This is a genomic window from Bradyrhizobium sp. AZCC 1719 (assembly GCF_036924525.1).
Taxonomy (GTDB): Bacteria; Pseudomonadota; Alphaproteobacteria; order Rhizobiales; family Xanthobacteraceae; genus Bradyrhizobium.
The window spans coordinates 3,341,725-3,457,067 of record NZ_JAZHRU010000001.1; the positions used below are offsets into that span (position 1 = coordinate 3,341,725).

At 63.7% G+C, this 115,343-nt stretch carries 72 protein-coding genes, 1 tRNA gene and 3 pseudogenes (2 of these 76 only partly in view); 42 read left to right on the top strand and 34 right to left on the bottom strand.

Annotated elements, in window-relative coordinates; all coding sequences use genetic code 11:
• The 3 genes in view from V1292_RS15835 to V1292_RS15845 are tightly spaced (at most 25 nt apart) and all read right to left on the bottom strand, a layout consistent with a single transcriptional unit that may run on beyond the window.
• A protein-coding gene (locus V1292_RS15835) for a GNAT family acetyltransferase (RefSeq protein ID WP_334377062.1) crosses the window boundary here: on the bottom strand, window positions 1–155 show its start. Its footprint begins 283 nt before the window's first position; 155 of the gene's 438 nt are visible here — the first part of the coding sequence; its start codon is at window positions 153–155; its stop codon lies beyond the left edge, outside the window.
• A gap of 20 nt (window positions 156–175) precedes the next feature.
• Window positions 176–1,603 carry an FAD-binding oxidoreductase gene (locus tag V1292_RS15840; RefSeq protein WP_334373660.1) on the bottom strand — a complete coding sequence of 476 codons (1,428 nt, stop codon included), beginning with the start codon at window positions 1,601–1,603 and terminating at the stop codon, window positions 176–178.
• Between the two features lie 25 nt (window positions 1,604–1,628).
• The gene (locus V1292_RS15845) at window positions 1,629–2,621 is read right to left on the bottom strand and encodes an L-threonylcarbamoyladenylate synthase (protein ID WP_334373661.1); all 993 of its coding nucleotides are present in this window, start codon (window positions 2,619–2,621) and stop codon (window positions 1,629–1,631) included.
• Between the two features lie 69 nt (window positions 2,622–2,690).
• Here V1292_RS15845 and V1292_RS15850 point away from each other — a divergent pair.
• The 12 genes and pseudogenes from V1292_RS15850 to fhuB all read left to right on the top strand — a co-directional run bounded on the left by V1292_RS15850 (window position 2,691) and on the right by fhuB (window position 46,207).
• Window positions 2,691–2,767 (top strand) — tRNA-Pro (locus V1292_RS15850).
• Window positions 2,768–3,219: 452 nt separating this feature from the next.
• Window positions 3,220–4,368, top strand: coding sequence for an amidohydrolase (locus tag V1292_RS15855; protein ID WP_334373662.1), 1,149 nt, complete (start codon window positions 3,220–3,222; stop codon window positions 4,366–4,368).
• A 274-nt stretch (window positions 4,369–4,642) separates the two neighbouring features.
• Window positions 4,643–7,030, top strand: a complete 2,388-nt coding sequence (locus V1292_RS15860; RefSeq protein WP_334373663.1) for a TonB-dependent receptor — start codon at window positions 4,643–4,645, stop codon at window positions 7,028–7,030.
• 381 nt (window positions 7,031–7,411) lie between these two features.
• Window positions 7,412–7,639, top strand: coding sequence for an MbtH family protein (locus tag V1292_RS15865; RefSeq protein WP_334373664.1), 228 nt, complete (start codon window positions 7,412–7,414; stop codon window positions 7,637–7,639).
• Between the two features lie 22 nt (window positions 7,640–7,661).
• Window positions 7,662–8,417 carry a thioesterase II family protein gene (locus tag V1292_RS15870; RefSeq protein WP_334373665.1) on the top strand — a complete coding sequence of 252 codons (756 nt, stop codon included), beginning with the start codon at window positions 7,662–7,664 and terminating at the stop codon, window positions 8,415–8,417.
• On the top strand, window positions 8,386–9,354 hold the full coding sequence (locus V1292_RS15875) for a TauD/TfdA family dioxygenase (RefSeq protein WP_334373666.1): 969 nt from the start codon (window positions 8,386–8,388) through the stop codon (window positions 9,352–9,354). Before V1292_RS15870 ends, V1292_RS15875 begins: the two co-directional genes overlap by 32 nt.
• A gap of 54 nt (window positions 9,355–9,408) precedes the next feature.
• Entirely contained in the window at window positions 9,409–19,161 is a 9,753-nt protein-coding gene (locus tag V1292_RS15880) for an amino acid adenylation domain-containing protein (RefSeq protein WP_334373667.1), read from the top strand.
• A gap of 2 nt (window positions 19,162–19,163) precedes the next feature.
• A pseudogene (locus V1292_RS15885) lies at window positions 19,164–25,752 on the top strand (amino acid adenylation domain-containing protein).
• Window positions 25,745–42,190: a non-ribosomal peptide synthase/polyketide synthase gene (locus tag V1292_RS15895; RefSeq protein WP_334373669.1), complete on the top strand. Its 16,446-nt coding sequence runs from the start codon at window positions 25,745–25,747 to the stop codon at window positions 42,188–42,190. Before V1292_RS15885 ends, V1292_RS15895 begins: the two are co-directional and overlap by 8 nt.
• A gap of 7 nt (window positions 42,191–42,197) precedes the next feature.
• Window positions 42,198–43,202 carry an alpha/beta hydrolase gene (locus tag V1292_RS15900; protein ID WP_334373670.1) on the top strand — a complete coding sequence of 335 codons (1,005 nt, stop codon included), beginning with the start codon at window positions 42,198–42,200 and terminating at the stop codon, window positions 43,200–43,202.
• A 76-nt stretch (window positions 43,203–43,278) separates the two neighbouring features.
• Window positions 43,279–44,214 carry an ABC transporter substrate-binding protein gene (locus V1292_RS15905; RefSeq protein WP_334373671.1) on the top strand — a complete coding sequence of 312 codons (936 nt, stop codon included), beginning with the start codon at window positions 43,279–43,281 and terminating at the stop codon, window positions 44,212–44,214.
• Window positions 44,201–46,207: a Fe(3+)-hydroxamate ABC transporter permease FhuB gene (gene fhuB / locus V1292_RS15910; protein WP_334373672.1), complete on the top strand. Its 2,007-nt coding sequence runs from the start codon at window positions 44,201–44,203 to the stop codon at window positions 46,205–46,207. The genes V1292_RS15905 and fhuB overlap by 14 nt, the downstream gene beginning before the upstream one ends.
• A gap of 34 nt (window positions 46,208–46,241) precedes the next feature.
• Here fhuB and V1292_RS15915 read toward each other — a convergent pair whose 3' ends face one another.
• On the bottom strand, window positions 46,242–47,066 hold the full coding sequence (locus tag V1292_RS15915) for an ATP-binding cassette domain-containing protein (protein ID WP_334373673.1): 825 nt from the start codon (window positions 47,064–47,066) through the stop codon (window positions 46,242–46,244).
• Window positions 47,067–47,139: 73 nt separating this feature from the next.
• Window positions 47,140–48,201: a siderophore-interacting protein gene (locus V1292_RS15920; protein ID WP_334373674.1), complete on the bottom strand. Its 1,062-nt coding sequence runs from the start codon at window positions 48,199–48,201 to the stop codon at window positions 47,140–47,142.
• A gap of 317 nt (window positions 48,202–48,518) precedes the next feature.
• On the opposite strand from V1292_RS15920, the pseudogene V1292_RS33880 reads away from it, so the two are divergent.
• The 4 genes and pseudogenes from V1292_RS33880 to V1292_RS15935 form a co-directional block, all read left to right on the top strand.
• Window positions 48,519–49,169: pseudogene (locus tag V1292_RS33880) on the top strand (ABC transporter transmembrane domain-containing protein); the annotation flags it as partial.
• A gap of 196 nt (window positions 49,170–49,365) precedes the next feature.
• Complete coding sequence (locus V1292_RS33885; protein ID WP_442895529.1) at window positions 49,366–50,220, top strand: cyclic peptide export ABC transporter; 855 nt, start codon at window positions 49,366–49,368, stop codon at window positions 50,218–50,220.
• A 292-nt stretch (window positions 50,221–50,512) separates the two neighbouring features.
• On the top strand, window positions 50,513–51,511 hold the full coding sequence (locus V1292_RS15930; RefSeq protein WP_334373675.1) for a GNAT family N-acetyltransferase: 999 nt from the start codon (window positions 50,513–50,515) through the stop codon (window positions 51,509–51,511).
• A 21-nt stretch (window positions 51,512–51,532) separates the two neighbouring features.
• Window positions 51,533–52,831: a lysine N(6)-hydroxylase/L-ornithine N(5)-oxygenase family protein gene (locus V1292_RS15935; protein ID WP_334373676.1), complete on the top strand. Its 1,299-nt coding sequence runs from the start codon at window positions 51,533–51,535 to the stop codon at window positions 52,829–52,831.
• A gap of 4 nt (window positions 52,832–52,835) precedes the next feature.
• Here V1292_RS15935 and V1292_RS15940 read toward each other — a convergent pair whose 3' ends face one another.
• Window positions 52,836–53,645 (bottom strand): 4'-phosphopantetheinyl transferase family protein, encoded by an 810-nt coding sequence (locus V1292_RS15940; protein ID WP_334377064.1) that lies wholly within the window; start codon window positions 53,643–53,645, stop codon window positions 52,836–52,838.
• Window positions 53,646–53,823: 178 nt separating this feature from the next.
• Between V1292_RS15940 and V1292_RS15945 the strand changes: the two genes are divergently transcribed.
• On the top strand, window positions 53,824–54,270 hold the full coding sequence (locus V1292_RS15945; RefSeq protein WP_334373677.1) for a hypothetical protein: 447 nt from the start codon (window positions 53,824–53,826) through the stop codon (window positions 54,268–54,270).
• Between the two features lie 35 nt (window positions 54,271–54,305).
• On the opposite strand, the gene V1292_RS15950 is transcribed toward V1292_RS15945, so the two are convergent.
• Together V1292_RS15950 and V1292_RS15955 are read right to left on the bottom strand one after the other, a co-directional pair.
• Window positions 54,306–54,758 carry a VOC family protein gene (locus V1292_RS15950; RefSeq protein ID WP_334373678.1) on the bottom strand — a complete coding sequence of 151 codons (453 nt, stop codon included), beginning with the start codon at window positions 54,756–54,758 and terminating at the stop codon, window positions 54,306–54,308.
• A 108-nt stretch (window positions 54,759–54,866) separates the two neighbouring features.
• The gene (locus tag V1292_RS15955; RefSeq protein ID WP_334373679.1) at window positions 54,867–55,796 is read right to left on the bottom strand and encodes a LysR substrate-binding domain-containing protein; all 930 of its coding nucleotides are present in this window, start codon (window positions 55,794–55,796) and stop codon (window positions 54,867–54,869) included.
• A 181-nt stretch (window positions 55,797–55,977) separates the two neighbouring features.
• Between V1292_RS15955 and V1292_RS15960 the strand changes: the two genes are divergently transcribed.
• Window positions 55,978–57,729 carry an acyl-CoA dehydrogenase family protein gene (locus V1292_RS15960; protein WP_334373681.1) on the top strand — a complete coding sequence of 584 codons (1,752 nt, stop codon included), beginning with the start codon at window positions 55,978–55,980 and terminating at the stop codon, window positions 57,727–57,729.
• A gap of 3 nt (window positions 57,730–57,732) precedes the next feature.
• Window positions 57,733–58,515, top strand: coding sequence for a 2-keto-4-pentenoate hydratase (locus tag V1292_RS15965; RefSeq protein WP_334373682.1), 783 nt, complete (start codon window positions 57,733–57,735; stop codon window positions 58,513–58,515).
• 21 nt (window positions 58,516–58,536) lie between these two features.
• Here the strand turns inward: V1292_RS15965 and V1292_RS15970 are convergent, their stop codons facing one another.
• Window positions 58,537–58,968: a hypothetical protein gene (locus tag V1292_RS15970; protein WP_334373683.1), complete on the bottom strand. Its 432-nt coding sequence runs from the start codon at window positions 58,966–58,968 to the stop codon at window positions 58,537–58,539.
• 111 nt (window positions 58,969–59,079) lie between these two features.
• On the opposite strand from V1292_RS15970, the gene V1292_RS15975 reads away from it, so the two are divergent.
• Window positions 59,080–59,280 carry a hypothetical protein gene (locus V1292_RS15975; protein WP_334373684.1) on the top strand — a complete coding sequence of 67 codons (201 nt, stop codon included), beginning with the start codon at window positions 59,080–59,082 and terminating at the stop codon, window positions 59,278–59,280.
• Between the two features lie 824 nt (window positions 59,281–60,104).
• Entirely contained in the window at window positions 60,105–60,350 is a 246-nt protein-coding gene (locus tag V1292_RS15980) for a hypothetical protein (protein ID WP_334373685.1), read from the top strand.
• 146 nt (window positions 60,351–60,496) lie between these two features.
• Here the strand turns inward: V1292_RS15980 and V1292_RS15985 are convergent, their stop codons facing one another.
• From V1292_RS15985 to V1292_RS16015, 7 genes and pseudogenes are all read right to left on the bottom strand, one after another.
• A complete protein-coding gene (locus V1292_RS15985; RefSeq protein ID WP_334373686.1) occupies window positions 60,497–61,465 on the bottom strand; it encodes an ABC transporter ATP-binding protein in 969 nt (322 codons plus the stop codon).
• Window positions 61,462–62,454, bottom strand: coding sequence for an ABC transporter ATP-binding protein (locus V1292_RS15990; RefSeq protein ID WP_334373687.1), 993 nt, complete (start codon window positions 62,452–62,454; stop codon window positions 61,462–61,464). Before V1292_RS15990 ends, V1292_RS15985 begins: the two co-directional genes overlap by 4 nt.
• Window positions 62,454–63,374 carry an ABC transporter permease gene (locus V1292_RS15995; protein WP_334373688.1) on the bottom strand — a complete coding sequence of 307 codons (921 nt, stop codon included), beginning with the start codon at window positions 63,372–63,374 and terminating at the stop codon, window positions 62,454–62,456. The genes V1292_RS15990 and V1292_RS15995 overlap by 1 nt, the downstream gene beginning before the upstream one ends.
• Window positions 63,340–64,299: an ABC transporter permease gene (locus V1292_RS16000; protein ID WP_334373689.1), complete on the bottom strand. Its 960-nt coding sequence runs from the start codon at window positions 64,297–64,299 to the stop codon at window positions 63,340–63,342. Before V1292_RS16000 ends, V1292_RS15995 begins: the two co-directional genes overlap by 35 nt.
• A gap of 21 nt (window positions 64,300–64,320) precedes the next feature.
• Window positions 64,321–66,117, bottom strand: a complete 1,797-nt coding sequence (locus V1292_RS16005; protein WP_334373690.1) for a peptide ABC transporter substrate-binding protein — start codon at window positions 66,115–66,117, stop codon at window positions 64,321–64,323.
• Window positions 66,118–66,299: 182 nt separating this feature from the next.
• Window positions 66,300–67,720 (bottom strand): annotated as a pseudogene (locus V1292_RS16010) (M20 family metallopeptidase).
• 91 nt (window positions 67,721–67,811) lie between these two features.
• Window positions 67,812–69,059 (bottom strand): multidrug effflux MFS transporter, encoded by a 1,248-nt coding sequence (locus tag V1292_RS16015; protein ID WP_334373691.1) that lies wholly within the window; start codon window positions 69,057–69,059, stop codon window positions 67,812–67,814.
• 238 nt (window positions 69,060–69,297) lie between these two features.
• Here V1292_RS16015 and hemC point away from each other — a divergent pair, with 238 nt between their 5' ends.
• Window positions 69,298–70,284, top strand: coding sequence for a hydroxymethylbilane synthase (gene hemC, locus V1292_RS16020; protein WP_334373692.1), 987 nt, complete (start codon window positions 69,298–69,300; stop codon window positions 70,282–70,284).
• A 17-nt stretch (window positions 70,285–70,301) separates the two neighbouring features.
• On the opposite strand, the gene V1292_RS16025 is transcribed toward hemC, so the two are convergent.
• From V1292_RS16025 to V1292_RS16045, 5 genes are all read right to left on the bottom strand, one after another.
• The gene (locus tag V1292_RS16025) at window positions 70,302–71,261 is read right to left on the bottom strand and encodes a sugar ABC transporter substrate-binding protein (protein ID WP_334373693.1); all 960 of its coding nucleotides are present in this window, start codon (window positions 71,259–71,261) and stop codon (window positions 70,302–70,304) included.
• Window positions 71,262–71,318: 57 nt separating this feature from the next.
• Window positions 71,319–73,853 carry a branched-chain amino acid ABC transporter ATP-binding protein/permease gene (locus V1292_RS16030; RefSeq protein ID WP_334373694.1) on the bottom strand — a complete coding sequence of 845 codons (2,535 nt, stop codon included), beginning with the start codon at window positions 73,851–73,853 and terminating at the stop codon, window positions 71,319–71,321.
• Window positions 73,850–74,725 (bottom strand): branched-chain amino acid ABC transporter permease, encoded by an 876-nt coding sequence (locus tag V1292_RS16035; RefSeq protein WP_057843407.1) that lies wholly within the window; start codon window positions 74,723–74,725, stop codon window positions 73,850–73,852. Before V1292_RS16035 ends, V1292_RS16030 begins: the two co-directional genes overlap by 4 nt.
• A gap of 229 nt (window positions 74,726–74,954) precedes the next feature.
• A complete protein-coding gene (locus tag V1292_RS16040) occupies window positions 74,955–76,199 on the bottom strand; it encodes an ABC transporter substrate-binding protein (protein WP_334373695.1) in 1,245 nt (414 codons plus the stop codon).
• A 177-nt stretch (window positions 76,200–76,376) separates the two neighbouring features.
• Entirely contained in the window at window positions 76,377–77,270 is an 894-nt protein-coding gene (locus tag V1292_RS16045) for an IclR family transcriptional regulator (protein WP_334373696.1), read from the bottom strand.
• Window positions 77,271–77,475: 205 nt separating this feature from the next.
• On the opposite strand from V1292_RS16045, the gene V1292_RS16050 reads away from it, so the two are divergent.
• The 3 genes from V1292_RS16050 to V1292_RS16060 are packed head-to-tail and all read left to right on the top strand — an operon-like array spanning window position 77,476 to window position 80,403.
• Window positions 77,476–79,275 (top strand): thiamine pyrophosphate-binding protein, encoded by a 1,800-nt coding sequence (locus V1292_RS16050; protein WP_334373697.1) that lies wholly within the window; start codon window positions 77,476–77,478, stop codon window positions 79,273–79,275.
• A gap of 21 nt (window positions 79,276–79,296) precedes the next feature.
• A complete protein-coding gene (locus V1292_RS16055) occupies window positions 79,297–80,001 on the top strand; it encodes an SDR family oxidoreductase (protein WP_334373698.1) in 705 nt (234 codons plus the stop codon).
• A gap of 18 nt (window positions 80,002–80,019) precedes the next feature.
• Window positions 80,020–80,403, top strand: coding sequence for a cupin domain-containing protein (locus tag V1292_RS16060; protein ID WP_334373699.1), 384 nt, complete (start codon window positions 80,020–80,022; stop codon window positions 80,401–80,403).
• 129 nt (window positions 80,404–80,532) lie between these two features.
• On the opposite strand, the gene V1292_RS16065 is transcribed toward V1292_RS16060, so the two are convergent.
• The 3 genes from V1292_RS16065 to V1292_RS16075 all read right to left on the bottom strand — a co-directional run bounded on the left by V1292_RS16065 (window position 80,533) and on the right by V1292_RS16075 (window position 82,995).
• A complete protein-coding gene (locus tag V1292_RS16065) occupies window positions 80,533–80,757 on the bottom strand; it encodes a hypothetical protein (protein ID WP_334373700.1) in 225 nt (74 codons plus the stop codon).
• A 421-nt stretch (window positions 80,758–81,178) separates the two neighbouring features.
• Complete coding sequence (locus V1292_RS16070; protein WP_334373701.1) at window positions 81,179–81,979, bottom strand: SDR family NAD(P)-dependent oxidoreductase; 801 nt, start codon at window positions 81,977–81,979, stop codon at window positions 81,179–81,181.
• A gap of 74 nt (window positions 81,980–82,053) precedes the next feature.
• Window positions 82,054–82,995: a hypothetical protein gene (locus V1292_RS16075; protein WP_334373703.1), complete on the bottom strand. Its 942-nt coding sequence runs from the start codon at window positions 82,993–82,995 to the stop codon at window positions 82,054–82,056.
• A 177-nt stretch (window positions 82,996–83,172) separates the two neighbouring features.
• Here V1292_RS16075 and V1292_RS16080 point away from each other — a divergent pair, with 177 nt between their 5' ends.
• From V1292_RS16080 to V1292_RS16095, 4 genes are all read left to right on the top strand, one after another.
• Entirely contained in the window at window positions 83,173–86,664 is a 3,492-nt protein-coding gene (locus V1292_RS16080) for an indolepyruvate ferredoxin oxidoreductase family protein (RefSeq protein ID WP_334373704.1), read from the top strand.
• A gap of 144 nt (window positions 86,665–86,808) precedes the next feature.
• Window positions 86,809–87,240, top strand: a complete 432-nt coding sequence (locus V1292_RS16085; RefSeq protein WP_334373705.1) for a hypothetical protein — start codon at window positions 86,809–86,811, stop codon at window positions 87,238–87,240.
• Window positions 87,241–87,478: 238 nt separating this feature from the next.
• Window positions 87,479–89,053, top strand: coding sequence for an alkaline phosphatase D family protein (locus V1292_RS16090; RefSeq protein ID WP_334373706.1), 1,575 nt, complete (start codon window positions 87,479–87,481; stop codon window positions 89,051–89,053).
• Window positions 89,054–89,415: 362 nt separating this feature from the next.
• Window positions 89,416–90,588 (top strand): thiolase family protein, encoded by a 1,173-nt coding sequence (locus V1292_RS16095; protein WP_065744609.1) that lies wholly within the window; start codon window positions 89,416–89,418, stop codon window positions 90,586–90,588.
• Window positions 90,589–90,769: 181 nt separating this feature from the next.
• On the opposite strand, the gene V1292_RS16100 is transcribed toward V1292_RS16095, so the two are convergent.
• On the bottom strand, window positions 90,770–90,997 hold the full coding sequence (locus V1292_RS16100) for a hypothetical protein (RefSeq protein WP_334373707.1): 228 nt from the start codon (window positions 90,995–90,997) through the stop codon (window positions 90,770–90,772).
• Between the two features lie 338 nt (window positions 90,998–91,335).
• Between V1292_RS16100 and V1292_RS16105 the strand changes: the two genes are divergently transcribed.
• Complete coding sequence (locus V1292_RS16105) at window positions 91,336–92,616, top strand: amidohydrolase/deacetylase family metallohydrolase (protein WP_334373708.1); 1,281 nt, start codon at window positions 91,336–91,338, stop codon at window positions 92,614–92,616.
• A 336-nt stretch (window positions 92,617–92,952) separates the two neighbouring features.
• On the opposite strand, the gene V1292_RS16110 is transcribed toward V1292_RS16105, so the two are convergent.
• Window positions 92,953–94,656 (bottom strand): FAD-dependent oxidoreductase, encoded by a 1,704-nt coding sequence (locus V1292_RS16110; RefSeq protein ID WP_334373709.1) that lies wholly within the window; start codon window positions 94,654–94,656, stop codon window positions 92,953–92,955.
• A gap of 35 nt (window positions 94,657–94,691) precedes the next feature.
• On the opposite strand from V1292_RS16110, the gene V1292_RS16115 reads away from it, so the two are divergent.
• Window positions 94,692–95,678, top strand: coding sequence for a Bug family tripartite tricarboxylate transporter substrate binding protein (locus V1292_RS16115; RefSeq protein WP_334373710.1), 987 nt, complete (start codon window positions 94,692–94,694; stop codon window positions 95,676–95,678).
• A 108-nt stretch (window positions 95,679–95,786) separates the two neighbouring features.
• Window positions 95,787–96,068 (top strand): helix-turn-helix domain-containing protein, encoded by a 282-nt coding sequence (locus V1292_RS16120; RefSeq protein ID WP_334373711.1) that lies wholly within the window; start codon window positions 95,787–95,789, stop codon window positions 96,066–96,068.
• Between the two features lie 33 nt (window positions 96,069–96,101).
• Here V1292_RS16120 and V1292_RS16125 read toward each other — a convergent pair whose 3' ends face one another.
• Both V1292_RS16125 and V1292_RS16130 read right to left on the bottom strand, forming a co-directional pair.
• Window positions 96,102–97,343 (bottom strand): aminotransferase-like domain-containing protein, encoded by a 1,242-nt coding sequence (locus V1292_RS16125; RefSeq protein ID WP_334373712.1) that lies wholly within the window; start codon window positions 97,341–97,343, stop codon window positions 96,102–96,104.
• A gap of 62 nt (window positions 97,344–97,405) precedes the next feature.
• The gene (locus tag V1292_RS16130) at window positions 97,406–97,792 is read right to left on the bottom strand and encodes a DUF3124 domain-containing protein (protein ID WP_334373713.1); all 387 of its coding nucleotides are present in this window, start codon (window positions 97,790–97,792) and stop codon (window positions 97,406–97,408) included.
• Window positions 97,793–97,868: 76 nt separating this feature from the next.
• On the opposite strand from V1292_RS16130, the gene V1292_RS16135 reads away from it, so the two are divergent.
• From V1292_RS16135 to V1292_RS16150, 4 genes are all read left to right on the top strand, one after another.
• The gene (locus V1292_RS16135; protein WP_334373714.1) at window positions 97,869–99,596 is read left to right on the top strand and encodes a cation:proton antiporter; all 1,728 of its coding nucleotides are present in this window, start codon (window positions 97,869–97,871) and stop codon (window positions 99,594–99,596) included.
• A gap of 255 nt (window positions 99,597–99,851) precedes the next feature.
• Window positions 99,852–100,925 (top strand): 3,4-dihydroxy-2-butanone-4-phosphate synthase, encoded by a 1,074-nt coding sequence (ribB, locus tag V1292_RS16140; protein WP_334373715.1) that lies wholly within the window; start codon window positions 99,852–99,854, stop codon window positions 100,923–100,925.
• A gap of 164 nt (window positions 100,926–101,089) precedes the next feature.
• Window positions 101,090–102,304 (top strand): acyl-CoA dehydrogenase, encoded by a 1,215-nt coding sequence (locus V1292_RS16145; protein ID WP_065730999.1) that lies wholly within the window; start codon window positions 101,090–101,092, stop codon window positions 102,302–102,304.
• A 148-nt stretch (window positions 102,305–102,452) separates the two neighbouring features.
• Entirely contained in the window at window positions 102,453–103,370 is a 918-nt protein-coding gene (locus V1292_RS16150; RefSeq protein ID WP_334377065.1) for an MBL fold metallo-hydrolase, read from the top strand.
• 139 nt (window positions 103,371–103,509) lie between these two features.
• On the opposite strand, the gene V1292_RS16155 is transcribed toward V1292_RS16150, so the two are convergent.
• Window positions 103,510–104,361, bottom strand: coding sequence for a DUF1499 domain-containing protein (locus V1292_RS16155; protein WP_334373716.1), 852 nt, complete (start codon window positions 104,359–104,361; stop codon window positions 103,510–103,512).
• Window positions 104,362–105,019: 658 nt separating this feature from the next.
• Here V1292_RS16155 and V1292_RS16160 point away from each other — a divergent pair.
• Window positions 105,020–106,054, top strand: coding sequence for a hypothetical protein (locus V1292_RS16160; RefSeq protein ID WP_334373717.1), 1,035 nt, complete (start codon window positions 105,020–105,022; stop codon window positions 106,052–106,054).
• Between the two features lie 412 nt (window positions 106,055–106,466).
• Here the strand turns inward: V1292_RS16160 and V1292_RS16165 are convergent, their stop codons facing one another.
• On the bottom strand, window positions 106,467–108,095 hold the full coding sequence (locus V1292_RS16165) for a fatty-acid--CoA ligase (protein WP_334373718.1): 1,629 nt from the start codon (window positions 108,093–108,095) through the stop codon (window positions 106,467–106,469).
• An 85-nt stretch (window positions 108,096–108,180) separates the two neighbouring features.
• On the opposite strand from V1292_RS16165, the gene V1292_RS16170 reads away from it, so the two are divergent.
• Window positions 108,181–109,350 carry an extensin family protein gene (locus V1292_RS16170; protein ID WP_334373719.1) on the top strand — a complete coding sequence of 390 codons (1,170 nt, stop codon included), beginning with the start codon at window positions 108,181–108,183 and terminating at the stop codon, window positions 109,348–109,350.
• A 27-nt stretch (window positions 109,351–109,377) separates the two neighbouring features.
• On the opposite strand, the gene V1292_RS16175 is transcribed toward V1292_RS16170, so the two are convergent.
• Entirely contained in the window at window positions 109,378–110,067 is a 690-nt protein-coding gene (locus tag V1292_RS16175) for a L,D-transpeptidase (RefSeq protein ID WP_334373720.1), read from the bottom strand.
• A 339-nt stretch (window positions 110,068–110,406) separates the two neighbouring features.
• Between V1292_RS16175 and V1292_RS16180 the strand changes: the two genes are divergently transcribed.
• Both V1292_RS16180 and V1292_RS16185 read left to right on the top strand, forming a co-directional pair.
• Complete coding sequence (locus V1292_RS16180; protein ID WP_334373721.1) at window positions 110,407–111,384, top strand: magnesium transporter CorA family protein; 978 nt, start codon at window positions 110,407–110,409, stop codon at window positions 111,382–111,384.
• Between the two features lie 129 nt (window positions 111,385–111,513).
• Window positions 111,514–111,735 (top strand): hypothetical protein, encoded by a 222-nt coding sequence (locus V1292_RS16185; RefSeq protein ID WP_334373722.1) that lies wholly within the window; start codon window positions 111,514–111,516, stop codon window positions 111,733–111,735.
• Window positions 111,736–111,891: 156 nt separating this feature from the next.
• On the opposite strand, the gene V1292_RS16190 is transcribed toward V1292_RS16185, so the two are convergent.
• Both V1292_RS16190 and pdxH read right to left on the bottom strand, forming a co-directional pair.
• Complete coding sequence (locus tag V1292_RS16190) at window positions 111,892–112,644, bottom strand: SDR family NAD(P)-dependent oxidoreductase (protein ID WP_334373723.1); 753 nt, start codon at window positions 112,642–112,644, stop codon at window positions 111,892–111,894.
• A gap of 41 nt (window positions 112,645–112,685) precedes the next feature.
• Window positions 112,686–113,327, bottom strand: coding sequence for a pyridoxamine 5'-phosphate oxidase (gene pdxH, locus V1292_RS16195; RefSeq protein ID WP_334373724.1), 642 nt, complete (start codon window positions 113,325–113,327; stop codon window positions 112,686–112,688).
• A 122-nt stretch (window positions 113,328–113,449) separates the two neighbouring features.
• Here pdxH and V1292_RS16200 point away from each other — a divergent pair, with 122 nt between their 5' ends.
• Window positions 113,450–113,848 (top strand): RT0821/Lpp0805 family surface protein, encoded by a 399-nt coding sequence (locus tag V1292_RS16200; protein ID WP_334373725.1) that lies wholly within the window; start codon window positions 113,450–113,452, stop codon window positions 113,846–113,848.
• A gap of 124 nt (window positions 113,849–113,972) precedes the next feature.
• A complete protein-coding gene (locus tag V1292_RS16205; protein WP_334373726.1) occupies window positions 113,973–114,941 on the top strand; it encodes a J domain-containing protein in 969 nt (322 codons plus the stop codon).
• A gap of 397 nt (window positions 114,942–115,338) precedes the next feature.
• On the opposite strand, the gene V1292_RS16210 is transcribed toward V1292_RS16205, so the two are convergent.
• On the bottom strand, window positions 115,339–115,343 hold the 3' portion of the coding sequence (locus V1292_RS16210) for an anti-sigma factor family protein (RefSeq protein WP_334373727.1). It continues 766 nt past the right edge of the window; 5 of the gene's 771 nt are visible here — the last part of the coding sequence; its start codon lies beyond the right edge, outside the window; the stop codon is at window positions 115,339–115,341.

Genomic DNA, 115,343 nt, shown 5'->3' on the forward strand with positions numbered 1-115,343 from the left:
CGGCCGATCAGCACCGTGGAGTGCGGTCCACGGCGAGCGAGCGCGATGTCGGCGGCGGGATCGTTCCAGGGCCGCGTCAGGCCGCAGGCCTGCCACAGCGCGATCACGGTCGCGACGTCGGCATCCACGATCTCGGTGATGGCGAGCGCAGGCACGGGCTTCGTCGCTGATACGGTCACAGCACCTTGCCCGGATTCATGATGCCGAGCGGGTCGAGCATTGCCTTGATGCCGCGCATCAGTTCGATCGCGACCTTGTCCTTGACGTCGGGCAGTTCGTCGCGCTTGAGCACGCCGATGCCGTGCTCGGCGGAAATCGATCCGCCCATCCGCAATACGATTTCGAACACCACCTCGTTGACCTCATGCCAGCGCGACATGAAATCGGCGGTATTGCCGCCGATCGGCTGGCTGACGTTGTAGTGGATGTTGCCGTCGCCGAGATGGCCGAACGGCACCGGCCGCGAGCCCGGAATGAGTCTGACCACCGCGGCATTGGCCTCCTCGATGAAGGCGGGCACGGCCGCAACCGGCACCGAGATGTCGTGCTTGATCGAGCCGCCTTCCGGCTTCTGCGCAGCCGACATCTCATCGCGCAGTTTCCAGAACGCGGCGCGCTGCGAGAGATTCGCCGCGATCACGGCATCATCGACGATGCCTTCCTCCATGCCTTTGGCGAGGATCGCTTCCAGCGCGTCACGCGCGTCGTCGCGCGACGACGACAATTCCATCAGCACATACCAGGGATGCTTGGTCGAAAGCGGATCGCGGATGTCGATGCCGTGACGCAGGCTGAAATCGACGGCGATATCGGCCAGCAATTCGAAGCTGGTCAGGCTGCCGGCGGCCTCATTCTGCGCGATCGACAACAGTTTTAGCGCCTGCGCCGGCGATTGAAGGCCGACATAGGCGGTTTCCACCGCGTGCGGCTTCGGAAACAGTTTTAACGTCGCCGCGGTGATGATGCCGAGCGTGCCCTCGGCGCCGATGAAGAGGTTGCGCAAATCGTAGCCGGTGTTGTCCTTCTTCAGTTTGGACAATCCGTTCAGGATCCGGCCATCCGCCAGCACGACTTCGAGCCCGAGCGCCATCTCGCGCGCCACGCCGTACGCCAGCGCCGCCGTGCCGCCGGCATTCGTCGAGAGATTGCCGCCGATGGTGCAGCTTCCTTCCGCACCGAGCGAGAGCGGGAACAGGCGATCGACTTCGGCCGCGCGAGCTTGCGCGATCTGCAGCACCACGCCGGCCTCGCACGTCATGGTGTTCGAGGCGGGATCGATCTCGCGAATTTTGTCGAGCCGCCGCAGCGAGACGACGACCTCGCCATGATGCGGGGTCTGCCCGCCGACCAGCCCGGTGTTGCCGCCCTGCGGCACCAGCGCGATTTTGTGTTCGCTGGCGAGCTTGCAGATCGCGGACACTTCTGCCGTCGAGCCCGGCCGCAGCACCAGTGGCGAGCGGCCGTGGAACAGGTCGCGTTCCTCGGTGACGTAGGGCGCAATATCGGCGGCATCGGTCACCGCATATTTCTCGCCGACGATGGCGCGGAATTTTGCGATCAGCTCGGCGGGAAGCGGCGGCACGGAACCCTGAACGATATTCATTTTCTTCTCTTTCATTCCCGACCGTTCACTCTCGCCCCACCGCTGCGCGGCGCAGCCGGTCGTTGATGGCTTCGCCCAATCCTTCGTTCGGAATCGGCATCACCGCGATCGTGTGCGCGCCCTTGGCGTCGAGCGCGCGAAGATGGCCGAACAAATTGGCGGCGGCCTCGTCGAGATCGCCGCGCTCCGACAGATTCATCACGCTCGAGGCGGCGTCAATTCCCGAAATTGCTCCGAGGCCGAACGCGAGCAATGCTTCGCCCGGCTCGAGCGCGACCGCATCGAGCCGCACACGCGCGCGCGGTGCATAGTGCGAGGCCAGCATGCCCGGCGCCAGCGGCTGCCCGTTGCCGCTCTCAGTATCCGCCGGCGGCTGCACCAGCGCGCGGCCCAGCACGCGCTCGATCTCGGCGCGCGGCAGGCCGCCGGGGCGCAGCAGCATCGGCGCGTCAAAGCAGCCGACGATGGTCGATTCGACGCCGACCTCGACCGCGCCGCCATCGACGATCAGGTCGATCCGCCCCGCGAGGTCGCTCTGCACATGGGCTGCGGTAGTCGGCGAGACGTGGCCCGAGATGTTCGCGGATGGCGCCACAACGGGGCCGCCGAACTCACGCAGGATATCGCGCGCGATCCTGTGGGCCGGAATGCGGACCGCGACCGTGTCGAGGCCGGCGGTGGCGAGATCGGCGACTGCGCAAGCTTCCGTCTTCGGCAGCACCAGCGTCAGCGGGCCGGGCCAGAACGCTTCGGCCAGCGCCGTCGCAGCCGCGTCAAACCGGGCGATCTGCCGCGCGGCGGCGACATCGCCGACATGGGCGATCAGCGGGTTGAACGCCGGCCGGCCCTTGGCCTGGTAGAGGCGGGCGATCGCGGCCGGATTGGTGGCATCGGCGCCGAGGCCGTAGACCGTCTCGGTCGGGAACGCCACTAGCCCGCCTTCTGAAAGGGCGCGCGCGGCAGCCGCCACGGCGGCCTCGCCGGCGGGCAAAATCTGGGTTTTCAGGCCAACATTCACTGTGATTAATTTCCTTAATTCGGCTGCTTGCGGTCGCCGAAACCCAAGGCTATAAGCCGCGTTCCAAGTCGGAGTGTGGCTCAGCCCGGTAGAGCACTGCGTTCGGGACGCAGGGGTCGCAGGTTCGAATCCTGCCACTCCGACCAATTACTTATGCCAAATATTCTTGTCTTGCCGTTCATTTTTCAGGGCTTTTTCTGATTGCTGGCGGTTCCCGAGTCAACCGCCGATTCCCCTTCCAAAGCCGAGCATAGATATGCGTTCCCGCGGCGCATGGCGTCCGGGGCTTGCCAGCCTCACCCTCGAAAAGGAGGGTGCAGGGAATGCCGGGTGCCGGCTCGCACCCGCGGTCTCGTGTGCAAGTAGCGCAAAGAGATGCGCACACGAGCATACAGGTACAGCCGAAGCATTCCGGCATTCCCTGCGCAATGGTTTGACGGCTTATGCTGCGCTCCCCGGAGACGAATTCCTTTGCCTCCGTCACTGCAGGCGGATCGAGTCGTTTGGAACATCTCGAAAGGGCGATTGAATCAGATTGCGCACGATCGACGAATTTTTCAACGTCCGCCATATCGTCTCACGAACCCGGGGATAGCTCGTGTCCTTGCTCGAACAGGATCTGGCCGAACTGGTTGCCTGGCGTCGCCAACTGCACCGCAGGCCGGAATTGTCGGGGCAGGAGAAGGAGACGGCGCAAACCGTACAGGCGTTTCTGCGGGCAGCCGGGGCCGACAAGATCATTACCAAATTGGGCGGGCATGGCGTGGCCGGGATCTATCAAGGGGGTGCGCCGGGCCCGACGATCATGCTTCGGGCCGAACTGGACGGACTGCCGATTCAAGAGACATCCGTGATTCCGCATCGGTCGGAGGTGCCGGGAAAAGCGCATCTCTGTGGCCATGACGGTCACATGACGATCCTCGCAGCCGTGGCGCGCGATCTCTGCCGAACGCGTCCGCGCTGTGGGCGGGCCGTGTTGCTGTTCCAACCCGCTGAAGAGGACGGATCGGGCGCGGCTTCCGTGCTTGCCGACAAAAAATTTCAGCAGGTCCAGCCGGACTTCGTGTTTTCCTTGCACAATCTGCCCGGCCTTGCGCTGGGCGAAGTCGCCATCGCAGAAGGCCTGGTCAATTGCGCCTCGCGCGGCATGCAGATCGCATTGTTCGGCCGAACGGCGCACGCGTCGAATCCGGAACTCGGCGTTTCGCCGCAACGAGCCATGGTCCGGCTGCTGAACGAAATCCCTGCGCTGGGACAGGGCGGCGAGCTCACCAGCGAATTCTCGATGGTCACGGTCACCCACGCGCGGCTGGGCGAGCCGGCGTTTGGCATCTCGCCGGGGCATGCCGAGCTTTGGTTGACGCTGAGAACGCTGACGGACGCAAAGATGGAGAGCATCCGCTTGCAGGCTGAGAATTTGATTCGGCGCGTTGCGGAAGACGAGCGGCTGAAAGTGGAGATCGCCTATCGCGACGTCTTCGCTCACTGCATGAACGCGCCGGAGGCCGTCATTCATCTGAAGAGCGCGCTTGATGCCGAAGGGATCGCGCACTCCACGCGGGGCCTGCCGCTGCGCGGCTCCGAGGATTTCGGCCTGTTCAACCGGGAAGCGAAGTCTGCGATGTTTTTCCTGGGCGCAGGTGTTGATTATGCCGGCCTGCATGCGCCGGACTATGATTTTCCGGACGAGCTGATCGAGGTCGGATCGCGGGTCTTCATCCGCGCGTTGCGCAATCTGCTGGATTGATGCGGCGCGAATCAATTTCCTGATATCGCTGCACAACAAAGCATCACGACTCGGCCGACCGCTTCATTCGACTTCGCGTTCACCTCACAAATTTAGAACGCTTAAAAATTTCACACGATTTAGAACAATTCGAAGAGGGTGAGGTGTTGCCTCATCGCAACTAACGCAATCCGTTATGTGCACGCTTCGTTACCTTAGATGGCTTCTACTCGCCGTTTGCACCTCAGAAGTTAGAACGAGCCGGAACCTGCTTGTGGGCTTTTGAGGTGGAAGTATGACGCATCGTGTCGCTGCCAGAAATGTTATGCGCGCTGTTTCGCTGGGAGCGGTGAGCTATCTTGCGCTCTCTCTGGATGTTGCCGGCGGCTCGAGCGCATTCGCGCAGAATTTGCCGCCCGTCACCGTCGATGCTCCAACCCAGCAACGCGCGCGGCCCGCCCCAGCACGGAGAACGCAAACGTCCACGTCGCGCGTGCAACGGCGCGTCGCTGCGCCGGCGCCGCGTCGGGCGGAGCCGGTTCCGTATGTGACGCCTTCGACCGGAACTGTCGGGGCGCTGCCCGCGCCCTATGCTGGCGGACAGGTGGCGAGCGGCGGAAGCCTCGGCCTCTTGGGCAACCGCAGCGTGATGGATATGCCCTTCAACCAGACCAACTACACGGCGCAACTGATTGAGAATCAACAGGCGCGCACGATCCGCGACGTGCTGGCGAACGATCCCTCGGTTCGTGTCGTTCAGCCGGCGGGTGGTGGCTCTGACGGCGTCTTTATCCGCGGTTTCTACTATGACAGCGGAGATTTCGCGTTGAACGGCCTGTACGGCATCGCGCCGTACTACTCCATCAAAGCAAACTTCATCGAGCGCGTCGAAGTTTTGAAAGGCCCGAGCGCGTTGCTCAATGGTATGACGACTGGCGGTACCGGTGTTGCGAGTGGCGGCGCGGTTGGCGGCAGCATCAATCTCATCACGAAGCACGCTCCCGACATCGATATTACGCGATTGACGGCAGGTTACGTTTCGAGGTCCCAGTTCGGCGGGAATATCGACGTCAGCAGGCGCTATGGCGACCATAAGGAGTGGGGTGTTCGGCTGAACAGCGGCTACTCGAACGGCGGTACGCCCTTTAACCGGCAGACCGACGAGTTCGGCAACGTCGCCCTGGGTCTTGACTATCGAGGCGAGAACGCGCGCGTCGCGGTAGATATCGGCTATCAGGCCGACAATTTGACTCCGCCCTTGCGCTTCTTCTCGCTTCCTACGGTTGTTTCTCCGGCTCTTCGCATTCCACCGCCGCCGAAGCCGGGACTCAATCCCCAGGTGCCATGGGCGTATTATGCGCCGACGGATTTCTTCACGACCGTGAGGGGCGAGGTTGATGTCACCGACTGGTTAACCGCCTATGCGGCCTTTGGTTATCACGACAGCAATATCAACTATGCCTATCCTTCGCCCAACATCTCAAATGCCGCGCCAGGCGCCATATCGTCTCCGCCGGGGGCATTCCAGTTGGGAGGCCTGTGGTCACGACCGTTTACAGGCGCAGAGACGTTTGAGACGTTTGCGGGCGAGGTGGGCCTTCGTGGAAATGTGGATACCGGCCCAATTAACCACGCGTTCAGCGTCAACTACGCCGCCAACGACAGAACCTATAACCAGCAGGCTCGTACACGCTCGAATAACCCTCTTGCCGACATCATCTTCTGGAACCTGTACACCGAGCCGACCAATATTCCGAAACCTAGCTTCACGACATTGTCTGCAAACATGAACACCCGTGTGAATTTGCAGAGCGTGGGTATTGCCGATACCATGTCTTTGCTGAACAAGCGCGTTCAGTTCACGGTCGGTGTTCGCAATCAAACGGCGGGAAGCGAGGTCAACAATCTGCTGACGCCGGGCCTGAGCAGGCCTTTCCAGGACACCTCCGTCTGGACCCCGGCCTACGCTCTCGTCGTCAAGCCGGTTGAGAATATCTCGCTGTATGCCAACTATATCGAAGGGCTCCAGACGCCGGTAGTTGTCACCGGTAATTTCTTGAACGTGGGAACGGTATTTCCACCCAGTAAAACCACGCAGGCCGAAACCGGTGTGAAGATCGATACCGGCCGCTTCACCACGACTGTGAGCTTGTTCGAGATCGAGCAGCCGAGCGTTATCGCGGTGCCGGGATTCCCCCAGGCTTCCCAGCAGCTCAATGGCAGGCAGCGTAACCGCGGCGTGGAACTCAACGTGTTCGGCGAGATCACGCCGTCGATTCGGTTGCTCGGTGGTGTGGCGTTGATCGACGGCAGACAGGTCAATACGCCCAACGGAGCCACCGACGGAAGGGCCGCGATAGGCGTTCCGGCGGTCACCGCCAACATTACGGCAGAGTGGGATACGCCCTTCATGCGTGACATGACGTTCTGGGGAAGAGTGATCTATACCGGTTCGCAGTACGCCAACGTCACGAACACATTGTCATTGCCGGAATGGACGAGGGTCGATATCGGTGCCCGATACACGGTCACGTCGCCCTGGAACGGCAAACCGATCGTAATTCGTGCCAGTGTCGAGAACGTCTTCAACGAGGCCTATTGGGCGTCGGCCTACTCCACCACCGGCGTGATCACGCTCGCCGCGCCTCGGACCTATCTCCTGTCGACGACATTCAACTTCTGAACGCTGCGCCGTTCTCATCACATGGACTTCAAACCGCCGCGGATCTCATCCGCGGCGGCATTTCTTTGATCTGATGGCGTCGCAAAACTGACTCATCGTAATTGATGACAATGCGATGAAAATCGTCGCGCGCTGGATGTGCGATTTCGAAAATCAAAAAGGTTCCCGTCTGGCGAGTTAGAATTGCAAGAAACTGCGCGTCGCATTGCCAATCAGTCACTTGTCATGAGTCCGGCCTCGCAAGCGCGGAGGTTGCATCGTGTCACGCCATCGCCAACTTGGAGCTATTAAAAACTTCGTCGTCGATATTGCTTTGACCCTCATTTGCTTCTGACCTAGTCAACACGCCATTGCTTTCGTTTTCTGAAGAGGGACCGAACCATGATGGTGTTCGACAGAGACGACGTCACCTTCACCGTCGTTATCAATCACGAAGAGCAATACTCCATCTGGCCGACATTCAAGGATATTCCGAACGGCTGGAAAGCAGTGGGCAAGACGGGCAGCAAGAAGGAATGCCTTGAACACATCGAGCAGGTGTGGACCGACATGCGCCCGCTGGGCTTGCGCAAATTCATGGACGAGACGGCGCCGCAGAAGTCGGCTTAAGCCAACGGAGCCTTGTCTTCCGATGCGGCTTCTTTGTCTGCCTTACTCCGGCGGCAGCGCCATGTTTTATGCGCGGTGGCGCAGGCTGCTGCCGTCATGGATCGATGTCCGACCGGTGGAGTGGCCCGGGCGCGGCGCGCGCATGGACGAGCCGCTGGCGACCGACCCCCACGCGCTTGCATGGCAGCTCGCTGCAGAACTTCACGCGCAGCTTGATGCGCCCTATGCACTGTTCGGGCATAGCCTCGGCGCGCTGATTGCGTTCGAACTCGCGCATTTCCTGCGTGATCGCGGCGCGCCTGCGCCGGCTATTCTCTTTGCCTCGGGCGCCGAGGCGCCGGCCGTTCGAGACGGCAGCAAATGGCGCCTGCCATTGAGCGACGAGGCGTTGCTGAAGGAGCTTCGCGATCTGCAGGGCACGCCGGATGAGGCGCTGTCGAATGCCGAGCTGATGCGATCGGCATTGCCGGTGCTCCGCGCCGACTTTCTGATGTGCGGCGCCTATGTCTATCGGCGGCGGCATCCGTTGTCGTGTCGCGTGCACGTCTTCGGCGGCGCCGACGACGAGACCAGCCGCGAATCGCTACAAGCCTGGCGGCAGGAAACGTCGGCGGAATTCGCGCTCGACATGCTGCCGGGCCATCACTTCTTCATTCACACGCAGCAAGCCGAACTGCTCGGCCTGATCGGATCGGCCCTGGCCCGGCGATCGGGGCGATCGATTGGTTCGCATCGGAGCGAGGATCATGAGCGTATTCTCCGTCCAGCCACTCATTGAAGGTAAGCGTCTTCCGTTGCTGCTGAAGGCCGACAAGGTCGGGCAGCCGCTTGGCGCGGCGCTTCCCATGCTGCGCGACACCATCGATCGGCATTTGACCGACTGCGGCGGCATCGTGTTTCGCGATTTCTCTCTCGATGGGCCTGACGCGTTCCGGGCGTTCGCGGCCGATTTCGGTCATCCGCTGCTCACCTACGAGTTCGGATCGACGCCACGCTCGCAGGTTACCTCCGGCGTCTACACCTCCACGGAGTACCCGCCGCACCAGCACATCCCGCTGCACAACGAGCAGGCCTATACGCGCGATTGGCCGATGAAGATCTGGTTCTATTGCATGCAGCCGGCGCAGGAGGGCGGCGAAACGCCGATCGCCGACAGCCGCGCCATCTATCGCGATATGCCGCCGGCGATCCGGGAGCGTTTCGCCGAGAAGGGGGTGATGTATGTGCGGAACTACGGCAACGGGCTCGACGTCGATTGGCAGCAGGTGTTCGGCACCGAGTCCAGGGCCGAGGTCGAGGCCTATTGCGCCGGGCACGACATCGAATGCGAATGGAAGGAAGACGGCGAGCTTCGCACGCGCCAGATCTGTCAGGGCACGGCACGGCATCCGGTGACGGGAGAGTGGGTCTGGTTCAATCAGGCCCATTTGTTTCACGTTTCCAACCTCGAGCCGGAAGTGCGCGAGAGTCTGCTCGACGTGGTCGGCGACGAGACTGAACTGCCGCGCAACGTCTTCTACGGCGACGGTTCGCCGATCGACGACGAGACGCTCGCCACCGTCCGCAACGTTCTCGAGACGCACAAGATCAGCTTTCCCTGGCAGGCCGGCGATGTGGTGATGCTTGACAACATGCTCACCGCGCATGCGCGCGCGCCGTTCAAGGGACCGCGCAAGGTGATCGTTGCGATGGCGGAAGCGCATCGGCAGGGCTGATCGGCATTTTCGGGCGGCGAGAATAGTCGTCGCGGGCGGACTGGATTCGGGAAGATGTACAGAGATAACCTCGTCGAACGACTACGGTGCCACGCTGCGTTACGCCCGGACGGAATCGCGTTGCGCTTCCTGGAGGGAGACAGCGTCGCCGAGGAGTTGACGTTTGCCGGTCTCGACGCCCGGATTCGATCCGTCGCAGCCCGGCTGCAGCAGTTGGGCGGCGCGGGCGAGCGCGCGGTGATTCTTCTGCCCAGCGGCCTCGACTATGCCGTGGCTTTCTATGCGTGCCTGTATTCGGGTGTGATCGCCGTCCCGGCCTATCCGCCGGAAGGCGGCGCCGAGCGCTATGCAGGACGTCTCAACGGCATTCTGCGCGATGCGACGCCTCGCTTCATCCTGACGGAAACCGCGCTGGTTGGCGCGGTGGAAGCGGCGCTTCCCGAGCTGGCGAACGTAGCGATCGTTGCGGTGGATGCGATACCGGCGGCGTTTGCGGCAGAGTGGCGCGAGACAAGGCCGGAGGCAGATGCGGTTGCCTTCCTGCAGTACACGTCCGGATCGACCTCGCAGCCGAAAGGCGTTTGCGTCTCGCACGCGAACCTGACGGCCAACGAGAAGGCCATCGAGGCCGTCGCCGCGGGAACACTCGACGACGTCTTCGTGAGTTGGCTGCCGCTCTATCACGACATGGGATTGATCGGCGGGTTGTTGAATCCGCTGTTTACCGGCTTTACCGCCGTCCTGATGTCGCCGCGCAATTTTCTCGAGCGGCCGCGACGCTGGCTTGAAGCCATCGATCGTCACGGCGGTACGCTCAGTGGCGGACCTGACTTCGCCTTCGCGCTGTGTGCCGACCGCATTTCCGATGAAACGATCGACCGGCTCGACCTCAGCCGCTGGAGGTTCGCATTCTCAGGCTCGGAGTTTGTGCGTCAGCCCACGCTGCGCAGGTTCGGAGAGAGGTTCGAGCGGGCGGGGTTCAATCGATGCGCGTTGACCGCCTGTTACGGTCTGGCCGAGGCGACGCTGCTGGTGACGGCCGGCGAGTTCACCACCGAGACGGTCAGCCATACGCTCGATACGGCGGCGCTTGCGGCAGGGCGCGTCGCAACGACCGACCAAGGCAGCGAGCTCGCGGCGTGCGGCCGGACGGTCGCGGGCCACGTCACGCGCATCATGCGCATCGATGGGTCGGCTGCGGCACCGGCCGACGAAATCGGAGAGATCTGGGTCGCGGGCCCGAGTGTCGCGCTCGGATACTGGAACAATCCCGAAGCTACGCAAAAAGCCTTCGTCGAGCGCGATGGCGCGCGCTGGCTGCGTACCGGAGATCTCGGTTTCGTCAAGGACGGCGCGCTGATCGTAGCGGGCCGGCTCAAGGACCTGCTGATCGTTCGCGGCCAGAATGTATATCCGACTGACGTCGAGCAGGCGGTCGAAGCCGAGGTCGAATCCGTCCGTAGCGGACGAGTTGCCGCGTTTGCGGTCGAGATCGATGGACGGGAAAGCATCGGCGTCGCGGCAGAGTTCAGCCGTACCGTTCTCAAGCGCTGTAATCCCGAGGCTCTCGCCCAGGGAATCGGCGAGGCCGTGCTGCGGCAGGCGCAGGAATATCCGGCCGTCATCGTCCTGTTGAATCCGCAAGCGATGCCGCTGACGACGAGCGGAAAACTGCAGCGCTCCGCCTGCGCCGCCGGCTGGGCCAACAACACGCTCGACAGCTTTATGGTGTTTGAGCGAGGGCGACGCCGCGATGGCGCGACGCTGACCGCGCCCGCGACCGACACCGAGCGCGTGCTGGCTTCGATCTGGTGCGATGCGCTTGGCGTAAGGGCCGTGCACCGCGAGGACGATTTCTTCGTGCTGGGCGGAAACTCGATCGCGGCCGGTCAGATCGCTGCGGCGCTGCGCGAACGCTTCGGCGTCGAGTTGGAACTGCGCAGCTTTTTCGACGCGCCGAAGCTTGACGCATTCGCCGATCATATCGACGCGCTGCTGAGCGAGGGCGCGAAGCGGGCGCTTCCTCCGATCCAGCGGGCCGCGCCGGCCGACCGCGCGACCCTGTCGCATGCGCAGGAGCGGCTGTGGTTTCTCTGGAATCTGGACCCCAATGGTACGGCCTATACGGTCGCGAGCACGATCCGGCTCAAGGGAAAGCTCGACCATACCGCCTTGTTACAGGCGATTGCGGAAATCGTTCAACGTCATGAGGTGCTGCGCACCACATTCGTCGCAACGGATGGTCGCGCAAGGCAGGTTATTCACGACGCCGTCGGCGTCGATATCAGGCACCAGGATCTCCGCGGATGTCCCGCTGAACACGCGGCGGAGGTCAGACGGTCCGAAGTCGGAAAACCGTTCGACCTTGTCAATGGGCCGCTATTGCGGGCGGTACTGCTTCAGTGCGCAGATGATGCGCATGAATTGCTGCTGCTTGCTCATCACATCGTCGTCGATGGATGGTCGCTCGACGTAATGCTCGAAGAGCTGGCGGGGCTCTACCGCAACGGCATCGGACAGGGCGCAGGCCGGCCGCCGGTGCCCATGATGCAATATGCGGACTTCGCAGTCTGGCAGCGGAACTGGCTCGCTTGTGGCGAGGGAGATCGGCAGCTCGCCTATTGGCGCGCAAAGCTGGGTGACGCGCACTCCGTGCTGGCTCTGCCCCATGACCGGCCGCGTATCGCAACGCAAAGCCATGCCGGCGATACGGTCGGCCTAGCCATCGACGGCGCGCTGGCCGCCCGGCTGCGGGAGATCGCCGCAAAACACCGGGTGAGCGTCTTCATGCTGCTGCTCGGTGCATATCAGGCGCTGTTGCATCGCTATACGGGGCAGAGCGATTTGCGCGTCGGCGTGCCGGTCGTGGGGCGCCGTCACGCCCAACTCGAGCGGCTGATTGGCTGCTTCGTCAACACGCTGGTGCTGCGGGCCGAGATTGCCGATGGCGCAACCTTCCCGAACCTGCTGCAGCAGGTCAAGGACGCGGTGATCGAAGCGCTGTCGCATCAGGATCTGCCGTTCGAAATGCTGGTCGACGGGCTGCGCCCTGAACGAAGCGGTGGGCACAATCCGCTGTTCCAGGCCAAGTTCAACTATATGACGGCGCCGCGCGGGTTCGACGGCGTCGCAGGGCTCACCGCCGAGATCGACATCATGGACCTCGCGGGTTCGCATTTCGATCTCGCGCTTGATGTCGTCGATGGCGCCGGTGGCATGAAGGCGACGTTCAACTACGCCACCGATCTGTTCGATTCCCCGACGATCGCGCGGCTGACGGCGCAGTTCGGTTCATTGCTGCGCCAGATCGCGGAGAATGCGGAACGACGGATTTCGGACTTCGTCATCGACGATGCGAACCGGCAGGTCGTGCCGAGCGAGGCCGCCGTGTTCGGGCTCACCGATGTGGTGGGTCTTCATCGCACGTCGACGGCCGATCGCCAGGCGGAAGTCGCCATCCGGTACGGCAGCGAGACGCTGACGTTTGCCGAGCTGGAGCGGAAATCGAACAGCATCGCTCGCATGCTCGCCAACAAGGGTGTGACGCGCGAAGTGCCGGTTGCGCTGTGGATCGAGCGCTCGCCGGCATTTGTTGTCGCGCTGCTTGGTGTGCTGAAGGCCGGCGGCGCCTATGTGCCGCTCGATCCGAAATGGCCGCTGGAACGTATCAGGCGCATCCTGCAAGACGGCGGCATCGAAATCGTGCTGGCGGCCGGCGAGAAGCTGGCAGAAGCGCGTGCACTTGATTGCACTGTGCTGGATGCAGAAGCCGAAGCGGCGCGCGAGGACACATCGAGCGCGCCATCAGACAATCTGATCCACCCGGCGCAGACCGCCTACGTCATCTATACCTCCGGATCGACCGGGACGCCGAAGGGCGTCGCCGTCTCACACGGCGCGTTGGCCAATTATGTGCAAGCCCTGCTGCAACGCCTGCAGCCACAGCGTTTGGCGAGCATGGCGATGGTCTCGACCGTGGCGGCGGATCTCGGCCACACCGTTCTGTTCGGGGCGCTCGCCTCCGGCGCGACGCTGCATTTGTTGCCGCCCGAAGTGGTGTTCGATGCGGATGCGTTCGCGAAAGCCATGCGGGACGGCGAAGTCGGCATTCTCAAGATCGTGCCCAGCCATCTGCGAGGGCTGCTCAAGGCTTCGCGCTCGGTCGATCTCCTGCCCAGCGATGCGCTGATCCTCGGCGGCGAGGCCAGCGATCCCGCACTGTTGAACGAGATCCGGCAGTTGCGACCGCAATGCCGAATCCTGAATCACTACGGGCCGACGGAAACGACCGTTGGCGCAGTCACGCACGAATGCAAGCCTGAAGGCGGGATCGGTTCGGTTCCGATTGGCTTGCCGCTTGCCAATCTGCGCGCGCATGTTCTGGATGATGCGTTGAACGAGGTCCCGATCGGCGTAGCCGGCGAACTCTATATCGGCGGCGCCGGCGTCGCGCGGGGCTATCGTGGCGAGGCTGGCTTGACCGCCGAGCGCTTTGTTCCGGACCCGTTTGGGCCGGCCGGAGAGCGGCTGTATCGCACCGGCGACCGCGTTCGCTGCGATCGGGAAGGCCGGCTGATGTTCCTCGGCCGTGGCGATGATCAGATAAAGCTACGTGGCTATCGCATCGAGCTTGGCGAAGTCGGGCGCGCGATCAAGGCGCTGCAGGGGATCGACGACGCGGTGGTTGTCGCACGCGCCATCGGCGACAGCGCCGAACGCCAGGAACTCGTTGCCTACTGTGTGCCCGCGATGGGCGCCACGCCGAAGCCGGATCTGATCAAGCAGCAATTGGCCGCGGTCGTCCCGGAGTACATGGTGCCGTCGCACATCATTGTTCTGCAGCGGCTGCCGCTGACGCCAAACGGCAAGGTCGACCGCAAGGCGCTGCCGGAGCCGGCTGCAGATGTAGTCGCCACGAACTATTCCGCGCCGCTGGGAGACATCGAGGAACAGATTGCGGCGGTGTGGCGTGAGGTGCTCGGTCGCGAGCGCATCGGTCGCAACGACAATTTCTTCGAGCTTGGCGGCGATTCCATTCTCAGCCTGCAGATCATCGCCCGCCTGCGCAAGCGCGGCATTCGCCTGACGCCGAAGCAGGTGTTCGGGCAGCAGACCGTGGCGGGGTTGGCTACTGTTGCCGCTGTCGCGGCAGCACCTGCGGCAAGCAAGGAGAGTTCGGCCGCAAAGGTTTCGACCGCTGCGGCAGCCGGCATGCGTCATCTGCTGCCAATTCAGGCACGCTTTTTCGGCGAAGACATCGGCAACCGAAACCATTGGAACCAGGCGGTGCTGCTCGCACCGCAAACGCGGATCGACTGGGAGACGCTGCGGCGTGCGCTGACGACGATCGTCGATCATCACGATGCGTTGCGCCTACAGTTCGCGCAAGTGGACGGCACGTGGCGCGCGGCGCAGGGCACACCGCCATCGCCGTCGGAGTTGCTGTGGATCCATACCGATGTCGGAGATGCGACACAGGTCACCGCGCTTGCATCGGCCGCGCAGGAAAGCCTGTCGCTGTCGTCGGGCCCCCTGCTGCGCGCGGTGGCGATGGACCTTGCGGACGGCAGCCAGCGGCTGCTGATCGTGATCCATCATCTGGTTGTCGACGGTGTATCCTGGCGGGTCCTGCTCGAAGACCTGGCCTCGGCGTACGACCAGCTAAAGAGAGACGCCGTCGTAGCGCTGCCGCCGAAGAGCGAGTCCTATGCGTCCTGGGGCGAGCGGTTGCATTCCTACGCGACGACCAGCGAGCTTGCCGACGAACTGCCGTTCTGGCTCGACGGTGCGGCGGGTCCAAGCCTGCCATGCGACGATGATCATGGCGGCGTCGATCGCGTCGGTGACGGCGAAGAGGTGTCACTGGTGTTCGATACGGAGGTGACGTCGAGGCTGCTGCAGGAGGCGCCGTCGGCCTATCGGACACAGGTCAACGATCTGATGCTGGCGAGCCTGGCGCGTGCAGTGTCGCACTGGAGCCAGCGCGACGATGTGACGGTCGAGCTTGAGGGCCATGGCCGCGAGGACATTTTTCCCGGCGCGGATATTTCCCGCACGGTCGGCTGGTTCACGACAGCCTTCCCGGTGCGGCTGCAGGGCGGGTCGGACGACCATGCTTCCCTGATCAAGACGGTGAAGGAGAAGCTTCGCGCGATCCCGAACCGCGGGCTTGGTTATGGCGTGTTGCGCTATCTCGGCTCCGAACACCAGCGCAACGCGCTGGCGCAACCGGCGGAGCCGCAGGTCGTCTTCAACTATCTCGGCCGCTTCGACGGCAGTGTGGGGGCTTCCTCACTGTTCGGATTCGCGCCCGAGAGCGCGGGTGCGTCGCGCAGCGCCATTGCGCCCTTGCGGGCATGGCTGAACATCACCGGTCTGGTGCGTGAGAGACGTCTGCATTTGTCGTTCGGATATGGACGCAAGCGCTATCGGCGAGAGACGGTCGAGCGGCTGGCGAAACTTTACGAAACGGCCCTGTGCGAACTGGTGGCGCATTGCTGCAGCGGGGCCGTTGGTCTCACGCCTTCGGACGTCCCGTTGTCCGGGCTCGACCAGGCCGATCTCGATCGGTTGGCAACAATTTTCGATCTCCGCAGCATCGAGGACATTTATCCGCTTTCGCCGATGCAGCAGGGCATGCTGTTTCACGCAGTCCGCGATGGCGACAACGATGCCTATGTCAACCAGGTCGGGCTCGAGCTATTCGGCTTCGAGGCCGACAAGCTTCGAGCCGCGTGGCAAGCGGTGAGTGACCGGCATGCGGCCTTGCGGACCGGCTTTGTCTGGCAGCACCTGCCAGGCGCGGCCCAGCAGGTCGTGCACCGTCATGTGACGGTGCCGTTCGTCGAAGAGGATTGGCGCAGCCGGACGGCAGCGCTGGAACGCAATGACGGGCGCGCTGAATTGGATGCCGCGCTGGCAGAAGCATCGCGGTGCGAGCGCGAGAGCGGCTTTGACGTCTCCCAGCCGCCGTTGCAGCGGGTGCGGTTGATCCGGCTCGACGACGAGCGTCACTGGCTGATCTGGACCCATCACCACATCTTTGTCGACGGCTGGAGCTCGGCGCGGCTGGTTGCGGAGGTGTTTCGGCATGTGAGCGGGGGCACACTGCCGGCCGTACAGGGCAGCTATCGCGACTACATCGCATGGCTGCAAAGTCGCGATCACGCAGGCGCCGAGAAATTCTGGCGCGACGCTTTGGCAGGGCTCGAAGCGCCGACCTTGCTGGCGAATGCGCCGGTTACGAACAAGGCATCGGAGGCGGAAGGACACGCCAGCATTGCGCTTTCGCTGAATGCGGAATTGACCGAACGGCTGAAGGCATTTGCGAAGCGCGAGCGCGTGACGCTCAATACGCTCGTTCAGGCGGCGTGGGCGCAGTTGCTGCGGCGGCATTCGGGGCAGGCCGCCGTCTGTTTTGGGGTGACTGTATCGGGTCGTCCGGCAGACCTGTCGGGCTCCGAGGAGATGGTGGGCCTCTTCATCAACACGTTGCCGATTGTCGACGCACCGAGCCCGCAAGCGCGAGCTGGCGATTGGCTGCGTCAGTTGCAGGAGCAGAACCTGGCCCTGCGCGAGCATGGCTGGACGCCGCTCTACGAAATCCAGCGCCTCGCCGGCCAGGCCGGGCAGGCGCTGTTCGACAGCATTCTGGTGTTCGAAAACTATCCGATCGATGAGGCGCTGCGGCAGACGGGGCAAAGCGGCCCGCGCCTGGGACGGGTGCAACATGTGACGCCGACAAATTATGCGCTGGCGGTTGCCGTGTTTGCCGGAAGCGAACGGCTTGATATCGAGTTCAATTACGACCGCGCCCGCTTTGATGAGGTTGCCATCCGGCGCCTTCGGGACATCCTGCACGGATTGCTGGAGCGGATCGCCGCTAATGCGGAGCGACCGATCGGCGATCTCGGATTATCCGCCGGTGATGAGACCCGGCGAATTCTGGAATGGAGCGGTGCCGGCCGCTTGGCGACAGGTGCTTCATATGTCGGTGTCGTCGCGCATATCGAAGCGCAAGCCGCGCGGGCGCCTTCTGCCCCTGCGATTGTGTGGGGCGACCAGCGCCTGAGCTATGGCGAGTTGAACGCCCGGGCCAACCAGCTCGCGCGGCGGCTTCGCCACTGGGACGCCGGTCCGGATCGCCTGACCGGCATCGCCTTGGCGCGCAGCCCTGAAATGATGATAGCGCTCTTGGCCGTTCTGAAAGCAGGCGGCGCCTATCTTCCGCTCGATCCGGATTATCCGGCCGAGCGGCTCGCCTACATGCTGCGCGACAGTGCGGCGACACTGGTATTGACGCAAAGCGCGCTGCTCGAACCTCTCGCGCCGGTGCTGCGCGAGACCGGCGTCGAGGCCTGGTGCATCGACGAACCGCAGCGGCCAGTTGGCGAAGATACTGCCAATCTGAATGTCGAGATTCATCCGGATAGTCTGGCCTACGTCATCTACACGTCCGGTTCGACCGGGACGCCGAAGGGCGTGGCGGTAACGCATGGGCCGCTGGCCATGCATTGCGAAGCGATCGGCCGGTTGTACCGCATGACTTCGCGCGACCGGGAATTCCAGTCGGCCTCGATCAATTTCGACATTGCCCACGAGCGCTGGCTGGTGCCGCTGATGACAGGTGGCTCGCTCGTGCTGCCGTCCAGGCCAGGTCTGTTGATCGACGACCTCGTCGATGAGATTGCGAGAAACTCGGTAACGTCGATCTTTCTGCCGCCGGCCTATGCCGACCAATTGAGCGCAGCGTTGCGGCAGAGTCGGCGCCGGCTTGCGATCAGGGCCTGCATTGTCGGCGGCGAGGCCTGGTCGGATAGCGGAATCAAAGCGCTTCGCCAGGCCGCCGATGTCGACCTTCTGATCAACGCCTACGGCCCGACCGAAACGGTGATCGCGCCGACGGCGTGGCTCGTCGATGACGCCGCGTTGACGCCAGGCCAGCCGGCGCCGATCGGACGGCCCGTTGGCATCAGGTCCGCCTACATTCTCGATGCCGACCTCAACATCGTGCCCGCTGGTGTCACCGGCGAGCTGTTCATCGGCGGTGTTGGGCTGGCGCGAGGCTATCTGAACCGGGGCGCGCTGACGGCGGAACGGTTTATCCCGGATCCGTTCGGCGGCAGCGGCGCGCGCCTCTACCGTACCGGCGATCTTGCGCGGTGGCGGGCGGACGGCGTGATCGACTATGTCGGCCGCGCGGACCAGCAAGTGAAGATCCGCGGCTTCCGGATCGAGCTGGGAGAGATCGAGGCGCGGCTGCTCGAGCAGCGCGGCGTGCGCGCTGCCGCCGTGGTGACGCGCGAGAGCAGGACCGGGCGTCAGTTGATCGCCTATGCCGGCGGCGAGCCGACGCTTGACGGCCGCGCTTTGCGCGATGCGCTGTCGGCCATCCTGCCCGATTACATGGTGCCATCGACGATCGTGGTGCTCGAGCAATTGCCGCTGACCCCCAATGGCAAGATCGACCGTCGCGCATTGCCGTCGCCGGACGAGGATGCGCAGGCCCACCGCGGCTATGAGGCGCCCGAGGACGAAATCGAGATCGCGCTGGCGAAGATCTGGGTGGAACTGCTCGGCGTCGAGCAGGTCGGACGCAACGATCACTTCTTCGAGCTCGGGGGACACTCACTGCTGGCGGTGCGGGTGCTCAGCCGGGTCTCGCAGGAGATCGGCGTGTCGATCCCGGTTTCAGATCTGTTCGTTCATCCCGACCTCGCGTCATTCGCGCGCGTCGTATCGATCAGGCTGATCGAGCAGGAGTTCGACGCCGACGAGCTCCAGGATCTGATCGCGGCGGGGCAGTGAACATGGCTGAACCATCAAAGCCCGGTTTGCGTGATCTGGATTCCGCACAGGTGAAGAAACTCCTGTCGCTGGCGAGAGACCGCAGCCGAAATGCCAGCAAGATTGGAATCTCCTCGATTCCGGCGGTGCCGCGCGGCGGGCCGCTGGAATTGTCCTTTGCCCAGCAGCGGCTTTGGTTGCTGGCGCAGCTCGACGGCGTCAACGCCAACTATCACATTCGCGGCGCTTTGAACCTCGCGGGTGATCTCGACGTCGCTGCATGGCGTCGCAGCCTTGATCAGTTGTTTGCGCGTCACGAATCGCTGCGCAGTGTCTTCCACGTGGTCGAAGGAAAACCCTGCGTTGAATTGCTGCCGGCCGATGAGCACCTGCCGGTGCTCGAACATGACTTGCGGCAACGACTGGATGCCGAACAGGAACTCGCGCGCTTGTGTCGCGAGGAGGCCGATACGCCGTTCGATCTCGCCGTCGGCCCGTTGATCCGCGGACGCCTGATACGGACGGCGGAGCAGAAGTATCTGTTCCTGCTCACCCAGCACCACATCATATCCGACGGCTGGTCGATGGGCGTGCTCGTGCGCGAGCTTGGCGCGCTTTACCGAGCCTTCACAGCAGGCCAAAACGATCCGTTGCCGCCGCTGACAATTCAGTATCCGGACTATGCAGCCTGGCAACGGCAGTGGCTGGCCGGCGAGCGGTTGCAGCGGCAAGTCGATTACTGGCGGCAGGCGCTCGCGGGCGCGCCGGCGGTGCTCGAACTGCCGACAGCCCGGCCGCGCCCGTCGGTCAGGTCGCTCGCCGGTGCGTCATTGCCGATCGAGATCGACGCCGGGCTTGCGCATCGTATCAGGCTGTTCAGCCAGTCGCACCGCGCGACGGCATTCATGACGGTGCTGGCGGCCTGGGCGGCGGTGTTGTCAAAACTTTCCGGGCAGACCGATCTTGTGATCGGCACGCCGACGGCAAACCGCAACAGGCGCGAAATCGAGGGCCTGGTCGGCTTCTTCGTCAACATGCTGGCGCTCCGCGTCGATTTATCGGGAGAGCCTGATGTGGCGGAGCTGCTCAACCGCGTGCGCGCTGCGGCGCTTGAAGCTCAGGATCATCAGGATCTGCCGTTCGAGCAACTCGTCGAGATCATTCAGCCGCCGCGGCGGCTGGAGCATACGCCGGTCTTTCAGGTCGTGTTTGCCTGGCAGAACAACGAAGCGGCGGTCCTTGAATTGCCCGGCCTCCGGGCCGCGATAGCCGATATCCCGCTGCAGCAGGTCAAGTTCGATCTCGAGCTCAATCTGGGCGAGGCGGGCGGCCGCATCGTCGGCGCCTTGAACTATGCAACGGCCCTGTTCGACGAAGCGACGATCAGGCGGCACCGGGACTATCTGCTGGTCTTGCTGCGGGCCATGGTTGCCGACGCGGACCAAATTATCGACCGGATCGATATTCTCGGCGCGGAGGAGCGCAAGCTCGTTCTCGACACATGGAACGAAACGGCTGCGCCGTTCCCATCGGAGCGCTGCATCCACGAACTGTTCGCAGAGCAAGTCCGAACCGCGCCCGAAGCCACGGCGCTGGTTCACGACGACGTTCGCCTGAGCTATGGCGAACTTGATGCGAAGGCCAATCAGCTCGCACGGCATTTGATCGCTTTGGGTGTGGGCCCGGATCGACCGGTCGCGATCTGCCTGGAGCGCGGCATCGCCATGGTCGTCAGCCTGCTGGCCGTGCTGAAGGCGGGGGGCGTTTACCTGCCGCTGGATCCGGCCTATCCGGCTGAGCGGTTGCGCCAGATCGTCGAGGATGCAAGCCCGGGATTGTTGATCGTTGACGATGCCGGACGTGCAATCTTCGCGAAAGCGGTCTGCAAGATTGTCGATCTGGAGGCGAGCGCGTCGGCCGTCGCCAATTTGGCGGCATCAGATCCAGGCGACCTTGTCACGGGACTTACATCACGGCATCTCGCCTACATCATTTACACGTCCGGCTCTACCGGCCGGCCGAAGGGAGTGATGGTCGAACATCGCGGCCTGGTAAATCTGGCGCTGGCACAGCGAGCGCTGTTCGACGTTTCCCAACGCAGCCGCATCGTGCAGTTTGCCTCGTTCAGCTTCGACGCCAGCACCTGGGAAATTGTCATGGCCCTGTGCTCGGGGGCCGAACTGTTTCTCGTCGGCCCGCAACAGCACCGCAATACGTCGGAACTGCTCGATTTTCTCTCGGACAACGCCATTACGCACGCGACCTTGCCGCCGGCGATGCTGCAGGGCCGGGATGATCTCGACAGGTTGGCGTCGCTGCGGGTGCTCGTCCTCGCCGGAGAATTGCCCAAGGCGGAATTGATCAAGGGTCTGCCGCCTGGCGTTGCAGTTTTTAACGGCTACGGGCCGACGGAAACGACGGTCTGCGCTACCAGTTGGCTGCGGCCGGCGGGCTTTAATGATGACGTCGTCCCAATCGGTCGCCCGCTTCCCAATACACGGATCTATCTGCTTGATGGCTTCGGCGCGCCCGTTCCGTTAGGTGCGACCGGCGAAATCTACATCGGCGGGGCAGGAGTAGCCCGCGGCTATCTGAACCGACCCGATCTGACGGCGGAGCGCTTCGTGCGCGACCCCTTTAGTGGCGACGCTAACGCGCGGATGTACCGCAGCGGCGATCTCGGACGCTACCTGCCGGATGGCAACGTCGCGTTCCTCGGCCGCAACGATCATCAGGTAAAAATCCGCGGCTTCCGCATTGAATTGGGCGAGATCGAAGTTCGTCTCAATGAGTACGCCGGAGTGGCCGATGCGGTGGTGCTGGTGCGTCAGGATCACAGCGGTGACCCGCGGCTGGTCGCGTATGTGACCGCGAAGGACGACGGCGTGAAGCTTGATGCCGGTGAATTTGCGGCTGCGATGCGCAATCATCTCCGTGAGCGTTTGCCGGACTACATGGTGCCGTCGGCGTTCGTGCGCCTGAATGCACTGCCGCTCACGCCGAACGGCAAGGTCGATCGCAAGGCGCTGCCCGCGCCGGAGGACGATGCCTTTGCAAGGCGCAGTTTCGAGGCGCCGCAGGGCGAGATCGAGGAGGTAGTTGCAAAGATCTGGACCGAGCTGCTCGGCGTCGATCGAATTGGACGCAACGATCACTTCTTTGAACTGGGAGGCCACTCGCTGCTCGCGGTCCGCATGCTGGAACGCTTGCAGCGGCATTCGCTCCGCGCTGACGTGCGCACGCTGTTCGCCAATCCGGTGCTCGCCGATTTCGCCGCCAGCCTTCATGGCGGCATCGCCGCGGCTGTTCCGGCCAATCTGATCACGCCGCAGACGACGGCAATTACACCCGAGCTGTTGCCGCTGATAGCGTTGACGCAATTCGACATCGACAGCATCGTGGCCAAGGTGCCCGGGGGCGTTGCCAACATCCAGGACATCTACGGGCTATCGCCGCTTCAGGATGGCATCCTGTTTCATCATCTGCTGTCGAAGCAGGGTGATCCATATCTGCTGGTCGGCCAGATGGCGTTTGCAAGCCGTGACCTGCTCGATCGCTATCTCGCTGCCGTTCAACAGGTGATCGATCGTCACGACATTCTCCGCACGTCCATTGCATGGGATGGGCTGTCCGCTCCGGCGCAAGTGGTTTGGCGGCGGGCTTCGCTGGCTGTTACCGAAGTCGTGTTGGATCGCGACAGTCCCGCGCACGAACAGCTTGCGCGGCGTTTCGACCCGCGCCGCAACCGGATCGATCTCGGCCAGGCGCCGCTGCTGCGATTTGCGATCGCCCGCGATCCCGGCAAGGAGCGCTGGCTGCTCTTGGTATTGCTGCATCATTTGATCGGCGATCACTCCACCCTGGAGGTGATGCACGACGAAGTTCAGAAGATATTGTTGGGACGTGCTCATGAGCTTTCGACTTCGTATCCGTTCCGAAATCTGGTTGCGCAGTCGCGTGGATCGGCAGCTACCACGGAGGACGAGCGCTTCTTCCGAAGCATGCTGTCCGACATCGATGAGCCGACCACGCCGTTTGGGCTGGATCGCGTGCATGGCGACGGTGGTGGCGTGGCGGAAGCGCGGCGAATGCTTCCGGAACAGCTCAATGCACGGCTCCGCGTTCTGGCACGGCGGCTGGGCGTGAGCCTTGCCAGCCTCTGCCATCTTGCCTTGGGGCCAGGTGGTGGCGCGAAGCAGCGGACGCGAGCGCGTCGTGTTCGGCACGGTTCTGTTCGGCCGCATGCATGCGGGAGCCGGCGGCGATCGCACCATGGGGTTGTTCATCAACACATTGCCGCTGCGGATCGATCTTGATGGCGCCTCGGTTGAAGACAGCGTTCGCCATGCGCACGCCCGGCTGACTGAGCTGATGGCGCATGAACATGCCTCGCTGGCGCTCGCACAACGATGCAGCGGTGTCGCAGCGCCCGCGCCCCTGTTCAGCTCGATCCTGAATTACCGACACAACGCGATGCCGGTGGCTTCGTCTCCAGATCAGGACGGCGCAGGTCTGCAGGGCGTCGAGTGGCTCGGCGGCGAAGAGCGTACGAACTATCCCTTGATGATGGCGGTCGAGGATTATGGCCAGGCGCTCGGCTTGACCGCTCAGGTTGTCCATCCGCTCTCGGCCGATCGTATCTGCGCCTTGATGCAGCAGGCGCTCGATCAATTGGCGGAGGTGCTGGAGCGCGCACCTCGCTCTCCGGTGCGGCAACTGGATGTTCTGCCTTACGAAGAGCGTCAGCTTTTGCTGGAGACGTGGAATCGGACGCAGGCTCGATATCCACGAGACCGCTCGTTTATCGAACAGTTCGAGGCGCAGGTCGGTCAATCTCCTGACACGATCGCGCTGGTGTTTGGCGATGAGGCATTAAGTTACGTCGCGTTGAACGCGCGCGCCAATCGGCTGGCGCGGCGATTGCGCGATCGCGGCGTTGGAACCGACATGGTGGTGGGGCTGGCGCTCGACCGCGGCGTCGAGATGATGGTCGCGCTGCTCGCGGTATTGAAGGCGGGCGGCGCCTATCTGCCGCTCGATCCGGACTATCCGGCGGAGCGGCTGGCACACATGCTGCGCGACAGCGGCGCTGCGCTGGTGCTGACGCAACGGATGCTGCTGGATCAGTTTGCGCCCGTGCTGGAGGAGACCAGTGCCGAGGCCTGGCTGATCGACGAGCAGCAACACGAAGACGGCGAGGGTGGTGATGCGGCGAATCTCGACGTCACCGTCCATCCCGAGAGCCTCGCTTATGTGATCTACACTTCCGGCTCGACCGGCCTGCCCAAGGGCGTGATGGTCCGCCATGACGCCGTGACGAACTTTCTGGCGACGATGGCGGAGCAGCCGGGCATGACGGCCAAGGACCGCGTGCTCGGCTTGACCTCGCTATCGTTCGACATTGCGGTGCTGGAACTGTGGCTACCGCTCACGCTCGGGGCATGCGTGGTGCTGGCAGATCGTGCGGCCGCGCATGATCCGGCTCGGCTCAAGGCTATCGTCGCCAAGCAGGGCGTGACCCTGATCCAGGCGACGCCGTCGACCTGGCGGATGCTGCTCGATCATGAGGGCCCGTCGTTGCCGGCAAGCTGCCGCGTGCTGTGCGGCGGCGAGGCACTGGCGCCAGATCTGGCGCGGCGGCTGGTGGCGCAAGCGGATGAGGTCTGGAATTTGTACGGCCCGACCGAGACCACGGTGTGGTCGGCCCGCCACCGCCTCGATGCGCAGGACGACCGTCCGGTTTTGGGCGGCCCGATCGGCAACACCAAGCTGCACATTCTCGACAACGACCTCAACCTCGCGCCGGTTGGTGTCGCGGGCGAGCTCTATATCGGCGGCGCGGGACTTGCGCGCGGCTACTGGCGACGCGGCGCGCTGACCGCGGAGCGCTTCATCCCCGATCCGTTCGGCACATCAGGCGCGCGGCTCTACCGCACCGGCGACGTAGCGCGGTGGCGCGCTGACGGCGTGATCGAATATATCGGCCGCGCCGATCACCAGGTGAAGATCCGCGGCTTTCGGATCGAGCTCGGCGAGATCGAGGCGCGGCTGCTCGAACAGGCCGGCGTGCGCTCGGCGGTGGTGGTGGCGCGCGAGGTTGGCGCTGCCCGCCAGCTCGTCGGCTATGTCAGTGGCGGTGCGTCGCTGGACCAGACAGCTCTGAAGACCGCGCTGTCGTCGCTGCTGCCGGACTACATGGTGCCGCCACGGATCGTGGTGCTGGACCGGCTGCCGCTGACGCCGAACGGCAAGATCGACCGCAAGGCGCTGCCCGCCCCGGACCAGCTCGCCGGTCTGGCCGAGCATGTGGCACCGCGCACGCCGGTTGAAGCGGCGCTTGCCGCGATCTGGGCGGACCTGCTGCGCCAGTCCAACATTGGCGTCACCGACAACTTCTTCGAGCTCGGCGGCGACTCTCTCACCGCCGTCCAGCTCGTCAGCCGCATCAAGCGCGATCTCGGCCACGACCTGCCGCTGAACCGCCTGTTTGAAATGACGACCATCGAGACGATGGCCGCTGCGCTTGTCCCGGAGATTCAGGTCGACAAGCGCAGCGACGACATCGCCGCGATGTTCGACATGTTGAAGGAAGTCGAACTTTCCGATGAATGATATCGCCGCCACGCAGAAGCAGCAGCTTCGTGACATCTCAGGGCGATTGATGCGCCTTGATGCCAGCAAGCAACAAGCATTCCTGACGCAGCTCGCGGCGAAGGGCGTCAATCTCGCCATGCTGCCGATTGCGCGCCAGGAGAAAACACGGGCACCGCTTTCCTTTGCGCAATCGCGCCTCTGGTTCTTGTGGCGGATGGATCCGGACAGCGCGGCCTACAACATATCGGCGACGGTGCGGGTGCGAGGGCAGCTTCAACGGCACGCCCTGCAGCAGGCCTTCGATGCGCTGGTCGCCCGTCACAGCGCGCTTCGCACGGTGTTTCGGCAGGAGGGCAAGGAAGCCGAGCAGGTCGTGCTCGACCCGCAACCGTTCGCGTTGCGGCATGTGTCGCTCGATGGCGATGACCGTGAACAGCAGGCATATCTGTTGGCGCGGCAGGAAGCATCACGGCCGTTCGATCTCGAAGCCGGCCCGCTCATGCGCGCCGCGCTGCTGAGGCTGGAGGAAGACGACCATTTCCTTGTCGTCAGCCTGCATCACATCGTGGCCGACGGCTGGTCGATGGGCGTGCTGGTCGACGAGTTCTGGCGCTTGTACGCGGCATTCGCAGGCGGCGAGGCGCCGGCTTTGCCGGAGCCTGATATTGAGTATGCCGATTATGCCTGTTGGCAACGACTCTGGATGAGCGCTGTCGATGGCGAGCGCCAGGTCAATTACCGGACGGCGCGCTTAAAGGATCCGGCGGTGCTGCAGCTTCCAATCGATCGGGCGCGGCCGGCGGTTCCCGATCTCGCCGGCGCCGCGCTCCGCATGGCGCTCGATCCGGCGCTCGCCGAAGGCTTGCGCGCGCTGGCGCGCCGGCATCAGACCACGCTGTTCGTCGTCCTGCTGGCAAGCTTCAAACTGCTGCTTTATCGCTACACCGGCCAGTCCGACATCAGCGTCGGCGTGCCGGTCGCCAATCGCCACCGCGACGAGACGCACGGGGTGATCGGGCTGTTCGTCAACACCCAGGTGCTTCGCACGCAGCTCGACGGTCGCGCGGCGATCGCTGACTTCATCGCATCCGTTCATTCGGCCACGATCGAAGCGCAGGAGAACCAGGACCTTCCGTTCGAGCGCTTGCTAGAGATACTGCAGCCCAAGCGCAGCCTGAGCCAGAACCCGCTCTTTCAGGTGCTCTACAATCATCAGCGCCGGCGCGTGTCGGGCAACCCGCCCGACCGGACCGGCCTGCAGATCGAGAAGCTCGACGCCGAAGTCGACACGGTCAAGTTCGACCTGGCGCTCGACAGCGAAGAGGGACCGGCAGGGGAGATCCGCGCGATCTTTACCTATGCGACCGCGCTGTTCGAGCCGGCGACGGTCGAGCGCCTTGCGTCGCATTGGATCACGATCCTGAACACGATGGTTCAGGACGGCGCGCAGTCGGTCGCCGGCGTGGCACTGCTCTCCGCGCAGGAACTTGCCACGCTGCAGGAGTGGAACGGCGCGGGTGCCGGGATGGCCGCGCCGTTTACACCGGTGCACCAAACGGTCGCGCGGCTGGCCGCGGAAACGCCTGACGCGCCGGCGCTCATCTTTGGCGACAACGTGATCTCTTATGCCGAGCTTGACCGTCGCGCCAATCGGCTCGCACATCGCCTGATCCGCTCAGGTGTCAGTCCTTCCGATCTGGTCGGCATCTCGGCACGGCGCTCGCCATCGCTCGTAGTAGCGCTATTGGCTATACTGAAGACCGGCGCGGCCTATCTGCCGCTCGATCCCGAGCATCCGGCAAAACGACAGGTCGGAACCATGCACGACGCCGGCGTGCGCTTCGTGCTGGTTGATTTGGAAGGCTCGGCACTCACTGCGCTTCCGTCAGGAATCGCGGCTATCCCGCTCGACGCAAGTGATCTCGGCCGGGAGGCGGAGAACGATCCCGGCGTTGCCGTCGAAGCAACAAGCCTTGCCTATGTGATCTACACCTCGGGCTCCACTGGCGTCCCGAAGGGAGTAGCCGTCGAGCATGGGCCCTTTGCGATGCATTGCGAGGTCACCGCCGGGCTCTACGACATGGACCGGTACTCGCGCGAACTGCACTTCCTGTCCTTTACGTTCGACGGCGCCCATGAACGGCTCTGGACGGCGCTGACCTGCGGCGCCGCGCTCGTGATGCGCGACGAGAATCTTTGGTCTGCCGAGCAGACGCTCGAGGTTCTGCGCAAGCAGCGCGTCACCAACGCAGGCTTTCCGCCGGCCTATTTGCAGCAGCTCGCCGACTTTGCGGCGTGGCGCGGCGATCCGCCGCCGGTCGGGCTCTACTCGTTCGGCGGCGAGGCCATGCCGAAGGCCGGGTTCGACAAGGTCAAGCGCGCGCTCAAGCCGCGGACATTGATCAACGGCTACGGCCCGACCGAAACGGTCGTGACGCCGCTGGTCTGGAAGGTCGATGCCAGCGAGGAGATCGAGGGCAACTATGCGCCCATCGGCCGCCCCGTGGGACGCCGCGCGGCCTATATTCTGGATGGTGATCTGAACATCGTGCCGGTTGGCGTAACCGGCGAATTGTTCATCGGCGGCGAGGGACTGGCGCGAGGTTATTGGCAGCGCGCCGGCCTGACGGCCGAGAGATTCATTCCCGATCCCTTCGGTGCACCCGGCGCGCGGCTCTATCGCACCGGCGACCTGGCGAGATGGCGCGCCGATGGCGTGATCGAGTACGTCGGGCGCTCCGATCACCAGGTGAAAATTCGCGGCTTCCGGATCGAGCTCGGCGAGATCGAGGCGTGGCTGATGCGCCAGCCGGCCGTGCGATCGGCCGTGGTCGTTGCCCGTGAAGCCGGCGTAACCAGCCAACTGGTAGGCTATGTCGCCGGCGAGGGCGCGTTCGATGAAGCGGCCATGCGCGCGGCACTTTCGGACGAACTGCCCGATTACATGGTGCCGGCCCGTATCGTGAAGCTTGAGCGGCTGCCGCTCACGGCGCACGGCAAGGTGGACCGCGAAGCGCTGCCGGCGCCCGAGATGCCCACTGCTGCGGCCGGACACGTCGCGCCGCGCACCGCGACCGAGGCGACGCTTGCCGCGATCTGGGCCGAGTTGCTTGGCCGGCCGCTCATTGGCGTTGACGACAATTTCTTCGAGCTCGGCGGCGATTCGATCATCTCGCTGCAACTGGTTGGCCGCGCCCGGCAGGCGGGCCTCGTGATCGAACCGCGTGACGTTTTCCGGCACCAGACCTTGCAGGAGCTGGCGCGGGCCGCGCGCATCGAACGACCGGTGGAAGACGCGACTCCCGAGAAGGACCTCGAGAGCAGCGAGCATCCGCTGTTGCCGATCCAGGCGCGGTTCTTCAGCGAAGACGCCGGCGAACGTCATCACTGGAACCAGGCCGTCCTCTTGATGCCGAAGTCGCGGCTGGATTGGGCGACCGTGGAACGCGCGGTCGCCGCCGTTATCGCGCATCACGATGCCTTGCGTCTTGGCTTCAAGGAAGTCGATGGCGCTTGGCGTGCAACCTATGGCGCTGCGCCGGCAGCTTCGGAGTTTTTGTGGATTCGGAGCGGCATCCGCGATGCAGCCGAGGTGACGGCCGTCGCTTCCGCCGTCCAGGCGAGCCTGTCGCTGGCAGGACCATTGCTGCGCGTGGTCGGCATGGATCTCGTTGACGGTAGCCAGCGGCTTCTCATCGTGGTGCACCATCTCGTCATCGACGGCGTGTCATGGCGCGTGCTGCTCGAAGACTTTGCGGCGACGTACGGGCAGTTTCAGCAAGGCGCAGCGTCGATCGCGCTGGCGAGGAGCCAATCCTGTGCGTCCTGGGGCGCGCGGTTGCAGGCATATAGCCGCACCGAAGAGCTGTCTGCCGAGTTGCCCTATTGGCTCGAACGACGTTCGCGCGCCGATCTACCCTGCGACGACGATCATGGTGGCGTCGACCGGGTTGCCGAGGGCGAGGAAATTTCGCTGGCATTCGATGCCGGGCTGACGACGCGGCTGCTCAAGGAAGCGCCGTCCGCCTACCGGACCCAGGTCAACGATCTGCTGCTGGCCGCATTGGCGCGGGCGGTATCGCGCTGGATCGGAATTGAGGACGTTGTCGTCGAGCTCGAAGGGCACGGCCGCGAGGACATCTTTTCCGGGGCAGACATTTCCCGCACGGTTGGCTGGTTCACCACCGCTTTCCCGGTGCGCTTGGCGGGCGGATCCGGCGACGACGCTTTGCTGATCAAATCCGTTAAAGAGGAGCTTCGGGCGATTCCCGCCCGCGGCTTGGGCTTCGGCGTATTGCGCTATCTCGGCGCCGAGACGCAGCGCCATGCGCTGGCCGCGCTGCCCGAGCCGCGCATCGTTTTCAACTATCTCGGCCAGTTCGATTCCAGCGTGGGTGAGGGCACGCCGTTCCGGCTTGCGCCTGAGAGCGCCGGGCCGTCGCGCAGCGACAGCGCGCCGCTTGGCCGCTGGCTGAGCATCAACGGCCAGGTGCGGGAAGGTCAGCTACGGTTGTCCTTCAGCTACGGCCGCAGGCGTTACCGGCGAGCTACGATCGAACGCCTCGCAGAGCATTATGCCGCGGCGCTGAGAGAACTCGTCGAGCATTGCACAAGTGGCGCCCGCGGCATCACGCCATCGGACTTCGCGTTGTCGAATTTGAGCCAGGCCGATCTCGATCTCCTGGGAGCGACGATCGATTGCCGCGATATCGAAGACATCTATCCGCTGTCGCCGATGCAGCAGGGCATGCTTTTCCATGCGCTGCGCGACGGAGAAAGCGGCAACTACGTCAACCAGGTCGGTCTCGAAGTGCGAGGCCTCGATGCCGGCAGGTTGCGCGCAGCCTGGCACGAGGTGAGCGTGCGCCACGCGGTGCTGCGGACCGGCTTTGCCTGGCGCGAGTTGTCAGGCGCGGCCCAGCAAGTGGTCTATCGCCATGTGACGCTGCCATTCGTGGAAGAAGACTGGCGCGAGCAGGCTGCAGCCATGGACCGCGGCGAACTCGATGCGGCGCTGGCGAAGGCGTCGCAGGCCGAGCGCGCTAGGGGATTCGACCTGTCGCAAGCGCCGTTGCAGCGCGTGCGGCTGATCCGGCTTGACGAAAACCGCCACTGGCTGATCTGGACGCATCACCATATCCTGCTGGACGGCTGGAGTTCGGCGCGTCTGGTTGCCGAGATACTGCAACATGAGCGCGGCCATCGTTTGCCTGCCGTGCAGGGCCGCTACCGCGACTACATCGCCTGGCTGCAACGGCAGGACCGCGACGCGTCCGGGACGTTCTGGCGCACGGCATTGGCGGAACTGGATGAGCCGGGTTTCCTGGCGGATACGCTGGGAGGACCTGCAGCCGCTGGTGCATCCGGCCATGGTTCGCTCGATCTGCTTCTCACTGCCGATCTGACTGCAAAATTGCACGCTTTTACAAAGCGCGAGCGCGTCACGCTGAACACCCTGTTGCAGGGCGCGTGGGCGCAATTGTTGCGCCGTCACACCGGCCGGCGCGTTGTCTGCTTCGGCGCGACGGTGTCGGGCAGGCCGGCAGAGATCGGCGGGTCCGAGGAAATGGTGGGTCTGTTCATCAACACCCTGCCGGTCGTGGATCGGGCAAACCCGCAAACTGATTTGGGTACGTGGCTTCGGGACCTGCAGGAACGTAACATCGATCTGCGCGATCACGGCTGGATGCCGCTCTACGAGATCCAGCGCCTCGCCGGACGATCGGGCCGGCCGTTGTTCGACAATATCCTGGTGTTCGAGAACTATCCGATCGATCAGGCGCTGCGCGGAGAGAACGAAAGCGGTCGCCGGTTCGGGCGGGTCGAGCAGGTTTCAATCACCAACTATGCGCTGACGGTGGCGGTATTCGCCAAGACCGACGGCATCAATCTCGGTTTCCGCTACGACCGAGCCCGGTTCGATGAAGATCAGATCAGATATCTGCAGCTCACGCTGTCGCGGCTCCTTGCCGAGATCGTAGCCGACGCCTCCCGACCGCTGGGTGAGCTCAGCGGGCTCGATGCCGATGAGACGCGGAAGGTGCTCGGCTGGAGCGGTGGCTTTGCCAAGGCTCCGAACGTTGGCAACAGTATCGTCGCTCAGATCGAGGCTCGTGCGGCTGCTTCGCCATCCGCTATTGCGTTGGTATTTGGCGACCAGGAGGTCAGCTATGGGGATCTGAACGCTCGCGCCAATCGTCTGGCGCGGCGGCTGCAAGCCCACGGAATCGGCCGCGACCGGTTGGTCGGGCTCGCACTGGAGCGCAGTGTCGAGTTGATCGTCGGGGTTCTGGCGGTGATGAAAGCCGGCGGAGCCTATCTGCCGCTCGATCCCGATTATCCGCCAGACCGCCTTCTGCATATGCTGCGCGATAGCGGAGCTGCGCTGGTGCTGACACAAAGCCGGTTAGTAGAGCGCCTTGCGCCGGTGATCGCGGACGCTGCCGTCGAGGCCTGGCCGATCGATGAAGCGACGAGGGCACCGACCGGTGAGCCGGTCCGCAATCTCGAGATGGCGCTGCACCCGGATAGCTTGGCCTATGTGATCTATACGTCGGGATCGACGGGCGTCCCTAAGGGCGTCGCGTGCACGCACGGTGCGCTGGCCGCGCGGCTTGGCTGGATGCAGGCGGAGTATCGCCTCGGTGCCGGCGAGACCTTGCTGCAGAAAACGCCATTCAGTTTCGACGTCTCGGTCTGGGAGATCCTCTGGCCGCTCGCGACCGGCGCACGGCTTGCGATTGCGGCGCCGGGCGCGCATCGCGAACCGCGGCTTCTGGTCGATGCCATCATCGCCCACGACGTGACGACACTGCATTTCGTGCCCCAGATGCTCGAACATTTTGTTGCCGAGTCTGAGGCGAAACGCTGCGTCAGCCTCAAGCGCCTGTTTGCCGGCGGCGAAGCCTTGTCGGCGGAACTGAAGGCGCGTGCGCTCGCAGCCTTCCCCAACGTGCGTTTCGACAATCGCTACGGGCCGACGGAAGCCTTGATCAATGCCACGTTCTGGAATTGTCGCGACGATGGCGCGGGGCGGGTGCCGATCGGACGGCCGATTCCGGGCACGGTCATTCGGATCCTCGATATCGACCTGAACATGGTCCCGGCCGGCGTGACCGGTGAATTGTTCATTGGCGGGGCAGGACTGGCGCGGGGCTACTGGCGACGTCAGGCGCTGACGGCGGAACGCTTCCTTCCCGATCCCTTCGGTGGCCCTGGCGGGCGGCTATATCGAACGGGCGATCTGGCGCGTTGGCGCGCCGACGGCGCGATCGAATATGTCGGGCGGTCCGATCATCAGATCAAGATCCGCGGCTTTCGTATCGAGCTCGGAGAGATCGAGGCGCGGCTGCTCGATCAACCCGGTGTCCGCGCTGCGGTGGTGGTGGCGCGCGAAGTCGGACTGGGCCGCCAGCTCATCGGATACGTCAGTGGCGCGAGTGAACTGAAGGAACAGGTCCTGCGGACGGCGCTGTCGGCCGTTCTGCCTGATTACATGGTGCCGTCGCGGATCGCAGTGCTGGAGCGGCTGCCGCTGGCGCCGAACGGCAAGATCGACCGCCAGGCGCTCCCGGCGCCCGACGCCGCGTCCACGGGTGCGCAGCACGAGGCTCCGCGCACGCCGGCCGAATTGGCACTCGCGGCGATCTGGGCCGAACTGCTTGGCCGGCCTGCTGTCGGCCTTGCCGATAATTTCTTCGAGCTCGGCGGCGATTCGATCATCTCGCTGCAGATGGTGAGCCGGGCCCGTCGCGCCGGTTACCTGATCGAACCGCGCGACGTGTTTCAGCATCAGACGCTCGAAGCGTTGGCGCTGGCCGCGCGTGCCGAGCAGCGCAGCGAAACGCTCGCCGATCAGGGGCAGGTCACCGGCCCGCACTCATTGCTGCCGATCCAGGCGCGGTTCTTTGCAGAGGACCTGGGAAAGCGCGATCACTGGAACCAGGCGGTGCTGCTGCGGCCGAGAGATCATCTCGATTGGGAGATGATGCGGCGCGCGATGGCGGCCGTGGTCGATCATCACGACGCGCTACGGCTTCGCTTCGAGGAAGCCGAAGGAACGTGGCGTGCAGAGCACGGCCCTGCACCCGCCGCCGCGGATCTGCTTTGGATACGAAGCGCGCCCGACGGCGAAGCCGTGACGGCGTTGGCAGCATCAGTGCAGGCAAGTCTTTCGATATCGAGGGGGCCGCTGCTGCGGGCGGTCGGGATCGACGTTGCCGATGGCACTCAGCGTCTCCTCATCGTGATCCATCATCTGGTGGTCGACGGCGTGTCGTGGCGGATTCTGCTGGAAGACGTCGCCGCCGCATATGCTCAGCTAGTGAACGGCGGCGCGGCGGTTGCGCTTCCGGCGAAGAGCCATGCCTACGCCGTGTGGGGCAAGCGGCTGAAAGATCATGCAGCATCGCCCGAACTGGCGACTGAATTGTCCTATTGGATCGATCGCCGTGCGAACGCGGATATTCCCTGCGACAACGACCATGGCGGCGGCGACTATGTCGCCGATGCCGATGAAGTCTTGCTTACGTTCGAACGGGAATTGACGCAGCGCCTGCTGACGGATGCGCCGTCCGCCTATCGTACGCAGATCAACGATCTTCTTCTCGCCGGCCTTGTACGCGCCGTCTGGCAATGGAGCGGACAGGACGATGTGCTGGTCGAGCTGGAAGGCCACGGCCGCGAGGACCTGTTCGGCGATCTCGACATCTCGCGCACCGTCGGCTGGTTCACCACCGCCTTTCCCGTGCGGCTGGCTGGTGGATCGCAAAACCCTTCGTCACTCATCAAGACTGTGAAGGAGGAACTTCGTGGCATTCCCGGCCGCGGGCTCGGTTATGGCGTATTGCGCTATCTCGGCTCCGAAGAGCAGCGCGCGGCGCTGGCTGACATTGCCGAGCCGAAGCTTGTCTTCAACTATCTCGGCCAGATCGACGGCGGTGTCGACGACGCGGCATTGTTCGCCATGGCATCGGAAAGCGCGGGTCCCTCGCGTGACGCATCGAGCCCGTTGCGGCGCTGGCTCAGCGTGAATGGCACCGTGCGCGAAGGCCAGTTGCGGCTCTCGTTCGGCTTCGGTCGAAAGCGCTACCGGCGGGAAACGGTCGAACGATTGGCCGGGCTGTACGACGTGGCGTTGCGCGAACTGGTCGATCACTGCACCAGCGGCGCCTGCGGCGTGACGCCGTCGGATGTAGCATTGTCGGGCCTTGGCCAGGCCGATCTCGACAGGCTGGAGTTGGATTGGCGAGAGATCGAGGACATCTATCCGTTGTCGCCGATGCAGGAGGGCATGCTGTTCCATGCGATGCACGACGGCGAGAGTGGGCTTTACGTCAATCAGGTTGCCGCGGAAGTGCGCGGTCTCGATGCCGGAAAGCTCCATCGCGCCTGGCAGGCGGTCAGCGATCGCCATGCGGTGCTGAGAACCGGCTTCGTCTGGCGCGATCTTTCCGGCTCGCCGCAACAGATTGTCTATCGTCGTGCTGAGGTGCCGTTCGTCGAGGAGGACTGGCGCGCGCGGCCTGCGGCGTCCGAGCCGTCGCAGTTGGAGGCTGCGCTGGGCGAAGTCTCGCTGCGCGAGCGGGTCGAAGGGTTTGACCTGTCGAAGCCGCCCCTGCAGCGGGTGCGGCTGATCCGGCTCGGAGAAGATCGTCATTGGCTGATCTGGACCCACCATCACATCCTTCTCGACGGATGGAGCTCGGCGCGGTTGATCGCCGAGGTGATGCAGCACAATGGCGACGGCCGGTTACCTGCGTTGCAACGCCGCTATCGCGACTACATCGGTTGGCTGCAGAGCCGGGACAGCGATGCATCGGCGGCGTTCTGGCGCAATGCCATGGCGAAGCTGGAAGAACCGAGCTTCCTGTCAGGCGGTTCGACCGAATATGCCGACGCGGAGTCGCCCGGTCACGGCATGCTCGCGCTGGAGCTGGATGTTGCCGCGACTGAACGCCTGCAGCAATTTGCTGCGCGTGAGCGTGTGACGCTGAACACGCTGGTGCAAGCGGCTTGGGCGCAACTGCTACGGCAATATACCGGGCAGGGAACGGTTTGCTTCGGTGTCACCGTATCAGGCAGGCCGCCGGAACTGGCCGGCGCCGAGGACATGGTGGGCCTGTTCATCAACACCTTGCCTGTTATCGACGATGTCGGTCCGCAGCAGAAAGTCGGCGCATGGCTGCGCGACCTGCAGGATCGCAATCTGACCTTGCGCGAATACGGCTGGACGCCGCTCTACGAGATCCAGCGCCTGGCGGGACGTCCCGGGCGGCCGCTGTTCGACAGCATCCTGGTGTTTGAGAATTATCCGGTCGACCACGCGCTGATGGGGAAAGATGGACAGATCCGTGTCGGCGAGACCAGGATCGTCGAGACCAGCAACTATCCGCTGTTCGCCAGCATCGGCCTCGATGAGCGGCTGCGGTTGGTGTTCAACTATCAGCGCAGGCACTTTGATGAGGCGCAGATCGCGCGGCTGCAGCGCGCCTTTGTGCGGCTGATGGAGGCGTTGAGTATCGATGCCGATCGGCCTGTCGGCATGATCGCAGCCAGCGATCCGGCCGATGATGCGCTGCTCTCCCGAGCGAACGACACGCGCCGCGATGAGCTGCGCCGGGGAATTGTCGAGCAGCTCGAGGCGCAGGTCGATCAATCGCCTGACACGATCGCGCTGGTGTTTGGCGATGAGGCATTAAGTTACGCCGCGCTGAACGCGCGCGCCAATCGGCTAGCGCGGCGGCTGCGCGATCGCGGCGTCGGAACCGACGCGGTGGTGGGGCTGGCGCTGGAGCGCGGCGTCGAGATGATGGTCGCGCTGCTGGCGGTCTTGAAGGCGGGCGGGGCCTATCTGCCGCTCGATCCGGACTACCCGGCGGAGCGGCTGGCGCACATGCTGCGCGACAGCGGCGCTGCGCTGGTGCTGACGCAACGGACGCTGCTGGAGCAGTTCTCTCCGGTGCTGGAGGAGACCAGCGCCGAGGCTTGGCTGCTTGACGAGCAGCAGCACGAAGACGGCGAGGGCGGTGATGTCGGCAATCTTGATGTCGCTGTCCACCCCGAAAGCCTGGCTTATGTGATCTACACCTCCGGCTCGACCGGCCTGCCCAAGGGCGTGATGGTCCGCCATGATGCGGTGACAAACTTTCTGGCGACGATGGCGGATTGGCCGGGTCTTACGCACGAGGACCGCGTACTCGGCTTGACCTCGCTGTCGTTCGACATTGCGGTGCTGGAACTGTGGCTACCGCTCACGCTCGGGGCATGCGTGGTGCTGGCGGATCGCGCGGCGGCGCATGATCCGGCCCGGCTCAAGGCGATAGTAGCCGCGCAGGGCGTCACCATGATCCAGGCGACGCCCTCGACCTGGCGGATGCTGCTCGATCATGAGGGCCCGTCGTTGCCGGCAAGCTGCCGCGTGCTGTGCGGCGGCGAGGCACTGGCGCCAGATCTGGCGCGGCGGCTGGTGGCGCAAGCGGGTGAGGTCTGGAATTTGTACGGCCCGACCGAGACCACGGTGTGGTCGGCCCGCCACCGCCTCGATGCGCAGGACGACCGTCCAGTTTTGGGCGGCCCGATCGGCAACACCACGCTGCATATTCTCGACAACGATCTCAATCTCGCGCCGGTTGGCGTGGCGGGCGAGCTCTATATCGGCGGTGCAGGACTGGCGCGCGGCTACTGGCGACGCGGCGCGCTGACGGCCGAACGCTTCATCCCCGATCCGTTCGGCCCGCCAGGTGCGCGGCTGTACCGCACCGGCGACGTAGCGCGGTGGCGCGCTGACGGCGTGATCGAATATATCGGCCGCGCCGATCACCAGGTGAAGATCCGCGGCTTTCGGATCGAGCTCGGCGAGATCGAGGCGCGGCTGCTCGAGCAGGCTGGTGTGCGCTCGGCAGTCGTGGTGGCGCGCGAGATTGGCGCGGCGCGCCAACTCGTCGGCTATGTCAGCGGCGAAGCGTCGCTGGACGGGACAGCTCTGAAGACCGCGCTGTCGTCGCTGCTGCCGGACTACATGGTCCCGCCACGGATCGTGGTGCTGGACCGGCTGCCGCTGACGCCGAACGGCAAGATCGACCGCAAGGCGCTGCCCGCCCCGGACCAGCTCGCCGCCTCAACCGAACATGTGGCACCGCGCACGCCGGTGGAAGCGGCGCTCGCCGCGATCTGGGCCGATCTGCTGCGCCAGCCCGACATTGGCGTCACCGACAATTTCTTCGAGCTCGGCGGCGACTCGATCATCTCGCTGCAGATGGTGAGCCGCGCGCGCCGTGAAGGTGTGTCGATCGAGCCGCGCGATGTGTTCCGGCACCAGACGATCGAAGCGCTGGCTGCGTTGTCCTGCGACGTTGGCCCGAACAAGGACACTTTTGGACCTGCGCGTGGCTCACTGTCGGGTTTGACCAGCGAACAGCTCGATCGGCTTGAACTGGACTGGAGCCGCATCGAGGACATCTACCCGCTGTCGCCGATGCAGCAGGGCATGCTGTTCCACAGCCTGCGCGATGCCGGCAGCGGCGTCTACGTCAACCAGGTCAGCGTTGAAATCCGCGGACTTGATGCGGAGCGTCTCGGGAAATCATGGCGCGAGGTGACCGCTCGCCATCAGATGCTTCGGACCGGCTTCCTGTGGCGCGAGCTTGCCGGGTCTCCGCTGCAAGCCGTCTATCGCGACGCCGTCGCGCCGTTCGAACAGGAGGACTGGCGCGGGCAAACCATCAATGAGGACCGGATTGCGGCGGCGCTTGCCGACGAACGCGCCGCCGAGTTCGATTTGTCGATGCCGCCGCTGCAGCGCGTGCGGCTGCTGCGCCTCGAGGACGATCTCTATCGCCTGATCTGGACCTACCATCATATCCTGATGGACGGATGGAGTTCGGCAAGGTTCGTCGGGGAAGTCCTGGAATGCTATTATGGCGGCACGCTCGCGGCGAACCCGACGCGTTACCGCGACTACATCGCCTGGCTGCTGGCGCAGGACGCCAAGGCTGCCGAGGCTTTCTGGCGTGAGCAGCTCAAATCCTTCGACGAGCCGACGCAACTGGCCGATGCCTTCGGCTCGCGCCGCCATGATGCATCCGGCCACGAGCGCTGTTACACGCGGCTTGGAGAGACGGCGACCGCGGAGCTGAAAGCATTCGCGCGCCGTGAGCGGATCACGCTCAATACCGTCGTTCAAGGCGTATGGGCGTTGCTGCTGCAGCGCTATACCGGCCAGCAGACGGTAACGTTCGGGGTAACCGTCGCCGGCCGCCCGGCGAAGCTCGACGGATCGCAGCAGATGCTCGGGCTCTTTATTAACACCTTGCCCGTGATCGAAACGCCGGCATCCACGGTAACTGTCGGAGAATGGTTGCGGGCGCTTCAGGATCGGAATTCGGCGATCCGGGATTACGAGCATACGCCGCTTTACGATATCCAGAGCTGGGCTGGCCGTGCCGGTCAGGCCATGTTCGACAGCATCATCGTGTTCGAGAACTATCCGATCGAGCGCAGCATGCACCGGGGTGACGGCTCGCTGCAGTTCGGCGGCCTCAGGAATGTCGACGTGACGAATTATCCGATGGACCTGTCGGTGCTCGTCGAGGACACGCTTCAGGTCGAGTACACCTATATGCCGAGCCATTTTACGGCGGCACAGGCGACGCAGATCAAGACGCAGTTCGAGCGTTTGCTTGAAGTGCTGACGCGCGACGCGTCGGCGTTGCTTGGCAATATCGATCCGGTCACGGCGGTCGACGCCGCGCTCGCCGAAAACTGCAATCGGCACGCGACGTCGGCGGTCCCATTGCCGCTGGTTCACGAGACGATCAGCATCCACGCGCGGCGTCACCCGGAACGGACGGCGCTTACCATCGGCGGCAAAGCGCTCTCGTTCGGTGCGCTCGAGGCCAGGGCCAATCGTCTTGCCCATCACCTGATCGGCCAAGGGCTGAAGCCTGAACAGCGTGTTGGCGTCGTGGTCGAGCGAACGGAAGCCACGATGGTCGCGCTGCTTGCCGTCCTGAAGGCGGGCGGGGCCTACGTTCCGCTCGATCCGGAGATCCCGGCCGAGCGGCGCGCCTTTGTCATGCGCGATGCCGGGATCTCGTTCTTGCTGGCAGGACAGCTCGATGTCCGGGAAGGCATTGATGGTGTCGAAAGAATCTGCCTTACGACATTCGATTTCGATGCCGGGCCGGAGCATGCGCCGCAACCGGAGCTGCACCCCGAGAATCTCGCTTATCTGATCTACACGTCCGGTTCGACGGGAAAGCCAAAGGGCGTCGCCGTCGCCCATGGGCCGCTCGCGATGCACTGTCACGTCACGGGCCGGCTTTACGAGATCGACGAGAGCTCGTGCGAGCTGCACTTCCTGTCGCTCGCCTTCGATGGCGCCCATGAACGCTGGCTGACGGTGTTGTCGCATGGCGCGCGTCTCTTGATGCGGGATGCCGAATTGTGGACGCCGGAGCAGACGGTCGAGAATCTGCACGCGCATGGTGTCAGCCATATCGGGTTGCCGCCGGCCTATCTGCAGCAGGTTGCGGAGGCGGTCGAGCAGGCGGGCAATCCGCCGCCGGTCAAGCTCTACTCGTTCGGCGGCGAGGCGATGCCGAAAGCGGGCTTCGACAAGGTCAGGCGCGTTCTGAAACCGCGGATATTGATCAACGGCTACGGTCCGACCGAAACCGTTGTTACGCCGCTGGTCTGGAAGGTCGATGGCGTTTCCGAATGCGAGACACCTTATGCGCCGATTGGTCTGCCGGTCGGCGACCGCCGCGCCTACATCCTCGATAGTTCGCTCAACATCATTCCCGCCGGTGTCGCCGGCGAGCTCTATCTTGGCGGCTTCGGACTGGCGCGCGGTTATCACGGCAAAGCGGGCATGACCGCCGAGCGTTTCGTGCCCGATCCATTCTCTGCGGTGCCGGGGAGTCGCCTCTACCGGACCGGTGACCTCGCGCGCTGGCGCGAAGACGGTACCGTCGAATACCTCGGCCGTAGCGACGACCAGGTCAAGGTCAACGGCTTCCGGATCGAGCTCGGAGAGATCCAGACTTCCCTGCTTCGCCACGAGGAGATCGAACAGGCCGCCGTAGTGGCGCTAGCGGGCGCGGCCGGAAACCAACTCATTGCCTATGTAGCGCCGAAGGCGGCAAAGAACGCAACGGGAGGCGCTGCCGAGGCTCTGGTCGACAGATTGACCTCCTTCCTGAAGCAGACCTTGCCTGTTTACATGGTGCCGGCGCGGATCATGGTGCTTGAGCGACTGCCGGTGTTGTCGAGCGGCAAGGTTGACCGGCGTGCGCTGCCGGCCCCCGACTCGGCCGGGCGAAGCTTCGTGGCTCCGCAAGGGTCGGCCGAAACCGCGATGGCGCGGCTGTGGGCCGACATTCTCAAGCTGCCGCAGGTCGGCGTCACCGATAATTTCTTCGAGCTCGGCGGCAATTCGATTCTCAGCCTGAAGGTCGTGGCCCGGCTGCGGCAGGACAAGACATTTGGCATCGAGATCAAGCTTCGTGATCTCCTGCAGAAGCCCACGATCCGCGCGCTGCTCGCGGATAACGTTTCTCCGGCGCCCGCCGCTGCGCCGCCGCCGACAGCGCTGCTGCCGCTGAATGCCGCGGTTCGTGGCGCGCATCCGGTATTCTCTGTGCATGGCGGCTTCGGCACCGTCTTCGATTATGGGCCGCTGGCGCGTCGCCTGGAAGGACGCCGCCAAGTCATTGGGCTGCAGTCCAGGATGCTGGTCGATAGTTCATGGAGCGACCGGTCGCTCGAAGCGATGGCGTCCGACTATGCGAACGAGATCAGGCAGGTTCAGCCGCAAGGTCCCTATAGCTTGGTGGGCTGGTCGCTCGGAGGCCTTCTCGTCACGCTTGTTGCAGCCGAGCTCGAACGGTGCGGTGAACGCGTCGATTGTCTCCTGATGGTCGACAGCTTTGTGCTGCGTGAGCACGGCGGATCGGATCGGCAGGCAGCGGCATCCCACTGGGCCGATGATCTCGCAGGGTTGCTGTCGGCCGTTCTGCCGCACGCCGCAGCCGTTCGTATCAGTTCGCATGTGGAGGAGGCGAAGGTCACAGGCATGCCGGAGACATCCGAGAGCGTCCGGCGTCTGGTTGCGCAGATATTAGGGGAGGGAACTTCGGCGGACGACACACTGCTTGGCGTCGACGATCTGTCAGCAGCCTTCGCGGTCGGCCGGCACCTCAAGACCCTGACGCAGAATGCCGCGCCGCCGCGGCGTCTTGCGACCAAGCCATTGTGCTGGTGGACGTCGGGCCGCCTGACGCAGCGCGATCGGCTGGAGACGCAACTGCCTGATGCCATTGATCGCGGCGTCATCGGAGACAACCATTTCACGATCCTGAGGGATGCCAGCTTGCTCGATGAGATCTGCAGGCTGCTCGTGCCGGAGACGGCATCGGCGGCTTCGCAGGACACGGTGCCGGAACCGGCGGAGTGAAATTCACATGAGCCTTGATCCCGATATCGCCGCACTGCTCGAGATGGTGCAGGATGGCACGGAACGCGGATCACGCATTCCGTTTCCGCAATTGACGGCCGTACAGGCACGCGCCGATTTCGATGCATCCTCGCCGTTGCTCGATGTCGATCCGCCGGCGCTCGCGTATGAGCGCCATCTCGCGCTGCCGACGCGCGATGGAGCTACGATCGATGCGCGGCTCTACGCGAAGCAGGAGCCGAGCCGTAGCAATCCAGCACCGGTCCTGCTCTATATGCACGGCGGCGGCTTTGTCGTCGGAAGCCTGGATTCGCATCAGCCATTGTGCCGCGGGCTCGCCGAAGACAGCGGCGCGGCTGTGCTGTCGGTCGGCTATCGGCTTGCTCCGGAGCACAAGTTTCCGACCGCGTTCGAGGATGCGGTCGATGCGCTGACCTGGATCGGCCGTGAGGGGCCTGCTGCGGGACTAGATGCCGGCCGCGTCGTCGTCGGCGGCGACAGCGCCGGCGGCACGCTCGCCGCGGCGCTCGCCATTGAAGCAAAGGCGAACCGAAACCTGCCGCAGCCTGTCCTCCAGGTACTCGCCTATCCCGGCCTGAGCTCCCGGCAAACGTCCAATTCCTACGAACGATACGGATCCGGTTATCTCCTGGAACGCGGCACCGTCGACTGGTTCTTCCGGCAGTATCTCCGCGACGATTCGGACCGCGAGGATTGGCGGTTTGCGCCGCTGGCCGCGGAAGATCTCTCAGGGCTGCCCCCGGCGCTCATCGTGCTTGCCGAATATGATCCCCTGGTGGACGAGGGGCGCGAATACGCAGCAAGGCTCCGCGCCGCCGGCGTTCCTATCGACCTGCAGATCTATCCGGGCATGATCCACGAGTTCCTGCGCATGGGAAATGTCGTGGCCGATGCCCTGCAGGCACGGGCCGCGATCGGGCAGGCGCTGGCGGGCGCGTTTCGCGCCGCAGGCGAAAGGCAGCCACCGGGCATGGAAAGACAGAGCATATGAAGGTATGGCATATGAAGGTATGTCATAGCTTTCGTCCCTCGCAGCCTCGCCGTAAGCCGTTCCCGAGCCGCACCCCATGAGCAAGAATTCACTCTCCGATTACAGGCTGTCTCGCCGCGCGCTTCTCACAGTGGGCGCGGGCATCGGCGGCGGGGTGCTTGCAGGCGGCTGGCCGATGGCGCTTGCGCAAGCCGCCGCACCGCAAGGAGGCCCCCGCATCGCCGCGCTCGGCTGGGCCTGCGCGCAGACTATACTGGCGCTCGGCATCGTGCCGCTGGTTATTCCGGAAATCGAGCGTTACAGCCGGCTCGTCGTCGAGCCGGCTGTCCCGTCAAGCGTCCAGGAGATAGGCCTGCGTTCGGAGCCAAATCTCGAGCTGCTGCAGAGCTTTGCGCCTGATATTATCATCATCGATCCCAGTATCACGGCGGCAATACCCCGGCTCAAGCTGATCGCCCCGGTCGAAGTCTTCACGATTTTCAAGCCCGGCCGCCATCCGCTTGAAACGGCGCGCAGTTCGACGATGGAGCTGGCGCAGCGTCTCGGTGTGCAGGCCGCATGCGAGGCCTATCTGGCGCGCTTCGATGCTGCCATGACCGGCTACCGTGATCAGCTTCGCGGTCGCAACGACAAGCCGCTGTATCTCGTCAGCGAGATCGCGCGCAACCGTGCGCTCGTATTCGGCCCGAACAGCCTTTACCAGGAAGTCCTCAGCCAATTCGGGCTGAAGAATGCCTGGACCGGACAGAGCGGTCCGTGGGGACATACCAGCGTGGGCCTTGAAGTGCTCGCTGCAGTTCCGGATGCGCGGCTGGTTCTGATGAGTTCGCGGGTTGCCGATATCGAAGCCCTGCTCAACGCAAGCCCGGTGTTGCGGACCTTGCCGTTCCTCCGCTCGGGGCGGCTGACGGTGCTGGGAAATCAATTCTTCTATGGCGGCGTGCCGGCGGCTGAACGCTTCGCACGCCTTCTCGCCGAACGTTTGCCGCAGGAAAACAATGAGCAAGGTTGACGCGCTGCCCGCCCGATCCGGGATCGAGATGCATCCTGCGATGCTGATCGGCTTGTTGTTTGCGGCGGCGGCTGCGCTGACCTTTCGGCATCTGTCGGGATATCTGCCTGTTAATGCGTGGTTGCCGGTGTTGTGGCGTCCTGAAATCAACGATCCGCAGCAGATGCTCGTGCATTATACGGTCTTTCCGCGAATTGCGGTGGCGCTATTGGCCGGGGCAGCATTGGGCCTTGCCGGCGCCGTCTGTCAGCAGGTGCTGCGCAATCCGCTGGCCGAGCCAACCACGCTCGGCGTCTCGAACGGCGCCTATCTCGCATTGGCGGTGACGACCTTGTGGGCGCCGTCGCTGCTTGCTTTGGGCCGCGAGTGGATTGCGCTGGTCGGCGGGTTCGCTGCATTCCTGTGCGTGTTCGGCCTCACCTGGAAACGCGCACTATCGCCGGTCGTGCTGGTGCTGGCCGGGCTGATCGTGGGCTACTACTGCGCCGTGACGACCCAGGCCCTGGTGCTGCTCAACCATGACTACCTGATCGGCCTGTTCATCTGGGGCGCGGGCTATCTCAATCAGCAGGACTGGAGCAATGCGGCGTTCCTGGCGCCGCGGTTTCTGATTTCGTTCGTGCTGATCGCGGCGATGGTCCGCCCGCTGACATTGCTCGGCTTCGACGACGAGACCGCGCGCAATCTCGGCCTCGGATTGACGGGCGCGCGGGTCTGTGCGCTTGGCATTGCGATCGCTCTCAGCGCTTCGGTGGTCAGTGTGGTCGGCGTGTTGGGCTTTGTCGGTCTGACCGGACCGGCTCTCGCCATGCTTGCGGGCGCGCGACGTTTCCGCGATCGGCTGATTTGGGCGCCGCTCTGCGGCGCCGGCCTCTTGTGGCTGGCAGACGAGCTTGTGCTGCTGATTCCGCCGGGCTATCGCGAGATGCCGGCCGGCGCAGCCACGGCCTTGATCGGCGCGCCCATGTTGCTGGTGCTGTTGCCGCGGCTACGGTCCGCAGCTCCAGTCGGAAACCTCACACCATCCGTTCCGCCACGTCTTGATCATCCCTGGCGGGTGATCCTGTTTGGTCTAGCTTTGCTGTTGTTTGTGGTCTGGGTCGCGCTCGCGGTTGGGGTCGGCGCCGAGGGCTGGAGCTGGAGTGGTCTCGCCGACATCCAGGAATTCCTGCCGTGGCGCTGGCCGCGTGTGGTGTCGGCGTTGGCCGCGGGGGCCACGCTGGCGGTGGCTGGCACGCTGCTGCAGCGCATGACAGGAAATCCAATGGCGGCTCCAGAGGTGATGGGGATCAGCTACGGCGCCGCGATGGGCGTGATCGTTCTTCTCTATCTCCTTCCGTCCCACACGCGCGTGGCGCAGATTGCAGGCGGCGGGATCGGAGCCTTCATCGTGCTCGGGCTGGTTCTGCTGTTCAGCCGGCGGTCCGAATTCAGTCCGGAGCGTGTGCTGCTGGCTGGTGTCGCCATGAGCGCGGCATTCGGCGCGATCATCGCCATGGCGCTGGCGACCGGTGATCCGCGCATCGGCATGCTGCTGTCATTGCTGACCGGATCGCTCTATCAGATCAGTCCGGCCGAGGCCTGGGTCCTGGCCGCCGCGGCGCTCCTTCTGTTGATCATGGTGCCGATGCTGTCACGCTGGCTCGACATTCTGCCGCTCGGCTCGGCGGCCTCGCGTTCGATCGGCGTATCGATGGCCAGAAGCCGCATCATCATCATGCTGCTGACCGCATTGTTGACGGCGACCGCGACGCTGATGGTTGGGCTGCTGAGTTTGGTCGGTTTTATCGCGCCGCATATGGCGCGGATGATGGGGGCGCAGCGCGCGCTGCATCAGACGGCGCTGGCCGCGCTGATCGGAGCCATCCTGATGGTAACAGCCGATTGGGCCGGGCGAATGGTTATATTTCCGTTCCAGATGCCGGCCGGCATTTTCGCGATGATGCTCGCCGGGCCCTATCTTCTCTGGCTGTTGCGACCGCAGCGCGGATGACGCGAGACGGTGAAACGCCGAATGATTTACGCGCTCACCGTGCGAAGCTGATGAGATGGCTGTGATCCGGAGACGGCATCACCCCCATCGGAATGCCGTAGATGGTTTCGAGTTCGGCAGGCGTCATGATCCTGTCCGGCGCGCCGCGCGAAATCAGCTTGCCCGAATGCAAGGCGATGATCTCGTTGCAGAAGCGCGCCGCCATGTTGACGTCATGGAGCACGACGACCACGCCGAGATTGCGCTCCCGCGCGAGCCGCTTCACGAGCGACAGCACTTCGATCTGATGGGCAATGTCGAGCGCCGAAGTCGGCTCATCGAGCAGCAGGCATTCGGCATCCTGCGCAACCAGCATGGCGATCCAGACCCGCTGGCGCTCGCCGCCTGACAATGTATCGACCAGCCGGTCCGCAAACGGCTCGATGTGGGTCAGCGCCATGGCTTCCGCGACCTTGTCGCGGTCAGTGTCGCCAAATCGGCCCAGCGCGCCATGCCAGGGATAGCGGCCGAGCGCGACCAGCTCCTTCACCAGCATGCCGGCGGCGGGCGGCGTCTGCTGCGGCAGATAGGCGACCTTGCGGGCGTACTCCCGATCGCTCCATTCGCGTAAAGCGCGGCCCTCGAAACGGATCGTGCCGGATGAGCTTGGCTGCTGCCGCGCCAGCAACTTCAGCAAGGTCGATTTGCCGGAGCCGTTGTGCCCGATCAGGCCGACGACGCTGCGCGCGGGAAGCGACAGGGTGAGCGGTTCGAGCAGCGCGCGCCCCGCCACGGCGAACGCCACCTGGTCCAGTTCGAACAAGGGCGCGGCCGCATCGGGCGAGGCCTCGGCGATTTCGGTTGGCCGAACTACATGCATAGGAAAGGGCCTGCGGGGATAATGCGGTGCGAGGTGAATGTCGTCGTCCCGTCGGCCTGCGGTTGTGGGGACGTCATGGCTGCCGCAGGCTCCAATAAGCGACCGCAAGATGCTGATCGCGGGCGAGCTTTCGCTCGTCGCGCAGATGGTTTCGCAGCGCCTTCAGCGCCTGCGCTTCGCACGCGACCCATGCAAAGACCTCGCGATGATCCGGCCATCGCACGGCCTTGACGGCATCGACCAATAGCTGCGTCGTCCCGGCCGGACGGTCGCCGCGATGCAGCCATTGGATCGATACGCCGGCTGGCGCGATCAACGGAACCTGCTCAAGCCGGTCGGCGACTTCGATGAAGACTTCACCGGTTGCCGTCGTCGGCAGCGTTTCGAGAATTCGCGCAATGGCGGGAAGGGCGGTCTCGTCGCCCGCCAGCAGCAACCAGCGTGCCGGACGAATGCCTCGTCCGAGCGGACCGGCCATGCCGCAAATGGCGCCGGTTTGCGCATTGAGCGCGAAAGCCGAGCCCGGTCCGGCATGATCGTGGACCACGAAATCGATGTCGATTTCGCGGGCCTGCAGATCGATGCGGCGGATCGTGTAGTAGCGGGTGACGGGTCTGCGGTCCGGTTCCGGCCACAGGATGCGCCCGTCGGGGGCGGGCCACGGCCATTCAGGCTTGGCGAGGCCTTCCGGCGGAAAATACAGGCGGACGTGCAGGTCATCGTCGTTCACGAAGCGGGCGATGTCGTCGCCGGTGAATGTCAGCCGGCGCATGCGGGGCGTCAGGTCGATCGCTGCCTTCAGCCGCACCTCGCGGAAATTGGCCAGCGTGCCGCTGTTGGATTCATGGCCGGACCAGACGATGGTCGGCGGCTCATCGCCGGCGAACTCGATGACATGGGAAGCCACCACCGAGCGCAGCATTTCCAGATTGCCCTTGTCGTTGGCCTCGACGCGGATCTTGAGCGCCTCGGCCTCGACGGCGAGCGAGCTGGTTCCAAACGGCAGCTTCGCCACCATCAGGCCACCTTGGTCCTCGAAGGCGATATCATGCTCGGCAAGATGATCGATCATTCGGGCAGCAAGGCCGGCGGCATCAGCAATCGGAATGCGGGTTTCGGAAACAAGCGAATCCAAAGTCATTTCTCCAGTCGGGCCTGCCCGATGCTGGCCTGCGCACGCTTCGATTTCCGGATATCGCAGCCCGACACCGAATCCATGTCCCTAGTGGGTCCATGTCCTACTCGCTCGCCGGCTGCGACGCAAAGGCTCTACTACTCGCATTTTATTAAATGCGTTGCCGATCACAAATTAGAATCAATCGAAAGAGGCTGAAAAATAGGCTCTGGAAGAGCGATGCTGCCATCATGTATTCGCATCACTCCCGCAAGGCTATTCGTACTACGACGGGCCGTGTAGGTTCGCTTCAGCTCTACTCCAGCGCGGCACTCATGATGAATCCACGAAGCGGCCTGACGGCGCAGATTCTGCATCTCCTGCGGCCCTACTGGCCGATCGTGCTGGGCGGCACCGTTCTCGGCGTTGTCGGTGGCGCCAGCGTTGCGGGACTGCTCGCAGTCGTCAATCGCGGGCTTTACGCGTCGCAAGACGACGTCGCAACGCTGCTGTTCGCGTTTGCGGGCCTGTGTCTCTTGATCCTGATCGGCTCGATCGGCGCCGATATCAGCGCCAACTATGTTGGGCAGCGGATCATCGCCGAGCTGCGCAAGTCGCTCGCCGCGAAAATTCTGGCGGCTCCGATCGACCAGCTCGAAATCTACCGGACGCATCGATTGATTCCGGTCCTCACCCATGACGTCGATACCATCAGCGATTTCGCGTTCTTCTTCTCCTCCTTCTTCGTGTCCGTCGTCATCACGCTCGGCTGCATGGTCTACCTTGCGGTGCTGTCGTGGCCACTTTTCCTGATTACGGGGCTGGTCATTGTCCTCGGCTCGCTCGCGCATGCATATGCGCGAACGCGCGGCGTTCAGGGCTTCAACGTCGCCCGCGATTCCGAAGACCAATTGCAGAAGCACTACCGCGCGATCGCCGAGGGCGCGAAGGAGCTGCGCCTGAACCGCGCCCGCCGTCAGCGCGTCTATGTCGACCAGCTTCAGCGCACCGTCGACCGGATCAGCGCGGTGCAGATCAAATCGATCAACCTCTTCGTGACCGCGCGGGCGTTGGGCACGATGTTGTTCTTCGTCGTGATCGGCGTCGCGCTGACCTTGCGTCCGTTCCTCTGGCCCCGACAGTCCGGCCGCGGTCTCCAGCGGCTTTGTCCTGGTGCTGCTCTATATGCGGGGACCCATCGATCAGGTGATCGGCATCCTGCCGGCACTGGGCCGCGCGCAGGTGGCGATGAAACGGATCGCCGAGCTTTCGGAGCAGTTCGCGACGCCCGAGCAGGGCTTGCTGGCCGCGCCCTCGAACGCGCCAAGTGGATCAGGCAGGATCGAATCGATCGAGCTCCGTGACGTATCATACGGCTTCCGCGCGGTGGCCGGCACCAAGCCCTTCGTGCTCGGACCGATTGATCTGCATGTCCGGCAGGGAGACATCGTTTTCATTGTCGGTGAAAACGGAAGCGGAAAAACCACGCTGATCAAGTTGCTGTTGGGTCTCTACGCACCACAGAGCGGTACGCTGCTTCGCGACGGTCTGCCTGTTGTAGCGGAAACGCGGGATGATTACCGACAGCTCTTCACGACCATCTTTTCCGACTACTACCTGTTCGAAGATCTTCTGCAGGGAGCGGGAATGGTGCCTGACGTCGCGGAGCGCTATCTGGAGCGGTTGGAGGTCGCGCATAAGGTCTCGGTCGAGAACGGCGTATTTACGACGACGGACCTGTCGACCGGTCAACGCAAGCGGCTGGCGCTGATGAATGCCTGGCTCGAGGAGAGGCCGGTCCTCGTGTTCGACGAGTGGGCCGCGGATCAGGACCCAGCCTTCCGCCACATCTTCTACACGGAACTGCTGCCGGACCTGAAGCGTATCGGCAAGACGATCATCGTGATCTCACATGATGACCGTTATTTCGGCGTGGCGGATCATCTGGTGCGATTGCGGCACGGCAAGATTGTCGCGGGCGATGCGAAGACCCATGACATCATCAAGTCGTCATCGGTTCCAACCGACGCCTCTCTTTAGAGCTATTTTATTCTTTCGGAAAATTTGCATCGAAGTTCCGGCTCTTTCGAGACGCGCGCCGGGGAACGCGCGCGATGTTTTTGGCGACGCCGTTTTGTCAGATTTGTAAGAAATCTAAACTGCGTGTGCCTGCATTTCTTGTCATCCTGTACGCGAGTGCTTTACATCGCAGGCGCGCGTGAAGTTCGCGTGCTGCTTCAAGCAACCACGTTTGCGATGCGAGGGCCGGATGAACAAAGCTTCGAGCTCCGCGACAGGGCCTCGCGCATTCCCGATCGGACCGGATTTTTCCATGACCGTCGTTCAAGACGGCGGGGGAGATCTTCGCATCGCCGTGGGCATCACGACGGTGATGCGCCTGCGTGTCGATGAACGGCTCGATCATCTGAAGATATTGACCACACCCGACGATCCGCAACTGGCGATATCGGCGGTTTCGGCGGCGGCCGAAGCCACGTTTGGATGGCGGCCGAGTCTGGACCGGCTTGTGCTGGAGTCAGCCAGCGTGGAGCTTGCGCGCGAGCTGATGAACCACGGTCTCGCTCTCATGGCGGGGGCAGACCTCGTGCTGCTTCCCGAACTGATCATGCAGCGGCGGGACAATTGGCTGGTCAATGCCGGACGGCCGCCATTGCCGCAACTCCACGTCATGACGGACGGCAAGCGCCATCCGCGACGCTCGCCAAAGCCGGTGGGAAAGGTCTATGCCCGCTTCATACCCTGGCTCGCCGAAGTGATCTCCTTCCGCGTCGCCAACACAGACGGTGACCTGCATCTGCTGCACCGGTGGATGAACGATCCCCGCGTCGACGCGTTCTGGAACGAAGCCGGCGATCTCGAAAAGCATCGGCGTTATCTCTCCGGCATCCTGGCGGACCCGCACATGTTGCCGCTCATCGGCTGCTTCGACGACGAGCCGTTTGGCTATTTCGAGCTCTACTGGGCCAAGGAGAATCGTATCGCGCCGTTCTACGATGCCGACGATTACGATCGCGGCTGGCATGTCGTCGTCGGCGAGGACGCCTATCGCGGGCGCCGCTATATCAGCGCCTGGCTGCCATCGCTGATGCACTACATGTTCCTGGACGATTGTCGAACGCAACGAATCGTCGGCGAGCCGGCGGCAGCGCATGCGCAGCAGCTCCGCAATCTGGAAGTCTCGGGATTCGCAAAGATCAAGAACTTCGATTTTCCGCACAAGCGGGCCACGCTCGTGATGCTGTTGCGCGAACGCTTCTTTGGTGACCGGCTGTGGCTGCCGGCAGCGACCAGCCCGGCGACCACGTCCTAACGCCCGAACGGAGCGCAGCTCATGTCTCACCAGTTTGCGATCGAGCACGACGTTATCGGCGTCGGATTCGGGCCGTCCAATCTTGCGCTTGCGATCGCATTGGATGAATGCGCCAGAAGATCACGTCTGAAATGTGCCGCTCTGTTCGTGGAGCAGCAGCCGCAATTCACCTGGCACGGCGGCATGCTGCTTCCAGGCAGCGACATGCAGATCTCGTTTCTCAAGGACCTCGTTTCGTTGCGTGATCCGACCAGTCCGTTCACCTTCGTGAACTATCTGCACAAGCGCGGCCGTTTGCAGGATTTCATCAACTGCCGAACGTTCTATCCGAGCCGGATTGAGTTCAACGACTATCTGCGGTGGGTAGCCGCCCAGTTCAAGTCTCAGGCGGCCTACGGCGAAACCATCGTCGCCATCGAGCCGGTAACGGTTGGGCAGTCGGTGACGTCCTTGCGCATTCATTCACGGACGCTCGCCGGCGGGGAAACGGTGCGGCTTGCAAGAAATCTGGTGGTCGCGGTGGGAGGGCGACCGTATATTCCGCAAGTATTTGCTGATATCGCCGATGATCCGAGATTGTTGCACTCCAGCCGCTATCTCGACACGGTCGAGGACATCGGCCTCGGTGGAAAGGCCGCGCGCGTGGCCGTGGTCGGAGGAGGGCAGAGCGCGACCGAGGTGACGGTCGACCTTCGCGGGCGATTTCCGGACGCGAGCATTGATCTGATCTTTCGCGGCCATGCCTTGAAGCCGTCCGACAGCAGCCCGTTCGTCAACGAGATTTTCAATCCTGATTACACCGATTTCATCTATGCGCAGCCTGCCGAGCGGCGAGACGCGATCGTTCGCAACTTCCGGAACACGAACTATGCGGTGGTCGATTCCGACCTCCTGGACCAGTTGTATCGATTGCTCTACCAGCAGCGCGTCAGCGGCACGACAGCGATCGCATTGCACCCGCGTAGCGAAATAACGGGCATAGACGCCGCACCTGAAGGCATCGAGATCGGCACCGTTGACAAGTTCGGCGGTGCAAAGCGCCGATCCACCTACGACGCCGTCATTCTGGCAACGGGCTATGACAGGGAGACGCCGCACGCGTTTCTGGAGCCGATCCAGCGCTACATTCGCGACACCGTGTTGGACCGCAACTACAAGCTCGTCACCAGCCCGGCATTTCGGCCGCAAATCCATCTTCAGGGATATTCGGAAGCCTCTCACGGCCTGAGCGACACGCTGCTGTCCGTGCTCGCCACGCGCTCGCAGGAAATCGCAGAATCGCTGCTTTCGACGATTTCGCGCCGCGAGCTCATCGCGTAGGCGATCAGATCGAGGGAGCGATGAGTCGCCACTGTGCAGCGGATCCAAGCGCGGCCGGCACCGACAGCACGGCGGGTGACGGGCCTGCGTCGATGATCACGGTGTTCGGAGCTATCGTGAATCCGAGTGCGGCCGCCTTCAGCAAGGCTTCCTTGAGGGTCCAGTAGCGAAGAAAGAGCCGGGACCGAAGTGCCGCGGGAGCGTTCCATAGAACCTCCCGCTCTTCGGCCGCCAGGACGATTTCGGCGACCGAATCCATATCGGCGATTTCCCGCAGCGGTTCGATATCGACGCCGATCGGCATGCGGGCCGCTGCAACGGCCACAGTGCCCCTCGCGTGGCTCAGGCTGAAGTCGATCTTCGCTCGATCAGCAAGGAGCATGGGCTTGCCATGCTCCGATGGTTGAAACCGCAGGTCTTCGGCCGGCTGACCGACAAGTCCGCCAAGCATGAGGCGAGCGCCCGCATGCGCAGCGAGGTAGCTCAATCGATCTTCGATGTGCAGGAACCGCCCCATGCGATCGGTCTCACCGGCATCGAGGAGTTTCGCAGCTCGCTCGACGTTGAGCATGCCGGGTTCGCCGGCAACGATCTCCCGCGATGGAGGTATCGCTGCCAGCCAGAGAACGATCTCTTCCGGTTCCAACTGTCTGACCTGCCTCGTGATATCAGCATACGGCAGGCATCGCACCCGCAATTGATCCTGCGGAGCCGTGCATTTCACGGCGATCGACCACGCGAGGAAGACGCTTGCACGCGCCATTGAAAGCGATGCGGCAAATGGTTCTTGTCCAGCCTTCCAGGAGTTGGTCATGTCCACGGGCTTATCGACCAATGCGCAACTGTCTGCAACCCCCGGATGTACAGAGGGCCACGTCGAGATGATCTGACTTAGAATCCATCTAACTGAGACAAGCCGAGATCATACACGCTTGCGGTGCTGATAGATTCACTCTCAATCGCATCCGCAGATATTCAACGTGGAACCGGTCATGATAAAATCCGTCCCTCTCGAGCAGCATATCGATAGCTATCTGCCGGAGCGAATTGCAACCATATTGGTTCGCAGTCACCACGCGGGGCTCGTCAGCAAGGAGCCATCCACGCGCATTAACTACCTCCTCGAGATTGCGTCGCTCCATACCAGGGGTGAACTCCTCGGACAGCCTGGCCTCGGACGCCTGAGTTTGCAACGGATCGAGAAATGGATGGATTTTCATGGCCGCCGCCTTCGGCGCAACGATGAGAGTCTGGATAGCGTGATCTGCCGATTTGGCTTTCGGCAGGCTTTGCTCGAGAAGAAGGCCAGCCGGTCCGCGCCAAGATCCGTCATCTCGTCCGAGGACAGGGACAAGATCTTGCGCGAGTTCGGTTCATACGGCGAGCGTGAAGATATCCGGCGGCCGGAACGGCGGATTGCGGTGAGCCAGGATACTTGATGCGAGGGTGCCGCGCGTTCGCTACCGTTTACGTCTCATCCGCCAAAGCCGTAATATTCGCGAACCACGGGTTCGCGAAGCGGGCCCGGCTCGAATATTTCGATCACGACTCCGTCCGGAGCGCCGAGCATGAAATAGCCGCCACCGCCGCCAAGTTGGCGGATCGGATTCGGAATGTTCAGGCCTGCGGCTTTCATTCGCTCGCATAGCTCCTCGATGCCGACGACCTGCATTCCCAAATGATGAACGGCGTTCTTGCCATCGCCTCGCGGCTGCTGGTCGTAGAGATGCAACGCACCGATGCCGACCTTCACGAAGACGTTGCGAGCGCCGGCGACGTCACCGTCCCACTTCACCTCCGCATCAAACCATTTTCGATAGAAATCGATGGTCGCGTCGATGTTGGACGCGAAGAGATGGACGTGCTGCAGATGATAGCGCTGCCGGGTGCCATAAGGATACTGCCAGTCGTCCGGGGACGTCGTCATGCCTGCTCCTTTCGGCGCGAAGGGCTGCGCCTTGAACCGTCGGATTGTCTGTGTCAGAGCAGCATCAGGCTGGCAAACGAGCTTTTTTGAACGCGCCTTGAGTGAAACTCAACGCGCATATTCTGCGCCCGCCTTCTTCTTCGCGGCGGGCTTCTTCGGCGCTTGCTGGCCACGCGAATTGTTCAGCCAGGCGACGAAAGCGGTCAGCGCGGGATCGTCAGCCATGCGCTGCTCGTATTCGAGTACGAACTGCCGGCGCGTCGGGCGAACGGCTGGATGGGCCTTGACGAGATTGCCGCGTGCGAGGTCGGGCGCGAGAAGGCCGTCGATGGCGATGGCGACGCCCATGCCGGCGGCGGCGGCTTCAATGGTCAGGCCGAGGCTTTCGAAGCTGCTGCCGCCCTGCACGGGCACGTCGGCGAATTGCGCGTGATCGAGCCACCGCCGCCAATCGTCCGGGCGTGGCCGCGCATGCAGGAGAGGAACGGCTGCGAAATCCACAGCGCCATTCTTCATAAACTCCGGCGCGCAGACCGGCACGGTCGCGATCGGCATCAAGGAATGGGTGACGAGCCCGGCGCGAGGCTGCCCGTCCGAGACGGCGATCACCGCATCGTAACGGCTGGCGAGAAGGTCGAGCGGATTGGAGCTGGTGTGCAGGTCGACTTCCAGATCGGGATAGGCCGCATTGAGCGTGGGCCAGATCGGCAGCAGAAAGCGCGAAACGAAGAAGCCATAGACCCCGATCGAAAGCCGCCTGAAGCGCCGCAACCGCAGCCCGTCGGCGGCATCTGCGATCCGGTCCAATGCCTCGCGGGCGGAATCGGCGAAGGTCTTGCCTGCGGAGGTGAGGACCAGGCCGCGCGAGCCGCGCAGAAAGAGTGCGGTCCCCATTCGCGCTTCCAGGGCGCGGACGTGCCGGCTCACGGCGCCGACCGTCACGTTCAGTTCGTCGGCTGCCCGGGTGATCGACAAGTGCCGTGCGGCGGCCTCGAACGCCCGCACCGCATGCAAGGGAGGAAGTCGTCGTGATGCCATCGCGGGAGCTTAGTGGAAAAGGGCCGGCCGGCAAACGGGGGGAACCGCAGCGTTGACTCTAGCTCAAGCCCCCGACCCAAGAAGTCGTTTGCACGGCTGCTCCCTGGGTCATACGCCGATATTTTCCGCCGATATCGTCCAGGCCGGTGCGCCCGGGCGGGCGGAGCCGAGGGAGATGCCCATGACCATTCATGTCGATCTGACCGGCCGCGAGGCGGCGGCGCGGCGCTCCAGGGCACTGGCGCCGACCTGTCGCGGGCTGAACTATTATTCGCTCGACCAAAGCCTGCGCGACCTCTTGCCCCATTACATGGAGGCACCGCTGCTGGCGCATCTCGCGCCGCACCTTTCGGAACTCGGCGAACTCGCCGGAGGCCGGCTGCATGATTTGTCGGACCAAGCCGAGCGCCATCAGCCGGTGCTGCATCCGCGCGACGGTTACGGCCGCGACGAGGAGTGGGTCGAGTATCACCCTGCGTACCGCGAGATGGAAAGCATCGCGTTCGGAAAATTCGGCATGCACGCGATGTGCAATCGCGGCGGCGTCTTGGGTTGGCCGTCGCCGATGCCGCCGATCGCAAAATACGTATTCCACTATCTGTTCGCGCAAGCCGAGTTCGGCCTGCTTTGTCCGGTCAACCTCACCGACAGCTCTTCGGAGCTGGTGCGCCGCTTCGGCACGGATGAGCTGCGCCAGCAATATCTCGAACGGATGTGGAGCCAGGATCCTGCCGCGCTGCTCAAGTGTGCGCAATTCATGACCGAGAAGACCGGCGGCTCCGACGTCGGCGCCGGTGAACTCGTTGCTGTCAGCGACGGCAAGGATTGGAAGCTGTGGGGCGAAAAGTGGTTCTGCTCGAACGTCGACGCCGAACTAGCCGTGTTGCTCGCCCGGCCCGAAGGCGCGGTGGCCGGCGGCCGCGGGCTCGGTCTGTTCCTGATGCCAAAAGTGCTTCCCGATGGACGGCGGAATTCGTACCGGATCCTGCGGTTGAAGGACAAGCTCGGCAGCCGCACCATGGCCAGCGGCGAGATCGTGTTCGAGGGCGCCACAGCCTACCAGCTCGGCGAGCTCGATCAGGGCCTCAAGCACATGCTGGTGATGGTGAATTCGAGCCGGGTGTCGCACCTTGCGCGCGCGGCCGGCATGATGCGGCGATGCCTCAATGAGGCGATGATCGCCGCGCGGCATCGCAACGCGTTCGGCCGCACGGTGATCGACCATCCGCTGATGCGCCGGCAGTTGCTCAAGCTCATGGTCCCGACCGAGCAGGCGCTGTCGGCGCTACTGTACTCGGCAACCGCGTCCGACAAGGTGCTGCGGCTGCTGACGCCGATCGCAAAATATCGGGCGTGCCGGGACAACGTCACGGTCGCCACGGGTGCGATGGAGGCCCGCGGCGGCAACGGCTACATCGAGGACTGGCCGAACGCGCGGCTGGTTCGCGATGCCCATCTCGGCCTGTTGTGGGAGGGCACCAGCAACATCAACGCGCTCGATGCGGTCCAGCGCGCGGTCGGAAAGGCGCGCGGCCATGAAGCGTTGTGTGACGATCTCGGCCGTCGGTTGGACGATACCGCCGGGATGCCGGGGCAGTTTCGGACGCGCCTTTCCGGCGCGCTGACGGATGCGATGCGCTTTGCGGAACAGGTTGCGGCGGATCCCGAGAACGAGCGTTTTTGCAGGATCGCCGCCGGAAAGCTGTACCACGCGACGACGGCTGCGCTATTGGCGTCCGAGGGCACGCGCCTCGGCAATGCCGGCGGCGATGCACGCCGCCTGCTGCTTTCGCGTTTTGTCCTCGAGCATCGCTTGGCCGAACCTTCGTCCACTAATCTGCAGGCGCAGCATTGGGAGAAGGCAGCGATCGATTTGCTGCTCGGTGACGCGCCGGTCCCGATGCGCGAGGCTGCCGCGCTGGTGCAGGGCTAGGTCATGGACATCGCTCACCAACGCGAACTCGCCCGCCTGCTCGCGACGCTGCGCCGTGATGGACGCCCGCAAAGCGGCCTCGATCAACGGCTGGTGCCGCCTGACAAGGCGACAGCCTATCGCGTCGCCGGCATGGTCGCGGAGGAACTGGGCTGGGAGGTCGTCGGCTGGAAGATCGCCGGCATGAAGGAGGGGCTGCAGCGTCAGCTTCGCACGGACTCGCCGATCTATGGCCGGGTGTTCGCACCGATCATGGAGTCGCCGGCCAGCGTCGAGCACGCCAAACTCTGCAGCCCGATTCCCGAAGTCGAGTATCAGGCGCGCTTGGGCGTCGATCTGCCGCCGCGCGAAAAGCCCTACACGCTGGCGGAGGTCACCGAGGCGGTAGCGTCGCTGCATACGGGAATCGAACTCGCCGAATGCCGCTTCGTCCACGACGCCGCATTTCCGCCGCTGCCCGCGATTCTCGCCGATGGCGCGGGAAGCGGCACCATCGTTTGCGGCGCCGCGATCCCCGATTGGAAGACGCGCGATATCGCCGGACAGGAAGTGTTGTTGACCTGTAATGGCACGCTGCGCCGAAAGGGCACGGCGGGGGAGGCGCTCGACCATCCGATGGTGCCGCTCACCTGGCTCGCCAACGAGCTCTCGCGCACCGGCATCGGAATGAAGGCGGGACAGACCGTCAGCACGGGAACGCTGACGGGCATGTTGCGGCCGAAGCCCGGTGAGGCCTATGTCGCGGATTTCGGCCCGTTCGGAACCGTTACGGCGACCTATGCGTGAAGGGCCGCGGCCAGGCCGGTCTCACTTGCCCTGTTCGGGAAGGTCGCCAAGAAGATTCGACAGCCTGACCGCAAGCTTTCGCAGCCGGACATTCTCCTCGATCAGCAGCCCGAGATCGCCGCTTTCCTGGTGCCGCGCGCCATCTCTGCGAAGTCCGTCGGCTTCGTCGAGCAGGGGCGATAGCGCGGCAAGGAGGGCGTCGCCTCGAAGCGGCGCGTTGCGCGCTTGAAGGTCGTACTTGCCCTGACGCAGCGGCACGACGTTGTCGCGATGTCCGGCGTCCTGAAATGCATCGACGCCGGCCTGTCTGGCACGCGGTGAGGGTTCGATACTCATGACAATTTCCTGATCACAAGGTGGCGCAGTCGCCTTTTCAGCGACGAACTTTCCATTGAGTCCGGGGCAAATTTGCGTCGGAAAGGCAACGGCGAAAAGGCTCGCCAGATAGTTCATGCGTCGCTCGAGTCACACGGCAGATCGGATTAGGCCTAATTTTTGACGTACCGCCGGCCTTTCTGGCGTTCCGGGGTGGGCTGGGGAGCAAACCACCTTAGGGGCGTACCGATGACGGATTTCCTGACCAATGCGGAGCACTGGCGCAAGCGCGCGGAACGGACGAGGGAGCTGGCTGCCGTTGCCGTCAAGGACCAGGGGCGCCTGCTCAAGGTGGCGGAAGAATACGATCGCCTGGCGGCGCTCGCCGAACGGCGGCGAAGCGCGCCGGTTCCGCCCGGTCCCTACGTTCCGGCAAGCCGGCCCGAATAAACCCTTCAATCGAAAAGCCGTCGTAAGAGGCGGGCCGTTTCCGCTTCCGCAGGCGCGTGGCTGCGTCATCGCGGCGGAGAAACGCGCCGCATACCCCAGATGTGTGACCTCTAAAACACAACTGCCAAGCAACGTTCAAGCCATTGTGATCGCGTGATTGCGGTCGAATCAACGAATCGCCTAGACCGTTAGCGGGGCTGGGAAGCGGAGAGTTAGTATGAGAGTCGCTTCCTTAGAAAGTGTACTGACGGCGGCTACGCTGGTATTGGCCATCGTCATCGTGCTGTGGGGAATCAAGATTTTCCACGGTGTGTGAACAGGCGAGCTGGCGTCGAACTAGAGACCTCCGGTCAAGAAGAGGCTCGCGACCAAGGCAGAGGCAAAGGCGTCACTTCCGCGGCGGCGGAGGCCTTCTTGTTCCTGGTTGCCCGACGCATCGTTCGCCGGAGGCTTGTCCCTTCCGACGCGTATCGAGTTTGATTTACGGCCTGGCGCGATACCGCACGGGCCGCGAGAGGCATTGGTTTCAAATTCCGCATGCATTTTGGTTATTATCTGATGATCGCAGCCCTTGTTCTCATGGGGCTTGAGGTTCTTTACGCGCTCTATCAATTGTCGACGTTTCTCTAGATCGCACGCGCAGGCTGCAGGTTTGCCCCGCGCGGGCCTTACGACTTGCCGCAATCACGCCGCTTTAGCGCCGGGGTCGTCTCCGCACGATTCCAATTTTAGTCGCAAATTTGCCTGCCGACTCACCTCATTCTCCGCGCGCGAGACAGGGTGACTGGGGGCACGTTCCGCTTTTTAAAATTGGAGTATCAATCATGCGAGTAGACCATCCGCAGCTTAATAAGCGAGACCGCCGCGCTGAACCTTCATTTTGGGTTGAGGAACCGACCGACGACGCTCTTTCACTGCTTGAGAATGCCCTGCGCGGGGACGAGCCCGCCCTTCGTCGAAACGAAAAGGCCGACGAAGCCCATGCGCTGATCGAGGAGAATGCCAGGCTTCGGGAGCTTTTGTCCCAGCTTTCGGACCTGATCCGCAAAAACGGCATTCAGACGCGCTAGACCAGCGCCACGATCTGATTTCGGCCCCGCCCCGGCAAGAAGCGTTGAACCGCTGCCGGGGCGGGGCCGCATTGTTTTCAAGGAATGAATTCTTTGCCGCCGCCGCATGAGAAGCGGCGGATGGCCCGGCCGGACACGCGCCACCATCAGGCCAGATGACACGCCACGAAATGCCCGTCGCTGCCTTGCTTCAATTCGGGCGCGCTCTCACGGCAGCGCGGTTCGGCGATCGGGCAGCGGGTGTGGAAGTGGCAGCCGCGCGGCGGGTTCATCGGGCTCGGCACGTCGCCCTGCAGCCGGATCCGCTTACGCTTCACCTTCGGGTCCGGCACCGGCACGGCGGAAAGCAGCGCCTGCGTGTAGGGATGTCGGGGATTGCGGTAGAGGTCGCTCGCGTCAGCCAGCTCGACGATGCGGCCGAGATACATCACCGCGACGCGGTCGGAAATATGCTCGACCACGGAGAGATCGTGGGCAACGAACAGATAGGTGAGCCCGAGCTCGGCCTGCAGGTCTTCCAACAGATTGATCACCTGCGCCTGAATGGAGACGTCGAGCGCGGAAACCGGCTCGTCGCAGACGACGAACTTGGGTTCCACCGCAAGCGCGCGCGCAATCACGATGCGCTGGCGCTGGCCGCCGGAAAATTCATGCGGGTAGCGGCGCATGTGCTCAGCCTTCAACCCGACCTTGACGAGCAGGCTCGCTACGCGGTCATCCCGCTCGCTTGCCGAGGAAGCGAGCGCGTGGATGGTGAAGGCTTCGCCGAGAATCGCGCCGACGGTCATGCGCGGATTGAGCGAGGCAAAGGGGTCCTGGAAGACGATCTGCATGTTGCGCCGCATGGCGCGCAAGTCGCCGCCGGAAAGGCCTCGCACGTCGCGCCCGTCGAAGACGATCTCGCCTTCGCTGGGTTCGACCAGGCGCAGCACGCAGCGCGCGGTGGTGGACTTGCCGCAACCGGACTCGCCGACCAGCCCGAGCGTTTCGCCGCGATTGACTGCAAACGACACGCCGTCCACCGCATGCACGCGCCCGACCTCGCGCGAAAGGAATCCGCCCTTGACGGGAAAGTGTTTTTTCAGATCGGTAACGCGCAGCAGGGGTTCGCTCATGCCGTCTCTCCGCGCACTTCTCCGAGGTGACACGCCATGCGATGGCCCGGTGCGACCTCGCGCAGCACCGGCTCCTGTTCGGCGCAACGACCAAACGCGTAGCGGCAGCGTGGCGCGAACCGGCAGCCGGGCGCGGGATTGATCAGGATCGGCACCGAGCCGCCGATCGCTTCCAGCCGGGTCTTGTGCGCGCTGGCGAGATCGATGCGCGGGATCGAGCGGATCAGGCCCTGCGTGTAGGGATGGTGCGGGCTTTCGAACAGGCTGTCGACATCGGCCTCTTCGACCACCTTGCCGGCATACATGACGACGACCCGCTGCGCGGTTTCGGCCACCACGCCCATGGCGTGGGTGATCAGCATCACCGCCATGCCGAAGCGTTCCTTCATGTCCTGCAGAAGATCGAGAATTTGCGCCTGGATAGTCACGTCGAGCGCGGTGGTCGGCTCGTCGGCGATGACGAGCTTGGGCTTGCAGGCAAGCGCCATCGCGATCATGACGCGCTGGCGCATGCCGCCCGAGAACTGATGCGGGTAATCGTGGACGCGGGCTTCCGCGTTGGGGATCTGCACAAGCTTGAACAGCTCGACCGTGCGGGCGAGCGCGTCCTTGCTCGAGAGGCCCTCGTGGCGGCGCAAGCTCTCGGCAACCTGTTCGCCGACAGTCAACACCGGGTTTAGCGAGGTCATCGGCTCCTGGAAGATGAAGCCGATATCCTTGGCGCGGATGTCGTCGAGCTCGCTACTGGTGAGCGGCACGAGGTCGCGGCCTTCGAACATGATTTGGCCTTCGACGATGCGGCCTGGCGGCATCGGAATGAGCTTCAGAACCGACATGGCTGTCACGGTCTTACCGCAGCCGGATTCGCCGACCACGCAGAGCGTCTCGCCCTTGTTGAGCGTGATGTCGACGCCGTCGACCGCCCTCAGCATGCCGTCGTCGGTAGCGAAGTGGGTTTTCAGGCCCTTGATTTCGAGCAATGGGGCCATCAGATCACCCGCCTTGCATCGAGCGCATCGCGCATGCCGTCGCCGATGAAATTGATGGCCACGACCGCGATGAAGATGGCGCCGCCCGGAAACAACGCCCAATGCGGACCGATGTCGAGATAGTCCTTGGCGTCGAACAACAGCCGCCCCCAGGTCGGGGTATCCGGCGGAAAGCCGAGGCCGAGAAACGACAGCGTCGATTCGGCGATGATCGCGGCGGCGACGTCGATGGTGCCGGCGATGATCACGGGGCCGACTGCGTTAGGCAGGATGTGCCGCACCACCTGCCGCAACGGGCTGGCGCCGAGCGCGCGCGCGGCTTCGACGAATTCCTTCTCGCGCAAGGAGAGGAACTGAGCGCGCACCAGCCGCGCGACCGGCATCCAGCGCAGGCCGCCGATGACGAGCACGATCAGGATGAAGATGCCGCCCTCGGGCCCGAATACGGATTTGAGCCCGTCGCGGAACAGATAGATCAGAAGCAGCAGCAGCGGCAGTTGCGGTAGCGAGAGGAACAGGTCGGTCAGCCACATCAGCGCGTGCCCGAGCGCCCCGCGCGACATGCCGGCGAGCGCGCCGATCAGCGTACCGACGAGGACGGCGACCGCCATGGCGGCAAGCCCAACCGCGAGCGAGATACGTCCACCATAGATCATGCGGGCGAGGATATCCTGTCCGAGATCGTCGGTGCCGAAGGGGTGGGCAAACGAGGGGCCCTCAAGGCGCGCATTGAAATCGATGTCGTTGATGCTGACGCGCCAGACGAATGGGCCGAATACCACCGCTGCGATCAGGACAAGCAGCAGGAACGCGCTGACCACGGCGAGCTTATGCCGGCGATAGCGCCGCCAAGTCTCGCGCCAGGGCGACCAGGCCGGCCGCCGCTCAGCGGAAGGAGATGCGAGGGTCAAGCCAGCCATAGAGGACATCCGCGATCAGGTTGAAGAGCACCACAAGACAGGCGAAGACGAAGGTCACGGCCATCACAACCGGCGTGTCGTTGGAGAGGATGGAGGAAATCAGCAGTGAGCCGATCCCCGGAATCCGGAAGATCTGCTCAGTGACAATGGCGCCGCCGAACACGGCGGGCATCTGCAGCGCGACCAGGGTGACGACCGGAATCATCGCGTTGCGCATCGCGTGCTTGACGATCACCCGGGGTTGCCCGAGGCCCTTGGCGCGGGCGGTGGTGACGTAGTCAAGGCGGATCACGTCCAGCATGGCCGAACGCACGAAGCGCGTCATCGAAGCCGCCTGGAACAGGCCGAGCACCATCACCGGCATGATGGCCTGGCGGATATGCTCGAAGAGCCAGCGTATCCCGGTCGCCTTGATATCGCTGGAATAGACAAAGGGCAGCCAGTCCAGCGTGATCGAGAAGACCAGAATGAATAGCAGCCCCGTGAAGAAAGTCGGCAGCGAGAAGCCGATGAAGGCAAACGTGTTGGCGATCTGATCGAAAATCGAATAGGGCCTGGTCGCGGCGAACACGCCCACGGGAATCGCGATCAGGAGCGCCAGTATTTGCGCCGAGCCAATCACGTAAAGCGTGGTCGGCAGGCGCTGCAGGATCAGCGTGTCGACGTTCATCCGGCTGACGAAGGAAAAGCCCCAGTCGCCTTGCGCCATCGCCGCTAGCCAGCGCAGGTAGCGGACGTAGATCGGATCGTCTAGGCCGAACTTGGCCCGAAGCGCCGCCCCGACTTCGGGCGGCACGTTCGGATTGGTCGCCAGTTCACTGAAGGGATCGCCGGGCGCGAGCGCCAGCACGATGAACAGAACGAGCGAAATGCCGAGCAGGCTCGGCACGGCGATCATGAGGCGACGCAGCACATACTGGCTCATGAGGGAAAAATCCCTTCGCGATCAGCCCGTCGCCTCCCGATACCAGTCGAATAGATTGTCGGTCTCGTTGGCCCAGCCACTGACCACCGGGCGCAGCGCATTGGCGGCAGCTTCCACTTTCAGGCGGTGCATCACCGGGATGAACACGATGTCCTGCATCATGATGTCGTTGGCCTTGATGTAGAGAGCGGCGCGCTTCACCATGTCGGTCTCGGCCTCGGCGGCGTCGATCGCCGCGTCATATTCCTTGTTGACCCAGCGCGGGAAGTTCACGCCCTGCCACTTGTTCTCCTTGGTGGCGACGTTGCGCGAATGATAGCGGCGCATGTGCTGGGCCGGGTCGGGTTGGCTCATCGGGATCTGGAACATCTCGAGGTCGGCATAGAACTTGGCGTAGGTGTCGGGGTTAGCGACGTCGGAGGAGAAGAACACCGAGGCGACCACCGATTTCAGCTCGACGTCGATGCCGGCCTTCTGACAGGCCTGCTTGACGATCGCCTGGGTCTTCTGGCGCGGGCCGTTGATCGCGGTCTGGTATAGAAGCTTCAGCTTCTTGCCGTCCTTCTCGCGGATGCCGTCCGCGCCGACTTTCCAGCCCGCGTCCTCCAGCAGCTTGGACGCCTTCTCGATGCTGAATTCCCAGCTAGTGTTTTTGGAAACAAACTTCTCGGGGCCGTTGAGGAAATTGGGCGTGACGCGTCCGGCGCGGCCGTAGATGACTTTCTTGACGGCCTCGCGGTCGACCAGCATGGAGAGTGCCTTGCGCACCGCGGGATCGGAGAGCAGCGGGTGCTTGGTCTTGATCGAGGAGCGCTCGCCGTCGACCTCGGTGTTGGGGTCGGTGAAGTTGAGGGCGATGAATTCGGTGTCGCCGCCGACCGCATAGACGGTCTTGCCCTTGCCGCCCTTTTCCAGGCGCAGCAGGACGTCGTCTTCCACCTGGATGTTCCAGCCGAAATCATACTCGCCGGTCTGGATGACGGCGCGCGCGGCCGAGACCGCATCGCCGCCGCCTTTCATCTCGACGGTGTCGAAGTGGGGGCGGTTCGGCATATGGTAGTCTGGATTGAGCACGCCGCGGATCACATCGCCCGGCTTGAACTCGACGAATTTGTAGGGACCGGTGCCGACCGGCGAAAGGTTGTTCGGCGCCTCGCGGGACTTGGCGCCTTTATATTCCGCGAACAGGTGTTTTGGGATGATGCTGCCGGGAGCGCCGACGAACGCATCGGCCCAGAACGGTGTCGGCTTCTTGAAGAGGATGCGGACCGTGAGGTCGTCGACCTTTTCCACGGTGATATCGCGGTGAACGCCGATGGTCACGGTGGCGGTGGCGGGATCGCGGGCGTATTCCCAGTTGAACACGACGTCGTCGGCGGTGAAGGGCTTGCCGTCGTGCCATTTGACGCCGGGCTTGAGTTTCCAGGTCACCGACATGCCGTCGGCGGCGAGGCCCCCGTTCTGCAGCGAGGGAATTTCGGCGGCCAGAACCAGCTTCATGTTGCCGTCCGGATCCCAGCAGGCGAGCGGCTCATAGAACAGGCGCGAGCCGTCCTGGTCCTTGGTGCCGGTGGCGAAATGCGGATTCAGCAAGGTCGGTCCCTGCCACCAGAGCAGCTTCAGCGCGCCGCCGCCGCCGCGCTTGGTCGGCTTGTAGACGGAGGGGCCTTCGGCCATGGCTACGCCGCCAACGGCCAGAATCTGCGTGGCCATGGGTGCGGTGAGACCGAAAGCAAGCATGCGCTGAACGAAGCCGCGGCGATCCATGCGCCCGTCCTTCACCTCGTCGATCATGGCTTTGAGTTCAGTGTCCAGCATCGTTGTCCCCGTCTGGTTTTCGTTTGGTTGTGGCCGGACCCGCGGGCCGCGGCCGGCGGAGGGTAGATTGCGCATCGTTTGAACGCAAACGGTTCAATGGTCGTCGTTTGGGCAAAAAGTCTTTGCACCGCACACGGCTTCGGCAATCCGGCCTTTTCTGTGCGCCAAATTTGTTCGCTTGGTCAGACGAGCGACATGTCCAGCGGCGGTGCCACGCTGTCCGGCAGCGGGCTGACATAGGGGGTGCGGGCGGTGCGCTTGTTCAGGTCGGCCTTGGCGGCGGCGATCAGGTCCGGTTCCGTCAGCGCCCTGACGCCGAGTCCCGCCATGGCCTTGGCGGCCTGCACCATCGCCTTGTGGGCGTGCGGGCTCTTGCCCTGTGCCACCACCTGCCAGGTGTGCAAGGGGGTGCCGATGGCAATGGTCGGGGCGTGAACCTGAACGGTCGGCACGACCCAGCTCACGTCGCCCACATCGGTGGATCCGATCAGCGGGTTGCGCTTGGCGTCAAGCGGCACGATGAAATCGGCCAGTGGCCGGTCGGTCGGCTCCATGCCGATCGCATGATAGACGGCGGCGATATCCTTCTCGGTCAGCGTCGAGCGGATTTTTTGCGCGAAATCCTTGTCGGCCTCGTCGAAATGTGGCGGGCCGAGTTCCTCCATGATGCCGTGAAGGGCCTGTTCGAGCGGGGTGTTGGGCAGCAAATTGGAGACGGCGGAAATGATCCGCATCTCCACACTCGTTTCGGTCATCAACGCGGCGCCTTGTGCGATCTTGTGGACGCGTTCCACCAGTTCGTTCATGCCGGGCAAATCGCGGGCGCGGATCGAATAGCGTACGCGCGCATGGGCCTGCACCACGTTCGGGGCGATGCCGCCGGTATCGAGTAGCGCGTAATGGACGCGGGCATCGCTCGGCATGTGCTCGCGCATGTAGTTGACGCCGACATTCATCAGCTCGACCGCATCCAGCGCGCTGCGGCCGAGATGCGGCGAGGCCGCGGCATGCGAGGTGCGCCCTGTGAAAATGAAATCGGCGCGGGTGTTGGCGAGCGAGGGGGTCACCACCACTTCCCAGAAACTGTGGGGGTGCCAGGTGATCGCGATATCGGCGTCGTCGAAGGCGCCCGATCGCACCATGAAGGTCTTTGCCGCTCCGCCTTCCTCCGCGGGGCAGCCGTAATAGCGCACGCGCCCCCCGGCGCCTTGTGCTCGGCTAGCCAATCCTTCACGGCGGTGGCCGCGAGCAGGGCGGCGGAACCAAGCAGATTGTGGCCGCAACCATGGCCATGGCCGCCGGCCTGCAGCGGCCGCGGTTCCGCCACGCCAGCCGCCTGACTGAGGCCGGGCAGGGCGTCATATTCGCCAAGGAAGGCGATCACGGGTCCGCCTTCGCCCCATTCGCCCATCAGGGCGGTAGGAATGCCTGCGACCTGCTCCGTGATGCGGAAACCCTGATGACGCAGCTCGGCGAGATGTTCGGCGCAAGATCGCGCCTCGGTGTAGCAGATCTCGGGCATCGCCCAGACCCGGTCGCTTAGGGCGGTGAAGCGCGGCTTGATGGTGTCGACGCCACGCCAGATGCTACTGCGGTTATCCATCTTCCAATTCCTGAAACTGAAGGCGATGTGAGCAATTGTTATCAGCTTCGCGAGATAACGCCCAGCGCAGGGCAGGTATCCGCCATGCTCGTCACACCTTCAAGACGTGCGGCCTGAACAGCCGGCCTTTCTCCACCACCAGCACCACCGCGAGCGCGGCCAGCGTGCAGAGCAGGAAGCCGGTCGCGAACGGCACCAGCGTGCCGTCGTAGCCCTGGCCGATGGTGGCGCCGATGCCGATGCCGAGCAGGGTGGTGATCGAGCCGTACAGCGACGCAGCGGTGCCGGCGATATGGCCCTGCGGCTCCATGGCGAGCGCGGTGAAATTGGCGATCATCAAGCCGAACGCAAACATCATCGATACCGAGAGCACCATGAACAGCGGCAACGGCAGCATCTGCATTTTCGCCGCCACCAGCATGGTTGCGGCGATGACCACGAAGCCTAGCAGCGCAGCATGGGAGATCACGCGCATGCCGAGGCGGCCGACGAGGCGGGAATTGACGAAGCCGGCGATGGCGGTTCCGACCGCGACGCCGGCAAACGCAACCGGAAAATAATATCCGAGGTTGTAGATCTCGGTGAACACCTGCTGCGACGTAAACACGAACGCGAACAGCGAACCCAATACGCCGCCGGCGACCAGCGCATAACCCAGCGTCTGGCGGTTGGTCAGCGTCTGGCGGAACGCATCGAACACCTCGCCGACGGCGAGCGACCTGCGCCTTTCGACCGGCAGCGTCTCCGGCATGCGCAGCGCACTCCAGATCAACGCCACCACGCCATACAGCGTCAGCACGATAAAGATGCCGCGCCATTGCGTCAGTAGCAGCACGGCCTGGCCGAAGGCCGGGGCGACCACGGGCACCGCAATGAATATCATCATCGCCAGCGACATTACGCTCGCCATGCGCCGGCCGGCATAGCAGTCGCGCACGATTGAGGTTGCGATCACACGCGTGGCCGAGGTGCTGAGGCCCTGCAGTGCGCGTGCCAGCAGCAACGTCTCGAACGATGGGGCGGCGATCGCGAGCAGGCCGGCAGCGCAGTAGACGACCATGCCGCCGAGCAGGACCGGCCGCCGGCCGAACCGGTCGGATAAGGGGCCCATGACGAACTGCCCGACGCCGAAGCCGACCAGGAAGATCGACAGCACCATCTGCGGCCGGTTGACTGAAGTGATGTGGAAGGCGGACGCGATGTCCGGCAGCGCCGGCAACATCATGTCCATCGCAAGCGGATTCAGCGCCATGATCGACGCGATCACGATTACGAATTCCGGGAAGCCCATCGGGCGGTGGCCTGAAGCGGCCAAGGCATCGGCACTGGTATCGGACAACGAAAAATCCTCTTGCGGAGCGCAATCTATTCATGGTGCTGCGGCGCACAATCTGCGTTTTGGTATAGCAGCCCGGCACCATCGGAGCCGATAGGCACGCCCTGCCCACACAGGCGGCAACGCGTTCCGCTGCCGGCCAAAGTCATTGTTCTGGTGGGCCGCTTGTTCTATCCCGTACCGGCTGGAAACGACAGCCGGTGGCTTACGTTCGAACGGAGATCTTGTGTCAGGACAGACCTTGAAGATTGGCACGCGCAAGAGCGCGATGGCGCTGGCGCAGACCGAAGCGATCGCACGGCTGCTGCGCGCGGCCGATCCCGCGCTCGATGTCGAGATCGTCAAGTTCGAAACCCGCGGCGACCAGGACCAGACCAGTAAGCTGCTGCGCCACGGCGGCAAGGGCGGCGCCTTCGTCGCCGAAATTCGCGAGGCCATGCGCGGCGGAGAATTGCAGGCGGCGATGCATTCGCTCAAGGACGTTCCCGGCAACGAGGAGACCCCTAGCCTGATCATCGCGGCGACCCTGCCGCGCGATCCGGCCAACGACGCGCTGGTGCTGCGTCCGGGCCTTTCGCTGGATGTGTTTCGCGCATCGAAAGGTAAAGGCTTCAAGATCGGCACCAATGCGGTGCGCCGCGCCGCCTATCTGCGCCGGCTGTTCCCCGAGGCCACCGTAATCCATTTCCGCGGCGCCGCCGATACCCGCGTCGCAAAGCTCGATCGCGGCGACAAGCAGCGGCTTCCCGATGGCGGCGAGGTGGGACCGGCGGATGCGCTGGTGATGGCAAGGTCAGGGCTCGAACGCATCGGAATGGCATCGCGCATCGTCCATGACTTTTCGGTTCGCGAAATGCTGCCCGCGGTAGGGCAGGGCATCGTCGCAGTGGAATGCGTCGAAAAGGACTGGGTCACGCGCGGCCGGCTCGCCAGGATCGAGGACGCCTCGTCGCGCCTCTGCGCCGAGGCCGAACGCGAAGTGCTGTGGGTTTTAAACGGCCACTGCAACTCGCCGATCGCCGGCCACGCGACGTTGGCGGACCATGAGATGACGCTGACGGCCGCCGTGCTGGATGAAGCCGGCGACCGCTTTATCGAGGTGTCGCGGACCGGCGCGACAGATCGCCCTCGCGAGCTCGGCCGTGCGGTTGGGCTCGAGTTACTCGACAAGGGCGCCGCGGAGATCATCGCGCGGACGAGGCCGGAGGAGGATTCGCTGCTTTCGTGAACGCGCGGTTGCCGCAATCAGCGCGCCACGTCACTCCATTCCGGGCAGGTCCGCTGGTCGACCGGCACCAGCCAAGCCTTGTAGTTGGTCTTGTCGATCACTTCCGCCGGCAGCATCACCTTATCCGGTAGCGGCTCCTTCTTGAGGTGACGCACCGCCGCCCGCGTCGCCGTGCAGCCGATCTTGAACATGTTGAAGTCGACGGTGGCTAACATCCCGTCGGCTTCGATCTGCTTCACGGCGGGAAGAATGCCGTTGATACCGATCACGGTCGCCGTCCGGTTGGCGGCCTTGAGCGCTTCGAGCACGCCCAGCGCCATGGTGTCATTGGCCGACAGCACCGCATCGATTTCGTTGTGCTCGGAAAGAAACTTTTCCATCACGCGCCGGGCGTCGGGCTGCTGGTAATTGCCGATCCCCGATCCCAAGACTTGGATGCCGGGAAATTCAGCGAAGGCACGCTGGTAGCCCCGCACGCGTTCGCGATTGGTCGGCGCCGCCGGCGTTCCCTCGATGACGACGATTTTCCCTTTGCCGCCGAGCTTTTCGAAGAGATAGCGCGCTTCGCGGTATCCGATCTCGAAGTCGTCGGCGCCGACATAAGTGACGAAGCTGCCGGGCAGCGGATTGGAAACTAGCACGATCGGGATTCTGGCGTCGTTGAGCCTTTTGACGGAATCGACCATGGCGACGTCATCGACCGGGATGAAGATGACGGCGTCGGGCCTGTCCTTCAGCACCTGATCCACCATGGCCTTTTGTTCGTCAACGTTGTCGGGCTGGTTCGGGACAAGGTGGATCACCTTCACGCCTGTCGTGCGGGCGATCTGGTCCGAGGCGATACGAAAGGCCTCATAGGCCGGGTTGGTGCGGTTCTTGGTGAATACCGCGATGGTCATCGGATTGTCGGCGGCTCTGGCGCTGATCGCATAGAGCGCTATGACACCTGACAACATAGCCTTCACGAGATATCGCATTGTCGCCTCCGGAGAGTTTAGAGCCGTCATTGCTCCTCGCAATGACGGGCGTTGCAGTCATAGCCACAAAATCTTCTTGCGATATTCGAGATCCGTCAGCAGCGGTTGCGCCGGTCCTTGATGGAACACCGCGCCGCGTTCCAGTGCGAAGACGCGGTCGGCGAGCGCCAGCACCAGGTCGAGATTGTGCTCGACGATCACGATGGAGATGTGTTGCCGCAGTCGGTCGAACACCTTGAACAGTTCGAGGATCACGGCCGGTGCCAGCCCCTCGAAGGGCTCGTCGAGCAGCAGGAGTTTGACATTGCCGGACATCGCGCGCGCCACCGCCACCATCTGCTGCTCGCCGCCGGAAAGATAATCCGCCGCGACGTCCATGCGTTCGCGCAAACGCGGGAAATAGTCGAGGATCTGCGCTTCGTCCCACACCACGCCGTTGCTGCCGTCGGTCTTGCGCGCGAGATGCCCGAGCGAGAGATTTTCCCGTACCGTCATCCCGGCGAACAGGCCGCGGCCCTGCGGCACATAGCCGATGCCGGCGCGCGCGATCTCGGGCGCGGGCAGGCGGGAGATGTTCATGCCGGCATACTCGATCGTACCCGACGACAGCGGCACGAGGCCCGCGAGCGTCTTTAGGAGCGTCGACTTGCCGGCGCCGTTGCGGCCGAGCAGCGCAACGATTTCACCTTCGCGCACGTCGAGGGTGGCGTCGTGCAGGATATGGCTCTTGCCGTAAAACGTGTTGACGCGCTCGAAGCGCAGAATGGGGACTGTGCTGTCGCGGGCCTGCTCGCTCGCGATGTGCTCGACCTCGGGCACGCCAGTGCCGGTATAGATTTCCTGCACCTTGCGGTCGGCCCGCACGGCCTCTGGCGTCCCGGTCATCAGCACTTCGCCCTGGTTCATCACGGTGACGGTGCGGGAGAAGCCGAGCACGCGATCGATGTCGTGCTCGACGATCAGGACCGGAATGTTGGCGGCGATGTTCTTGACGAGGTTCGAGACGCGCTCGCGCTCGGCGGCAGCCAGCCCGGCGAGCGGTTCATCCAGCAACAGCACCTGCGGTTTGGAGCCGAGCGCAATCCCGAGATCGACCAGCCGCTGCCCGCCATAGGACAGTTCACCACCTTCGATAGTCTCGATGCCTTCGAGGCCAAGGAACTTGATCAGCTCCGCCGTCTCGGCGTGGATATCCCTGTAATGGTCGATGTCGCGCCACAGGTCGAAACGCCCCGGGCTCTGCGCCTGCAGCGACAGGCGGAGATTTTCGTAGATCGAAAGGCCCTTGAACAGGTTGGTGATCTGGAACGAGCGGGCCAGCCCCTGATGGCAGATCGCCTCCGACGGCACGCCCTGGATCTCGCGGCCGTTCAGCTTGATGGTGCCGCTGTCGGTCGGATAGAGGCCGGAGACCAGATTGAACAGCGTGGTTTTTCCCGCACCGTTCGGCCCGATCAAGGCGTGGATTTCGCCCGCGCCGACGGTGAGGCTCGCATCGGCCACCGCGCGGATGCCGCCAAAGCTCTTTGAGACGCCTTGCACGTCGAGCACGGTGCCCTCGAGCGCTCTCGGCCGCAGGAAAGCCGGCAAAGGCAGGCCTTGGTAGATTTTTCGCCTGCTCATGGCGGCGGACTCTTCCGGCGGTGGCCACCAGCGCTTTGCGAGTGTCGCCCAGATGCCGACGAGACCGCCCGGCGAGTACAGCACGAAGGCGACGAAGACGAGACCGAACCAGAGCAGCCAGTTCGGCGTCCAGATTGAAAACAACTCGCGGAACAGGATGAAGAACAGCGCGCCGATCGCCGGCCCCAGCATGCTGCGCATGCCGCCGATCACGACGATGGCGAGCAGTTCGCCTGAGAAGGGGACGGAGACGGCCTCGGCAGAGACCAGATAATTCTGGAAGCCGATCAGCCCGCCGGCAAAGCCGGTCACGACCGCCGAGATCACGAAGACGCCGAGCTTGTAGCGCTCGACCGGATAGCCCTGGAACGTGGCGCGCAACTGGTTCTCGCGGATCGCCATCAGCACATGGCCGAACGGCGAGCGCACCAGCCGCAGCAGGAGATAAAGCACGCCGAGGCAGAGCACGGAGACGACGATGTAGTAGTTGAGCGCGTTGTCGAGGCTGAACGGGCCAAGGCTGCCCCGCTTCAGGCCGCCGAGACCGTCCTCGCCGCCAGTTACCGCGGTCCAGCGAAAAGCGATGGTGTAGGTCAGCGCCGACAGCGCCAGCGTCAGCAGCGAGAAATAGACGCCGCGCCGGCGCAAAATGACGAACCCGACGAAGGTCGCGATGACGGCGACGACGATCGCCGCCAGCGCGAGCGGCAGGAAGATATCGTTGTTGAACCAGTTGCGCTGGATCAGTCCCGACGCATAGGCGCCGATGCCGAACCAGGCGCCGTGGCCGAACGAGACCAGCCCGGTGTAGCCGATGCAGAGGTTGAGCCCCATCGCGGCAATGGCGAGCGCCACCACCATGGTGCCGGTGTTGAGTGACAGGCCGAGCAGATGGAGGCCGAACGGCAGCACGATGACGGCGAGCGCGGCCAGCAGCAGCGGACGAAATTTGGCGGCAGGCATCATCATTCGAACTTCTCGATACGTTCGCCGAGCAGCCCGCGCGGCCGCACCATGAGCACCAGGAACATCAGCACATAGATCGAGGCTTCACCGGCGGCCGGTGCGAAGTGGATGGTGATGCCCCTGACGACACCGACCAGAAGAGCGGATATCACCACGCCCCAAAAACTGCCGAGGCCGCCGATCACGACGACGACAAAGGCGACGGTGATGATCTCGGCGCCCATCGCTGGATGCACGATCGTGATCGGTGCAAAGAAGGCGCCGCCGAGCGCGGCCATGCCGACGCCCAGCATGACGATCGCGGTCATGTAGGGCTGCAGGCGAATGCCGAGTGCGGCGACCATGTCCGGCCGCTGGATGCCGGCGCGCACCACGCGGCCGAACGACGTCTTATGCAGCAGCAGCCAGACACCGAGCAGGACTGCAGCGACGACGGCGAGGATGAGCAAGCGATAGCGCGAGAACAGGAAATCGCCGAGGAACACCGAGCCGCGAAGCGCCTGCGGGATCGCGGCCGATATCGGCGGCGCGCCCCAGATGATACGGATCGCCTGTTCGGTCACCATGGCGAGGGCGAACGTCACCAAAAGGCTCAGGATCGGATCGGCGTCGTAGAACCTTCGCAGGATGAAGCGCTCGAAGAGAATGCCGAGCAGCGCGACGGCGACCGGCGACAGCACCACCGCCGACCCGAAGCCGAGATATTTCGTGATCTCGACGGAAATGTAGGCGCCGAGCGCATAGAACGCGCCATGGGCGAGGTTGACGATGCCGCCGACGCTGAAGATCAGCGACAGCCCAAGCGCAATCAGGAGGTAATAGCCTCCGAGCACCAGGCCATTCACCACCTGTTCAAGCAGGAATCCAAACTGCATCTGCGATCCGCGACTCTTAAAACGCGCTTGAAAAAAAGACGGCGCCGTTAGCGCCAGCGTGTCCACCCGTATCGGGCTTCTACTGCGTCATAACTGATCAAACCCCTCATCCTGAGGAGCCCGCTAGAAGCGGGCGTCTCGAAGGATGTAGGCCACAGGCGGGGCCTCATGGTTCGAGACGCCCGCTTCGCGCTCCTCACCATGAGGGTTTATGACGCCGGATCATGCTCTATGCCTTCATGTTGCAGGGATTTTGCGTCTTCGTCGGGTAGATCGATTCAAGGTCGGCGCCCGCGGCCGGCACGGCCTCGCCGAGCACCAGCATGTCCCACTTGTCCTTCATCTCGCCCTTCGGCTTCACCGTGAACGGATAGGCTTCCTGGACGAGCTGATGGTCCCAGGATCGGAAATACGCCTTGCGCGACTTCATGATGTCGAACTGCGTCTGCTTCTCGAAATAGCCGATCAGTGCGTCGCTCTCGGTCGACTTGGTCTCGGTGATCGCCTGCGCGATCATTTTCAGTGTGATGTATTCGATCCAGGCATGGTTTTCAGGCGGCTTGCCGTATTTCTTGCTGAAGGCATCGACGAAGGCCTTGGACGCCGGATTGTCGAGCGTGTGGTACCAGACCGTGGGCCAGGTGCCGGAAAGATTGCCTTCGCCCATCGCCCAGGCGTCGCCGGTGTTGAGGTTGAAGCCGACGAGCGGGTAGGGGAAGCCGAACTCGGCATATTGCTTGACGAGATTGGTCACCTGGTTGCCGGCGAGGTTGCAGCAGACGACATCGGGCTTGGCCTGCCGCACCTTCAGGAGATACGGGCTGAAGTCGGTAACGTCTGTCGCGATCAGCTCGTCGCCGATCAGGGTAGCGTCGTTGGCGCTGAAGAAGGCCTTCGCCGCCTTCAAGAGGTCGTGGCCGAAAATGTAGTCCGCCGTCAGCGTAACGAACTTCTTGCCCTTCACCATGCCCTTCTGTTTGAGCGCGGTGCCGACGGCGTTGACCATCACCGTATTGGGAATGTCGCAATGGAAGGAGTAGCGGTTGCAATCCTTGCCGCGTAGCGCGTCCGAGCGCGCGCCGGTCGAGAAGAACACTTTCTTGTTGCGCTCGGCGACCTGCATGATGGTCAGCGACGAGGCGGATGAGATTTCGCCGAACAAGAGCACGGCGCCGTCCTGCTCGATCATGCGTTGCGCCTTGGTCGAGGCGGTGGCGGGATTGACCGAGTCTTCCGACATCAGGTCGATTGGCTTGCCCATGATGCCGCCGGACGCGTTGATCTCTTCCGCCGCCATCTTCACCCCTAACTGGGCGTAGCTGCCGATCGCGCCGAGGAAGCCGGTCAGCGGCACCAGATGGCCGATTTTTATTCGCGCGGCCTGTGCGTGAACGATGGCGGGAGATCCGATAGCGGATACGCCGGCAAAAGCGGCGCCGGCTTTCAACAAAGTACGTCGGCTGTAGCGGGTCATCACTGATCTCCTCCCCGAGAGTACGTCGCGACGTTCTCCCTCCGATTCCCGCTTATGCGACAATGTGAGAGACGTTCTTTTATTGTTGTAAGATATTTCCGGACGCAGTCGCTCCTGTCAACGCCAAATGCGTCGCAGCCGCGTTCTGCCGTGCGGAGAGGATTTAGATCAATCGGATCAGGAGGATTTCGCCAGGCCCCGCGCGCCGAATTCGATCGACAGCCGGCTGGCGGCCGATTGCACCAGCTTGGCGCGGCTCTGCACCACCTGGTCGGTCATGCGCCAGATCGGGCCGGAAATGCCGAGCGCGCCGATCACTTCGCCGGTGAAATGATACACCGGCACCGCAACGCAGCGGACTTCTGCGTTGTATTCGCCGTCGTCGAAGGCGATCGCGTTGCGGCGGATTTCGGCGATCTCGCGCATCAGCACGGCGGGATCGGTGATCGACTTTTTCGTCGAGGGTTTTAATTCGACGCGTTCGAGAAAGCGCTTCAACTGGTCCGGGCGGAGCGAGGCCAGCATGATCTTGCCGAGCGCGGTGCAGTGCGCCGGCCGCACCACGCCGACGCGGTCGGCCAGTTGGAACGCGCCAGCCCCGCTGGTGCGGGCGATCACGACAACCGCGTCGCCCATGCGCACGGCAAAATGACCGCTCTCGCCGGTCTCTCGCGACAGCTCTTCCAGGATCGGCGTGGCCAGATTGACCATCTCGATTTCGTCGAGCGCGCTTGCCGCCAGCGCAAACAGCGGCCGGCCGACGCGGTAGCGCTTGGAATCGCGCTCCTGGCGGAGATAGCCGAGCGAGACTAGCGTCTTGGCGAGGTGGAAGGTGGTGGAATTGTGCAGGCCCACCAGCTTGCTGAGATCAGCCAATCCAATGCCTTCGCGGTGGCGCGCGACTTCTTCCAGGATCGAAAACGCGCGCCCGAGCGACTGCACGCCGCCGCGTGCACGCTCCTCGGCCTCGTCGTCGATATTGGGCTCGCTCGATGGCATCAGCCTTGCGATCGAAACCTTGCGTGGGCCTGCAGGCTTGTCGCTCGTCTTCGGCTTGGTGCGCGGCTTCACAGAATCAGTTCTCCAGGTGGCGAGGCGAAGTCTAGCAGGCCGCCCTTGCCCTTCAATGGCATCCCCCGGTCGGAGGGGCGCAATCCGAACCATACCACAATAGCAATTGACGTACAGTATTATGAGAAATAGGTTCGCGGGGCCGCCGACCGCGCGAGGGAAAGACGCGGAGGCAAATTCGTTGGGCTCAGGGAGAGAGTGGTCGATGTCGCGTAACATGCTCAACGGCGCCCAGGTCATCGTCGACTATCTGATCCAGGAGAAGGTGCCGCAGGTGTTCGGCCTGTGCGGCCACGGCAACATCCAGTTCATCGACGCGCTGTATGAGCGTTCCCACGATATCCAGACGATCTCGGTGCATCACGAGAGCGTCGCCGGCTTCATGGCCGACGTTTACTACCGCGTCTCGGGCCGGCCGACGGCGACTTTCACTTCTTGCGGTCCGGGATCGGCGAACCTGCCGATCTCGCTCGCCAACGCCTTTCTCGATTCCGTGCCGTTCCTGGCTGTGACCGGCAACGTGCCGACCAGCCAGTTCAACCGCGGCGCCTTCCAGGAGATGTACCGGCATCATCAGGCTGATTTTCCGTCCACCGTGCGCACGATCTGCAAGAAGGTGTTCCAGCCGACGCGTGGCGAAATGGTGCCGCTGGCGGTGCGGCAGGCCTGGAAGACCATGACGACGGGCCGCCCCGGTCCCGTGGTGCTCGACGTGCCCTTCGACGTGTTCATGGAGTCGGCGGCCGAGGAGGCGCCGAACGCGATCGAGTGGAATGCCAATATATCGAGCCGCTGCGGCGCCGATCCGGAGGGCGTGGTGAAAGCCGTCGACATGCTGCTCGGCGCCGAGCGGCCAACGATCATTGTCGGCCAGGGCGTGCGCTATGGCGGCGCGGCGGAGGAACTGCTGCGGCTCGCCGAGCGGCTGCAGATTCCGGTCGCGGCCTCGGCCAGCGGCCTCGGCGCGATCGACTGCAACCATCCGCTGGCGCTGGGGCTGGTCGCGCGCGCCGGGCACTACCAGGCCAACCATGCAACGCGTCAGGCCGACGTACTGCTGGCCATGGGGATGCGGTTCGACGACCGCACCTCGAGCTCATGGATCCCGGGCTATTCCTTCACCATTCCGCCGACGCGGCTGATCCATGTCGACATCGATCCCGAGGAGATCGGCCGCAACTATCCGGTCGCGCTCGGGCTGATGGCCGACGTGCGCACCTTCCTGCGGCAGGTTCACGCCGAGCTCGATCGCCGCGGCGATCTCTCGAAGAAGCTGGACGCGCGCAAGAAGTGGCTTTCGCAGATCGATGGCTATCGGAAAGAGTGGGACAAGTTCGTCGCCCCCGGATTTTCCGACGACACCACGCCGATCAATCCGCAGCGCGCCGCGCTCGAAATAGACAAGGCGCTGCCTGAGGATGCGATCCTCGTCAGCGACATCGGCGTGCATCACAACTGGCTGCTCGGCTTCTGCAAGCCGCGGCGGCCGGATTCGCTGATCGGCTCGATGGGGTTCGGCCCGATGGGCTTTGGCGTTGCCGGCGTGATGGGCGCGAAGTTTGCCGCACCCGATCGTCCCTGCGTGTCGGTGTGCGGCGACGGCGCGTTCTTCATGCACGCCAACGTGCTGGGCACGGCGGTGGAATACAATCTGCCCGTGGTCTGGGTGGTCTGGAACAACTACGCCTACGCCTCGATCCGCGGGCTGCAGCGCGGCTATCTCGGCGGCCGCGAGCTCGCGACCGATTTCCACGATCCCAACACCGGCGAGCGCTACAATCCCGATTTTGCCGCGATGGCGCGTTCCTGTGGCGTCGAGGGCGTGCGGGTCGATCGCGCCGGCGATCTCGGCGAGGCCATCCGCAAAGGCATCGCCGCCAACAAACCGTATCTGATCGACGTCGATATCGCCGCCGACATCAATCCGGTCGGTGCGGGTGTGTGGGAACTGCCCGGGCTTGGACAGAGCAAGGCCGGCATCGGCACGCGCTACCAGCCCGCCTGATCTCACTTCGAGGAAAATCACATGCTGCTTGCAGGCAAGAAAGTCATCGTCGTCGGTGGTTCCTCGGGCATCGGTCTGGCGACCGCGGAGATGGCGAAGCGCGAGGGCGCCGACGTCATCATTGCGTCCCGCAATGTCGAAAAGCTCGACCAGGTGGCGGAGAAGCTGAACGCGATCGCGATTCCCGCCGACGTCACCAGCGATGATAGCGTGGCAAAGCTGTTCCGCCGTTGCGGCCCGATCGATCACGTCGTGGTTACGGCGGCGCAGCTTCGCACCGGCCCGTTCAAGACGGTGGCGATGGAAGATGTGCGCGCCACCATGGAAGGCAAGTTTTGGGGCGCGTGGCGGGTCGCGCGCGAGGCCGAAATCCGCGCCGGCGGCTCGCTGACCCTGGTCTCGGGCTTTCTCAGTGTCCGTCCGCGGCCGAATTCGGCAGTCGTCAGCGCCGCCAACGGTGCGCTGGAATCACTGGCTCGGGCGCTCGCGCTGGAATTGGCGCCGGTGCGCGTCAATGCGGTCTCGCCGGGCGTGATCGACACCCCGATCCGCGCTGCCATGCCGGAAGAGGCGCGGCGCGACATGCTGGCGAAAACGGCGGCGGCGCTGCCGGTCGGCCGCGTCGGTGCGGCTGAGGACATCGCGCGGCAAATTCTGAGCTTCATGGCGAACGGTTTTGCGACGGGATCGATCGTCTATATCGATGGCGGGGCGCTAGTGATCTGACCGGCAAAGGAGGCAATCATGGCTCCAGAAAACAACGGCGCCTTCATCCGCAACATCGCCGAAGTGCCGTGGCGCGAATTCCCCAATCACTTTGGCGGCGCGCTGTCAAAACCGCTGGTGATGCCGGAGACCGCGGGCTCCCGTCACATCGACTATCGCATCTCGATGTACCAGCCGATGGCCCATGTCGCGCGCCACAAGCACCTCGTGCAGGAGCAGATCTACCATGTGCTCGAAGGCGAGGGGCTGATGGAGATTGCCGGCAAGAACCATGTGGTGCGCAAGCACGACTTCATCTTCCTGCCGCCCGGAGTCGAACATGCGATCTCGAATTCCGGGCTGGTCGATCTGGTGTTCCTGGTGATCACCTCGCCGGTGACGGATGAGGAGAGGCCGGTGTGAGTATTCCGTGTCCCGGACGCGGCGCAGGGTGTAACGCTGCTCCGCAGAGCCGGGACCCACTCCCGCGGCGTATGGACCCCGGATCAGCAGCGCACCACGCCGCAAGCGGCGCGCTGCGCAGCACCCGAATCACGCCGCCAGATCCTGCAGCAGCAGCGACGAGCCGCGAATCAGCACCTTGCGTCCCTTTGCCGTAATGGCGGGTGCATCGCCGTGCATCACGGCGAGTTCGAGCGCGATCAGGCCGTCGATCGTGGCGCGGCTCATGCGCGGCAGCCGTGATGCTGGCGTGCGCAATGCCTTCAACGTTTCCCACTGGGACGGCGTCAGGTCGTAGTCGAATTCTTCGTTCATGGTGCCTCGGCTTCCACAATTCTTGTGGCGCCTCATAGCGAGCGCACATGAAATTCGTGCGACCGCAACGAGACGGGATTTCGACAAGCGACGATGCGCTGTCACATCATCGTGTCATTGGAATTGGTCGATGTTGTCGAATCACGCGCGTGGGCCAAAAACAAATGACGCCGGCGCAGGTCGCGTGAGCACGGGCGTCAAAAAGACCGCCCAAATCGGTGCAACCCTTAAGAGAAGGTTACTAACCAAAGGTAAACGTGCGGGGATGGGGATACGTTATTTGCTACGTGCGCTCTCCCAGACCTCATCCTGAGGAGGCGCGTAAGCGCCGTCTCGAAGGATGAATGGCACCAGCCGGGCCACATGGTTCGAGACGCCGCTAACGCGGCTCCTCACCATGAGGATTGAGGTGCCTGCGCCTTTATCCCCGCCGCACGCTGGCGCCGCCGTCGACCGGCAATGTCACGCCGGTGATAAAACTCGCTTCGTCTGAGGCGAGGAACAGCGCGGCGTTGGCGACGTCCCAGCCGGTGCCCATCTTCTGGCGCAGCGGCACCTTGCTGTCGCGTTCGGCCTCGACCTCGGCGCGGCTCTTTCTGAATTCGCGGGCGCGGGTGTCGACGGCCATCGGCGTGTTCATCAGTCCGGGCAGGATGACGTTGGCGCGGACGCCGTATTGCGCGTTCTGGTAGGCGAGCTGTTCGGTGAAGGCGATCATCGCCGACTTGGTCGCCTTGTAGGCAACGTAAGGGTAAGTCGTGATCGCGGCCATCGAGGAGATGTTGATGATGGCGCCGCTTCGCTGCGCGCGCATGATCGGGATAACGTGCTTGGCCGCCCACACGCAGCTCTTCAGGTTGATCGCGACGCAGCGATCGAACGCTTCCTCTGATATCTCGAGCAGTTCGGCGTCGCCGCCGGCGAGGCTGACGCCGACATTGTTGTGCAACACGTCGATGCGGCCCCAGCGTGCCTGTGCGTCTGCCACCATCGCCTTGAGCTCGGCGCTTTTGGTGACATCGGCTCTGAAGGCTGCCGCCACGCCGTGGCTCTCGGCGATCATGTCGACCGTCTCCTGCGCCGATTGCAGATTGTGATCGACGCACAGCACCTTGGCGCCTTCGCGCGCAAAGGTCAGCGCGGTGGCGCGGCCATTGCCGATGCCTTCGCCCGGGCTCTGGCCGGCGCCGACGACGATGGCGACACGATCTTTCAGACGCATCTCGTTCCACTCCCGGGATCGGGTACTGTTGCAGTACCTCTTTGTAACAGGGCTCGTTGTCGGCTCGGGCTCACCTACCCATAGAGCGCTTTATGCTCCTGCTCGTAGTTGGCGTAGGAATCCTTGATGCTCGCCATGTTCAACAGCATGGTGGCGACAGGCGTATCGTCCATTGCGAACACGGTCGTGCGCATCCAGACGCTTTCGGTGCGGCGGCTGCCGCTGAGCGCGACGATCTCGCGTTCGGTTGCATAGTTCTCGCCGACGAATAGCGGCCCGCGCAGCAGGCGGATCTCCTGATCCGCGAACAGCCCGACCGCGGGTCCGCGGACCGGCAGCCGGTCCTCGCGGGCGCGGTACTGAAACAGCACGCTTAGCATTTCGAACGGGATGATCGCGCGGCCCCAGGGATTGAGCTCCTGGGAATAATATGCCGATGGTTCGGTGATCACCTTCAGCTTCTGCTCAAGCGAAAACGGATAGAGATCGCCCATGTGCTGGTCGAAATCCATTTTCACCATCTGGCGGCCGGTCTTCATGCCGACCTTGAGATCGGCGAGGATGACGGGATCGGCGAGCGGCTTCAGTTCGCCGAGCCGCCGGGAAAGCGCCGTTTCCATTACGTCGCCGACGGAAGCAGTGCCGCGCAAAATCTCGGTGCCGTCGCGCTTGGTCATGCCGATCGCGCAAGTCGTTTGCCCCGGCTTCGGTTTCTCGATGTTGGCCTGCACTTCTTCGCCTTCGAAGGCGGGATTGCGGTAGTGCGCTGACAGGCAGCCAGTTTCGAACCAGGCCTGGCCCCAGATGCGTTCACACAGCGGCGCGAACTGGCTGAAATGGGTCGGTCCCTCGATGGTGCCGCCCTGAAAGCCGAGCTTCTGCGCGGTCGCATCGTCGTGGATCGAGGCGTGCGAATCATAGACCTGCGCGTGGAGCATCTGCCTCGGACTCCGCCACGGCCCCACCAGCAGATTGCCGCTCTCCAATATCTCGGTTCTGAAGGCCGGTTCTGTCATCGCTGGCGTCTCCCTTTAATTCCCGAGCGTTTCAAAGAAGGCGGGCTCCCGCAAGAGGCCCGGCCGATCCACAACACGGGCGAGATATGCCCTGCGGCCATGAATTCACGCTGGGCACGCATAGCAAAATCGGTGCATGGTGTTCGCAATTAGACCGGTTCAAATAACCGGCGGAACGTGACGGGGAGCGGACGAATGGCGTTGATGGAAGTGGGACTGGACGACAAGTACCGTCTGGATGCGAAACGGATTTTTCTGTCCGGTACGCAGGCGCTGGTCCGATTGCCGATGTTGCAGCGCGAACGCGATCGCGCACAGGGGCTCAATACCGCAGGTTTCATCTCCGGCTATCGCGGCTCGCCGCTCGGCATGTACGATCACGCGCTGTGGCGCGCCAAAACGTTCCTCAAGCAGCATGACATCGAGTTCTCACCGGGTCTCAACGAGGACCTGGCGGCTACCGCTGTGTGGGGGAGCCAGCAGGTCGGCATGTTCCCGGGCGCCAAGGTCGATGGCGTATTCGGCATCTGGTATGGCAAGGGTCCCGGCGTCGACCGTTCCGTCGATGCGCTGAAGCATGCGAACTCCGCCGGCACCTCGCCGAATGGCGGCGTGATTGCGCTGGCCGGCGACGACCATGGCTGCCAGTCCTCGACACTGGCGCACCAGAGCGAGCAGGTGTTCGCGGCGGCGCTGATGCCGGTGGTCAACCCGGCGACGCTGCAGGATTATCTCGATCTCGGCATTTTGGGCTTTGCGCTGTCGCGCTATTCGGGCTGCTGGGTCGGGTTCAAGGCGATTTCCGAGACGGTCGAAAGCTCGGCCTCGATCGTCAGCGATCCCGATCGCATCAAGATCATCACGCCCGACGATTTCGAGATGCCGCCGGGCGGGCTTTCGATCCGCTGGCCCGATGCACCGATGGAACAGGAGCGGCGGCTGCACGGTCCGAAGATGCAGGCGGTCGCGGCGTTCGCGCGCGTCAATCGCTTCGACCGCATCGTGCTGGATTCAAAGCCGGCGCGGCTCGGCATCATGGCGACCGGCAAAGCCTATCTGGATCTGCGGCAGGCGCTGGCCGATCTCGGCATTACCGATACCGAAGCGCAGGCGCTTGGATTGCGCATCTACAAGGTGGCGCTGACCTGGCCGCTGGAGGAATCCGGCGCGCGCGCCTTTGCGGAAGGCCTGCAGGACGTGCTGGTGGTCGAGGAGAAGCGCGGCTTTATCGAGGACCAGCTTGTCCGCATTCTCTACAACGTGGATGCCGCGAGGCGCCCTTCGGTGGTCGGCAAGCGTGACGAGAGTGGCGCCATGCTGTTGCCGAGCGAAGGCGAGTTGACGCCGACCATGGTGGCGGCGGCCGTCGTGGCGCGTTTGCGAAAACTCGGTCATCGCAGCCCGGCGCTGGAGCAGCGTCTCGCAAAACTCGAAGCCTTCGACCGTCCCTCGGATGGCGTCGGCTCCGCAAAGCTGCAGCGCACGCCGTATTTCTGCTCGGGGTGCCCGCACAACACCTCGACCAAGATCCCCGAGGGCAGCCGCGCGATGGCCGGCATCGGCTGTCACGGCATGGCGCTATCGGTGCCGAACCGCCGGACGCAGACGATTTCGCATATGGGCGCGGAGGGCGTCACCTGGATCGGGCAGGCGCCGTTCACCAGCGAGCCGCATGTGTTCCAGAATTTGGGCGATGGCACCTACACCCATTCCGGCCTGCTCGCGATCCGCGCCGCGGCCGCCGCCGGCGTCAATATCACCTACAAGATTCTCTATAATGATGCGGTCGCGATGACCGGCGGCCAGCCGGCCGAAGGCGGGCTTTCGGTATCGCAGATCGCGCACCAGGTTTCGGCGGAGGGCGCCAAGCGCCTTGTCATCGTCTCCGACGATCCCGAGAAATATCCGGCGAATTATTTTCCCGCCGGCGCGACCGTTCATCACCGCCGCGAACTCGACGCAGTGCAGCGGGAGCTGCGCGAGGTCGAGGGCCTCACCGTCCTGATCTATGACCAGACCTGCGCCGCGGAAAAGCGCCGGCGCCGCAAGCGCGGGCTCTATCCGGATCCGCCGAAGCGCGTCTTCATCAACGAACGCGTCTGCGAAGGCTGCGGCGACTGCTCTTCCGTTTCGAACTGCGTCTCGGTGCAGCCGCTGGAAACCGAGTTCGGCCGCAAGCGTCGGATCGACCAGTCGAACTGCAACAAGGACTTTTCCTGCATCGAGGGCTTTTGCCCGAGCTTTGTCACGGTGCATGGCGGACGCTTGCGGAAAGCCGACCGCGCGGCGGCTGATCCCTCGGCGCTGTTTGCCGATCTGCCGACGCCGGCAGTCCCCGCGCTCGATGGCGCCTACAACATCCTCGTCACCGGCATCGGCGGCACCGGCGTCATCACCATCGGCGCGCTGCTCGGCATGGCCGCCCATGTCGAGGGCAGGGCGTGCTCGACGCTCGACTTCACAGGCCTATCGCAAAAGAACGGTGCGGTGATGAGCCATGTCCGCATCGCACCGCAGGCTGACGATCTCTCGACCGTCCGCATCGCCCCCGGCGGCGCCAATCTCATCCTCGGCTGCGACATCGTGGTCGCCACCAGCATCCCCGCGCTGAGCCGGGCCGAGCGTGGCGTGACACGGGCGATCGTCAATGCCGACCTCTTGCCGACCGCGAGCTTCGTCATCAATCCCGACATCGATTTCGAGGCGGGAACGATGCGGGACGCGCTCAACGAGGCGGTCAGCGCCTCCGACCTCGACATTCTCGATGCGACCGGGCTTGCCACCGCGCTGATGGGCGACAGCATCGCGACCAACGCCTTCATGCTCGGCTTTGCGTTCCAGCGCGGGGCGATCCCGCTGTTGCTGGAAGCGATCATGAAGGCAATCGACCTCAATGGCGCGGCGATCGAGATGAACAAGCTCGCGTTCTCCTGGGGCCGGCTCGCGGCGCACGATCTGCCGCGCGTCGTCAGCGCCGCACGCTTCAAGAGTTCGGGCGCGGCGCCGGTCCGGCGCACGCTCGACGAAAGCATCGCGTTCCGCGCCAGGTTCCTGACCGACTATCAGAATGAGGCCTACTCGAAGCGCTACTTCGCCGACGTCGAGCGCGTCCGCGCCGCAGAAGCCAAGGCCGCGCCGGGCTCGCATGAACTGACCGAGGCTTTCGCCAAGGGCCTGTTCAAGCTGATGGCCTACAAGGACGAATACGAGGTCGCCCGGCTTTATTCCGACGGCGAGTTTGCAAAAGCGCTGAAGGAGCAGTTCGACGGTGACCCTGGCGTCAAGGTCAGCCTCGCGCCGCCGCTGCTGGCATCCCGCGATCGACTGACCGGGCATTTGCGCAAGCGCGAATTCGGTTCCTGGATATTCCGCGCCTTCGACATCTTGACCCGCTTCAAGTTCCTGCGCGGGACTGCATTCGATCCGTTCGGCTACTCAGCCGAGCGTCGGATGGAGCGGGCCTTGCCGGGCGAATATTCCGCTATGATCTTCCGCCATCTCGACAGGGCCAAGCCGCATGACTGGCCGCGTCTGGTGGCGCTGGCGAAATCAGCGGAACTTGTTCGCGGCTATGGCCATGTCAAGGAAGCCAATGTCGCGAAATACCGTGCGGAGTGCACGCGGCTGGAAGCGGCGATCGTTCAGCCGGTGGCGCAGGCGGCCGAATAGAGGCTGTTCATCCGGCACGTGAAGTTTCTCACGGCTGGGCTCAGTCATCGGTGACCGGGAGGGCGGGAACGGCTGGAATTGTCCGGCCGGCGCCCTACATGTCGGCTGTTCTTAATTCTTTGGGTTGATTTCAGGAGGCCTGCGATGGTCCTGAAAAACGCTATTGCCGCAGCACTTTGCATGGGGCTCCTGATGTCGGGCAGCGCCGCGCTGGCAGACGAATATCGCGCGGGCGAACTTCTCGAGCTCGATCCTTCCAAGGCCTTGCTCTCGCCGAAGCGGCTCGGGCCGCCGACGCAATTTGCGCCGGTCCGGATCGAGGCCAGAACCGATCGCAAGCCGGTGAAGACGGAGCGCGTGGTCGTGCCCAAGGCCGCTGCGCCGAAGGTTGCTGCACCCAAGACTGCTGCACCCAGGACTCGTGTCGTGCAGGAGCGTGTGCAGCAGAAGCCGCGCGTTGCTGTCAGCACCAAGCAGGCGCGCCGCCATACCAATCCGCTGGACGCCCAGGCCCGCGACACGCGGATCCAGACCTGGCCGTGCAAGTCCGGCGGCATCTGCGACTGGCAGCGATAGAGTAATCGGAGCTGCCGTAGGGTGGGCAAAGCGAAGCGTGCCCACCATCTGTCCACAGTCGTGTTCGTGAATGGTGGGCACGCGGAGCCTGTCATCGGGCGCGCATTCGCGCGACCCGTTGGCTTTGCCCACCCTACAATTCCACGATTTCGCACCTTCATCCACCTGTCGCAAAACCTTCGGCCAGCATTCAAATTGCTCGGGCACACCTTCGTCGTGATTCGACGAGGGGTGTTCGATGCCGATTGCGATTCGCGCCAAGCCCGCCCTGACGCGGCGTCAATGGCTGGTCCGCTCCGCCGCGACATTCGCCGTCGCTGGTTTCGGCGGCCTCGCCAGACCCTACCTCAGCCGCGCCGCGGATCGGCCGCTCATCACCAGCGGCATTCAATCGGGCGACGTCTCGGCCAATTCCGCGGTGGTCTGGGCGCGCGCCGACCGCGCGGCGCGGATGCAGGTCGAATGTTCAGCCAGCGAAGATTTCAAGACCATCATTGGTACGGCTTCTGCCGATGCGTTGCCGGATGCCGACTTCACTTCGAAGGTGCTGCTCGATGGACTGACGCCGGGGCAGGATATTTTCTATCGCGTGCGGTTTGAAAGCGAGCCGGGGATCGCCGGCGAGGCGCAGGTCGGGCATTTTCGTACCGCACCCACCACACGGAGCAGCGTATCATTTGCCTGGTCGGGAGATACCACGGGGCAGGGCTGGGGCATCGACGAAAGCCGCGGCGGCATGCAGACCTACCGGACTATGCTCGACAACCGCCCGGACTTCTTCATCCATTGCGGTGATCACATCTATGCCGACTGCCCGGTGGAGCGGGAACTGAAGCTGCCCGATGGCGGGGTCTGGCGAAACCTCGTTACCGAGGAAAAGTCTGTCGTCGCCCAAACCCTCGCGCAGTTCCGCGGCAACTACAAATACAACTGGCTCGATCCGAATTTTCGCGCCTTTCATGCCGCCGTGCCCTTGTTCGCGCAATGGGACGATCACGAGGTGACGAACGACTGGGCGCCGGTCGGCACGGCCGACGCGAGCGGCTATGCCGCGGACGGCACCTCGCATCTGGTGGCGCGGGCGCGCCGCGCGTTCCATGAATTCATGCCGATGCGCGCGACACCCGCACAGGGAGACGGCCGCATCTATCGCAAGATCGCCTACGGCCCGCTGCTCGATGTCTTCATGATCGACATGCGCAGCTACCGCGATTCCACTTTTAATAGGCATGACGACCACAGCGACACCTGCATCCTCGGCGCGGCGCAACTGGCCTGGCTGAAGCGCGAACTGGTGGCTTCCGACGCCACCTGGAAGGTGATCGCCGCCGACATGCCGATCGGCTTGATCAGCGAGGACGCAATTGCGCTCGGCGACGGCCCGCCGGAGCGCCGCGAGCATGAGATTGCCGATTTGCTGTCGTTCATGAAGCGCGCCGGCATCCGCAACATTGTCTGGCTGACCGCCGACATGCATTACACGGCGGCCCATTTCTATGATCCGAACCGCGCGATCTATCAGGACTTTGAGCCGTTCTGGGAATTCGTCTCCGGCCCGCTGCATGCTGGCACCTGGGCGCCGGCCCCGCTCGACAATACGTTCGGCCCGAAAGCGATGTTCCAGAAGGGGTGCAGCGGCGAAAATCTCGCCCCCTGTTACGGCTTGCAGTTTTTCGGCCGCGTCGACATCGACGGCAAGACCGAAGTCATGACCGTGACATTGAAGGACGTCGACAACCGCGACCTGTGGTCGGTCGATATCGAGCCCCGCCCGGATGCGCGGCCTGGCCGGATCATGGCGCAGCATATCTGAGCCGGCGTTGTGAGGGGCGCACCAGCAGATAGCCGCCGACCACGATTGGCACGGAGAGGGCGATGATCGCCCCGAGCACGCGGCGAACGCCCTTACCATCGCACCCCTGACTTGGTCCTGATTGCCTTCGCGCGGCGATCTCCAAAGGTCAATTTCGCTTAGTGAAATAGCTGGAGCGTCGCGCATCGGCCTAACGCGGCGGGAAGCCAAACGCGACCTTGCCGAAGGACAAACGGTGTGCAAATCCCGGCCTCGAGCCGGTTTGCGGATTCATTCTGTTCCGCCGGCCGGAATTCGGGTTTTCGCTACACACCGCCGCGGCTCCAGTCCATACTGGATCGCATCAAAGGGAGGTCTTTCAAATGCGTGAAGCTGTCATTGTTTCCTATGCACGTACGGGGCTGGCGAAGTCCGGCCGCGGCGGGTTCAACATCACCCCGCCGATGTCGATGGCGGCTCACGCCATCAAGCACGCCGTCGAGCGCGCCGGCGTCGACAAGGAGTATGTCGAGGACTGCTATCTCGGCAATTGCGCGCATGGCGCGCCGAATATCGGCCGCCAGGCCGCGCTGCTTGCGGGATTGCCGAAGTCGACCGGCGGCGTCTCGGTGAATCGCTTCTGCTCCTCCGGCCTGCAGACCATCGCGATGGCCGCCAACTCGATCCGCTCTGACGGAGCTGACTGCATCGTGGCCGGCGGCGTCGAGAGCATCTCGATCCCGGGCGGCGGCTCGCCCAAGGAATCGATCGATCCGGACCTGCTCAAGGTCGCGCCCGATATCTTCATGGCAATGATCGATACCGCCGATATCGTTGCCGAGCGCTACAAGCTCAGCCGTGAATATCAGGACGAGTACTCGCTGGAATCGCAGCGCCGCATGGCCGCCGCCCAGCAGGCCAACAAGTTCAAGGACGAAATCGTCCCGATGAAGACCAAGATGAAGGTGGTCGACAAGCAGACCAAGGCGGAGAGCATCGTCGACTACACCGTCGACCGCGACGAGTGCAATCGTCCCGACACGACGATGGAAGGCCTTGGCAAGCTCGAGCCGGTCAAGGGCCCGGGCAAGTACGTCACCGCCGGCAACGCCAGCCAGCTCTCGGATGGCGCGGCAGCGGTCGTTCTGATGGAAGCCAAGGATGCCGAGAAGCGCGGCCTCAACCCGATGGGCCGCTTCGTCGCCTGGGCGGCGGCGGGCTGCGAGCCGGACGAGATGGGTATCGGTCCGATCTACGCCGTGCCGAAACTTCTGAAGCGGCATGGCCTGAAGATCGACGACATCGATCTTTGGGAGCTCAACGAAGCTTTCGCCAGCCAGTGCCTCTATTCCCGCGACAAGCTCGGCATCGATCCGGAGAAGTACAACGTCAATGGCGGCTCGATCGCGATCGGCCATCCTTTCGGCATGACCGGTGCGCGTCTCACCGGCCACATCCTGCAGGAAGGCCGCCGGCGCAAGGCCAAGTGGGGCGTCGTCACGATGTGCATCGGCGGCGGCCAGGGCGGCGCCGGCCTGTTCGAGATCTATAGCTGAGATTTTTCGAACGCAGCGACCCGCAAAACAAAGAGAATGGCCCCGCGAGGGGCCATTTTTCGTTCTTGGCGAGCACCCGCTCAGACGCGATCCGGAAGGGACCGGGATCGCGTCAAGAACGGCTCAAACAAAGTGGAGCCCGGCACTGAACTAATCAGAACCGGGCTCCAGCAATGCTACATCAGTAACGATACTTCTTGATGACCACGGTCTTGTGGCGGTGACCGTGCCGATGCCCGCGATGCCAACCGCGGTCGCGCCGGAATTCGGCACGCGCACCGCGAGGGTAGTGATGATAACCCGTGTGGTAGCCGCGCTTCTTGATCACGACGGTCTCGGCGCTCGCAATCGACGGCGCCGCAATGACGAGCGCGCCGAGTGCGGCAATCACGTATCCAAGCTTCTTCATCCAATTCTCCTCAATTGAGCGAGGATAGAACATCAAATTTTGTAGAACGTTCCCGCGGAACTTGAAGAGAATTCTGAATGCTTGTTCAGACGCGTGTGCGATGCATGCAGCCCAAATCAATCATCGTCCGATCGCATCTCTTGTTATGGCCGCGTCGCGCATGCGTGCGCCGCGAGAGGCAAAGCTGCGAACGTCGATACAGTAAGCGCCCACTGGAAACCGGCAGCGCCGCGCTTCAATCCAGCGTGGGACGAGAATGGGCAGGTTTTACTCTTGCTTGCGGAAGGCTGGGAGCGGGCGCATCATCGCGTCATAATAATCAAACTGGGGAGGCTGCCATGAGTGGGGTTTCACGCCGTCATTTCCTGAGCCTGACCGGATCGGCCGCGGTCGCCGCGATGTCCGGCAGCGCCCGTGCCGCGATGGGGCCGAATGACAAGTTCGACCTCGTGATCAAGGGTGGCGATGTGCTCGATCCGAGCCAGTCGCTCAAGGGCAAGCGCGATATCGGCATCCGCTGGGGCGTGATCGAGGCCGTCGAGAACGAGATTCCGGCCGCGCGCGCCGCCAAGACCATCGATGCCTCAGGCAAGCTGGTGACACCCGGCCTGATCGATCTGCATTCGCACGTCTACCCCTATGGTTCGGCGATCGGCATTCCCGCCGATGAGCTGGTGCAGGCCCAGGCCACCACCACGGTGGTGTCGGCAGGCGATGCCGGCGTCAACAATCTCGCGGCGCTGCGGCGTTACATCGTGGCGCAATCGCGGGCACGAATTTACGCCTTCGTTCACATCGCCAACAACGGCCTGTCCGGTTTCCCGGTCGCCGAGCTCTACAACATCGACTACGCCCAGGTAGATGCGTGCGCGATGGCGCTGGCGGAAAATCCGGACTTCCTGCTCGGCGTGAAGGTCAGGATGTCGGAGAACGTCATCGCCAGGCACGGGCTGGAGCCGCTGAAGCGCGGCATCAAGGCCTGCGAAATGTGCGGCTGGCCGGCCAAGATGATGGTGCATATCGGCGGCGTCGAGACCAAGGAGCTGATGTCAGAGATTCTCGATCTGATGCGGCCGGGCGACGTGCTGACGCACGCCTATTCCGGCGCGCCGAACATCGGCGGCCTCTTCACCAACATCGTGCAGGACGGCAAGCTGCTGCCGGCAGCGCTATCAGCCAAGCAGCGCGGCGTGATGTTCGACGTCGGCCATGGCGGCGGCAGTTTCGATTTCACGGTTGCCGAGGTCGCGCTTCCCGGCGGCTGCACACCGGATACGATCTCCTCCGACATCCACGTCTTCTCCGGCAACTCGCCGGGCATGCCGTATTTGCCGAACGTCATGAGCAAGTTCATCACGCTCGGCCTTACATTGGAGCAGGTGGTGGCGGCGGCGACTTCGACGCCGGCGAAGATCATCAACCGCGCGCCCAAGATCGGCACGCTGCAGATCGGCGCACCCGGCGACGTCGCGATCCTGGATCTGGTGGAGGCGCAGACCTCGTTCGTCGACACCCGCAACAACAAGCGCGAAGGCAAGCTGTTGCTCAGACCCGTGCAGACCGTGATCAACGGCGTGCCGTTCGGCCGGCCCTACCAGGCGCCGTTCGCGGTGCGGTGAGGGATCGCTCCGCTAGATCATGATAAGATCAGTTCGCATGGCGACCGCGAAGAGATTGGGCTCGCTCTCCCGCTGCGCTGATCACATCCCGCGTAAGGTGAGCACACCGGCCAGGCTCCCTCCCCCCTTGCGGGGGAGGGTTGGGGAGAGGGGTAAGCCCCGGGCGAGATAATCGATGCGTGCATCACCTTCTCAATCCCGGTCGCTCGTGGTGGGACCCGCACTGAGAGAGCACGTCGTGTGGCACCCCTCTCCCTAACCCTCCCCCGCAAGGGGGGAGGGAACCCTGCCGCCGCTGCGTCCCTCACAGCATGAGGTGCGATGGATCGCCTTGTCTCAGGCGGAAGCGGAGGCGGGCGCGCCGGCTCGGCCGATCAGCTTGTTGACGAGCGGCGCGGGATCGTCAGGGAGCGTGTCGGCACGCCAGGCGACATGCTGGTCGGTGCGCGCAAGGATGAGCTTGTGGCCGCTGGGCGGCTGCGCTTCACCGCGGGGAACATCGACGATCTGCAACGGGACGCCCTTGGCGTGCATCACATCGGCCAAAGGCGCAACCACAACATCCGGATCGTAGCGCACCAGCGTGTAGCCTGGCCCGAGCGCATCATAGACCGTCCGTCCGTCCGACAGTTTCGCGAACGGAAGCCGGCAGCCCGGCGTCGAGGACGGCGTGAAGTCCGCCATCGTAAAACCCGGATGCTCGGCGCCGTCATAGGCGATGATCGGAGAGCGATCGTAGAAATACCCGAAGTTGAGGCCGGCACAGCAATATTGCTGCACGTTCAAATCATAGGCTGCTTGCCCGACCTGCTTGCGGACGGCATCGCCTTCCGGCCCCGGCTGCTCGATTGCATCAGGAACGGTGCGGCGCTGGCTCAAGACCTTGCCCGCCATCTCCATCGCAAAGCGCGACACCTGCTCGGTGATGGGCAGGCGCTCGGCCTCATAGGCGTCGAGGATGGCAATGTCGGCCCAACCCTGCAGATAGGCGGCGAGCAGCCATGCGAGGTTCGTTGCGTCTGCGATCCCGGCATTCATGCCGTAGCCGGCATAGGGCATCCACAGATGCGCGGCATCGCCGCAGATGAACGCGCGTCCCTTGCGAAACCGGTCGGCGACAAGTCGGCGGCCGACCCAGTCCTCCTTGCTCAGAATCTCGTATTCGAAATCAGGGCCGACGCCGAGGATGGCACGGATCGAGGCATCGCGATCGACGGATTCGAAAGTCTCATCCTCGCGATTGAGGTGATTGTGGATCAGCCACTTCTCGCGGCCGTCGATCGCGACCACCGTGCCGCAGCGCCGCGGATTGAGCGACAGCGTCATCCAGGCGGGCCGGTCCATCAGGCCGAGCAGGGCGGGCGCGCGGATGTAGGTCGATTGCACGCGCTGGATGATCGGCGTTCCCTGCAGATTGGCGTCGATCGCCTTGCGAACCAGCGACCGCGCCCCGTCGCAGCCAACGATGAAATCGGCGTGAATCTGAAAGGCGGCTCCGGCATCGAGGTTGCGGACGGTTGCAACGATGCCCTCGTCGACTTCGCTGAAATCCTCGAATGCGGTGCGGTTCAGAATCTGCAGCCCGTCGATGGCGGCGGCGTGGGCGAACAGCACGGGTTCCATATAGATCTGATTGATGCGGTGCGGCGGCTCGGCCGTCGGCCAACCGGTGTCTGGCCCGCCGGTGGCGGTATAGCGATCGCGCCGGCAGGGAATGAGGATACGCGAGAGTTCGATGCCCGTTGCCGTGGTGCGGTAAGAGCAATCGTTCGGATAATCGGCCGGCAATCCGGCGTCGCGCAGCTTCTGCGCCAGGCCTAATCTGCGAAAAATCTCCATCGAGCGCGACGAGACGTGGTTGCATTTCACGCTCGGCGGCTCGCCGGCGGCGCGTGTTTCCACGACAGTGACAGATAATCCCCGCGATGCGAGGTCCATCGCCAAGGTGAGACCAACCGGACCGCCGCCGACCACGAGAACGCTGGTCTTCACCATGTCACTTGCCGCCTTGTCGCTTGCTGCGTCGGGACGATCATGCATTACTGAGCCCCACAGAGATCATCGGGGGACCCTCAATGTTTCCGTCGATCCGGCAAGGCATGATCCGCACCCTTGTTGTTGCTTTGTCGCTGTCGTTGTCGGCGATTGAAGCAGCAAACGCATATCCCGATCAACCCATCAAGATCATCGTGACGTTTCCGCCTGGCGGCAGTGCCGATATCGTTATCCGCGCCCTGCAGCCGTTATTATCGGAAACGCTGCGTCAGCCCATCGTCATCGAGAACAGGGCGGGCGCGGGCGGCAATATCGGGATCGGCGCGGTGGCGCAGGCAGCGCCTGATGGCTACACGCTCGGCGTGGCCGCAGCCGGCGTGCTGACCGTCAACCCCCACCTTAACCGCGCGGCGATGGCGTTCGATCCGATCAAGGATCTGGCGCCGGTCACCTTGCTGGCGGAAATCCCGTTCGTGCTGGTGTCTTCGCAACAGTCGGCCATTGCCTCGGTCGCCGATCTCATTGCCAAGGCCAAGGCTCAAACGGCGGGTCTGTCGATCGGCCATGGCGGCAATGGCACGGCGATGCACCTGACCTCGGCCTTGTTCAACCAGAAGGCCGGTGTCGGAATTCAGTTGATCGCCTATCGCGGCACCGCGCCGGCGACGACGGATGTTCTTGCCGGCCACGTGCCGCTGGCCGTGCTGGATATCCCTGCATCCAAGCAGTTGATCGGCGACGGCAAGTTGAAGGCGCTCGGAGTCTCTGCCGCGAAACGCGTGGCCTTCCTGCCCGATGTTCCGACGCTGGCGGAGCAGGGCCTCTCCGGATTCGAATCTGTCGGCTGGTTCGGCATCGTCGCGCCCGCCGGCACGCCGCCCGACATCATCAAAACGTTGAATGCCGCCTTCGTGAAGGCGTTGAGCGACCCCGCGGCGATCGAGAAAATCCGCGTTCTCGGCGCCGAACCCGCGCCCACCTCGCCCGAGGCTTTTGCAAAATTCATCGAGAGCGAAAGCGTGAAATGGGGCAGGCTGATTACCGAGGCCGGGATCAAGGCTGAATAGGGCACCCGCCACGGCCTGCGGCCAAATTGCGCCGCGGCCGACGCCATTTGATCTCAATCAATGCGACGGCCTTCTCGCTTGGCGACGATGCCGGGCAAAGGATCGAACGTGGCACACAGCGAAGGCCTATCCCACAACGAGGCAGCGACGGACGGCCCAGTCCGGCCAATTCCCTATGACGAGGACGGGCGGCTGCCGCACGAGAGCGAATTTCTCACCCAACTCGGGGACCGGGTCCGCGAAATGCGCGCGCTCCGCGGCATGTCGCGCCGCGAGCTCGCGCGCCGGTCCCGCATGTCCGAGCGCTACGTGGCCCAGATCGAAGCCGGCAAGGGTAACGTCTCGATCGTGCGGCTGCTGCGGATCGCGCTGGTGTTTCGCGGCGAATAGCGCTTCGTACGACGAGTTGAGCCCGCACTCGGCTCAACTCCGCGCCCGCTTCTCCACATTTGCGATCCGTGCCGGCACGCCGAACTCCTTGCGGCAGACTTCGGCGAGCACGGCGACGCCTTCGCGGATCTGTTCATGCGAGGGGCTTGCGAAACACAGCCGCAGCCGGCTGCCGGCATAGGCCTTGTCGGTCGACCATTCAGGCCCCGGATTGATCGCGACGCCTGCGACAAGCGCGGCCTGATAGAGTTTTAGCGTGTCGACATTGTCGGGCAGCTTCACCCACAGGAAGATGCCGCCCTCGGGCTCCCCGAACTCGGCCGCGGTGCCGAACTGCTCGTTGAGCGCTTCCATCAGCGTGTCAAGCTTGGCGCGCAGACCGCGTGTCAGCTTCGGCACGTGGGTCGAAAAATTCGGCGCGCAGTACTCGGCCAGCACCATCTGCTCCAGCGCGCCGCTTCCGGCGTCGGTCTTCAGCGCCAGCATCCGCGACATCATCTCCCAGGGTGCCACGATGAAGCCGACCCGCAGCGCCGGCGCGATCGACTTCGAGAACGAGCCGATGTGGATGACGCCGCCATGCTTGCTCATGGCGTAGATCGCGGGCGGCCGCTCGCCGCTCCAGACCAGATCGGCGTAGCAATCGTCCTCGAAAATCGGCACGCCATATTGCTGCGACAGCTTCAGCATCTCGGCGCGCCGCGTCTCCGGCAGGATGCTGCCGGTCGGATTCTGGACGGTCGGGATGGTGTAGATGTATTTCGGCGTGATGCCGCGGCTTTTGTGGTCGGCAAGGGCTGCCGCCAGCGCATCCATCCGCATGCCCTGCTCGTCGAGAGGGATGCCGATCGCCTTGACACCAAGCCGCGTCAGCCGGGTCAGCGCGCCCTGATAGGTCTCCTGCTCGACCAGCACGGTGTCGCCGCGCGCCAGCAAGGTTTGATTGACGAGGTCGAGCGCCTGCAGCGAACCGGAGACGATCATGATATCGTCGGCAATGCAGGCGATGCCGGCGTCGCGCTTGAGTTTCGCGCTGAGGAATTCGCGCAAGGGGCGATAGCCCTGCGGGCCGCTGGCGAGGCCGTAGGTCGCGAGCGTCTTGCCCTCGCGCCGGAGCACGGTATTGACGGCGTCGATCAGGCCATCGACCGGAACCTGCTCGGGATCATTGTTGCCGCCGACAAAGCTGTATCTGGCAAGGCCGGTCCACCGCGCTGCCGGCGCCGGCAATCCGGCGGGCAGCAAGGGCGCAAAATCGAAGGAAGCGGTAGACATGAATGTTCACTCCATCTTGTTTCTTGTTGAGAGGGCCGACCGGCTCTCTGTCTCGTCGTCGTTCAGCCTGGTTCTTGCCGACGATCCTGATCGGCCTGGCTGATGAACGCATGATGAACGGCGCCGACGCCGCCGACCATCAGCGCCTCGATCGTGGGCTCGGTGATCTCGCCCGTGGCCGCCCAGTCAACCACGAAATTGGCTCCCGTTTCGCCGCGCATGTCGTTTGCGGCGATGAAGACCTCGACGGGCGCGAACGCTTTTAACGCAATCGGGGACTTGAGGTAGCTCCCCGCCATCTTGCCTGATGTGTCGAAATAGGCGATCCGCTCGGGGATCAGGGGGCGGGAGTTTGCGAAATTCTGTTCGATTCCGCCTGCGGTCCAGGCGCTGGCGGTGGGGGCGTACGGGATCGACAACACGGCCAGAATCGCGAGAAAAGCTCCCATTCTATGGCTGTGACACATTGCTTGTTTGACCCTTGCGCCGGGACCTCTAGGTTGCAAAAGGGGGAAATCCGGAACCATGCACGAGCTTATTCGCGATATCACCTTATGCATCCTGTTCGCCTGGGTGCTCGGCCTGTTGGCGCATTTTTCCCGGCAGCCGCTGATTTTGGCCTACCTTATCGCCGGGTTCTTCATTGGTCCATTCGGCATGAAGTGGGTCGAATCCCAGGAATCGATCACCGTCATCTCCGAGCTTGGCCTGATCTTCATGCTGTTCATGATCGGGCTGGAAATCGACCTGAAGAAGATCGTGCGCGCCGGCAAGGTGATTCTGTTTGCTGCGGGCGGACAATTGGCCGGCGGCGTCCTGCTCGGAATATTGTTTTTTATCGGGATCGGCCTGTCGATGGGGAGCGGGCATTTCGACGCGCTCTATCTCTGCATCGCCTGTGCGCTGTCGAGCACGGTCATCATCGTCAAGGTATTATACGAGAAACGCGAGCTCGACACGCTGCCGGGTCGGATCACGCTCGGCGTACTCGTGTTGCAGGACATCTTCGCGATCCTGTTCCTGGCGGTGCAGCCGAGCCTCGACAATCTGCAAGTGAGCGTGATCCTCCTGTCGATCGCCCGGGTCGGCGTGCTGGTGGCGACCGCGCTGGTGCTCAGCCGCTATGTGCTGCCGTGGCTGTTCCACCAGATCGCGCGCCGGCCGGAGCTGATCCTGCTCGGCGCGCTGGCCTGGTGCTTCCTGATCGGCGAGATCGCGGAGAGGCTGCATTTGTCGCGCGAGATGGGCTCGCTGGTGGCCGGCGTTTCGCTGTCGACATTCCCCTATGCGCTCGACGTCACCGCCAAGGTGACGACGCTGCGCGACTTCTTCATCACGCTGTTCTTCGTCTCGCTCGGCATGACCATCCCGATCCCCGGTGCGTCGGTGATTGGGCTGGCGCTTGCGATCGCGGCCTTCACCGTGGTCAGCCGCATGGTGACGACGTTCATGCCGCTTTATCTGATGAAGCAGGGCCTGCGCGCGAGCCTCCTGCCGGCGATCAACCTGGCGCAGATTTCGGAATTCTCACTGGTCGTGATCCAGACCGGCGTGACGGCACACCATATCAGCCCGGAAACGTCGAGCGCGGCGTCGTTCGCCTTCGTGGTGCTGGCGGTCCTGAGCACCTTCGTCATGGGCCGCAGCGACCAGGTCACGCGCGGCCTGATCGGTCCGCTGAAGCGGATCGGGCTCCGCGACCTCGATCACAAGCATGAGGCCGACGGAGGGCACGAGGGCGGGCACGGGGAGGCGCGCCGGATCGTCATTCTCGGGTTCTTCCGCGCCGCCAGCGCGCTGGTTGCCGATATCGAGCGCCTCAATCCTGCGGTGCTGGAGCAGATCACCGTGATCGACTTCAATCCGCTGGTGTTTAGAACCTTGACGGACCGCGGCATGCACGTGGTCTATGGCGACATCAGCAACGTCGATACGCTGGTGCATGCCGGTGTCGGCAAGGCCGAGCTGATCATCCTCAGCATCCCGGATTCGCTGCTGAAGGGCGCCGACAACGAAAAGCTGGTCCGGCACGTCCGCTCGCTCAATCCGACCGCCAAGATCGTCGCCACCGCGGAGATCCTGGCCAACGTCAACGACCTCTACGAGGCCGGCGCCGACTACGTGACGGTGACGCGGCTTAGCGACGCCCACGAACTCTACAAGGTGATCGAAGCCGCCCAGGCCGGGCTCCTGGAGGACAAGCGCGCCGAGACCGACACGCTGCTCAGCGAGCGCCGCGAGGTGCTGCCGTAGCGGGAAAGACGGCGTCGCAGGGCCGGTGATTTACCCAACGGCCTTTCGCCGGCTGCGCGAGAGGAGCTATAATCTCGCAGGTGCTTTCGCCAGGCGAAACCGCTCCATGCGGCCGGGCGATCATCGCCAGCATTTTTTCATCCCGGCCCGCCATGCCTCTCCGGCGTTGCGCCCTGCGTATTGACGCTGGCGCCGGCCATTGAGTCCGGCTAATGCACTGGCTGAAGCTAGCTAGATTTGGCGAGATTTTGAGAAATGGCCGATAGCATCCAGGAAGTTCTGCAAGCCTTTGCCAAAGGCGAACTCGTCGTCGTCACCGACGATGACGATCGCGAGGGCGAGGGCGATCTGATCGTTGCGGCTTCGCTCTGCACCGCGGAGAAGATGGCATTCATTATCCGCCACACCTCCGGCATCGTCTGCGCGCCGATCACCACCGACGACGCCAGGCGGCTGCGGCTGGATCCGATGGTGGCGCATAACGAGTCCAATCACACCACCGCCTTTACCGTCTCGATCGACTACAAGCCCGATGGCGGCACCGGCATTTCGGCGGAGGAGCGCGCCTCCTGCTGCCGCGCGCTCGCCAATCCCAACGCCGGCGCCAATGATTTTGCCCGGCCCGGTCACATCTTTCCGCTGATCGCCCGCGACGGCGGCGTGCTGCTGCGCTCCGGCCATACCGAAGCGGCGGTCGATCTCTGCAAGCTTTCCGGCCTGCCGCCGGTCGGCGTCATCTCTGAATTGATGAACGACGACGGCACTGTGATGAAGGGCGAGCAGGTGACGAAATTCGCCGCCACTCACAAACTCAAGCACGTCACAATCGCTGACATGATCGCTTACCGTCAGGCGCGCGAAAAGCTGATCGAGCGGGTCGCAACGTTTACCACCGACAGCCCGATCGGTCCGCTGCAGGGCTATGCCTATCGCTCGCCATTCGACGAGATCGCACATGCTGCCTTCGTCTATAACGGCATCGGCGACGGCAAGAACGTGCTGACGCGCTTGCACAAGCCCAATATCGTCAAGGATCTCTTCACCGGCCAGGCGCGGATGCAAATCGTGCTGGACCATTTCAAGAAGGCCGGCCGCGGCGTGCTGGTTTACTTGCGCGACGGCGCGGCCGGAGTTCCCGTCGAGCCGGTCGGCGAACAGAAAACGGCAGAGGCGGACAGGCACCGGCAATGGCGTGAAGTCGGCGTTGGTGCCCAGATCCTGCGCGATCTCGGCATCACCTCGATCATCAATCTCACCTCGTCGGTGCACGACTACAAGGGGTTATCCGGCTTCGGCATCGAGATCGTTTCCAACGAAAGGTTGGAGTAGTCGTCATTCCGGAATGGTGCGCCAGCACCATATCCGGAATCTCGAGATTCCGGGTTCATGCTGCGCATGCCCCGGAATGACGTGGTGAAACATTTGCGCTTCTGCCGATAGCGCATTAATTTGTTGACAATTTCCATGAGGACAGTGATGCGAAAGGGATTTTCATGAGCGTGCGCCCTCAAGCCAAGGACAAGCCGGCGGCGGCTTCCTTCCAGTGGGACGATCCGTTCCTGCTCGACGACCAGCTCACCGAAGACGAGCGCATGATCCGCGACACCGCGCGTGCCTATGCGCAGGACAAGCTGTTGCCGCGCGTCATCAATGCGTATCTGGAAGAGAAGACCGACCGCGAGATCTTCAATGAAATGGGCGAACTCGGCCTGATCGGCGTCACGCTGCCGGAAGAATATGGCTGCGCGAACGCGAGCTACGTCGCCTATGGCCTGGTGGCGCGCGAGATCGAGCGGGTCGATTCCGGCTATCGCTCGATGAACTCGGTGCAGTCGTCGCTGGTGATGTACCCGATCTACGCCTATGGCGACGAGAACCAGCGCAAGAAATACCTGCCGAAGCTTGCCACCGGCGAGTGGGTCGGCTGCTTCGGCTTGACCGAGCCGGATGCCGGCTCCGATCCCGGCGGCATGAAGACCCGCGCCGAGAAGGTATCCGACGGCTATCGCATCAGCGGCAGCAAGATGTGGATTTCCAACGCCCCGATCGCCGACGTTTTCGTCGTCTGGGCCAAGTCGGCCGCACATGACAACCAGATCCGCGGCTTCATTCTCGAGAAGGGCATGAAAGGCCTGTCGGCGCCGAAGGTCGGCGGCAAGCTGTCCTTGCGCGCCTCGATTACCGGCGAGATCGTGATGGACGGCGTGGTGGTGCCGGAGAGCGCGCTGCTGCCCAATGTATCGGGCCTGAAGGGACCGTTCGGCTGCCTCAACCGCGCCCGCTACGGCATCTCGTGGGGTGCGATGGGTGCCGCGGAAGACTGCATGCACCGCGCGCGGCAATACACGCTCGACCGCAAGCAGTTCAACCGGCCGCTAGCGGCAACGCAGCTCGTGCAGAAGAAGCTCGCCGACATGGAAACCGAGATTGCGCTCGGCCTTCAGGCCTCATTGCGCGTCGGCCGCCTGATGGACGAGGGCAAGATGGCCCCGGAAATGATCTCGATCGTCAAGCGCAACAATTGCGGCAAGGCGCTCGACATCGCCCGTGTCTCGCGTGACATGCACGGCGGCAACGGCATCCAGATCGAGTACCACGTGATGCGCCATACCGCGAACCTGGAAACCGTGAATACCTATGAAGGCACCCACGACGTCCACGCCCTGATCCTGGGCCGGGCAATCACGGGAATTCAGGCGTTTTCGTAAGTTCCTTGCTCGTCGTTCCGGGGCGCGCCGAAGGCGCGAACTATGGTACGCAATTGCGTACCTGAGAACCTCGCGCCGTATTCTTTTCCCACTTCGGGATTCCGGGTTCATCGCTGCGCGATGCCCCGGAATGACGCCAAGAAAAACCATGGCCGACAATGACGACATCCCGTTCAATCGCGATTTTCCGCTGAAGCCTGGCGTCGTCGATGAGGTGCGTCCGGACATCCGGCGTGTCCTCTGCAATAACCCAAGCCCGTTCACCTTCACCGGAACGGTCAGCTACATCGTAGGCAAGGGCAATGTCGCGATCATCGATCCCGGTCCCGATGACGAAGCGCATGCCAAGGCGTTGCTCGACGCCGTGCGCGGCGAGACGGTGACGCATATTCTCGTCACCCACACCCACCGCGACCATTCGCCGAACACCGCACGGATCAAGGCGGCCACCGGCGCGCCCGTTTATGCCGAGGGGCCGCACCGCGCCTCGCGGCCACGCTTCGAGAGCGAAAAGCACAATCCGGAATCCGGCGCCGACCGCGATTTCAGGCCCGACATCGAGGTCAAGAACGGCGACGTCATCGAAGGGCAGGGCTGGGCGCTGGAGGCGGTCGCAACCCCCGGCCACACCGCCAATCACCTGGCGTTCGCTTGGCCCGAGCGAAAGATCAATTTCGTCGGCGACCACGTGATGGGCTGGTCGACCTCGATCGTCGCGCCCCCGGACGGATCGATGATCGACTACATGGCCTCGCTGGCGCGGCTGGAGGCTCGCGAAGAGGATCTGTATTTTTCAGGCCACGGGCCGGAAATTCCGGAAGGGCCGCGTTACGTCCGCTTCCTGACCCGGCACCGCCAGGCCCGCGAAGCCTCAATCCTGCATCGGCTTGCCAAGGGAGAGGCCGACATTCCGACCATGGTCCGCGCGATCTATATCGGCATCGACCCGCGGCTGACGAGTGCCGCCGGCTATTCCGTGCTGGCGCATCTGGAAGACCTGGTCGCCCGCGGGATCGTGGCGACGGATGGTGATCCGGTGATCGGTGGGACGTACCGGTTGGCTTGATCTCTCATCGTCATTCCGGGGCGACACGAAGTGTCGAACTAGGGTATGCAATTGCATACCCGAGAATCTCGAGATCCCCCGGTGCGCAATTGCGCACCTGAGGTTCGCGCTTCGCGCGCCCCGGGATGACGCTGACGCGTCACTTTTTCACATTCTTCGCCTGGGCCTTGGCCGGCGCCTGCGGCTTCTTCGGCGCCGCCGGTTTGGCGTTATCGACGGCGGCGTTGATGTCCTCGATCAGCTTTGAGACGCGGGCGGCGTTGCTGCCGAGGTCGCTTTCGAAATAGCGCGAGGAGGAGCGGATATCGACGCGCGATTCGTCGCCGTCGGGCGTGATGCGGATCGAGATGTCCTCGCGGAATCCCATGATCGGCGTTCGCGCCACCGCCTCGATGCGGGCGATGCGGCGCGGCGGCTGCGGCGGCCGTTCGTCGATCACGAGCCATTTGCGCTTAGTGACCAGCGCCAGCGTCACCTCATAGGCCCGCTGCGGGGGAACTTCGAGTTCCACGGTCTCGATGTCGGGATAGGCGATCCGCTGCTGCTCGGCCGAATAGAGTCCGGCATAGACCGCTGAGTTGGCGCCTTCGCCGCTGCGCAGCCGGGCCAGCGCCTCGAAGCGCGGCGGATCGATCGGATTGGTGGTGATGTCGTGGATCGGCGGCAGCTTGCGGTATTGCAGGGCGAGGTAGGCCGGGTAGGCGAGCAGGAGGGCGTTGATCAGGAACGCCAGCAGGATCCGGCCCATGCCGCGCGAGCCGTTCTGCCAGATCGCCGCAAAGGCAGCGAGGCCCACCAGGATGGAAAGCACGGCCAAACCGAGCGCGCCGAAGAACGTCGCCAGCGCGGGTTTTACCTCCAGGAAGCCGAAGCGGACGATGATGATCGACACCACCACCGCGACCACGGCGAAGATGGCGAGGTTGCGCGACCAGGTGGCGAGGCTGGACACGGGCTCCGACTGGTAGGGAGCGGAAAACCTTCGGGCCATCGGTGAATCTGCCGGGTTTATGAAATCTATCTGGCCGGCTGGCCGGCTGCAAACTCGCAAGCTTGAGACCACGGCGTGGCGCGAATTTCAAGTTTGCAGGCGATACTAATCGGGCAAATGCGCTGCGTGCAGCAACCTGATGGGTTAACCATCCCTGTAAATTGATTATTAGTTGTACATTGAAGTTGGTCCAATTTTCGTCTACCTCTCGCCGCCGGGTTGTCGTATTTGCCGCAACACGGGACTGTCCTGCACGGGACACCGGCGAGCGCCAGCCAGGGGAAACGGCGGGGCGTCAGCCGGAAGCGCTGCAGGATGATCTCAACTCTTGGTCCTTGTTGCGGGCGGAGTCGCAAAAAAATTGCGGTTGCGCCCCCGGAGTTCTAGGATTGGATAGGGCGCAATCGGCATACGTCCGCGGGGCTGGCGGAAGGCCCCATGAGGGCGAGTGTTCAGTATGAGTGATGCAAAGCACGAACGATATGTCGGCCCGAACGATCCGGCATATTATGCGCCGCGTGAGCAGAGGGAACGGACGAGCAGCGATCAACCGGGCACAATGCTGATGCAGAACGACGATGGCTGGCGTCCGCGAACGCCAACGGAAGGACCGCCCTTGCAGCCCTTCAGCAAGCCCGCACGCCGCCAAGATTCCGAAATGTTCACCAAAGCCGTGGCCCAGGCCATGCAGGAGGCGAGGGAGACCGCGCCGGTCGAAGCGCCATCCGTGCTCCGCGACCTGTCGGGACGCCGCGCGCTGTTCCAGCAGGTCATCCGGTTCTCGATCGCCGTGGCGATCGCGGCGAGCATCGCGATGCTTCTCGTCATGGCCATTCCGTCGTCGCAGCGCCCGGCCAACCAGGATAATGCGTCGCTTTCGGCCGCCTGGCAGTCGGTGAAATCGTCGGTGCTTCCGGCGCCGCAGCCGCAGCCAGCGAGGCGTACGGCGACCTTGGCCGTACAGGACGGCAGCGGGTTCGCCAACGATCCCGTGCCGCTCGGGATCCACGTCGGCTCTCCGCCGCCCGACGCCTATGTATCCATCAATGGACTTACTGCCGGCGCACGGCTCACGTCCGGCAAGCGGGTCGGTCCGAGCGAATGGCGCGTGTCGGCGACGGAGATTTCCGGCGTTTCGGTCATTCCGCCGGATGGCTTCACCGGGCAGATGCTGGTGACGGCGGAACTGCGTGACGGTAACGGCGTGGCGCTCACCGGCACCTCCACGCGGCTGACCTGGGCGCCTGTGCCAAAGGCCCCCGTCGCTGCGCCGCCGGTTGCCGCGCCAGCCCCGGTCATTGCCGCGCCGGTTGCTGTGGCGCCGGTCGCCGCACCGCCGCCGGTCGCCATGGCCGCAGCCGCGCCGCCGATGCCGGCCGTGCGACCGCAGGCGGAGGTCGTGCGAAGCCTCGATCCGAAGGAGATCGCTGCCCTGATCAAACGCGGGCAGGACCTGCTCGCCGCCGGCGATGTGCAGTCGGCGCGGCTGGTGCTGATGCGTGGAGCGGAAGCGCAGGATGCGCGCGCGGCACTGCTCGTCGGCTCGACCTACGATCCGGCGCGGCTCAGGCAGATGGGCGCCGATGGCCCGCTGGCGGACGTCGCGCAGGCCCGTATCTGGTATCAGCGAGCAAAGGAATGGGGCGAACCCGACGCGCAGCGACGGCTCGACGCGCTGGCGCTCTCGCGCTGATCATGGGCGGGCGCACTACGCGCGCCCGTCAACCGTCAATATCTTTTCGCCGAAGTTTTCCGATCCTGACGATCCGGTTGTTACGGCGCAGCCTCCCGCTGCGCGTATCGGCCGCGTTGACGGTACGTATCATTCAGATCCCGGCACGCCGGCCGCTGGATGAGCCGCCAGGGCATGCGATTTGGCTCAAATTTCCCATTTTGCGGCGATAAGCGGTCTATTCTCCGCAGTATTTGCGGAGAATACTTGTTTGTGCACGAGTTACTTATTGGCGGATTCCGTGTCGCAAACTTAGCGATCGAAGTCCGGTCATTTCGAATCGGATCACGATCTTCCTAGTTGGGTACGATTTTCATGGAGGCCGCCTCCCGCTTGCCGGAAGGCGGCCTCTTGAATCGAGCCCAGGATCGCCTCACGCCGCCGCGTTCGGGAAGCGGTAGCTCTTGAACTGCTCGCGCAGCGCCGTCTTCAGGATCTTGCCGGTTGCGGTGTGGGGGATGCCGTCGACAAAGACGACGTCGTCGGGCATCCACCATTTCGCGATCTTGCCATCCATGAATTTCAGGATGTCCTCGCGGCTTGCCTGCTGGCCGGCCTTGAGTTGCACGATCAGCAGCGGACGTTCGTCCCATTTGGGATGATAGACGCCGATGACAGCGGCCTCCGCGACCGCGGGATGGCCGACCGCAAGGTTTTCCAGGTCGATCGACGAGATCCATTCGCCGCCGGACTTGATGACGTCCTTGGAGCGGTCGGTGATCCGCATGTAGCCATGCTGGTCGATGGTGGCGACGTCACCGGTGTCGAAATAGCCTTCCTCGTCGAGGATGTCGGTATCGACCTTGAAATAGGCCTTGGCGACCGCAGGCCCGCTCACCTTGAGGCGGCCGAAGGTCTTGCCGTCCCACGGCAGTTCCTTGCCGGCATCGTCAGTGATCTTCATCTCCACGCCGAACGGCGGGTAGCCCTGGGCCTGCAGGATGTCGAGCCGCTCCTCGCCGGTGAGTTCGGCGAACGGCGGCTTCAGCGCGGCTACGGTTCCGATCGGGCTCATCTCGGTCATGCCCCAGGCATGGCGCACGCGCACGCCCATGTCGACGAACGACTTGATCATCGAGCGCGGCATCGCCGAGCCGCCGCACACCACGCTCTTCAGGTGGGGCAGTTTCAGATTGTTGGCCGACATGTGGTTCAGCAGCATCAGCCACACCGTCGGCACGCCGGCGGTATGGGTGACTTTCTCGGTGTCGAGCAGTTCATAGACCGAAGCACCGTCGAGCTTGGCGCCGGGCATCACGAGCTTGGTGCCCATCGAAGGCGCGGAGAATGCGATGCCCCAGCTATTGGCATGGAACAACGGCACCACCGGCAGCATGGTCTCGGCGGCGCTGGTGCCGAGCGCGTCGACGTTGTTGGCCATCAGCCCGTGCAGCACGTTGGAGCGATGCGAATACAACACGCCTTTGGGGTCGCCCGTGGTGCCCGAAGTGTAGCACATCGCGGCCGCTGTATTCTCGTCAAAGTCCTTCCACGTGAACTTGCCATCCGCTTCCGCGATCCAATCCTCATAGGCGACCGCGTTCTTCAGCGTGGTCTGCGGCATATGCGCCTTGTCGGTCAGCACGATGTAGCGCTCGACGCTCGGCAGGTTGGCCGCGATCTTTTCCAGGATCGGCACGAAGGTGGTATCGGTGATCACCACGCGGTCCTGCGCGTGGTTGATGATCCAGGCGATCTGGTCGGGGAACAGCCGCGGATTGACGGTGTGGCAAATCGCGCCGATTCCCATGATGCCGTACCAGCACTCGAGATGGCGCCAGGTGTTCCAGGCGATGGTGGCGACACGGTCGCCGAGCTTGATGCCGTCGCGGTCGAGCCGTTGCGATACTTTCAGCGCGCGCGCATGAATTTCGGCGTAATTGGTGCGATGAATGGGACCTTCGACCGACCGCGTGACGACCTCTTGCGTGCCGTGATACTTCGCCGCGTGTTCGATAATCCGATGGCAAAGCAAAGGCCAGTCTTGCATCAATCCGAGCATACGCACTTCCCTCCGATGGTTTGTTTGTTGCCGCACGATCCGCCGAACATTGTCGGCGGATCGGGGTTAAGTTCATGGAATTGAAATGAACTTTACCGCGCAGAAAGCAAGCCGAAAATGGGCTAATGGCGCCTTTGGCCGCATTGCAGCGGCAATGGTTACCGCTGCCGCCGCGGCGCTGTTGATTGGCATGCCAGTCGAGCCGGCTTGGGCGGCGAAAACCTCGCGCGCCGCGCCGTGGGACGATTTGTTCAAGCATTTGGAGCCCCGCCCGCGAGCAAAGGCGCGCCGTGCGGCCGTGCCGCTCCCGAAGCCGCGTCCAGCCGAGGCACCGTCTGCCAAGCCTGAGGAGCCGGCCGAGAAGAAGCAGGCGTCGCCTGAGAACGACAAGGCCAGGCAGCAGGCCACACCCGCACCGGAGCCCACGCCACAGCCCTCCGCGTGCCGCCTGGCGCTGACGGACGAAGTCGCCATTGCGCCCAGCATCCCGGACATCCGCGGCGCCAATGGCTGCGGCGGCGAGGATCTGGTGCGGCTCGAGGCGATCGTGCTGCCGGACAAGCGACGGGTGTCGGTAAAGCCGGCGGCGATCCTGCGCTGTACCATGGCGTCCGCGCTGGCCGAGTGGATCCGCAAGGACATCGTGCCGCTGGCAGAACGCCTCGGCAGTTCCGTCTCCGATCTCGACAATTTCGATTCGTTCGAGTGCCGCGGTCGCAACCGTATCGTCGGCGCCAAGCTCTCCGAGCACGGTCGCGCCAACGCGCTCGACGTTCGCGCCTTCAAGCTCGCCGATGGCACCTCGATCTCGCTGACCGACCGCACCGTGCCGCGGCAATTGCGCGAGGCCGTATTGCATTCCATGTGCGCGCGGTTTTCGACCGTGCTCGGCCCGGGCTCGGATTGGTACCACGAGGACCACATCCATCTCGATCTGATGGAACGACGCGGCAATTACCGGATCTGCCAGTGGGACGTCTGGGACCCGCTGCCGCAGAGAGCGCCGCTATTGCCGGCGGAACGGCCCGAGGAAGCCCCGCCGCGCGAGGTCGCCGCCAAGCCCGACGCTGCCAAATCCGACGACGCCAAATCCGACGCGAACAGGTCTGACAAGCCTGATGCAAACAAGTCCGGTGCGAAGCCCGATGCGGCCAAGCCGGACGCTGAATCGAATGGCGAGAAATCGGAAAAGGCCGAGCCGGCGCGCGAGGAGAAGCCCGCAACGAAAAAGCGCCGGAAAAACCGGCGCTCTTGATCTTCCACTGTGATGTACCGGCGTCGGCTACTGCGCCATCGGGCCGCTGTTGCCGCCGCCCTGCAGCGCCATCTTGGAATTGAACGGCGAGTCACCCTGCTTGGGCTCGAGCACGACGACCACGGTGCCCGTCTTCACCCGGCTGTAGAGGTCGATGACGTCTTCGTTGGTCATGCGGATGCAGCCCGACGAGATCGAGGCGCCGATATATTCCGGCTGGTTGGTGCCGTGGATGCGGAACAGCGTGTCGCGGTTGCCCTGATACAGGTAGAGCGCGCGGGCGCCGAGCGGATTGTCGACGCCGCCGGGCACCGAAGCTGGCAGGCCTTCGATACGCTTGTGAATGTCGGCGGTCGGCGTCCATTTCGGCCATTCGGCCATGTTGCCGACGCGCGCGATGCCGGAGAATGCGAGGGCTTCCTCGCCGACGGTGACGCCATAGCGGATCGCCTTGCCGCCGTCCTGGACCAGATAGAGGTAGTGGTTGTCGGAATCGACAACGATGGTACCGGGCAGTTCCTTGCGGTGATAGTCGACGATGGCGCGGCGGAACGGCTCTGGGGGCTTGACCGCGGCGTAGCGCGCCTTGGCGAGCTGGGCCTTGTCGTTCGGCTTGAGGGTGGCTTCAGGGGCGGCTTGATAGGTGGTTGCCGGCATGCAGCCAGACAACGCAAGGCCGGCGGCGAGCAGCCCCAAAATTACTTTCAGCGACGACATGGTTACACTTCCAATCGAAAGTCAGGCGTTCGCAAGCCACAATCTTGCGCCTCAAACGCGACGATTCCATTAATCTCATTATCCGCAAAAGCCGGCTGATATGCCAGCATTTGCGCGTCCATTCTGCGCTGCGGAAGGCTGGCTGTGGCTTTTATGCCGCAAATTTTGCGACTTCTGGTTGTTTTCCGGGCAGGTATGGCGCAGGGCCAAATCGCGGCCGCGCCGCCGCCACCCCGCTGCCATAAATATCGACCGCCGGTTAATGCGAGGGTCATGAAGCGCTTGCCAGAATCGGGTTTAGTGCCCTGGGTGGGATTCCCGCCGGTTCCGGAGTTGCCTATGTTTTCGGTGTTTGTTCCCTTCGAATCTACCCTGAAGAAGCTCCCGGCCGTGGACCCGGCGGCATTGCCGGACAATGCGGTCTGGATCGACCTGTTGAACCCGACGGGGCAGGAGGACCGCGCGGTCGAGCGGCTGGCCGGGATCGCGGTGCCGACCCGGGAAGACATGCAGGAGATCGAGATTTCCAGCCGGCTCTACATTGAGAGCGGCGCCCGCTACATGACCGCGACGCTGATGTGCCAATCCGACACCGATATGCCGAAGACCACGGCCGTCACTTTCATCCTCGCCGGTCACCGTCTGGTAACGGTGCGCTACGACGAGCCGAAGCCGTTTGCGCTCGTTGAGCACAAGCTGGCGCGCTCATGCCTGCCGGGGATATCGGGCGAGATGGTGCTGATGGAACTGCTCGACGCGGTGATCGACCGCTGTGCCGACATTCTGGAGCGCGCCGGCGCCGAGGTCGACCAGGTCTCGCACGACATCTTCGAGCCCGAAAGCGCACGGCATGGCCAGGCCAAGCGATACTCGCAGATCCTGATCGCGATCGGGCGCAAGGGGGATCTGGTCTCCAAGATCCGCGAGAGCCTGGTCTCGATCGGCCGCGTCGTCACCTTCCTGTCGGCGGTGGTGGAGGGTGTCAAATGGTCCAAGGACATGCGCGAGCAGCTCAAGACCATGCAGCGCGACGTCGGTTCCCTGACCGACCACGCCTCGTACCTCTCCAACAAGATCACCTTCACGCTCGACGCCATGCTCGGCGTCGTCAATCTCGAACAGAACAACATCATCAAGCTGTTCTCGGTGATGGCGGTGGTGCTGATGCCGCCGACCTTGATCGCCTCGGTCTACGGCATGAACTTCAAGGTGATGCCGGAACTCGAATGGCCTCACGGCTATCCGATGGCGCTCATCATGATGCTCATGGCAGCAGTGCTGCCGTACTTGTTCTTCAGATGGAAGAAGTGGTTGTAGATCACAGTTCCGTGCGGTTCCCGATGTGCGAAAGATCGGCTCAATCCCACCGCTAAAATTTGAGCAGTGGACTGAACGAATGGTCGAAACTTGTCTGCGATAACGTGTCTCTCAGGCCGCGAGGATCCCATGGTTGAGAAACTCATAATGTCGCCACGCAACGTCATCGATCTGGCCCGCTATCAGCAGGGCCGCAGCGTTGGCAAGGCGCAGGCGTTCTCGACGCGGCTTTGCCGGCACTGCGGTGCTGTGCTGGCGGACGGCGAGAACGAGGACGAGTGTTCGAGCACGTTCAACGTCGCTGCGACGACTGCGCTGCGCACTGCGCAGCGGAAGTCTTGCGCGGAGTGAACGGCAGCGATCTTGTAGGGTGGGCAAAGCGACTTGTCCGCCGTAGCTCAACGAGCGAAGGCGGAAGCGTGCCCACCATCAAGCAGCGCGCTCGGTGATAGATGGTGGGCACGTCGCTAGCGCTCCTTTGCCCACCCTACAAGATCACGTCATGCACTAAACGTGCTGGCCGCCGTTGATGTGGATCTCGGCGCCGTTCACATACGAACTGGTTTCCGTACACAGCACATAGATGATTTTGGCGACCTCGTCCGGCGTGCCGAGGCGGTGCATCGGAATCTGCTGCTCGACGATCTTCTCGGTGCCCGGCGACAGGATCGAGGTGTCGATCTCGCCGGGCGCGATCGCGTTGACGCGGACGCCGACGCGGCCGAAATCGAACGCCATCTCGCGGGTCAGCGCGGCAAGCGCCGCCTTCGAGGTCGCATAGGCCGCGCCCGCGAACGGGTGCACGCGCGAGCCCGCGATCGAGGTGACGTTCACCACCGCGCCCCTGGCGTGTTTCAACTCCTCGAGCAGTCCGCGCGCGATCATGATCGGCGCGAAGAAGTTGACGTGAAAGACGTGGTTCCAGGTTTCGACATCGGTGTCCATGGTGCCGAGCCGCCCGCCGTCCGGCGCCTTCGGCGAGATCGCCGCGTTGTTGACCAGCGCGTGCAGCTCGTCGTTCTCCAGCCGCCTGCGAATCTCCGAAATCGCGCGCACGGTGTCGTCATGGCTGCCGAGGTCGACCTCGATGTGATCCTCCGGGCCGGCGCCCCACGGGCAGACTTCCGGGAAGGCATGCCGCGAACAGGTGATGACGCGCCAGCCGGCCGAGGAAAACCGGATCGCGGTGGCATGGCCGATGCCGCGGCTGGCACCGGTCAGGAGCAACGTGCGCCGCGGCGCGTTGGATGAAGAGGGCATTTAGGTCTTTCAGCTTTGAACGTCGTCGCGTGCGTTTGGCATCATGGATAGAGCCTTACCTTGGACCATGCGCCATCGGGCGCATCGCGGCGGAATTCGATGCGGTCGTGCAGGCGGTACGGTCGGTCGTGCCAGAATTCGAAACGCTGGGGCGTAATACGCCAACCGCTCCAGCCGGATGGGCGCGGCACTTCGCCGATGACGTATTTGGCCGCGACCTTGGCGATTGCCTGCTCGAAGGCGAAGCGGCTCTCCAGCGGCTGCGACTGCTTGCTGGCCCAGGCGCCGATCTGCGCCTGCTTCGGACGCGTCGCGAAATAGGCGTCGGCTTCCGCGTCCGTCACCGGCGTCACGCTGCCGCGGATGCGCACCTGACGGCGCAGCGACTTCCAGTGAAATAGTAAAGCGGCCTTAGGATTTGCGGCGAGTTCGCGGCCCTTCTGGCTGGCGATGTGGCTGTAGAACACGAAACCATCCGCATCATAGCCTTTCATCAGCACCATCCGGACATCCGGCAGCCCGTCAGAGTCGACGGTCGCCAGCGCCATCGCGTTGGGATCGTTCGGCTCGGACTTCACGGCTTCTGCAAACCACTCGGCGAACAGCGCAAACGGTTCCTCGGCCGCGGTAAAATCACCCGATGTTAACGGTGTCGGGTGTTTGATGGAGGTCGTGTCCGTCATGTCAGGAGTCCCAGTTGCGTACCCTCGCGTCCCAGAACGCGTTGCAGCCCCGATACGGGCACGCCCTATATAGGGCATGGGGACGCGTTGGCCTATCGGCGATCGGGCCGAGGGGCGCTGTGATGACGTTGATTTTGATCGGTCTCGGCTCGGGCGGCTGCAGCCTGTCGCGTCCGGATGCCTACGCCAGGATGCACGCTGCCGACGTCACGGGGGCATTGGGCAAGCAATCGCCGGTGCCGACCGAGAGCGATCTCGCCTTTGCCCGCACCGCCGCCTCCGACGTGCTGACCAAGGGCGACAAGGATTCCAGCCAGCCCTGGGAAAATCCGGAAACCGGCGCGCGCGGCTCGGTGACGCCGCTTTCCCAGGCCTATTCTGCGGAAGATGGGCGCACCTGCCGGGATTTCCTGGCGAGCTACGTCAACGGCCGCTCGGAAAGCTGGCTGCAGGGCGCCGCCTGCAAGGCCGGCCATGGTCGATGGGAAATCCATACGATTAAGCCGTGGACGAGGGGATAACGCCTCAAATCGACTTCAAGCGACGTGGTAGTTGCAAAAATGCAACTGGCTCCCCAGATGAAGCCAAAGCGGGCGAATTGCCCTAAGCTTCAAAAACCGAATTTCCGTGAAGGAGACGTGACGGATGCGCGACCCCTATGAGGTCTTGGGGGTGCCGCGAGGCGCCAGCGCTACGGCGATCAAGAGTGCCTACCGCAAGCTCGCCAAGAAGCATCACCCCGACAACAACAAAAACGATCCGAAGGCTGCGGCGCGATTTTCCGAGATCAACGCGGCCAACGAGATCATCGGCGACGAGGACAAGCGCAAACAGTTCGATCGCGGCGAGATCGATGCCGAGGGCAAGCCGCGCTTCCAAGGTTTTCCTGGTGGCGGCTTTTCCGGCGACCCGCGCGGCCGCGCCGGTGGAGGCGGTTTCGAATCCTACACTTTCCGCAGCGGGGGCGGCCCCGGTGGCATGGGCGGCGCGGGCTTCGAGGACATCCTCAACAGCATGTTCGGCGGCGCAGCCAGGAGCGGACGTGCCGGCGGCGGCCGGAGCTTTGAATTCGACACCGGTGGCGTCGGCCTCGATCTCGATCTGAACGTCGCCATGACGGTGTCGCTGGAAGAGTCCGTCAAGGGCGGGGAAAAGCGCGTCCGTTTGCCGACCGGCAAGGAGCTCAACGTCAAGATCCCCGCAGGCGTCACCGCCGGTCAGCAGATCCGGCTAAAGGGGCAGGGCGAAACCGCGCCGGGCCACCCGCCGGGTGATCTCCTGATTACGGTCAGCATCGCCCCGCATCCTTTTTTCAAGGTCGATGGCAGCGATTTGCGCCTGGATCTGCCCATCACGCTCTATGAGGCGGTGTTGGGCGGCAAGGTCCGCGTGCCCACCCTGGGTGGTGCGGTCGAGCTCTCGATCCCGAAAAATACCTCGAGCGGCCGCACCTTCCGCCTCAAGGGCAAGGGCCTGCCCAAGCCCGGGGAAACCGGGGACCTGCTCGTGACCACCCGAATTATTTTGCCCGACGGGAACGATAGCGAGCTCGAGGCATTGATGCAGAAGTGGCGCGATGGCCACCCGTACAATCCGCGCAGCGATTTCGGCTGATTCGGCCGGGTTCGCGGCGCAGATTTTGCGTGGAATTGGAAAGCGGGGTTCCGAGCAGGAGTTTCCCAAAAAAGCGCACTTCTTTCCTGGAAACAAGGGTTTCCCGGAAAAGGGGCGGCCTCGAAAGGGGGACCAGCGCGGTACCAAACCCCGATCGAGGCCGCTTGCGCCGATCGGCGGATCGAACGCTGCTCATTTTCGCGTGATCACCCGGTGCATTAATGAGACGCACCGGTGTTTTGATTCCAGATTTTCGATGTCAGAATTTGGACAAGGCGCGGGTGTTGCCAATTCGTCGCTTTTCGCCGCCGTCACCCGGATGAAACGAAGCGCACTCCGGGAACACGTGATCTGGTCGCAACGATCTCCCGGACTTCGTTGAGTTCCGGCTACCGGGTCAGC

What these genes read in the sequence shown, in the direction of transcription:
- V1292_RS15840 (WP_334373660.1), bottom strand. Translation starts at nt 1,603, where the DNA reads ATGAATATCGTTCAGGGTTCCGTGCCGCCGCTTCCCGCCGAGCTGATC.
- V1292_RS15860 (WP_334373663.1), top strand. Translation starts at nt 4,643, where the DNA reads ATGACGCATCGTGTCGCTGCCAGAAATGTTATGCGCGCTGTTTCGCTG.
- V1292_RS15865 (WP_334373664.1), top strand. Translation starts at nt 7,412, where the DNA reads ATGATGGTGTTCGACAGAGACGACGTCACCTTCACCGTCGTTATCAAT.
- V1292_RS15870 (WP_334373665.1), top strand. Translation starts at nt 7,662, where the DNA reads ATGCGGCTTCTTTGTCTGCCTTACTCCGGCGGCAGCGCCATGTTTTAT.
- V1292_RS15875 (WP_334373666.1), top strand. Translation starts at nt 8,386, where the DNA reads ATGAGCGTATTCTCCGTCCAGCCACTCATTGAAGGTAAGCGTCTTCCG.
- V1292_RS15880 (WP_334373667.1), top strand. Translation starts at nt 9,409, where the DNA reads ATGTACAGAGATAACCTCGTCGAACGACTACGGTGCCACGCTGCGTTA.
- V1292_RS15895 (WP_334373669.1), top strand. Translation starts at nt 25,745, where the DNA reads ATGAATGATATCGCCGCCACGCAGAAGCAGCAGCTTCGTGACATCTCA.
- V1292_RS15900 (WP_334373670.1), top strand. Translation starts at nt 42,198, where the DNA reads ATGAGCCTTGATCCCGATATCGCCGCACTGCTCGAGATGGTGCAGGAT.
- V1292_RS15905 (WP_334373671.1), top strand. Translation starts at nt 43,279, where the DNA reads ATGAGCAAGAATTCACTCTCCGATTACAGGCTGTCTCGCCGCGCGCTT.
- fhuB (WP_334373672.1), top strand. Translation starts at nt 44,201, where the DNA reads ATGAGCAAGGTTGACGCGCTGCCCGCCCGATCCGGGATCGAGATGCAT.
- V1292_RS15915 (WP_334373673.1), bottom strand. Translation starts at nt 47,066, where the DNA reads ATGCATGTAGTTCGGCCAACCGAAATCGCCGAGGCCTCGCCCGATGCG.
- V1292_RS33885 (WP_442895529.1), top strand. Translation starts at nt 49,366, where the DNA reads ATGCGGGGACCCATCGATCAGGTGATCGGCATCCTGCCGGCACTGGGC.
- V1292_RS15930 (WP_334373675.1), top strand. Translation starts at nt 50,513, where the DNA reads ATGACCGTCGTTCAAGACGGCGGGGGAGATCTTCGCATCGCCGTGGGC.
- V1292_RS15935 (WP_334373676.1), top strand. Translation starts at nt 51,533, where the DNA reads ATGTCTCACCAGTTTGCGATCGAGCACGACGTTATCGGCGTCGGATTC.
- V1292_RS15940 (WP_334377064.1), bottom strand. Translation starts at nt 53,645, where the DNA reads ATGACCAACTCCTGGAAGGCTGGACAAGAACCATTTGCCGCATCGCTT.
- V1292_RS15945 (WP_334373677.1), top strand. Translation starts at nt 53,824, where the DNA reads ATGATAAAATCCGTCCCTCTCGAGCAGCATATCGATAGCTATCTGCCG.
- V1292_RS15950 (WP_334373678.1), bottom strand. Translation starts at nt 54,758, where the DNA reads ATGACGACGTCCCCGGACGACTGGCAGTATCCTTATGGCACCCGGCAG.
- V1292_RS15955 (WP_334373679.1), bottom strand. Translation starts at nt 55,796, where the DNA reads ATGGCATCACGACGACTTCCTCCCTTGCATGCGGTGCGGGCGTTCGAG.
- V1292_RS15960 (WP_334373681.1), top strand. Translation starts at nt 55,978, where the DNA reads ATGACCATTCATGTCGATCTGACCGGCCGCGAGGCGGCGGCGCGGCGC.
- V1292_RS15965 (WP_334373682.1), top strand. Translation starts at nt 57,733, where the DNA reads ATGGACATCGCTCACCAACGCGAACTCGCCCGCCTGCTCGCGACGCTG.
- V1292_RS15970 (WP_334373683.1), bottom strand. Translation starts at nt 58,968, where the DNA reads ATGAACTATCTGGCGAGCCTTTTCGCCGTTGCCTTTCCGACGCAAATT.
- V1292_RS15975 (WP_334373684.1), top strand. Translation starts at nt 59,080, where the DNA reads ATGACGGATTTCCTGACCAATGCGGAGCACTGGCGCAAGCGCGCGGAA.
- V1292_RS15980 (WP_334373685.1), top strand. Translation starts at nt 60,105, where the DNA reads ATGCGAGTAGACCATCCGCAGCTTAATAAGCGAGACCGCCGCGCTGAA.
- V1292_RS15985 (WP_334373686.1), bottom strand. Translation starts at nt 61,465, where the DNA reads ATGAGCGAACCCCTGCTGCGCGTTACCGATCTGAAAAAACACTTTCCC.
- V1292_RS15990 (WP_334373687.1), bottom strand. Translation starts at nt 62,454, where the DNA reads ATGGCCCCATTGCTCGAAATCAAGGGCCTGAAAACCCACTTCGCTACC.
- V1292_RS15995 (WP_334373688.1), bottom strand. Translation starts at nt 63,374, where the DNA reads ATGGCTGGCTTGACCCTCGCATCTCCTTCCGCTGAGCGGCGGCCGGCC.
- V1292_RS16000 (WP_334373689.1), bottom strand. Translation starts at nt 64,299, where the DNA reads ATGAGCCAGTATGTGCTGCGTCGCCTCATGATCGCCGTGCCGAGCCTG.
- V1292_RS16005 (WP_334373690.1), bottom strand. Translation starts at nt 66,117, where the DNA reads ATGCTGGACACTGAACTCAAAGCCATGATCGACGAGGTGAAGGACGGG.
- V1292_RS16025 (WP_334373693.1), bottom strand. Translation starts at nt 71,261, where the DNA reads ATGCGATATCTCGTGAAGGCTATGTTGTCAGGTGTCATAGCGCTCTAT.
- V1292_RS16030 (WP_334373694.1), bottom strand. Translation starts at nt 73,853, where the DNA reads ATGATGATGCCTGCCGCCAAATTTCGTCCGCTGCTGCTGGCCGCGCTC.
- V1292_RS16035 (WP_057843407.1), bottom strand. Translation starts at nt 74,725, where the DNA reads ATGCAGTTTGGATTCCTGCTTGAACAGGTGGTGAATGGCCTGGTGCTC.
- V1292_RS16040 (WP_334373695.1), bottom strand. Translation starts at nt 76,199, where the DNA reads ATGACCCGCTACAGCCGACGTACTTTGTTGAAAGCCGGCGCCGCTTTT.
- V1292_RS16050 (WP_334373697.1), top strand. Translation starts at nt 77,476, where the DNA reads ATGTCGCGTAACATGCTCAACGGCGCCCAGGTCATCGTCGACTATCTG.
- V1292_RS16055 (WP_334373698.1), top strand. Translation starts at nt 79,297, where the DNA reads ATGCTGCTTGCAGGCAAGAAAGTCATCGTCGTCGGTGGTTCCTCGGGC.
- V1292_RS16060 (WP_334373699.1), top strand. Translation starts at nt 80,020, where the DNA reads ATGGCTCCAGAAAACAACGGCGCCTTCATCCGCAACATCGCCGAAGTG.
- V1292_RS16065 (WP_334373700.1), bottom strand. Translation starts at nt 80,757, where the DNA reads ATGAACGAAGAATTCGACTACGACCTGACGCCGTCCCAGTGGGAAACG.
- V1292_RS16070 (WP_334373701.1), bottom strand. Translation starts at nt 81,979, where the DNA reads ATGCGTCTGAAAGATCGTGTCGCCATCGTCGTCGGCGCCGGCCAGAGC.
- V1292_RS16075 (WP_334373703.1), bottom strand. Translation starts at nt 82,995, where the DNA reads ATGACAGAACCGGCCTTCAGAACCGAGATATTGGAGAGCGGCAATCTG.
- V1292_RS16085 (WP_334373705.1), top strand. Translation starts at nt 86,809, where the DNA reads ATGGTCCTGAAAAACGCTATTGCCGCAGCACTTTGCATGGGGCTCCTG.
- V1292_RS16090 (WP_334373706.1), top strand. Translation starts at nt 87,479, where the DNA reads ATGCCGATTGCGATTCGCGCCAAGCCCGCCCTGACGCGGCGTCAATGG.
- V1292_RS16095 (WP_065744609.1), top strand. Translation starts at nt 89,416, where the DNA reads ATGCGTGAAGCTGTCATTGTTTCCTATGCACGTACGGGGCTGGCGAAG.
- V1292_RS16100 (WP_334373707.1), bottom strand. Translation starts at nt 90,997, where the DNA reads ATGAAGAAGCTTGGATACGTGATTGCCGCACTCGGCGCGCTCGTCATT.
- V1292_RS16105 (WP_334373708.1), top strand. Translation starts at nt 91,336, where the DNA reads ATGAGTGGGGTTTCACGCCGTCATTTCCTGAGCCTGACCGGATCGGCC.
- V1292_RS16110 (WP_334373709.1), bottom strand. Translation starts at nt 94,656, where the DNA reads ATGCATGATCGTCCCGACGCAGCAAGCGACAAGGCGGCAAGTGACATG.
- V1292_RS16115 (WP_334373710.1), top strand. Translation starts at nt 94,692, where the DNA reads ATGTTTCCGTCGATCCGGCAAGGCATGATCCGCACCCTTGTTGTTGCT.
- V1292_RS16125 (WP_334373712.1), bottom strand. Translation starts at nt 97,343, where the DNA reads ATGTCTACCGCTTCCTTCGATTTTGCGCCCTTGCTGCCCGCCGGATTG.
- V1292_RS16130 (WP_334373713.1), bottom strand. Translation starts at nt 97,792, where the DNA reads ATGGGAGCTTTTCTCGCGATTCTGGCCGTGTTGTCGATCCCGTACGCC.
- V1292_RS16135 (WP_334373714.1), top strand. Translation starts at nt 97,869, where the DNA reads ATGCACGAGCTTATTCGCGATATCACCTTATGCATCCTGTTCGCCTGG.
- ribB (WP_334373715.1), top strand. Translation starts at nt 99,852, where the DNA reads ATGGCCGATAGCATCCAGGAAGTTCTGCAAGCCTTTGCCAAAGGCGAA.
- V1292_RS16145 (WP_065730999.1), top strand. Translation starts at nt 101,090, where the DNA reads ATGAGCGTGCGCCCTCAAGCCAAGGACAAGCCGGCGGCGGCTTCCTTC.
- V1292_RS16150 (WP_334377065.1), top strand. Translation starts at nt 102,453, where the DNA reads ATGGCCGACAATGACGACATCCCGTTCAATCGCGATTTTCCGCTGAAG.
- V1292_RS16155 (WP_334373716.1), bottom strand. Translation starts at nt 104,361, where the DNA reads ATGGCCCGAAGGTTTTCCGCTCCCTACCAGTCGGAGCCCGTGTCCAGC.
- V1292_RS16160 (WP_334373717.1), top strand. Translation starts at nt 105,020, where the DNA reads ATGTTCACCAAAGCCGTGGCCCAGGCCATGCAGGAGGCGAGGGAGACC.
- V1292_RS16165 (WP_334373718.1), bottom strand. Translation starts at nt 108,095, where the DNA reads ATGCTCGGATTGATGCAAGACTGGCCTTTGCTTTGCCATCGGATTATC.
- V1292_RS16170 (WP_334373719.1), top strand. Translation starts at nt 108,181, where the DNA reads ATGAACTTTACCGCGCAGAAAGCAAGCCGAAAATGGGCTAATGGCGCC.
- V1292_RS16175 (WP_334373720.1), bottom strand. Translation starts at nt 110,067, where the DNA reads ATGTCGTCGCTGAAAGTAATTTTGGGGCTGCTCGCCGCCGGCCTTGCG.
- V1292_RS16180 (WP_334373721.1), top strand. Translation starts at nt 110,407, where the DNA reads ATGTTTTCGGTGTTTGTTCCCTTCGAATCTACCCTGAAGAAGCTCCCG.
- V1292_RS16185 (WP_334373722.1), top strand. Translation starts at nt 111,514, where the DNA reads ATGGTTGAGAAACTCATAATGTCGCCACGCAACGTCATCGATCTGGCC.
- V1292_RS16190 (WP_334373723.1), bottom strand. Translation starts at nt 112,644, where the DNA reads ATGCCCTCTTCATCCAACGCGCCGCGGCGCACGTTGCTCCTGACCGGT.
- pdxH (WP_334373724.1), bottom strand. Translation starts at nt 113,327, where the DNA reads ATGACGGACACGACCTCCATCAAACACCCGACACCGTTAACATCGGGT.
- V1292_RS16200 (WP_334373725.1), top strand. Translation starts at nt 113,450, where the DNA reads ATGACGTTGATTTTGATCGGTCTCGGCTCGGGCGGCTGCAGCCTGTCG.
- V1292_RS16205 (WP_334373726.1), top strand. Translation starts at nt 113,973, where the DNA reads ATGCGCGACCCCTATGAGGTCTTGGGGGTGCCGCGAGGCGCCAGCGCT.